We start from the raw sequence: 115,343 nt of genomic DNA on the forward strand, positions 1-115,343 counted from the left end.
CCCCAGCGCCCGGTGCGCCTGCGCACCGCCTTGACGACGACGGCCGCTTCGTCTCTGTTCACCCACCAGTCCGGCACCTGGGGCGGCGCAGGACGGCTGCTTGCGGCCGTGGATGCGCCGGGGACCGCACGCAAGGACACGGCCAGAGCGACGAGGCCCGATACCGAGCCGAAGACGCTCGCCACCGGGTCGGCAACACCCCAGCCATCCCGCACTGCCGTCACCAGCAGCCACACCGCGGCCGCCACGCATACGGCGATGGCGGCCCGTGTCCCCCAGCGTCCCCGTGATCCCATGGGGTCTGATCATTCCCCCCGGCACCGGATCAGTGCCAGTCCCTCACCCCGGACCACCGGCCTGGGCCGTTCTTCGGGTCCGCCACGCACGAGGCAGCACGGCTACGTGACCGCCAAGTCGAAGAGCATGGACTCGCCGATTCGCGACCAGACAGCGGGAAGCGACCGCGCCACGCCTGAGCGCTGGCCCGGCCCACGCGAACTGGCCACGTAGTACAGGGGTCGGCCGGATTCGCGAGCGAGTCTCTCCCGCGTCCCGGGGCCGGGTCGTATCGGGTGCCAAGTCAGTCGCGGGTCAGTCCAGCGAAGGACCAGCACCGGGTGCAGGCGTGCCGGGCGTGGAACAGGGCTTCGTGCGCGAGAACACGGTCGCACCGCACGTGAAGCCGTCACGGTGCTCGTAGGCGTCCAGCAATCCTGGGCTTTCGCCGGCCCTGGAGTACCCCCGCGCGTCCAGTCGCGGCTGGTGGCGTCGCCGACGTCGGTGTTGATGCCGTGGCCCCCGGTGGGGGGGGGCCTGGTGGCCGGTGTCGCCCGCGAGCCAGACCCGGCCGCGTCCGCGTGGGTAGGAGCCGGGGCGGGCCAGAGTGCAGGCGGGGGTGCGGGCCCTGGTCGACGCCGGTGACCACTGGCGGTCACCTCCAGGCGCCCCTGGCCGCGTGCCGCTGAACGTCACGGCCGGCACTCCGTTATACGGGGGTGGACAACGAAGACGCAGCGTGTCACCGGGCAGAGCCCCGGCCCCGCCGAAGGCCCCCGGGCGGGGTGAGCCGCGTCGCATAGGCGTAAGCGGACTTGCTATGCAACGAGTTGCATAGCACGATCGTCGGCATGGCGCTCGAACACGCGATCCTGGTGTCGCTCCTGGAGAAGCCGGCGTCCGGCTATGAGCTGGCCCGGCGTTTCGAGCGGTCCATCGGCTACTTCTGGACCGCGACCCACCAGCAGATCTACCGCGTGCTCAAGCGCATGGAGAACGACGGCTGGGTCGATGCCCGCGACGTCCCGCAGCACGGACGGCCGGACAAGAAGGAGTACTCCGTCGCCGACCTCGGCCGGGCCGCGCTGTCCTCGTGGCTGCACGACCCGATCGAGCCGGAGAGCGTCCGCCACGACCTGGCGGTGAAGATCCGCGGTGCCGCGTTCGACGACCCGGCCGCCCTGATCCAGGAGGTGGAACGTCACCGGCAGGCGCACCGCGACCGGCTGGCGCACTACCTCGCGGGCGAGGAGCGCGACTTCACCGGGCCCGAGGCGAACGCGGCCCCGCCGGACGCGCCGCTCGACGCGGAACGCGAACTCCAGCACGTCGTCCTGCGCGGCGGCATCGCCTACGAGCGGATGATGATCGGCTGGCTGGAGGATGTGCTCGCCACGCTGGCCCGCTTCGGCCCCGGCCACTGACCACCGAGGCGGTCACCGGCTGCTCGGCTCCTCCTGCTCCCCCAATCTCCGGACTTCTCCCTCTCTCACCTACCCTTCCGTCCAAAGAGGTTCCTCACCATGGCTGACCAACTCCTCTTCAACCCGCGCACCTACGACCCCGCGCACTTCGATCCCGAGACGCGCCGCCTGCTGCGTGCCACCGTCGACTGGTTCGAGGAGCGCGGGAAGCGGCAGCTGATCGAGGACTACCGCACGCGCGCCTGGCTCGGTGACTTCCTCGCCTTCGCCGCGAAGGAGAACCTGTTCGCCACCTTCCTGACGCCCTCCTCCGCCGCCGGGGAGGGAGAGGCGGACAAGCGGTGGGACACCGCCCGCATCGCCGCGCTCAACGAGATCCTCGGCTTCTACGGCCTGGACTACTGGTACGCCTGGCAGGTGACCATCCTCGGCCTCGGCCCGGTCTGGCAGAGCGACAACGCGGCCGCCCGCGATCGCGCCGCCCAACTCCTCGACCAGGGCGAGGTGTTCGCCTTCGGCCTGTCCGAGAAGACCCACGGTGCCGACATCTACTCCACCGACATGCTCCTGGAGCCGGACGGCGACGGCGGCTTCCGCGCCACCGGCTCCAAGTACTACATAGGCAACGGCAACGCAGCCGGACTCGTCTCCGTCTTCGGGCGCCGCAGCGACGTCGAGGGCCCCGACGGCTACGTGTTCTTCGCCGCCGACAGCCGTCACCCGGCCTACCACCTGGTGAAGAACGTCGTCGACTCGTCCAAGTTCGTCAGCGAGTTCCGCCTGGAGGACTACCCCGTCCGCGCCGAGGACGTCCTGCACACCGGCCGCGCCGCCTTCGACGCCGCCCTCAACACCGTCAACGTCGGCAAGTTCAACCTGTGCACGGCCTCGATCGGCATCTGCGAACACGCCATGTACGAGGCCGTCACCCACGCGAACAACCGCGTCCTGTACGGCCGTCCCGTCACCGCCTTCCCGCACGTGCGGCGGGAGTTGACCGACGCCTACGTCAGGCTCGTCGGGATGAAGCTGTTCAGCGACCGTGCCGTGGACTACTTCCGCTGCGCCGGTCCCGACGACCGGCGCTACCTGCTCTTCAACCCGATGACGAAGATGAAGGTGACCACGGAGGGCGAGAAGGTCATCGACCTGATGTGGGACGTCATCGCCGCCAAGGGCTTCGAGAAGGACAACTACTTCGCCCAGGCGGCCGTGGAGATCCGCGGACTGCCGAAGCTGGAGGGCACGGTCCACGTCAACCTGGCGCTGATCCTGAAGTTCATGCGCAGCCACCTCCTCGACCCGGCCGACTACCCCGACGTGCCGACCCGCCTCGACGCCGCCGACGACACCTTCCTGTTCCGGCAGGGTCCGGCCCGCGGCCTCGGCTCGGTCCGCTTCCACGACTGGCGGCCCGCCTTCGAGTCGTACGCACACCTGCCCAACGTCGCCCGCCTGCGCGAACAGGCCGACGCCCTGTGCGAGTTCGTCGCCACCGCGGCCCCCGACGCCGAACAGAGCCGCGACCTCGACCTCCTCCTCGCCGTCGGCCAGCTCTTCGCCCTCGTCGTCCACGCACAGCTCGTCCTGGAGCAGTCCCGCCTCACCGGCCTCGACGAGGACGTGCTCGACGAGCTCTTCGCCGTCCTCGTACGGGACTTCTCCGCGCACGCCGTCGAGCTGCACGGCAAGGACTCGGCGACCGGCCTGCAGCAGGAGTGGGCGCTGGGCGCGGTCCGGCGGCCCGTTGTCGACCCGGCACGCACCGAGCGAGTCTGGCAGCGGGTCGAGTCGCTGTCCGGCGCGTACGAGATGACCCCGTAGGCACGTCACGCCGTACCGTCACCGGTGGTGGCCGAGCCGCACGGCCCGGCCACCACCGCCGCACCCTGTCGGCGCCGACACAGCACGGGGCTCTCACCACCCGGCATCCGCGACGGCCCCGCTGGAGCAACCACACCTACTCGCCGCCATCCGCCCATCGGCCCGCCACCGCCGGAAAGACTGTGGCGGACCAAGGGAGCCGGCAACTGCGACTTTGGTCGATGATGCCGCTACCTCAGGACGACTGCGCACCCTCTCGTGCTGCCCCAGGGTGGGACTTCCGTACATCGAGGAGGCAGCATGGCGTTCTTCCGAACACGGGCAAGGGCAGGCCTGATCACGCGGGCGGCGGGGGCGATCGGACTCTCGGTTGCGGCCCTGTCCTCTCCCGCGGTGGCCCTGCCGGCCCCCGCGGCGACCCCCACCCAGCTGTATGTCGCGCCCTGGGGCAAGGACTCCTGGCCCGGCACCCTGGACCGACCCTTCGCCACACCGGCACGCGCCCAACAGGCCGTACGCGCCCGGGCGCCGCGCATGACGTCGGACCTGGTGGTGAACCTGCGCGGCGGGACGTACCGCCTGAAGGCGCCGCTGCGACTGTCGGAGGCCGCGGGGGACTCCGGCCGGGGCGGCCACCGGGTGACCTACCAGGCGTACGGCTACGGAACACCGCGGCAGGAGCGGGTGACGATCAGTGGCGGCCGTCGGATCTCCGGGTGGCGGCCGGACCGACGGCGCACGGGATTCTGGCGCGCGGACGTGGGCGGGCTCGAGACCCGCCAGCTCTACGTCGGGGACCGGCGCGCCACACGACTCACACGCGAGGGTGCGGGCTTCCCGGGTGTGCTGAAGGCGACCAGAACCGGTTACGTCACCACCAGTACCGTCCCCCGGACCTGGCGGAACCCCGCCGACATCGAGTTCGTCTACCGAGCCGGCTATCTCGAGGGCCGCTGCGGAGTCGCAGGGATCTCGGCAAGCGCCGGCCGAACCACCATCACGATGGACCAGCCGTGCTGGAGTCTGGCCCAACAGCTGTATGGGGGCACGGAGTTGCTCGAAGCTCCCAGCAGCGTGGAGAACTCCCCCAGCTTCGAGCCCAAGGCCGGAAGCTGGTATCTCGACCGCTCCCGGCCAGGACACCATGAGCTGCTGTACTTCCCCCGGCCCGGACAGGACATGCGCCGGGCCGGCGTGGTCGCCCCGGTCCTGGAGTCCCTGGTCACCGGCACCGGTGGGGCGGGCCGTCCCCTCCACGACATCGGCTTCCGCGGCCTGACGTTCGCGTACGCCACCTGGCTGGCGCCCAGCGAACCCGCCGGATTTCCCTCGGCGTGGAGCATGTACCTGCGGCCCGGGAAGGGCGAGGACGCGAGGCTGCTCACGGTGCCCGGCACGGTCGCCTTCCGCACCGCCGAGCGGATCACCTTCGAGGGCAACCGTTTCACCCACCTGGGCGCCCAGGCGCTGGAGTTCTCCGAGAACAGCTCGTACAACGTCGTCGACGGCAACGTCATCAGCGACGTCTCCGACGGCGGCATCCTGATGGGAGTGGTCCCGCCCGACCAGAAGGGAACCAACCGCGGCAACCGGATCACCAACAACTGGGTCCACCACATCGGCGCGGAGTACCACGCGGCCTCCGGCATCTGGGACACCGCAACCCAGGAGACCACCCTCGCGCACAACCAGGTCAACGACGTGCCCTACTCCGGCATCCTCTCCGGACCCAGCGACGACCTGCGGGGCATCATGCGCGGCAACCGCATCCTCGACAACCGCGTCTTCGCGACGAACCGGCTCCTGGAGGACGGAGGCGGCATCTACCTGCGCGGAGAACAGGGCACCTCCTTCGCCGACGGGGCCGTCATCAGCGGCAACGCGGTCACCCACAGCAGGCACGGCGAGTGGAACGTCGGCATCTACACCGACGACAGCAGCAATTGGGTCACCGTGGAAGGCAACACCGTCTACGACTACGTCGCCTCCATCGGCGGCTGCAGCGAGGAATGGGGCAACCGTCCCGTCCAGAACGTGCGCTACCGCGGCAACTTCTGGGACGACACCGTGCCGGAATGGGTCGAGCGACGGACGTTCCCCGGAGCCTGGCCCCCGGCCAACGCCCAGAACCCGGAGGAGGGCTGCGGAGAACCCCACCGCCTCTCCTTCACCGACAACACCCTGCTGTCTCCCCGCAACCCCGGCCAGGCCTGCGCCTCCGACACCGCCTGCGCCGCCGTCCTGGCGAACGCCGGCCCGCTCCCGTCGTACCGCCAGCGCCTGGGCATGCCGTGACGGAACGCCGGATCGCGTGCGCGGGACGGCATCGCGAACCTCGCGTCTGCCGCTGCCACTTGCTCGGGTAAGGGTTCCCGAGCGGCCCGGGCCACGTCCACGATCGCGCGCCTCGGTGAGCGCGGCTGAACCGTGGCGCGATTCGGCGGCCTCTCGCACTCTCACGCGCGCAGGTCGCTCGACACTCCACTTGGCATGGCCAGAGTGAAAGTGCGCACCGTTTTGGTGAAATCGCGGTCACAGGCGAAAGAAGGAGTGCTAGACATCGGACCGACCTGATCGGGTCAACTCCCTGTGGCCGCCCCGTTGAGGAGAGAGCCGAACGCGAGGCGAAACCGAGCGGATAGGACGACCGTGTCGCACACCCCCACTCCCGTGCGCCGAGGATTCGGTGCCCGCAATCTGCGTGTGGCCCAAAAGCTCCAGGCCATCCTGTTGATTCCGGTGCTCGTTGCCCTCGTCCTCGGCGGTGTACGGGTCAACCGCACCGTCGACACCTGGCAGAGCGCCAAGGACGCGGTCCGCGTGGCAGAACTGGTCCAGGCTGCCAACAAGTACGCCAGTGACGCCATCGACGAACGCGACGTCTCCGTCATCCCGTTGGTGAAGGGCGACCGCGGCTCCAGCACGGTCGCCAAGGCCCGGCACCTCACCGACGCGGACGCCAAGGAGTTCAACGCGGCGGTCGCCCGTATCCCGAGGACTGACGGACTCCAGCGCCGGATCGAGCTCGTCCGCGCGGGTGAGAGGCAACTTCCCTCGGTACGCGCGGGCGCCTTCACCTCCCGGCTGTCCGGGGTGCGGACCGAGGAGAGCTACCACGCCGTCCAGCACCCGCTGATGGAGATCTCCAACGAACTGGGCTTCGGCATCGCCAGCCAGGCCACCTACGGGCGCACCCTCTACGCCGTCTCGCTCACCCAGGCCGCCGAGTCGCTGATCCGCGCCATCGGCACCCACCTCCTCGTCGAGGACCGCAGCAAGCTGGCCAAGGGCGAACTGCAGTCCCAGATCGCCTCGTTCAGCTCCTACGTCTATCTCGAACAGGTCGCGCTCCAGGAGTACGCCGGCTTCGCCGGTACCGCCGAGACGGCCAGACTGCGCGAGGCACTGGCGGACGCGGAGAAGAAGGGACAAGAGCAGTCGGCCGAGGCGCGGACGCAGGCCGAGGCGGCCGGCAAGAACTTCGTCCCCCCACCGAGCCTGGCCAGGATGACCGGCGCCATCGCCACCGGCGCGACGGCCACCCGCCTCGCCGAGCAGGGCATCACACCCGAGACCTTCTTCGCGGCCTCGACCCTCGGCTTCGACGCCTACCGCAGTGTCGAGGTCTACCTCACCGAGACCGCGCTGGCCCAGGCACACACGATCGCCGACGACGCCCGCAACTCCGCAATCGTCAACGCCGTGCTCGTGCTCGCCGCCGTCCTCGCCGCCTTCCTCCTCGCGACTTGGGTGGCCCGCACGATGAGCACCAGCATGCGCCTGCTCAGCACCTCCGCCCACGAGATCGCCGGACAGCGGCTGCCGGCCACGCTGACTCAGCTGACCCGCACCGTCCCCGGCAGAGTCGACGCCACCGTGGAACCCATCCCGATCACCACCACGGACGAGATCGGCGAGGTCGCCCGCGCCTTCGACCACGTGCACCGCGAAGCCGTCCGGCTCGCGGCCGAACAGGCCCTGCTGCGCGCCAACATCAACACGATCCTCAGCAACCTGGCCCGTCGTAACCAGTCCCTGATCGAGGGCCAGCTCTCCATGATCACCCAACTGGAGGACAGGGAAGCCGACCCCGACCAGCTGGAGAACCTCTTCCAGCTCGACCACCTCGCCACCCGCGTACGCCGCAACGGCGAGAACCTCCTGGTGCTCAGCGGCGAAGCCCCCGTCCAGCAGTGGGACCAGCCGACGCCCCTGGTCGACGTCCTGCGCGCCGCGGTCTCGGAGGTCGAACAGTACGAGCGCATCCAGCTCTCCGGTGTTCCCGAGATCCAGATCGACGGCCGTGCGGTGAACGACCTGGTGCACCTGCTCGCCGAACTCCTGGAGAACGCCACGACCTTCTCGTCACCGCACGCCCCGGTCGATGTGACCGCCGCGCGGCTGCCCGACGGCAGGATCATGCTCGAGATACACGATCAGGGGATCGGCCTACCGCCCGAAGAGGTGGCCGAAGTCAACCGCGACCTGGTCGAACCGCCCACCGTGGACGCCGCGATCTCCCAACGCATGGGCCTGTTCGTGGTCGGTCGGCTGGCCGACCGGCACAGCATCCGCGTCCAGCTGCGCCCCTCCGCCGAAGGCCGGGGAACGACGGCCCTGGTGATGCTGCCCGACACGGTCACGCACCGAGCGGCTACGGAGGAACCCGACTCCGACACCATGGCCCTGGTCGCTTTCGTGGACGCTCGTTTCACCGACGGCACCGCACGTGCCGACGGGACGTGGGACGACGAGCCGTTCTGACCCGAGGCGCCCGGTCCCCGCCGGGGACTCCGCCGGGGCGGCCCCTTCAGTAAGGGCTCACCCCGGCGGGCACGGGGTTACGGCAGCGGCGGGTAGGCGTTCTGCATCAGCTGCTGGAACTGGGCGGAGAACCAGTGACCGGCGAGCGGTGCGTTCGGCAGGGCCCCGGTGGGGTTGTTGCCGTTGCGGGCGTTGCCGCCGTAGGTCGGGTCGCACATGCGGTCGAAGCCCTTGCCCTCGTCATTGGGCACGGCGGCACTGTTGCCGTCGGACTCTCCCGGCGGCTTGACCCACACGTAGGCGTCCACGCCGGTGGCGGGGGCGGCGGTGGGCCGCTGACCGATTCCGGCGCCGCTCTGGTTGCACCAGTTGCCGGCGTGGATGCGCCGGTCGATGCGGCCGCCGTTGACGTAGTCGTCGACGGAGGTCTGCGGGCCGGGGCCGGTGGGCCGGGCGGAGCCGCCCCAGCCGTTGCGGGAGGTGTCGATCAGCATGCCGAGACCGGAGTCGAACCCGGCGGCGACCAGCTTGTCCCGCAGGCCGAGCGCGAACGACTGCTCGTCCACGTACTGGTTCCAGTCGACCCACTTCGACTGGCGTATGGTCTGCCCGTTCACCATGTCGGTGACCTTGAAGTTGGGCTCCTTGACGGGGCTGTAGTTGGCGGTGTTGACGATGAAGCCGGCCACGTCGCTCACGTTCGCGCCGTTGGTCGTGGCGACCTTGTAGAACTCCTGCACCGACGGGCCGAGGTTGCTGTCCCAGCCCAGCCAGCCGTGGTGGCCGGCGTCGATGTAGTTGTAGACGTTCGCGAGGGCGCCGAGCTTGTCGAGAGCGTAGGAGACGCCCTTCTCGTAGTTGCCGTTGCTCTTCATGGTCACGCAGGCGTCGGTGGTGGTGTTGGTGCCTCCGGCGTTGGTGACCAGGTTCGGCAGCGAGTCGGGCTCGATGACGGTGGCGATCCGCAGGCCCGCGTACTTCGATTCGGAGAGGATCGAGGTGATCGGGTCGATGTACTGGCTCTTGTACTTGTCGAGGTCGTTCGGCCCCAGTTCGCCGTTGGAGGCGAGGGCGGCACAGTCACGGCCCGGCAGGTCGTAGATGACCAGCTGGACGACGAGTTCGCCGCTGCCCTTCTGCTTCAGCGCCTCGTCCAGGTGGGCGCGCAGGCCCATGCCGCCGTTCACACCGTTGATGGCGGCGATCCGGTCCAGCCACACGGCGGTGGGCTGGTTGGAGATGCGGCTGCCGCCCGGTTCGGCGGCGGCCTTCGCGGACCACTCCGGGTTCACGTAGGCCTTGGCGCCGACGTAGGGGTTGGCGACCTTCGGCCCACCCGGGCCGGGGTCGGTGGGTCCCGGGTCGGTCGGCCCCGGATCAGTCGGCCCCGGGTCGGTGGGGCCACCGCCGTCGACGTTGCAGGTCACGCCGTCGAGGGTGAAGGTGGCCGGGACGGCGTTGCTCCCGCTGTAGGACGCCTGGAATCCGAAGCCGACCGAACCCCCGGTGGCGAGCGTGCCGTTGTAGCTCTCGTTGGCGGCCGTGACGGAGGAACCGCTCTGGCTTATCCGCGCGTTCCAGCCATTGCTGATCTTCTGGTTTCCGGCGTACGACCACTTCAGTGACCAACTCGACTTGGCCGCGCCGTTGTTGGTGATCGTGACGGCTGTCGTGAAGCCGGTGTCCCACTGGTTCTGGACCTTGTAGTCCACTGTGCAGGGTGCGGCCGCGGCGGCGGCTCCGGCCGGCGCCGATACGAGTGCGGCCGCTGAGGTCCCGCTGAGCAGCGCGAGGGCTGCGAGCAATGAGGTCTTGGTGCGACTCATGATGAAGCATTCCTTCTGGTTGGAGGATTTCTCCGCTGGTTGAGCGCGCGCAGGTGATCGCGCACCTTGATGCGGCACCTTGATGCGTACGGGGCGACGTGGCCTCGTGGCCGAAGGTCAGGAAGGGCTCCGAGGAGCCGCCCGCTGGTCCGGGCCCCGGCGATACGCGGCACCGGCGACCCGCCTACGGCCCTGCGGACACGGCTCGTTGAGGAGCTCGCTCCACGGCGTACCGTCGCTCTGGGATACGCCGGTGGGCCCGACGCTCCCGGCGTGGGACGCAGGTGGACCCGTTTTGGGAGCGCTCCCCACTCGGCGGTCGACGGGTAGTGCCGCCGATACCCGTGCATTCGGGCTTCGTCGGTGCGCTGCGGGCGTCCGCTCAAGCGGCTGGGGAGCCTGAGCGGACACTCGCGTCGGTCGCGACGCAGTCCGTCCAGCGGTCATTCGTGGCGCGCCCGTCGGCAAGAACCGACAGCGGGTCGCCAACTGCTGGGCATGCACGGGGGGTTGCTGGTCAGCTCCGATCCTTGGAAGCCGTGGTCCCGCTGATCGGCCACCGCGCTCTCCGCCATACGGCGGCGCGTCGCTCCCGGAGGCCGGATCATCGGGACGACCGCGACGGCGCCGAGTGTGTCGGCGCCCGCGGTGGCCAGGAGAAATGAACGTGGGGGGTGTCGCATGAGCGACTCCTTGCAGTGTGGCGCACCGTGACGGTGCGTCGACTGATTGGAACCGCTCCCACTGGTGCGAAGGAAGGTAGCGCCAAGTGGCACGGTTGCCTAGAGGCACGGCTGAACTTCCTCTCAACTAAACCCTTTCGCGTCTTCGACTCTTCAAGCCGCTTGACCGCCGCTCTCCTCATCCCCATGATGGGAGCGCTCCCACTGGCCAAGACTTGTCCTTCCCCGAGCTTCGAGCCGCTAGGAGGAACCAGTTCATGGATCCCGGACGCAGAAGCAGAACCGTTCGACGTGCGTGGACCGCCGTGGCGACAGCCTTGGCCCTGCCCCTGTCGATGCTGGCCACAGGCGCAACGACCGCGCGGGCGGCGGGCGTTCAGTGCAGCGTGGACTACAAGACGAACGACTGGGGCTCCGGCTTCACCACGGACGTGACGATCACCAACCGCGGTACAGACGCCATCGACGGCTGGACGCTGACATACGCCTACGCGGGCAACCAGAAGCTGATGAACGGCTGGAACGGCACCTGGTCCCAGACCGGCCAGAACATCAGCGTGAAGGACGCCGGCTACAACGCCAAGATCGCCGCGGGCGCGTCCGCCTCCACCGGGGCGCAGTTCAGCTACAGCGGCAGCAACGCGGCCCCGACGAACTTCTCGATCAACGGCACCAGTTGCACCGGCGCCCACCAGCCGCCGATCACCGTGCTGACCAGCCCCGCAGCGGGCGCGGTCTACACCCAGGGCGAGGCGGTTCCGCTCGCGGCCACGGCTGCGGCCGCGGACAGCGCCACCATCAGCAAGGTGGAGTTCTACGACGACACCAAGCTGCTGGGCACGGACACGACGGCGCCGTACGCGCTCTCGGCCTCAGGCTTGACCGTGGGCAGTCATTCGCTGCTCGCCAAGGCGTACGACAGCCTGGGCGCTTCCGCGGAGTCGACGCCGGTCGGCATCACGGTCGCCTCGGGTCCCTCCGTGGTCGCCACCCCATCCCAACTGGGCGTCCAGCAGGGCAAGACGGGCACGTACGAGGTGAGGCTGTCGAAGCAGCCGAGCGCGAACGTGACGGTGACGACGGCTCGCGCGAGCGGCAACACCGGCCTGTCGGTGACCGGCGGCGCCTCGCTCACCTTCACGCCGTCGAACTGGAACACCGCCCAGAAGGTGACCATCACCGCCGACTCCTCCGGCACCGGAGCGGCGACCTTCGAGTCGACTGCCCCCGGGCACGCCAAGGCGTCGGTCACCGTGACCCAGCTGGGAGCGACGAAGGCGTACGACGCCCGTTTCCTGGATCTGTACGGCAAGATCACCAACCCGGCGAACGGCTACTTCTCCCCCGAGGGCATCCCCTACCACTCGGTCGAGACGCTGATCGTCGAGGCGCCGGACTACGGCCACGAGACCACGTCGGAGGCGTACAGCTACCTCCTGTGGCTGCAGGCCATGTACGGCAAGGTCACAGGTGACTGGTCCAAGTTCAACGGCGCCTGGGAGATCATGGAGAAGTACATGATCCCCACGCACGCCGACCAGCCGACCAACTCCTTCTACAACGCCTCCAAGCCGGCCACCTACGCGCCCGAGCTGGACACCCCGAACGAGTACCCGGCCAAACTCGACTCGTCGGTCGCTTCCGGTTCGGACCCGCTCGCCGGTGAGCTGAAGTCGGCGTACGGCACGGACGACATCTACGGCATGCACTGGCTGCAGGACGTCGACAACGTCTACGGCTTCGGCAACTCGCCGGGCAAGTGCGAGGCGGGACCCACGGACACCGGACCGTCGTACATCAACACCTTCCAGCGCGGCGCGCAGGAGTCGGTGTGGGAGACGGTGCCGCAGCCGACGTGTGACGCCTTCAAGTACGGCGGCAAGAACGGCTACCTGGACCTGTTCACCGGTGACTCCTCCTACGCCAAGCAGTGGAAGTTCACCGACGCCCCGGACGCCGACGCGCGGGCCGTGCAGGCCGCCTACTGGGCCGACATCTGGGCCAAGCAGCAGGGCAAGGGCTCCGACGTCTCCGCGACCGTGGGCAAGGCCGCGAAGATGGGCGACTACCTGCGCTACGCCATGTACGACAAGTACTTCAAGAAGATCGGCAACTGCGTCGGGCCGTCCACCTGTGCGGCCGGCACCGGCAAGGACGCCTCGATGTACCTGCTGTCCTGGTACTACGCGTGGGGCGGCGCCACCGACACCTCGGCGGGCTGGGCCTGGCGCATCGGCTCCAGCCACGCGCACGGCGGCTACCAGAACCCTCTCGCGGCCTACGCGCTGAGCTCCTACGCCGACCTGAAGCCCAAGTCGGCGACGGGACAGTCGGACTGGGCCAAGTCCCTTGGTCGGCAGTTGGAGTTCTACCGCTGGCTGCAGTCCGACGAGGGTGCGATCGCGGGTGGTGCGACCAACAGCTGGGCGGGCCGCTACGCGCCTCCCCCGGCCGGGAAGTCGACGTTCTACGGCATGTACTACGACGAGCAGCCCGTCTACCACGACCCGCCGTCCAACCAGTGGTTCGGCTTCCAGGCCTGGTCGATGGAACGGGTGGCCGAGCTGTACCAGCAGACGGGCAACGCGCAGGCCAAGGCGGTCCTCGACAAGTGGGTCAAGTGGGCGCTGTCCAAGACCACGATCAACCCGGACGGCACCTACCGGATCCCCGCCACGCTCCAGTGGTCGGGCCAGCCCGACACCTGGAACGCGTCAAGTCCCGGCGCCAACAGCGGACTTCACGTCACCGTCGCCGACTACACCAACGACGTCGGCGTGGCCGCCGCCTACGCCAAGACCCTGAGCTACTACGCCGCCAAGTCCGGTGACACGGCGGCGAAGACGACGGCCAAGGCGCTCCTGGACGGCATGTGGACCAACTACCAGGACAGCCTGGGCATCGCGGTGCCGGAGGACCGGACGGACTACAACCGGTTCGACGACTCGGTGTACGTCCCCAGCAGCTTCAGCGGCACGATGCCGAACGGGGACACCATCAACTCCTCGTCAACCTTCGCCTCGCTCCGGTCCTTCTACAAGAGCGACCCGGCCTGGTCGAAGATCGAGGCCTATCTGAAGGGTGGCGCGGTGCCGTCGTTCACGTACCACCGGTTCTGGGCCCAGGCGGACATCGCCCTGGCCATGGGCTCGTACGCGGAACTCCTCGAATAACCCCCCGCTGAGGCCGCGTGCGCGACCCCGCCATCAGGCGGCGGGGTCACCCGGCCGGGCGGCCCCCGCCCCCTTGGGGGCCGCCCGGCACTCCGGGCCCACCATCCGGCGGGCCCCGATCCAGCCGCACCACCAGCGGCTTCGGACATCACTTCAAGACACCTGAGCCGACCTCCTTGTCAGGAACATGATCCTCTCCTACAGTCCCTGCGAGATCGCTTGTTGGGAGCGCTCCCAATCCCATGCAGAAGCCCTCGCCCCCCACACACCACCCGCGCGGAGGACCCGCATGCAACCGTCACATCACCAAGTCCGCAGGATGCGCGCGCTCTGCGGTGCGTTGCTGACCACGCTCGTCGCGCTGGCCGCGCTGCTCACCGGCGCCACGGCCTCCCAGGCCGACACGACGATCTGCGAGGAGTTCGGCAGCACCACGATCCAGGGCCGTTACGTCGTGCAGAACAACCGCTGGGGCACCAGCGCCACCCAGTGCATCTCCGTCACGAACTCGGGCTTCAGGATCGTCCAGGCCGACGGCTCGGTCCCGACGAACGGGGCCCCGAAGTCGTACCCGTCCGTGTTCAACGGCTGCCACTACACGAACTGCTCGCCCGGCACCAACCTCCCGGCCCAGCTGAGTTCGATCTCGAGCGCGCCCTCGGGCATCTCCTACAGCTACGTGAGCGGTGCGGCCTACGATGCCGCCTACGACATCTGGCTGGACCCGACGCCCCGCACCGACGGCGTGAACCGTACCGAGATCATGATCTGGTTCAACCGTGTGGGCTCCGTGCAGCCGGTCGGCTCGCCCGTCGGTTCCGCCACGGTGGGCGGACGCCAGTGGCAGGTGTGGTCCGGCAACAACGGCGGCAACGACGTCCTGTCCTTCGTCGCGCCCTCGGCGATCGACAGCTGGAACTTCGACGTGATGGACTTCGTCCGGCAGGCCGTCTCCCGCGGACTCGCCCAGAACAACTGGTACCTGACGAGCATTCAGGCCGGCTTCGAACCCTGGCAGAACGGCGCCGGCCTGGCCGTGAACTCGTTCTCCTCCACGGTGAACCTAGGCGGCAGCACCCCTGGTGGCCCCGGCACCCCCAGCGGTCCCGCCGCCTGCAAGGTGACCTACGGCACGAGTGTCTGGCAGGACGGCTTCACAGCCGACGTCGCCGTGACCAACACGGGTTCCTCCCCGGTCAACGGCTGGAACCTCGCGTTCACGCTGCCCTCGGGACAGCGCATCACCAACGCCTGGAACGCCGGCGTCTCGCCGTCGTCAGGAACCGTGACGGCCACCAATGTCGGGCACAACGCGTCCATCGCGCCCGGCGGCCAGGTCTCCTTCGGCTTCCAGGGCACCTACAGCGGCAGCTTCGCCAAGCCGGCCGCCTTCAGCCTCAACGGAACAGCCTGCGCCACCGCATGACACCCGCGGAATAGTCGACACCTCGACAAGTCAATACCTCGACGCCTCACCTGAAACCCCCTTGCCCAGCCAGCCGGAGGCCCGCCCTGTCGCCGTGACGACGGGGCGGGCCCCGGCGCTCCTCCAGGACGGGGAGCTCGCGAACGGGCCCGGGCATGACGCCGATGAGCCCCTCGATCCGCTCGCACCTCGGCTCGTACGCCACCGACGAGGTGTGAGCTTGTCATTTAACCTCTGTCCGCTTGGGTCTACGGGCGCATCTCCGAGAGGCGCGGTTTCTGATCACGCGGAAGGGGAGAGCTGTTCGCGCACCCATTTGGGTTGGGGGTTGGTGTGTGGCTGGCCCGCCACGACGACGGTCGGCACGGTCTCGTTGCCGTCGTTGGCTGCCCTCACCGCTGCGGCTCCTGCCGGGTCGCGCCAGATGTTGACCCAGTGCAGCTGGCGGGCGCTGCGGCCAAGCCGGATGCGCAGTCGTATGCAGTACTTGCAGCCCGGCCGCCAGAAGACGACCGGCCGGCCGTCGACCGCGCTGCGGCGTTGTGCCTCCAGCGCGCCGATCGACCTCGGGAAGATCAGGGGCGAGTTGACGCCGGCGAGCGCGAGGAACGCCAGCAGGAGTGCTGCGGCTGTGCCGGGGCTCCCCTTGAAGATCTGCCCAGTCGCGACGACTGAGCCGCTGAGCACAAGCAGCATCGGCAGGATCCAAGCGCGCATCATGGTGATGCAGGCTATCGATGAGTCGAAATGCTCCTCGAACTGGGCCGCTCACCTGGGTGTTCGCCGGACGCTGAGACGGCCTTCGTCTGATCATGTGCTCCGACCAAGGTGCTCGTGACCACGACGAAGGCCGTGAAGGTGAGTCTGCTGCCTGATCATGTTCCGGGGGAAGCGTTCGCGAAAGCGTCACGCTTCCGGGAGGACTTATTCGACTGTCTGAGCGCTCGCGGGGACGAACTGTTCGACCTCACGGATGCGCTGCTGTGTGCGGACGGGCCGGTGAGAGCGCCGGTGGACCTGACGTTGGTGGCTGAGCACCGGCGCGGGCACGGCGCCATGTATGACGCCCTGAACAGCGGGAACATCGACGTGCCCCGTCTGCGGCAGGTGCTGGCCGGCCTGCCCATGCCTCAGGCCGCTGACGGGCGCCTGGTCCTCGCGGTCGACGTCAGCAACTGGCTCCGCCCCGACGCTCCCACCAGCACGGATCGCCTGTTCTGCCACGTCTACGGCCGTAGCGGACGGTCCTCGGACCAGTTCGTACCCGGCCGGCCGTACTCGTTCGTCGCCGCCCTGGAATCGGGCCGGACGTCCTGGTGCCAACTGCTGGACGCCGTCCGTCTCGGCCCGGCCGACGACGTCGCCGCGGTCACCGCCGCCCAGGTCCGCCGGGTGGTCATCGATCTCATCGAGACGGGCCGCTGGCACCCTGGCGACCGGGACATCCTGATCGTGTTCGACGCTGGCTACGACGCCCCGCGCATGGCCCACCTCTTGGCCGGGCTGCCGGTGGAGGCCCTGGGCCGGATGCGCACGGACCGGGTGATGCGCAAGCCCGTCCCGGTTCCGTGGATCTCCCCGCCGCAGGGCGGGCGGCCGCCGAAGCACGGCAAGGAGTGCCGCTTCGCCAAGCCGGAGACCTGGGGTGATCCGGACGCGGCCACGGCGCAGGTCACCGACCGGCACGGAACCGCCCGAGCGATGGCCTGGGACCGCATCCACCCCCGCCTGACCACCCGCTCCGCGTGGATCGACCACACCGGCGAACTCCCGCTCATCGAAGGCACGTTGATCCGCCTCCAGGTCGACCGTCTGCCCGGTGGCCACAACCCGCTGCCGCTCTGGCTGTGGTCGTCGGCCACCAGCCTGAGCGGCGAGGACGTCGACGTGCGCTGGCAGGCGCTCCTCCGGCGCTTCGACCTGGAACACACCTTCCGGCTGATGAAGCAGACACTGGGGTGGACCCGGCCGAAGCTCCGCACCCCCAAGGCCGGAGACCGCTGGACGTGGCTCGTGATCGTTGCCCACACCCAGCTCCGGCTCACCCGCGAAGCCGCGGCGGATCTCCGCCGCCCCTGGGAGAGGCCCACCGAGCCCGCACGGCTCACCCCGGCCCGCGTCCGCCGAGGGTTTCGGAACATCCGCCCGCACCTCGCCTGCCCGGCCCCGTGCACCGAAACACTCAACGCCCGGACCAGCAAGGCCGCTTGGCTCCAAGAACCGCCGCCCCACGACCCGCTATGACGTCGGGAAAACGACCAGGCGACCCGAGAGCATCACCACGCGCGACAGCCTCAGAGGTTAAAAGACAAGGTGAGTACCTGTTCCTGAAGGGGGCATGCCAGGGTCATCTCGCTGGGAGGCCTCTTTCGCACCGCCCGGTTCCCGCCTCCGTCGGCTGGATGGGTCTGTCACGGCAGCCCTATAAAGTGAAGCGGCCCCGAACAGGCTCTGACGTACGGCGGGTGGGTTTGCCAAAGAGGGAGGCTGGCACGTGAGTGACGAGGTTTCTGTCGAGTTGCTGGAGATCGTCGATGCGCTCATGCCAGGGATGTCTCTGGACACAGCACGCCTCTCTGCCCACGGCAACCACCACCACGTCGTTCTATTGCCCGGTGTCGCAGCCGTGCGGATCAGCCGACGCCCGTTCGCGGCTGAGACGCTGCCGCGCCGGATGGAATTGCTGCGGGTCATCGCGGCATCCGGACTGCCGTTCGCCGTTCCGGAGCCGCTGACGCCGGTGACGATGTTCGGTGACCGTGCCGCTGTCGCCGTCTCGTGGGTCGACGGCAGCGGACTGCCCGAGGGCGAGGGTGATCCGGCGAAGATCAGCGAGTTGCTCGGGGCTTTGCGGGAGCTTCCCCTCACCCCGGAGCTACAAGCCGTGCTCGGCACGCCAGGCGGGCAAGCGAGCGGTCATGGGTGGGCCGACGTCCTGGCCGAAGACGTCGTCCCGCGTCTGCCCCAACAATGGCGAGACGAGGGCCGGCGACGCCTTGAAGAGGCGATGGCCCTGGAGCCGGTGCCGGCCTGTCTCGTACACGGTGACCTCGGCGCCGAGAACGTCCATTGGAGTAAGGACGGCAAGCTGATCGGCGTGCTGGACTGGGACCTGGCCCAGCCGTTCGACCCGGCGATCGACGCCGCCTGCATGGCCTGGCACGGCTGGGAGAACGTCCGTCAAGCCGTGGACAGCGAGACCTACCGGCGCGCCCGGGTCTGGGACAGGACGTTCGGAGTCGAGCACCTCGTCGCGGTACTCAGCGGCAAGCCCCTGTCGAACGTCGACAGCTACGTGGAGCACGTCGTCGCGTGGCTGGAGCGGTACGCAGACCGGCGGCTGCCCTAGGCTGCGGTTCGCTGAGCTGGTGCTCCAGGCCACGTGCGCGAGTCTGGGCGGGTAGCTGGCAGGCGGGAGAGGTTGTTCTTGCCTCGGGTGAGCCTCCTGGTCATCAGTGTGATCGCCGCCCAGGTGATCAAGGTTTCGGAGTGCTGGACGAGGCGTTCGTAGTCCCGTGCGTGACGTCGGACGTGCATGATCCATCCCCGGGTGCGTTCCACGACCCAGCGGCGGGCAGCACGATGAATCCGGAGGTGTCCTTGGGGCGGCTGACGGTCTTGATGGTGAGTTTGAGATGGCGTTTTGCCCAGGTCACCAGTTTTCCGGCGTACGCGGAGTCGGCCCATACGATGGTGATCTCGGGGTGCATCAGGCGGAGGCGGAAGAGGACTTCCTTGGCCGCCTGGCTGTCGTGCAGGTCGGCAGGGGTGACCATGACCAGCAGCGGCAGGCCGCGGGTGTCGACGACCAGGTGGCGCTTGCGTCCGTTGATTTTCTTGCCAGCGTCGTAGCCGCGGGAGTCCTTCCCGACAGTCTCGGCGGCCTTGATGCTCTGGGAGTCGATCACGGTGGCCACCGTTTCGGGACCCTTCCCCATATCGCGGCGGATCTGGTGGCTCAGATGGTCACGGATCTGGCCGATCACTCCGGCGGCGGCCCAGCGGGCCATGAAGCCCCAAACTGTGCGCCATGGCGGGAAGTCCACGGGTAAAGCACGCCACTTGCAGCCAGTGTCCACGACGTAGCGGATGGCGTCCACAATCTCGCGGCGGGGGTGTTTCTCCGGCCGGCCACCGAAGGAGCTTTCACACGCCGGCGGCGGCAGGAGCGGTTCGATCAGGGCCCACTCGGCGTTTGTGGTGTCTGAGGGATAGCGGCGTGGTCGCATCGCGGGCCCCTGGATGGGTGGGCGTCCGCGGCCTCGCCGCATGGCAGGGGGAGGCAGGGCCGCGGATACCGGTTTGGTGAGGTCAGCTACTGGCGATGAGGTCGAGGGTGGATTCGATGGAGTTGAGCTGGGCGACGATGTGCCTGACCCACTTGTCACCCGGGTGGGCGGCGGCGTGCGGGGCGACCGTTCCGGTGATGAACCGGCGGAACTCCGTGAGCTTCTCGGCCAGGACCGCCCGTTCGTATGCCTCCAGCGCGGGCCGCTCGGCACCGAGCTGGTAGCCGTTGGCCCGGGTCCAGATCAGCGGCGGCCAGCCGTTGGCGGCGATGATGTCGCGCAGGCCGGCCAGTCCAGCTCTGACCTGGCTCGGGGACAGTTCGCTGGCGCGGACCAACTGGTGGAACAGCAGCCCCGCCGGTCTGGCCTCGAACAACACGAACCGCAGGGTGTCGGCATGCCGCTGTGCGGCCTCGCCGCGGCGCCGCGAGGCACGGGGCATGCCTACTGGCGCCGCAGCATGCGGGCCAGCTCTTCGTCCACGTCGACCCGGCCGGTGTCCACCGCGGTCTCGATCCAGTCCAGCGTGGCCCGCACCCGGGCAACGTTCTCGTGCACGATCGTGCGTTCGTCCTCGCCGAGCTGTCGGTCGCGAAGTCCCGGGACCGCCCGGCCTGCGCAGGCGACGAAGTAGCGGCAGGCGGTGACCAGGTCAAGGAACTCCACGGTCCGGTCGATGCTGCGGACCGCGGGGGCGACCGGGCTGGTGTCCTCGAAGTGCTCGCGGGCCTGCCGGCCCCATAGAGGGCGTTCGAACGCCGGTCGACGCCGACCACCCACCGGGCCCCGCACTCGGGACACTCCGCCTCGCCCGCACTGCCCCGCATGGCCGCCAGACGCTTGCGCAACCGCCGGTCCGTATGCCACTGCCTGGCACGACACGCCGAAGAGCAGTACACCGCAGCGGGCCGCGCTCCCGGCCTCAGCCGGTCACCACAAACCCGACAGTTCCTCTCCCGGGCCCGCCCGGCGTCCTCGGACACCACGCCAGCGTAGAGCCCAGGGCTACTCAGAACCGGGGATCAGAAACAGGCAGTGAGCCACGGTGAGCGGTGTCGGATCCCGCAACCTTTCGATCGCGAAGAGCCTGGACCCCGCCCCCCGCCTGGCGTCATGATTCGTGAACCACGAGAACCCGACGCCCCTGTTGGCCGACACCGCACGGGTCACGCGCGAAGCCGTGTGCCTCGTTCCTCGGTCCGTGAGATCGGTGATCTCGTGGGGGGAGGTGGTCATGGGCAGGCAACGCCCCGGCACGCCGACGCTGGAAGAGGTGGCCGCTCACGCCGGGGTGGGGCGAGGCACCGTCTCCCGTGTCATCAACAACGCGGCCGGCGTGAAGGACTCGACGCGCCGAATCGTGCAGCAGGCCATCGAGGAACTGGGGTACGTGCCCAATCTCGCGGCCCGCTCCCTGGCGTCGCGGCGCACCGACGCCGTCGCTCTCGTGCTGACGGAGCCCGACTGGCGGGTGTTCTCGGAGCCGTTCTTCTCGGAGATCGTCCGTTCGCTCGGTGACGCGCTCGCGGACACCGGAATGCAGCTGATGCTGACTCTGGTCCGCTCGGACTCCGAGCGCAAACGCTTCGTGGAGTACGCGCGCGGCGGCCGGGTCGACGGAGTCCTGCTGATGTCCGTGCATGCGGGAGACCGGCTGCCGGACATGCTCGCGGAGGCACGGTTGCCGACCGTGATGCTGGGACGCCGCTCGGGCGACGAGTACGTCAGTTATGTGGACGCCGACAACGTGGGCGGTGCGCGCAGCGCCGTCACCCACCTGCTGTCACGGGGCCGCAGGGCGATCGCCACCATCACGGGGCCCCTGGACATGTATGCCGCCCAGTGCCGGCTGCGCGGCTACCGGGACGCGCTGACGCTGGCCGGTCTGAGCGGTGTCGAGTCCATGGTCGCCGAAGGCGACTTCAGCGAGGGCAGCGGGCGCCGTGCCATGGCGGAACTGCTGGAGCGGCACCCTGAGATCGACGGTGTCCTCGCCGCGTCGGACACCACGGCGGCGGGGGCTCTGCAGGCGCTGCGTACGGCGGGACGGCGCGTACCGAAGGACGTCTCCGTGATCGGGTTCGACGACTTCGCACTGGCTCAGCGGACCGAGCCACGGCTGACGACAGTACGTCAACCGCTGGAGGAGATGGGCGGGTCCATGATCCGCCTTCTCCTGGAGGACATGGAGGAGCCGTCGGTGGCCTACCGCCATGTCATCCTCCGTACGGAGCTGGTGGCGCGCGATTCGACCTGAACCGGTGGTCATTCGATGTGTCCGGTGTCGGGGTCCACCTGCGAGAGGAACTCCCGGATGGCCTCCTCCAGCTGCTCCGTGCCGACCTGTGCCGGAGGGTGGCTGGTGAACCCGAACCCGTACTGGGGGTCGGGTCCGGTCAGCCAGGTGAGGTGGTAGGTGCCCGGTTCGCCGTCCGGCAGGCTGACCTCGAACTCCTCACCGTCGACCGACATCCGCCACGGCTCGTTCATCACGCCACCGTGAAGTCGGCGGCCTTGGTGTCCAGCGTCGTGTCGCCGTCCTTGGCGGTGACCAGGACGGCCACGTGCCACGGACCCCGCTGGGAGGCGTCGGCATCGGCGCGGGTGACGGTGACCTTGTAGGTGCATCGCTCGGTGTCCCCGCCCGAGGGCTTGCACACGGCCGACTCCACGGCGGCCATGTCCTTGGCCGTGAGCCCCTGCTTGGCGAAGGACGAGTTCGCCGGCCAGGCCAGCACCTTCACGCTTTTGACACCGGAGGACGCCGTGACGTCGGTGGTGAAGGTGAACGAGCCGGCCCGGTCCCCGTCGGGAGCGGTGTAGCGGGCCGTGCTGTGCGCCAGCGCCGGGGACTGGTCCCCGGCGTAGGCGAGGGCGAACGCACCCGCGCCACCGAGCACGACGACACCGGCGGTCACGGACAGAACGATACGACGCGACATGAGAAGTTCCCCCGACAGGTTCAGTTGGATCACACCGGCGCTCTCGGCGGCGCCGTGCACCCATCCTGGCCGCGCGGCGAGCGCCGGGTATGAGCACGCGTACTCAACTCCCGCCTGAGTAATGGTTCTTCTGGTGAGCTCGGCCGAGCTCCCGTCGAGGGTGATCGATGTCGCCGCCTGGGTGAGCGCTACCCCCACAACCGCGCCGGAGCCCGTTGTCAGGGCCGCCGGCGGCCCCGTCAGCCGCTGTGACGCGTCGTCGGCCTCGGAGCAGCCGAACTCGCAGGAGCCGGGCGAACAGCAGTCGAACTCAGCGCGTCCGAGATGGACTTGACGCCGCCGTGCGCGGTGAGGCCGCCGTCGACCGGGATGTCGGCGCCGGTGATGAAGGAGGAGTCGTCGGACAGCAGAAAGATGACCAGCGGGGCGACCTCGTCCACGGTGCCGGTGCGGCCGAGCGGGGTCTCTCGGATGTTCGCTTCGCGGAAGGCGGGCGCGGCGGAGGCGGTCATCTCGGTTTCGATGAAGCCGGGGTGGATCGTGTTGACGCGGATGCCGTGCGGACCGAGCTCCGTGGCGGCCGCCTTCGACAGGCCGCGCAGCGCCCATTTGCTCGTGGTGTAGGCGACCGGGTAGTGGCCGGTGAGCGCGGCGGTGGAGCCGACGTTGACGATGGACGAGCCGGGCGGCATCAGCGGCGACAGGTGCTGGATGGCGAGAAGCGGGCCGGTGACGTTGACGGCGTGGACGCGGGCGATGTCGTCGGGGGTCACCTGGCCGAGGCGGGCGCGCCAGGTGATGCCGGCGTTGTTGACCAGGCCGTCCACCCGACCGTACGACTCCCGCAGTTCGACGGCGAGTTGTGCCCAGCGCTGTTCGTCGGTGACGTCGAGGAGACGGCAGCCGGGGGCCTCGGTCACGTCGGTGGCGATGACGCGGGCTCCCTCGCGGGCCAGGGCCTCGGCCTCCGCGGCGCCCTGGCCGCGCGCGGCGCCGGTGACGACGACGACCTTGCCGAGGAGTCTCTCGGGGTGCGGGGCGTTCACGGCCGTTCCCGGGTACGGCGTCGGGCAGTGGGCAGGGGCACCGGATCCTTGCCCGGGACCACGGTGTTGGAGACGGTGCCGATGCCCTCCACGGTGAGCGTGACGGTGTCGCCCGGCTTCAGCGGCGGCGGGGACTGCGCGCCCCGGACGCCCCACAGCTCGGCGAGGCAACCGCCGTTTCCGCAGGTGCCCGAGCCGAGCACGTCGCCGGGGCGGACGACGGTGCCGCGTGAGGCGTAGGCGACCATCTCCTCGAAGGTCCAGCTCATGTTGGACAGCAGGTCCTTGCCGACGACCTCGCCGTTCACCTGGGCGGTCAGCGCCAGGCGCAGGAAACCGTCGCTGTCGCGGTACGGCTCCAGCTCGTCGGCGGTGACCAGGTACGGGCCCAGCGTGGCGGCTGTGTCCTTGCCCTTGCACGGGCCGAGGCGGACCTGCATCTCGCGGGACTGGAGGTCTCGCGCGGACCAGTCGTTGAAGACCGTGTAGCCGATGACGCGGTCCCGCGCCTGCTCGGGAGTCAGGTCCCTCCCCTCCCGCCCGATGACGGCGGCGACCTCCAGCTCGAAGTCGAGGACCTCACTGCCCGGCGGCACCGGGACGTCGTCGTGGGCGCCGATGACGGCGTACGGGTTGGTGAAGTAGAACGTCGGGGCGTCGTACCAGGCTTCGGGCACCCCGCCGGCGCCGTCCACGGAACGCCGTACCCCTTCGACGTGTTCCTCGAAGGTGACGAAGTCCCGCACGGTGGGCGGCTGGAGCGGGGGAAGGAGCCGCACCTCGGACACATGGGGGCCCGGGGGGACGTCGAGACTGGCGGTGCCGACGTCCAGGAGCGCGTCGAGTCCGTCGCCGGAACCGATCAGCTCGGTGAGCGAGCGCGCCCCGGGGACCGGGAGGAGGGTGCCGTCCTCCTCCACGACGGCGACCCGGCGCTGGTCCCGGTGTTCATAGGTGGCGAAACGCATGCACGGCTCCAGGCTCCGACGATCTTGGAAGGCGATGGGGGCCGGGAACGCGGCGTGGGAGTCAGGGCAGTTGACAGGGCCACCGCGTCCCCGGAGTCGAAAGGGATCAGACCGGCGGTGCGACGAACACGCCGCGGTCGACATCGTTGAAGGACTCCTTGGCGACCAACTCGTTCATGGGGTTGGCGGTGCCCCACTGGTCGGTGACCTCGGGCTGGGAGAAGTCGTAGACGTGCGGGTGCCAGGTGTCCTCGTCCAGGCACTCCAACTCCGTCGTGTACTCCACCGTGTTGCCGTGCGGGTCGAGGAAGTACGTGAAGGTGTTGTCGCCCGCCAGGTGCCGGCCGGGTCCCCAGATCTTCTGGACCCCGGCCCGCATCACCCGGCCGGAACCGCGCATGTACTCGTCCAGGCCCCGCATCTCGAAGGAGACGTGGTGCAGGGAGGTGTGCGGGCCCTTGGCGATGGCCATGGAGTGGTGCTGGTTGCTGATCCGCATGAAGTGCATGACATCGCCGACGTACGGCGAGCTGAGCGTGTCGGAGTGGCGGAAGCCGAGGTGCCGCTCGTACCACTCACGGGTCGCGTCGAGGTCCGGCGAGTTCAGCACGACGTGCGACAGCTTGACCGGGATCGACTCCTTCTCCTCGATCCTGCGGTGCTGCCGTACGTCCACGTCGGCGGAGACCTCGATGGTGCGGCCGTCGATGTCGAAGAAACGGAAGCCGTAGCCGCCCCCGGGCGTGTCCACCTTGCCCGGCCTGGAGATCAACTGGATCCCGCCCGCCAGCAGTTGCTCGGCGAGGGTGTCCACGTCCTCGGCGGAGCCGGCACCGTAGGAGACCAGGTCGAGGCGCTTCTCCTCGGCCTTGCGCAGGCGTACGACGTACTGTTCGGGGCTGCCCTCGGCGGCGAGGAAGGCGATACCGGAGTCCTCGACCACCTTGGTCAGGCCCCAGACACCGGCGTAGAAGTCGAGTTGCTTGTCGTAGTCGGGTACGGCGAGGTCGACGTGCCGCAGGTGCGTCAGCAGATATGCGCTCATGGTGGGGGGGTCCTTCTCTGTGAGTTCAGGTCAGGCCGAGCAGGGCCGCCGCGTTCCCGCCGCGGACGGCGTGGAAGTCGGCGTCGGGAAGGCGTGCGGCGCGCAGTGCGCCGACGGGGTCCTCGGTGCCCATGTCGAAGGGGAAGTCGGAGCCGAGCAGGACGCGGTCCGGGCCGGCCGCGCCGATCAGTGCCCGCAGGACGTGCGGGTCGTGGACCAGGGAGTCGAAGTACAGGCGCTTGAGATAACTGCTGGGCAGCTGGGCGCAGTTCGCACCCGCGTCGGATCGGGCGGACCAGGCGTGGTCGGAGCGGCCGATGTGGGTGGGCAGATAACCGCCGCCGTGTGCGGCGATCAGCTTCAGCTCCGGGTGCCGGTCCAGGACCCCGGAGAAGATCAGGTGCGAGAGGGCGACGGCGTTCTCGGTGGGCTGGCCGACGGTGTTGGACAGGTACCACTGGTCCAGGCGCTCGTCGAGCGTGCAGCCGAAGGGGTGCAGGAAGAGGATCGCGCCGGTCGCTGCGGCCCGGGCCCAGAACGGCTCGTACGCCGGGTCGGACAACTCCCGTCCGGGGGCGTGGCTGGAGATCTCGACGCCCAACAGCCCCTGTTCCAGGGCCTGGTCGAGGGCGCGCACAGCCTGCTGCGGGTGCTGGAGGGGGACCAGGCCGAGCCCCCGCAGCCGGTCGGGCGCCTCGGCGCAGTGCGCGGCCGTGGCCTCGGCCGCGAGCCGGCAGACCTTCTCGGCCGTCTCCTCGTCCGCCCAGTAGTGGTAGTGCGACGGCGAGGGGCTGACCAGCTGCACGTCCACGCCCTGCGCGTCCATCGCGGCCAGCCGCAGGCGCACGTCGGTGGCCCTGGGGAACACCGTGCGGACCATGGGGCCGCTGACCGCGAGCGACGCGGGGCCGTTGCGGCGGGCCTCCAGGTCCCTGGCCTCGGCCTGTCCGGGAAGCCCGGCCACGACGGCCTCGACCTCGGGGATCAGGATGTGCGCGTGTACGTCGACGGTCGGGGAAGGGGGCGCGTCGGCGTTCGAGGAAGAGCGGCGGCCGGGTTGGGGACGTCCCGCGGCGCCGGGCTCCGGGGCGTGGGCCGTCACGGCAGCTCCTTGAGCGTGGTCATCGTGGCGTCGATCAGGCCGGGAACATCGCCCTGCACCCCGTCGAGCTGCCACTGCCCGATCAGCACGGACGCGTCGACGACCGTCCGGACCCGGTCGATCCGCCGCTCGTAGTAACGCGTGAGCAGGTCCGTGTCCCACGCGGAATCGCCGGCCAGCAGCCGGCTCAGCACCCAGGCGTCCTCCAGGGCCATCGCCGCGCCCTGGGCCATCGTGGGCGGGCAGCAGTGGGCGGCGTCGCCGACGAGGACGACCCGCCCGCGGTGCCAGGCCCCCTCCACCAGCATCCGGTCGAAGCAGGTGTAGTTCACCTGGGCCGGATCGGTGATCGACTCCCGGATCTCGTCCCAGGCGCCGCCATACCCCTCGGCGAGGCGGCGCATCTCCCGCGCGTACGACTCGGGCGGGACGGCGGCGCGGTCGCGGCTGGCCTCGACCAGATAGGCGTAGACCGTGTCCTTGCTGGTGGGCGTGTAGCCGGCGATGTAGCAGGGCCCGCCGTGGGAGAGGTCGCTGCGCTCCACGCCGGCCGGGCGGGGCGCCGGGACCCGCCAGATCGCCATGCCCGTCGGTTCGGGTTTGGCGTCGATGCCCAGGGCGGCGCGGGTCGCGGAGTTCAGGCCGTCGGCGGCCACGACGAGGTCGTAGCGGCCCTCGGTGCCGTCGCTGAGGCGAACGGTCACCGCTGTGTCGTCCTGGGCGAGGATCTCGGCGGTGGTGCCGAGGCGGACAGTGGCCCCGGATGCCCGGACGGCGTCGGCGAGGATGCGCTGGAGCATCGGGCGCTGCATGCCCAAAGTGGCGGGCAGGTCGTCTCCGCCGGTGCGCAGGACGTCGCCGACGTGCAGCACGGTGCCGTCAGGGGCCGTCAGGCCCAGGGAGTCGAACGCGAAGCCGTGCTCGCGGACCTCGTCCCAGACGCCGATCTCGCGCAGCACGCGCAGGGCGTTTCCCTGGAGGGTGATGCCGGAGCCGCGTACGTTCCAGTCGGGCCTTGCCTCGACGAGGTCGACGTCGATGCCCGCCCGGCGCAGCAGCACGGTGACGGCGTTGCCGGAGGTGCCCCCTCCGACGACCAGGACTCTCCCTCTCCGTGTCGTTGATTCCATGGCCAACTCCTTTGTTGGGCGGGTCACTTGACGGCGACCGGGTTGACAGGGGAGCCGACGGCTCCGGTGATGGGCAGAGGTGCGGCGGTGAGCCAGAACTCGTACACGCCGTCGGCCGCGCAGTCGTCGGCGAGGGTGTCGGGGTCCCACATCTCGCCGATCAGCAGGCCGATGTTGGGGATGGCGACCTGGTGCAGCGGCTGGAAGGCGGCGTCGAACTCGTTCGGCCGCACCTCGAAGCCCCAGGTGTCGGTGGCGATCGCGGCGATCTCACTCGCGTGCAGCCAGCCGGCTGTGGTGAAGGACAGCCCCGGTGAGTCACCGCCGGCGTACTCGCCCCAGCCCTCGCGGCGAGCGCGCGCCAGCCGCCCGGTCCGTACGACGACGAGGTCACCGTGTCCTACGGCCACGCCGTGCGCCTGAGCCGTCTCGGCCAGGTGCTCCTCCGTGATCGCGAATCCGTCCGGCAGCTCCCCCCGTTCGTCGCCGATCACCCGGCCGACGTCGAGGAGGACGCCGCGTCCGGCGACGTACGGCGCCATGTGCTCGATGCCGGTGACGAGGTCGCCTTCGGAGGTGACCGTGGTCGCGGCGTCCCGGCCGTTCCACGCCTTGCCGTGGTCGAAGATGTGCCCGAGTCCGTCCCACTGGGTGGAGCACTGCAGCGGCATCGCGATCACATCGTCGGCGCCGCCGATGCCGTGCGGGAAGCCCTGGTTGCCGAGGGCGGCGTCGGTACCGGTGTCCAGCATGGTGTGCACCGGGTTGGTGCGGCGGCGCCAGCCCTTCTGCGGGCCGTTCATGTCGAACCGCTGCGACAGCGAGAAGCTCACCCCCCGGCGGACCAGTGCCGCGCCTTCGCGGCGCTTGGCCTCGTCCAGGAAGTTCAGCGTGCCGAGCACGTCGTCCGCGCCCCAACGCCCCCAGTTGGAGTACGCCTTGGCGGCCTCGGCGATCGCGCCCTCGGGGTCGTGTCGGTTCACAGCACCTCCGCCACACAGCGGGTGTGCTGCGCGCCGAGCCCGGTGACGGAGCCCTCCATGACGTCGCCGTCGCGCAGCAACCGGCCCCAGTGGATGCCGTTCCCGGCCGGACTGCCCGTCAACACCAGGTCGCCGGGCAGGAGTTGTGCGGTCTGCGAGATGTACGACACCAGCCGCGCGACCCCGAACAGCATGTCCTTGGTGGACTCGTCCTGCATCGTGTCGCCGTTGAGCTTGAGGGTCACCCGCAGATCGCCCGGGTCGGCGATCGACTCGGCCGGCACGATCCACGGCCCGAGCGGGGTGAAACCGGGCGCGTTCTTGCAGCGCAGCCAGTCGGTGCCGATGGCCTTCATGTCCCGGCGGAAGACCGTGGCCCGGTCGGTGAGGTCGTTGGCGATGGTGTACCCGGCGACGTACTCCAGGGCCTCCTCGACGGGCACGCGCTGGGCGGGCCTACCGATGACGACGGCCAACTCCAGCTCCCAGTCCGGTTGTTCGGCCCAGGACGGGAGCACGACGTCGTCGTAGGGACCGGTGATCGCGCTCGGCAGCCCGATGAACACGTACGGCAGGTCCTCGGCGGCCCGGCGGTCCATGATCGCGGCGATCTCCGCACGCGCCTCCTCGACCGTGCGCGGATCGTCGGGCGAGCGGTGGGCGACCTCCAGGTCGATCACGTGCTGCCGGTAGTTGGCGCCGGACTGGAAGACCTGGCGGGGCTCGACAGGCGCCTGGACGCGCAGGCCCTCCAAGGGGCGCCAGGCGGCCGTGGGGTCGGCCGCGAGTTCGTGCAGGCGAGGGAGCAGGACGTCCCAGCGTTCGAAGATCTGCCGGGTCGTCAGGGCGGGCTCCGCGAGGGCCGCACGCAGATCCAGCACGCGTCCCCCGGGAATCACGAGAGCGGGGAAGGATGCCTGGTCCGGCGCGGAGAGGGAGCCGAGGGCGAAGGGTCCGGAGAAGGACGCGGAAGCGGCTGCGGGTTTCACGGGAATGTCCTCCAGATTGCGGTGGGACCAATCTGGCGCCTCAGCAGTAATCTGGGAAATAGATTCTTAAGATGTTGATCATCCGCTCGATAAATGTCACTTCGGGCGGCCCAGCTCTGGAGGCGTCGTGTCCCTCTCCGGCCTCGACCTCAATCTCGTCCTGTCCCTGCGGGCCCTGCTGGAGGAACGCAATGTCACCCGCGCCGGGCAACGCGTCGGGCTCAGCCAACCGGCCATGAGTGCCGCGCTGGCACGCCTGCGCCGCCACTTCGACGACGACCTGATCTCGCGCGCCGGCAAACAGTACGAACTCACCGCCCTCGGCCGTGCCCTGCAGGACCGCACCGCGACCGCCTGCGACCTGCTGGAACGGGTCTTCACCAGCAGGGCCGACTTCGCCCCCGGCAGCGAGGAGCACGAGTTCACCCTGCTCACGTCCGACTACGCGCTCAGCGTCTTCGGCGCCGAGCTCGCCCAGCGGGTGCACGCCGAGGCCCCGGGGGTACGGCTGCGCTTCCAGCGGACGCCCGGCGACGTCACGGAGGACACCGAAACGCTGCTCAGCACGGCCGACGGACTGTTCATGCCGCACGGCGTCATCAGCGGATTCCCCGCCGTGGAACTGTTCGCCGACCGCTGGGTCTTCCTCGTCGCCGAGACCAACGACGAGGTCGGCGACCAGCTGACCATGGACGACCTGGCACGCCTGCCCTGGGTCGCCTATCAGCGCACCTACGACGCCCCGGCCGCCCGGCAGTTGAGCATGCTCGGCATCGAACCGCACGTCGAGGTCTCCGTCGACAGCTTCCAGGCGCTGCCCTTCCTGGTCGCCGGAACCCGGCGGATCGCCCTGGTGCAACAGCGTCTGGCCGAGCTTCTGAGCGGGGTGGCCGCCGTACGCCGGATGGAGGCGCCGTACGGGGCGGTCCCTCTCCAGGAGGCGCTGTGGTGGCATCCGGTGCACACCCACGACGCGGCCCACATCTGGCTGCGCGAGACCGCGGCCCGAGTGGGAGCGGAACTGGCGCCGTCCGAACCCCGCCCACCCGCCGCCGTCCCATCGAGCTAGCGGCGACGCCTTCAGCCCCCTCCATCCAGGCCCTGGATGATCCGCATCTTCGATATCGATCGGATGGGGGCTAGGCATGACCTGTTCCCTGGCCCATAGTCGTCTCAGCCCGGCGCAGGAGCCGCCCCCTCCCCCACCGCCGGGACCGCGCAGGCGCCCGGCGAGCCCATCCGCCGCGACGCCCGGCGGCCATCGGCACCCCGCTCCGAGGCCGCCACGGGTACCGGACGGTCCGTGCACAACGGCCGCCCCAGCCCGCTCCCCTCCCGACACGCCACGTGGAGTTTCCGCATGCCTGCACCCGTGTCCCCGCTCCCCGCCCCGCCGTCCGACGCGGCCGCGGACGCCCCGCCCGAGCAGATCGTGTCCGGCCCCGGCCACCGGCTTCGCCTGACGCTCCTGATGGCCGGTGCCTGTCTGCCCATCCTCGGCGCCGTGCTCATCGCCCCCGTCCTGCCGCAGATGCAGGACCACTTCGCCGACGTGCCGGGCGTGGACGCGCTCGTCCCCATGGCGCTGACCATCCCCGCCCTGTCGCTGGCGCTGCTGGCTCCCTTCGCCGGCGTCCTCGTGGACCGGCTCGGCCGCAAACGCCTGCTCGTCGTCGCGACCGTGGTGTACGCGATCCTCGGCACCGCTCCCCTGTGGCTGGACTCCCTCGTCGCCATCGTCGCCAGCCGCGCCCTCGTCGGCGTCACCGAAGCCGCCATCATGACCTGCTGCACCACGCTGCTCGGCGACTACTACTCCGGCCGGCAACGCGACCGCTACCTCGCGATGCAGACGATGTGCGCCGCGATCTCCGCGACGGCCTTCTTCGTCCTGGGCGGCGCGGCCGGATCGGCCGGCTGGCGCATGCCGTTCTGGGCCTACGCCGTGAGCCTGCTGCTCGCCCCCGCCATGGCCGCCTTCCTGCCCCGGCCCCGACCGCACGGCCTCGCGGACGCCCTCTCCCCCACCACCGCGGAGCCGGTCGCCGCGCGGCCCTTCCCCTGGCGTCCGCTGGCAGGCACCTGCGCGCTGACCGTCTTCGGCGCCGTCCTCTTCTACACCGTCCAGGTGGAGATGGCGTTCCTCCTTGACGACATGGGCGTGCGCAACACCGCGGTGATCGGGCTGGCCAGCGCCGGTTCCAGCGCCGCGATCGTGATCGGCGCGGTCCTCTTCACCAGGTCCGGCCGCAGCCCGCGGGACTGGCTGCCCACCGCCTTCGCCCTGTGCACCCTCGGCTTCGCGGTGATCTGGCTCGCCCCCGATCCCGTCGTGCTGACCCTCGGTGCCGTGATCAACTGTCTGGGGGGCGGCATCATGCTGCCGAGCCTGCTCACCCTCGCCATGTCCCTGCTCGACTTCGAAGACCGTGGCCGCGGCACCGGCCTGTGGACCGGCTCCTTCTTCCTCGGCCAGTTCATCTGCCCACTCGTGGTCCTCGCCCTCGCCTCCGCCGTCGGCACTCGGGCCAACGCCCTGGGCGTACTCGCCCTCGCCGGGGCCGCAGCCACCGTCGCGCTCGGCCTCGCCGCCCGACGACGCCGTACGCAGGCCGCCCCCGAACCGGTCCGGCAATTGGCGGGCTGAGCCGAGGCGGTGCCGGACCACCGCGAAGGCACCGCCTGTCGGGATCGGCGTCGCGGAGGTCCCCGTGACACCGATCGCCCGCCGTCCTGGTGGCCCAACGTCGCACCAGCGCAACGTCGCACCGTCGCACCGGAGAGACATGCTGAACCTGATCGCCGCCATCCGCCGCAAGCCGGGCATGACACACCAGGCGTTCCTGCGCTACCTCCACGAGGTGCACGGAGCGCTGGCTGCCGCGAACCCGCTTCAGATCCGGCGCTACATACAGAACCACGTGTTCGACGCGTCCTTCGGCAGCGCGGAAGACCCGGTGTACCGCACCGAGTTCGGCCGGGACTCCGTCACCGAGCTGCAGTTCACCAGCATGGAGGCGCTGGCCACCACGATGTCCGACCCGTACTCGCGCGAGGTCATCGGCCCCGACGGCGCCCACTTCAACGACCTGCCCAGCGCCCTGGCCCTGCTGACCCGCCCCGCGGTGCTCATGCCCCCGCCGGCGTCGGCCGGGGACGAGGGCCACGTGAAGGTACTGCACTTCCTCCACGTGTCTGAAGGACTGCTCCCGGCCGACGTCACCGGGCGGTGGCGGGCCGCCCATGAGGAGGTCATCACCGAAGGGGCGCCCCATACGAAGGCGTTGCGCGGGTGTGTCCAGCACGGGCAGACCCCGGGGGCCGAGAACGCGCTGCGCCACTTCGGCGGCGGAGGCGAGCCCGCCTACGCGGGAGTCGGCGCCCTGTACTACGACTCTCCGGACGAGGCCCTGACCCACTTCCCTTCCTACGAGCGTTCGCTGCGGGACTGGTCCGCACAGGCCGGCGGCTTCTACGACCCGTCCCGCTCGTTCGTCCTCTACTGCCGCGAGGTGACCGTCTTCTGAGCAGCCAGTGGCCCGGCGACTGAATCTTCAGAGGCGTGGTCGGTCGGCTCGCCGTACCGGAGTCCGAGGTCGCTGATCCAGTTCTGGCGAGCGGTGGGCCCGGCGGGGTCGCTGGTCAGGTCGCCGACCACAGTCAGCTCGTTCTGGAGCCAGAAGGCGTAGTTCCAACGTGCTTCCGCCTGCTCAGAGGCGTCCCGGATGCTGCGTCGGGCCTGAGTCTCAGTGTTGTAGCCGACCGTCAAGGTCGGTTGGCGAGGGTCGTCGTCCTCGTTGTGGATGAGGAAGGAGACAGCGTATATGTCGCCTGCGTCGGCAGCTGAGATGGAGGCGAGGGCACCCCCGACGAGGTGCTGAAGGTGATCGTTGAACGTCGTGGTCGGCGGGTCCTGTCGGTCGGGGTGATGGATCATGAGTCCCACTGGTCGCGGTACTCGATGTGAATCTCGCGCGCATCGCCGAGAATGCCGTCGTTCGAGTGGAACTCGGTGCAGAAGTGCGGACGGCTCGGATGGACGGGGACGTATCCGGGGCCGTTCCGGGCGACGTCGAAGAAGTGCCGGGCGGTGTCCCTGAATGCCTTCGCGCTGCCGGTCATGAAGAGAGTCTCGGCGCGGAGATGCTGGTGAAACAGATCCCGGTTCTCCTGGTAGTGCCGTGCCTCGTGATCAATCACGGCTTCGTCGGTGTGTTCTGGGCCGGGCAGCGTGACGGTCTGTGGACGCCCGGGGCCGAGCCGGCCTCGCACTTCCTTCCAGCGCGAGGGTGCGAACTGGAGCGAGTGGTGCAGCAGCACGAGATCAAGCTGCCGTGTGCCGTCTTCCGGCAGCTCGCGGGAGGGCCCACGGTTCCCCCGCATCTGCAGGTGGACCAGCGAGCGCGGTGACGAGGCAGCGAGTTTCCACAGCGCACCGATTCGCCGGGCGGCGTCCTGATCGAGGTAGGTGTCCAGGTGCCGATCGTGGTCGATGAGTACTGCGTGGACCAGGGGCCGGGCAGGTCGGATGACCTTGAACTCCGCGGTTCCGAGCCGTGCTTCGTGGATCGTGATGGCTAGCTTCATTGGTTCTCCGGGACGCGGCGGCTGACATCGGCGGCGTGAGAGGTCGTGAGAGGTCCAGTGGCCCGCTGATGCCTTCCGCCCTCGGACGGCGACTTGGGTGGGGAGAGTGCCAGGGGCGGCTGCCAGCTTCGTGTCAAAGGCAGTTGGCAGATCGTGGTTTCGAATGTCACGCCTGTCACTCCACCACGGCCGCTGGATGTTGCCGCGATTCTTCCTCAACTGGTCCCGCCGGCACGCATGGCGCCCCGGTTGCACTCCCTGTCCCGAGCAGAGGTGCGACTGGAACGACGGATCCGATCCGTGCCGCCTCGCGGGGCAGGGGCGTGACCCCGCAGGAACGAGAGGTACGACGACGGCTCCATGGCGATGCTTCCCGGGCGCAACTGTACGCACGGGACCCGATCTGCGCGCACCTCAAGGAACGGACCTGCCGCAGGTTCTGGGGTGTCCCTTCGACCATCCGATCATGGCCAGGACCGTCCTGTCATCGGCACGCTCGAAGAAGGGGACGACGAAGGGCGCAGTTGGTCCCCGTACGAGAACCCAGCTGCTGAACTGTCCCCGGACTTGGACGACTTCGCCCCTGTGCGCATACCCCGCCTGCGTCGCAAGCTGACCGCGATCCCGTTCCAACCGCTGCGCAGCCACTCCTTCGGCGAGGAGAAGCACCCGGCTGGCCGCCGTCCCGGCGCCGCAGATACCGCTCGAACTCCCGGGCGATCGCCTCGCCCGAGGTACCAGCGCTGGCTCGACCACATGAGCGCCGGACGCGACAACCGGGCCCTGGCGTTCACCTCACCTCGGCTCCGTGCCCATCCAAACCGTCATCGCATGGCCCCGGAGATCTGACTGGTCGTGGGGCGATCCGGGCGTGACCCCGCGACGGTCTCCGGAAACTCCACCGAAGCTCGGTTGGTCCACCAGACTTGCTCCTGTTTCCCCACGGAGAAGGGACAGCAGGCATGGCGAACAGAGCACTTCTGGTGATGGACGTCCAACGGGACGTCGTGGCCATCGCCGATGACGGTTCCGGATATCTGCCCCGCTTGCGCCGGGCGATCGACGGTGCCCGGGCTGCAGGTATCACCGTGATCTACGTGGTGCTCGGGTTACGGCCGGGCGATCCGGAAGTCAGCCCCCGCAACCGGGTGATGACAAACGCCGTCCGGGCCGGCCTGTTCACCGAGGGTGCCCCTGGCACCGAGATCCACGACGCCGTCGCGCCCCGGCAGGGCGATGTCGTGGTCACCAAGAGGCGGGGCAGCGCGTTCTCGGGCAGCGACCTCGACCTGGTGCTCAGGGCTCGCGATATCGACAGTCTCGTCCTCACCGGCATCGCCACCAGTGCTGTGGTGCTGTCCACCCTGTGGCACGCCATCGACCTGGACTTCGACCTCACCGTCCTGGCGGATGCCTGCCTCGACACCGATCCCGAGGTGCATCGCATGCTCATCGAGAAGCTGTTCCCGCAGTGGGCGGATGTGGTCGCCGTCGAGGACTGGATCAAGGCCATCGCACCGCAATAGCGGGAGGCCGGCCGGCCCCGGTCGGACCGTGTGGGGTCCTACAGGATCTCGACGGTCCGGGCGGAACCGGTCCCTCGCCCGCGGAGTCGTCGCCCAGTGGCCCTGATGGCGCGCCCACCGGCGCCGAAACCTGCGACCGGGACAGCCGGTCGCAGTGGACGGGCGCCCGGACTGTGCGGTGCACTCACTCGTCCGTGTGCCGTGGCCGCAGCTCTTGTGTTCGTCGAGCGATCAGTACCTCGATTCCGTCCAGGATCCGGGTCAGGCCGAAGTCCACGTCGTCGTCGCCGATGCCGTCGTCGTATTCGTGGTTCGTCATCATGGACGCCAGAATGGGATATCCGTGCTCGTGCAGGAGCGGTTGAAGGAACCGTGCCACGGCGGCGGACTGAACCGGCGCCGCACTGCTGTCGCGCACATCGCGGCGGGCACTGGCGATTCGCCGCGCGTAGCCGTCAAGCAGGAGCGCACACCCTAGCGATTCGGCCGGGCTCAGCCCGGCGCCGGTGAGCGCTTCCAGCAGCACTTCTGTCCAGCGCAGCAGGTTCGGGGTCGCGGGCGCACCGCGGATGGGCAGGTCGGGCAGCCATGGATGAGTTTCGCATCGCTCGATCATTGCCCTGGTCCAGGTGGCGGCCGCGGCTCGCCACTGGTCCGGACCGGTTTCCAGGTCCGGCGCCGGACCCCACGCGGTCTCCGCGACGAGCACCAGCAGTTCGTCCCGCGAGCTGACGTACCGGTAGATCGCGTTGGCGGTGAGACCCACCCGCTTGGCGATGTTCGGCATGGACAGGGCCGCGAAGCCTTCCGCGTCAGCCAGTGCGACGGCTGCTTCGACGACTCCCTCCACGCTCTGCGAGGGCTTCCGGCCCAGTCGTCCGGTCTTGACGGGCAGCCCCCATGCCAGGGCGAGGCCAGGTGGGAGCTGCTCATCGTCACTTGTCGGCATCGGGTCATCTCCATGTCAGCCCGGGGGCATTGACTTCGTGCGCCCCTCACACTTTATATTAGTGTGACCCACACACGAATCACTGAGGATGTGAACGTCCGTGAATCCCCTGGGCCAGGACCTCTCACCCACGCACCGCAGATCGCACGTGACGGTGCGGCCGCGCTTACGGGCCCTGCTGACCGCCCTGCTCTGCGGCGCCATGATCAGCGGCGCAGCCGGATCGTCGAAGGCCGCGCATCGCACCGAGGCCGGCCGAGGCCGTCCTGCCACAGTGGTCAGGACGGACGCCGGCCTGGTCGAAGGTGGCCTCGGCACGGACACCCGGATGTTCCAGGGAATCCCTTACGCCGCCCCGCCGGTCGGGCACCTGCGCTGGGCGTCGCCCCAACCGGCTGCGTCCTGGTCAGGCGTACGGTCCGCCACCGAACCCGGCAACCGGTGTGCACAGGCAGCAGGGCTCATCGACCAGCAGAGCAGCACCGAAGACTGCCTGTACCTGAACGTCACCACGCCCGTGCGCAGCAGTACCCGCGCTCTGCCGGTGATGGTGTGGATCCACGGCAACGGCTACATCAACGGCGCGGGGAGCCTTTACGACGCACAACGCCTGGCCCGTACGGGCAAGGTGATCGTGGTCAGCTTCAACTACCGGCTCGGCGTCTTCGGATTCCTCGACCATCCCGCGCTCGACCACGGTCCGGCCAAGCACCTGTCGGGCAACTTCGGCCTGGAGGACCAGCAGGCCGCGTTGCGGTGGGTGCAGCGCAACGCGGCGGCGTTCGGCGGCGACCCGGCGAATGTCACGCTCTTCGGCGAGTCGGCGGGCGGCACCAGCATCTGCGCGCATCTCGTGGCGCCGGAGTCAGCGGGCCTCTTCCACCAGGCCATCCTGCAAAGCGCCCAGTGCACGGGACGTAAATGGTCACCGGGTCCGGCGACCTGGTTCCCGCTGCCGCGCGCGGAGCGCGAGCGGCACGGGCTTGACGTGGCGGCCAAGGTCGGCTGCTCCGCCCTGCGAACAGCAGCGGCCTGTCTGCGCGCCAAGCCCGTGGAGGAACTCGTCAAGTGGTCCGACTCCGGACTCGGCTCCGGACCGGCCGTTGGCGGCGGCATGCTGCCCATGAGCCCGGAACAGGCGTTCGCCACCGGCCACTTCCGCCGGGTCCCCATCATCCAGGGAACGACCCGGGACGAACATCGCCTGTTCACCGCCGCCATTGAAGCCGCGACCGGCGAGACGACGACCGACGCCGGCTACCGGCAGGAGATCCAGGCACTTTTCGCGCCCGCCGACGCGGCCCGCGTCCTGGCCCGCTACCCCGCCGACCGCTTCCGATCCCCGGGCGAGGCGCTGTCCACCGTCGTCACCGACTGGGCCTGGGGGTGCACGGTCCTCGACCGGGACCGGACCCTGGACCGGCATGTGCCGACCTACGCCTACGAGTTCGACGACGACGAAGCTCCCTGGTTCAGCACCCTCAAGAAACCCAATTTCCCCACGGGGGCGTTCCACGGCAGCGAGCTGCAGTACCTCTTCGACGACGAGCAGCTCCCCGGTCCGGCCACACCCGCTCAGCACCAACTCGCGGACACGATGATGCGCTACTGGGCCCGCTTCGCCCACACGGGCGACCCGAACGGACCCGGCGCGGCGCCCTGGCCCCGGTTCGGCACCGGCCGGTACGTCCAGTCGCTGCGACCGGGGAGGACGGAACGGACCGATCTCGCCCAGGAACACCAGTGTGGCTTTTGGAACACCATCGCCAATTGAGTTCTGTCCGGCCCGACGACGAGCCCTCCTCTTCGCCATGCGCTGCGCGCCGGAACCAGGGAGGCCGGGGCATGCCCGCCAAGAACCTTGCCGGGTTGGCCTGACAGGGTGGCGGTGGCGCCGTCCTCGCACGTCAACGCTCTCATCTGGGGTGATGCCTGCTAGCTTCGCGAGCTGATCCGAGGACCCGTATGCCTTCGGCATGGCGGGGCCGTGACTGCGAGGCGAGGGTGATGGTGTGAGGGAAGACGTGGAGAGGCCGGCTGGGGCTGTGTTCAAGCGCCGGAGTTTCCTGGCCACTACTGCCGTGGCAGCCGGTGCGCCGGCCATCGCGGCAGCCGCACCGGCGTCGGCCGCTGCGAGCCTCCGCAGCGGGCCACCGGAGCCGCCGCCGGTCGGTTGCGTGGCGCGCCTGCTGGCCGTCCCCGAGGCCGGTCGCGGCGTCGACTGGCTCCGGTCGGCGCTTCAGGTCGCTGTGGAGCTGGAACTGTCCACCATCCCGCCGTACCTGTGCGGCTGGTGGTCCATCACGGACCGCAGCTCGCAGGCCGCGCGACTGATCCGGCGCATCATCGACGACGAGATGTACCACCTGGGCGTGGTGTGCAACCTGCTCGTGGCCGTGGGCGGGCAGCCCCGGATCAGGGCGGCGGCGCCCACTTACCCCGGCCCGCTGCCCGGCGGCGTACGCGAAGGCGTGACCGTGTACCTGTCGGGTCTCACCAAGTCCCTGGTGCACATGATGATGTCCATCGAGGCCCCCGAGGAACCGCTGGCCCTCAGCGACAGTGTCACGCATTCCGTCGGCGACTTCTACGGCGCCATGCTCGACGGCTTTCGGACCGTGGCCCCGCAGTTGTCGGCCCGCGGACAGCTGACCGCCCGCATCGGCTCCGACGATCTGCACCCCGTCGAGACCCTCCTCGACGTAGAGCGCTCCATCGACATCATCAGGGAGCAGGGCGAGGGCACGAGCAGTTCCCCGGCCGACTCCTTCACCGACGACCACCCGGCCCACTACTACGCCTTCGCCGAGATCTACCACGGACGGGAACTGCGCCAGACCGCCGATGGCTGGACGTTCACCGGAGCGCCCGTTCCGTTCCCGCCCGCACGGCCCATGGCCCGGGTCCCCGCCGGCGGCTGGCCCCGGCCGTCGGCGCCGGTGCGGAAACTCCTGGACAGGTTCGACAACACCTACACCACCGTGCTGGCCTCCCTCGACGCGGCCTGGGCCGACGGCGGCCCCCGCGCCCTGGGTGCGGCCATCCACGCCATGCGCGCCCTGGAGGAGCCCGCCGTGCGGCTCATGGAGACCAAGATCCCCGGGACCCGGAGCACGTACGGCCCGCAGTTCCACCCGCTCTCCTAGGTCCTGTGCGCGGAGTCGTCGGTCTGTTCGCCGTACGTCGCCATGAGCTGACCGATGAGGTCGTGACGGGCCCGGTTTCGACGACCAAGCCGCGAACGGCATCTCGTGGACGTCGGCGTCCTGGCCGCGGGTGGCTTTTGGCCTGCTGGACGGCTCGGTCAGCGCTTTCTGGGCGCAGGGCCCCTGCGGCAGGGATTCCCGGCCCCGTCCGGGTCGTCTCCAACGGCGTCCCCCGGATCGACGACTTCAGCTTCCTCTCCAGGCTGGCCCTGTCCCGCCGCCAAGCCTCATCCGAGCACCAGTGACCGCGACCCCAGGGTGGGGTGGAACGCCCGTATCCGACCGCCGCCGTCGAGAACCTGCGGATCCCCTGCTCGCGCGAAAACCCCGCAGACGGCTCCGCAACGGCGACGCGCTCACTCACGCGCCCCTCCTGGCCCTGCTGTGTGGGTGCGCGCGTCGCCTGCCGAGGCTGCCCGCCCCGACGCCGAGAGGGGTAAGTCAGTAGGGTGAGCGCACCAAAACGAGGGAGGATCGGTGAGAGCGGCGCGCACCCTGGCCACACTCGACGAGGCCGGTACCGGTGATCACGTCTGCCAGCTGATGGGGCCGGCCGAGGATGTCATGGACCGTAGCCGGGCCTTCGTCGCGGACGGGGCCCTGTTCGGCGACAAGGTGATGATCGTCGGCCCGGCCATGCAGACGGCAGGCCAGTTCGCCCAGACAGTGCTCGACCCGGCCCGACTGGACGGCCCCCTGATCGCCGCGGTGCGCCGCGAGGCGGAGAACGCCGGACGGGAGGGGTACCGATCTCTGCGCGTACTGCACCACGTGACCCCTGGGGCGTGGCCCGAGGGCTCTGAGGAGCTACTGCGCAGTGAGCTGGATCTGGAGGAGTTCGCCGCCGCCAGCGGCGCCCTGGTGGTCTGCGCCTACCGGGGTGCCGAGTGGGACGCTTCTACACTGGAAGAAATCAGGTGTGTGCACCCCCACCACCTGGGCAGCCGTCCGTCATCACCCGCATTCCAGGTGTACCGGACGGGAAAGGAAGGCTGGACGGTGAACGGGGTCATCGACGCCGAAGGCGCCGACGCTTTCGGTGCGGTCCTGTGCACGCTGCTCGCACAGAGCGCGACCGTGCGCCTGCTCTGCCACGGCCTGGAGTTCTTCGACGCGGCCGCAATGGGGACCCTGGCCGACGCCTCCCGGCACCTTCCCGATCGCAAAGTCGTCCTGGAAGGCACGAACGAAACGGTCCGGCTGGCGTGGGAGCTGTCCGGCTTCGCCGTCCCCTCGATCCCGGTGGTGATGGCGCTGTGACCCTCCCCTCGCATTCCGACACTCCCCCGTCGGCGCAGGCCGGGTACCGGCACGAGCTGTACCCGTACACGGGCCGCGACGAATTCCTGCAGGGCACCGTCGGCTTCATCCAGGAAGCCCTCGACGACGGTGAGGCTGTCGTGGTGGCCGTCCCGGAGGACAAGGCATCCCTGCTGCGCTCCCAGGTGCCCGAAGACGGCACCGTCCGCTACGTCGACACCAGCGCCGTGGCGCACCACCCGGGCCGGCTCATCGGAGCCTGGCAGGACTGGATCAAGGAGCAGGCCGCAGGGGGCCGGCCCGTGCGAGGGATCGGCGAATCCCCCTGGGCCGAAGTACGCAGCCCGGCGCAGGCGGAACAGCTGCGCTATCACGAGTGGCTGCTGAACAAGGCCTTCGCCGACGGCCCGGCCTGGTGGCTGCTGTGCCCCTACGACACCGCCGGCGACAAGGCCGCCCTGGGGCAGCTGACCCGCTGCCACCCCCAGATCCGCTCGGGCGGACGCAGCACACCGTGCACGGACTACGACCCGCAGGCGCCGTTCGACTTCATTCCGCTGAGCCACCCGTGCGACCCCTACGAGGAATTCATCTACGCCAGCGGTGACCTGCCCGCCCTGCGGGAGAAGATCTCGGCCTGCGCCGAACAGCTCGGACTCGCCGACCGCCGACTGCGCGAGCTGCAGCTGGCCGCCACCGAGATCGCCACCAACAGCATCCGCCACGGCGGCGGACACGGCACGCTGCGCACCTGGAGCGAGGAACAGCGGCTGGTGTGCGAGTTCCGCGACGCCGGCTACATCGCGGACCCCCTGGCGGGACGGCACAGGCCGACCAGCACCCAGGCCGGCGGGCGGGGCCTGTGGCTCGCCCACCAACTCTGCGACCTCGTCGAAATCCGCTCCACCCCCGACACCGGCACCACGATCCGCCTCCACACCTGTCTCACCGGCTGACCAGACGCACACGCGGCCTGAACCAACTGGACGCATTGGCGTGCACGGTGTCTGCCGGCATGCCGACGTGCTTCTGCGCGACCTCCACGCCCGCGGGCGTGGATCGACCGACCCGGAGCTTCAGGGCGGGTTCACCACGGGAGGTTGCGCAGATCGTGGATGCCGCTGCCTACGCGCAGGCGGTCCAGGACGCCACCGCCTACTACGAGGGCGCGCTGGTGAACTACGAGATGCGGCGCAGGATGGGTCGCGGTGCCGGTTCCGGCGGCATGGTCCTCGGCACCCTCGTCGACACCACTCGGTGAACGCCTCGATCCCTGCGCCTTGGCCGAGAACGCCGAGCGGCGCAGGCACTCACTCAGCCGAGGATCGACCCGGCCATCCGGCGAGACGAGGATCTGCCGCCGCTCGCGCAGCCCGAGCGCCCGCTCGCGCGCCTCCAAGTCCTCCCAGCCGGGGGCGGGTCGGCCTGCAACGGGATCGCCCCCGTCACCGACCCAGAACAGCCGCCAATACGCCACTTGACTCCCTCAGCCGCAACACGACATGAGGCAACACAGCGTATGTCCACAGAACACCGCCACCGGTCGTCCCGAGGCTCACCCTTGCGAGGAAGGCACCGGGAACAGCATGCAGCTACTGGTGGCATGGGCGAGCAGACGGTCCGCGCCGTCGACCAACTGCGCCTGGGCCAGGGCGGTTTGACGGCCCTTGCTGACCACCGTGCCGATGGCGCGTACCGTACCCGTGTCCACGGTGATCCGTCGCAGGAACTTCACCGTGAGGTCGAGCGAGGTGTACGCAACGCCCTGCGGAAGGGTCGACTGGACTGCGCAACCAGCCGCCGAGTCGAGCAGGGTGGCGAAGATGCCGCCGTGCACGCTGCCGATCGGGTTGTAGTGCTCCTCACCCGGTGTCAGGGAGAAGACCGCTCTGCCGGGCTCCACCTCGCTCAGAGTGAAGTCGATGGAGTAATTGACGGGCGGCCCCGGCAGTCGCCCCGCCTGCAACTCACGCAGGAAGTCGATGCCGGCCATGCGTCCGGCGGCTTCCGCCAGGATCGCGGGATCTTCCCATTGATACGTACGCGTTCGTCCCACGACCGGGCACCTTCCGTCTGACTTTTGAAAACGAAGCTAGTTTCCCGCCCACCTGACTGTCAATGCCGAAGCCAGACCCTTACGATGGCGGGATGGAGTGGCTTGAGGCGAGCACGGAGAACTGCCCCGTCCAGCGCACGCTCGACGTGGTCGGAGAGAAATGGACGTTGCTGATCCTGCGTGACGCCGTCAACGGAGTCCGCCGCTTCGACGACTTCCACCGCCACATCGGCCTTTCGGAAGCCGTCCTCAGCGACCGCCTCCGGAAGCTGATCGCAGCCGGCATCCTGAAGACCGTCCCCTACCAGGAGCCCGGTAGCCGCTCCCGCAACGAGTACCGCCTGACCCGCAAGGGCTGGGATCTGTGGCCTGTCCTGATGGCGCTGAGCCAGTGGGGCGAGGCGTACGCCCTCGGCCCCGAGGGGCCCGTACTGGACATCCGTCACACCGACTGCGACGCCCCGGTCCGCGTCGTCGTCGAGTGTTCCGCGGAGCACTCCACCCTTACCGCCGCGGAAGTCACCGCCCGACTCGGACCCGGTGCCCGCATCCGGTCGTGAGCACACCGGTCATGCGGACGCCGGACATGGGCAGAAGAAGCAGGCGTTCGAGACGGTCCTGCACGACTATGAAGTCGTCAGCGAATCCGGTCATCCGGCTGGTGACGTCCGCGCTGAGTTTCCGGATCCGGCGACGCGCCCGGCGGCGGAACGTGACGTACTCGTTCCTGTTCATGAAGGCCAGCGGGGACCAGCTGCGCGAGCTCACTCCGCTCATCGAGGCCGACAGGATCCGGCCCGTCGTCGACACCGTGTTCTCGTTCGAGTCGGCCCGAGGCCCCGCCGGTGGCCCCGGCATCGACAGGGTCCCGGCGCTCACCCTCCAGGCCACGCTCAAGGGCGCCCTGACCCGCCAGGATCCCAGGCTCTCCCTCTTCCTCACCGAAACCGAGGGCGGTCGGCAGGCGGGACGGGCCTTCCTGGAACGGCTGAAGGAGCGCACTCACCACCGCGACAAGGACATCTCGTTGTCCGCGTTCCGAGCCCAGCTGAAGGCCATCAGACAATGGGGCCGCCCGGCGCCGTCGGACCTGTCGGAGCGATAGCCCCGCACTCCCCAACTCCCCACGGACGACGCTGCCGCCCCGCCGGTCGCCTCCGCTCACTTGACCACTCCGCCCGAGGCGGCTGGTGCCGTCATGTTGGTCGCTGGTCCGCCACCCGGAGCGAGCCGTTGGGCGCAGAGAAGACGGTCCGCGGGCCGCCCTCGTATGACCGTCGGCGCGAGGAGAAAAACTGCGGTACGAGGGGCATACGGATGTGCCTTCTGAGGCGTCAACGGCACGTAAGAGCAAGCCAGTTCGACCTCGCCCCGGGAGCATGCCGATGAAGCGCACCGACGCCCCACGCCGGACGGTGGTACCGCGTGGACGCAGCACGCGACGCGCGACCGCCACGGTGGGCGCGATCGCCGCGCTGGTCTCGCTCGTCCTGACCGGATGCACGGCAGACACGGACGCGGCCCACAGCGCCTCGCCGACCGCGAAGGCGAAGGCCACCGCAGCCGACGAGAAGCTGACCTACGCCCAGGACCTGCGGATCTCCGACGCCGAGCAGCACCTGATCACGCTCTGCATGAGGAAGCAGGGTTTCCGCTACTGGGAGGAAAAGCCGCTGAGCCTGGAGGAGAGCCGACCGGTCGGCTATGTCCAGGACGACGTCGACTGGGCGCGCAGGCACGGCTACGGCAGCCGGATCTCGGCGAAGGAAGACCGCACCCGCCTGCACAACCCCAACCTCGCCTACCGCGAGTCCCTTTCCCGCTCACGCCAGAAGGCCTTCGACATCGCGATGGACGGCGGCCGGGACGCCGTGGTGCTGAAGTCGCCGACGCCGTCCGGCGGCACGATCACCAAGCAGTCCGGCGGCTGCGCCGGCCAGGCCGAGAAGACGCTGTACGGCGATCCGGAGGCATGGTTCCGCTCCGACGTGACGGTCAGAAACCTGCGCCCCCTGTACGTGGGCAAGCTGCTGCGTGACAAGGAGCTCACGAGCGCGGTCAGGGCTTGGTCGCGCTGCATGAACAAGGCGGGCCACCCCTTCCCCGACCCCGACGCGGCGCGCCAGTCCACACGCGAGCACAGCGCGGAGCAGACGCGGGCCGAGGAGGCCAGGACCTTCGCGAACGAGACCCGGATCGCGGTTGCCGACGCCACCTGCGCCCGCTCCGTCTCCCTCCGCTCGATCGGCGAGCGACGCGAGGCACACTACGTCGGCGAACTGGCCAAGAAGTACGGCCACGCCCTCGACGCCCACGTGCGGATGCAGCGGCACGCCCTGACCGTCGCCGAGCGCACTGTCCCGGCCCGCACCTGATCCGGGACGCGCCGGCCCCCAGACATCCGTGACACCTGCGTCACGGACAGACCCCGCGACGACGCTCGCGGTGCGTCACCCCGCCCCATCCCTTCACGCCTCCCACGAGGCGCAAGCAGAACAGGAATCCGTCATGCGCAAGCTGACCGTCTCCGTCGCCACCCTGGGCCTGGCGGCCCTCGGCATCGCCATCCCGGCCACCGCTCACGCGGGCCCGGGCTGCAACGCCAACTGGAACTCGCACGGCCGCGACGGCAACGTCCGCGCCTGGGACGGCACCGACTGCGGCGGCGAACTCCTCGGCGTCACCGCAGGCAGCGACCCCGAGTGGGGTGACGCCTTCGGTCCCTTCCAGGGCAACGACGTGAACCGCGCCTCGTCCGTCATGAACAGCGGATTCGTCGGCGGCAAGGACGTCGTGGCCTTCTACTGGCTCGCGGACTACACGGACACCTCGTACGGCTGCCTCCTGCCGGGCGAGAAGTACGTGGACGACCTCAGCCGGAACCACTACACGAACAACGTGAACATGAACAACTCCATCGAGTCGCACACCTGGGTGACCTCGAGCGCCTGCGCCCCGGGTTCCTTCATCAGCTGAAGCCCCTTGTAGCAAGCGTAGTTCTCCGTCCGGGACGGCCCGTCGGCATCGCGTCGGCGGACTGTCCCGGTCCACACGGTCTTCCGCCTGGGGAGACCTGCCGGTTCTGCGTGACACTCCTCCCGCCACCGTGGCCGCTGGCGAGCACGGCCACGAGCCGCGTGGTGGCCGGTGTTCGGCGAGGGCGGAACGTCACTCGTCGTTCACCCACCGCATGAGCCGTTGCAGCGGGAAGAAGCCGTCGTGCGAGAGACCCGGTGGCATCCCGCCCGCCCTGCCGAGGGAGACCACGCGTTGTACGCCGGCGCAGGCGAGGGCGTCGCGCAGTTCCGCCTTGCGGATGTCGGGGTACACGCCGACCGTCTGGGTGGCGACCCCGGCATGGGTGACGGCATCGGACAGGGCGGCGACCGGGACGACGTTCACGATCTTCCCGTCGGGGTGGAAGTCCACCGGTTCGGGAGAGCGGATGACCAGGCCCCGGCCGTCGTAGCCGCCCCACACTCGGTACTCGGGTTCCATGGACCGCAGGACGTCGATCTCCTCGCGCAGTTCCGCGGCGACCCGCGGGCCGTCGGCCGAGCTGAACTCCCTTGCCACACCGAGTCGTTCGCACAGCAGGGCGGCGTAGCGGTCGGCGTCCTCCCAGGATCCCTCGACGAACTGGAAGCGGCTGGCCACGCAGGCCTGCTGGTTGAAGAAGGTGGCGTCGGCGGCGCCCGCGTCGGCCGCCCGTGCCAGGCTCTCCTCGGACGCGAAGGCCTCGCGGCCGATCATCGAGATGGAGGTCTTGGGGTCGAAGGAGACGAGTTCGAATCCCGGGCCGACGTACTTCAGGGCGCTGCGGATGGTGGCCTCGCCGCCCCAGGCGACCAGCTTGTCGAAGAACTGCGGGCGGAACAGCACGCTCTCCACCGCCTCGTCGCCGCCGCGCCAGTACACCGCGGAGAACGACCGCACCACCGGGTGGCCGGGGGCGACCGCGGCCATGGTGCGCAGGATCGCGGTCGCGGTGAACAGGTCGTTCGAGGGCAGTTTCAGGAGGTTGACGCCCTTGGTGAGCGCGCCGCGCACGACGGACATCGCCGCGACTCCGGGTGCGTTGCCCGCGATGATGTGCACCAGGCGGGGCGGGAACGCGCGGGTGGCCGCGATCCGGTCGTCGGGAAGGCGCACCTCGCGCCAGCCGTCGAGCACGTCCGCACCGCCGAGTTCGTGGTCGATCTGCGCGTACAGGCCGGGGCGTTGGAAGCTGCGCCACAGCACGGCGTATGCGCGCTCCAGCACCTCCGCGGGCAGCGGGCTGACCGGGACCATCCGGTCCAGGGCTTCGGCAAGCAGGCCTGCGCGGTCCGCCTTGAGAGCCTCGCCAGTCTCCACCAGCAGGTCGACGATCTCCGCGACGGGCACGTCGAAGGCGGGGCCGGGTTCGGTGCGGGGCCACACGAGGCGGTCCAGGTCCAGGGCCGGGGCGGTGAACCGGCCGCGGTCGACGGGGGTGCTCCGGTCGGCCTCGCCCCGGACCACGTGGACGACGGTCACGGGGGCTGCCGCGGTGCCGTCGAGCGTCGTACGGCTCATCCGTGGATCATCCCCCGCACGTAGGAGTCGAGTGTCGCGGCGCACGTGATCTTGTCGTCGCCGCCGAGGTCGCCGTAGCGCCGGATGTCCGGCAGGACCGCCGGTCCCGGGCGGCCGCAGGCGCACGGCGAGAAGTCCACGAAGACCCGGTCACCGCTGATCAGCCCGCCCCAGCGGCCCTCCAGGGAGACATCGAGGAACGCGAACCGTCCCTCGACGACGCCGTGTCCGGGGTTGAGCAGCTTTTCGCCGGGTTCGTCGAGCACCAGGGGGATCACCCAGGGCGGCACATGGTAGTTGCCCTGCTCGCAGGCGAGGCAGGAGCCCTGGAGCTCGGTCATGCCGTAGCTGCGTACGCGGCGGACGCCGTCGTAGAAGGCGGTCAGCTGCTGCTGGTAGTCGTCGGGGAGGGCGCGGCCCTTGTTGCCGCCGCCGCTGAGCACCAACGTGTCCGGGTGCAGGCTGCCGTCGGCCACGCCGCGGGCGCGCAGGGCCTGGATGAGGGTGAACTGCTGGTTGTTCATGCCGGCGATCAGCAGTGGTTCGTCGCGGTGCGCGGCGATGTCGTCGACGATCTCGGCCATGGCCGCGCCCAGTTCCCGCTCGCGGGACTCGGAGACGGTCTCGAAGGAGCTGATCTCCTGCGGGGTCGCGGCGCCCTCCGCGATCCGGCGGCGCAGCAGTGCGCTGCTCATCAGCTCGGACACCCGCATAGGGTCCTCGGTGAGCAGCCTGGTCTCGCCGGGCTGCGCGAAGACGTCGGCGTGCCAGCGGAAACCGTCGATGGAGCGCATCGGGCCGCTCGCGGGTGCGAGCAGATAGCCGCGGCGGGTGGGCTTCGCCGGCAGGGGGTCGGGCCAGCAGGTGAGGTTCTCGAGGATGTCGTGCAGGAAACTCAGGTCACTGGCGTCGCAGTTGAGGAAGGAGACCTTCCCCGAGGTACCGCTGGTGATGTACGGGCGGTGGCCGGCGGCGGTGATGCGGTCGGTCCACTCGTCGATGTCGCGGACGCCGTCCATGTCCACGTCGCCGGGTTCGACGGCGGACACGGTGGTGTACCAGCGCAGGAGCCGGTCCCAGCGGCCCGCGGTGATGAGGGAGACGGGGTAGGACTTGTAGCTGGTGTGCGAGAAGAGCAGCGACACGAGGTCGTCGAGGCCGGTGATCTCGTCGACGCCGGTCTCCGTCGCCCGGGTGCGCAGCAACGGAACCCGCTCGCGGTGGGCGGTGAAGGTCTCCCGGGCGGCCTCCAGCTGCAACTCCTTCAGTTCGTCGGCGGGTTGGTCGAAGGTGTCCCCGGAAAGGGCGAGGGATCGGATCTGCTCGCGTGCGCCTGGCACAGCGTTCACCTCAATCAGTTGCGTACGTGGTCTTTTCCGCTGTGGCTTGCGCGAGGTACGACGACTCGATCGCGTCGAGGTTGCCGCGCAGTTCTGCCGGGGTGCCGGTCATGGTGACGCGGCCGCGGTGCAGGACGTAGACGCGGTCGGCGATGTCCAGCACCTTGCGCACGTGCTGTTCGACCAGCAGCGCGCCGAGGCCGCGGTCGGCCGCCTCGCGCACCGCACGCAGGAGGCGGTCGACCACCAACGGGGCGAGACCGAGGGAGAGTTCGTCCGCGAGGAGCAGCTTGGGCGCGCGGCACAGGGCGCGGGCCAGCGACAGCATCTGCTGCTCGCCGCCGGACAGCATGCCCGCGCCGGTGCTGAGGCGCCTTTCGAGCTCGGGAAAGAGTTCCAGCGCCTGCTGGGTCCTCACCCGGCCGACCCGCAGGTTGTCCGCGGTGTCGAGCCGGGTGAACACCGCCCGCTCACCGACGTACGCCAGGCCCTCGCGAGCCCGGCGGTGCAGCGGTGCGCGGCCGGTTTCGCCCAGCCAGCGCACCTCGCCGCCCATCGGGGCGAGGCTGCCCGACAGCGCTCGGAGGGTGGTGGTCTTGCCGGCGCCGTTGGGGCCGAGCAGGGCGACGACCTCGCCGGGGCGGACCTCCAGGTCGAGGTCGCGTACGACGGGCCGGCTGCCGTATCCGGCGGACAGCGAGAGTGCTTCGATCAGGGATGTGTCGGTGTCGGGCACGGGCCTGCTCCTCAGCCGGACGACATCGCCGTCAGGACCTTGCGGACGTCGACAAAGGTCGATCCGGGCTTGGCCCACTCGATCTTCCCGTCGCGGATGGTCAGTTCGGTGGCGGTGGTGTTGTGGATGCGGTCGAGGCCCTTGATCGGCAGGGCCGTGGACGCCTTCCAGCTCAGCGGCGGGGTCAGTCCGCCGGTGTCGATGCCCGGGTTGGTGTCGAGCTCCTGCACCAGGGCCTTCGCCGTGATCGTCGGGAGCTTCTTGGCGGCCTCGGTGAAGACCTTGAAGGCCACCCACGTCGTCTCGTTGGCACCGTTGGTGGTGTCGATGTCCTTGTCGCCCCTGGTGGCCGCGAGGAAGTCCTTCCAGGCTGAGTCGGAGGTCGGTGGGAAGTAGCCGGTGATCGCGGCGCCCTCCAGCGGGCCGCCCGCTCCGCCGGTGCTCTCGGCGAGCTGCGGGGTCAGGTTGCCGACGACGCTGCCGAGCTTCGTCTTGGCGCCCGACTGCACGTACGACTTCACGAACAGGCCCGAGGCGGTGCCCATGATGACGCTCACGCAGTCGCTGCCCTTGGTAGCGGCGGCGACCTGCGGGGCGAGGTCGGTGGCGGTGAGCGGCACCTTGATGTCCTTGGGCGCCGCACCTCCGGCGGAGAGGGCGCCGACGGTGAGGAACTGCGAGACGACGGCGGCGGCGGCCACGTCGTAGCGCACGCCGGAGATCTTCTTGCAGCCGTTCTGCACCAGTTGCCGCCCGTGGGCCGCGAACACCACCGGGGTGCCGCCGTTGACCGGGAACGACAGCGGGTTGGAGAACTCGGCCGCCGAGACGCCGGTGCCGCCGAGGTACGGGATGCCTGCCTTCTGCAGGATGGGCATGTAGCGGTCACCGGCGAGGCTGTAGGAGCCCACCACCGCGACCACCTTCTCGGCGACCGCCTGCTGGGCGCACTTCTCGGCCTCGTCGGGGTTGTTCTTCTCGTTGCAGGTGAGCACCTTCAGCGGGGCGCCCTTGATCCCGCCGTTGGCGTTGATCCACTTCTCGTAGGCCTGGGCGGTGAGCCGGACTCCGGGCTGGGCGCTGCCCTGGGTCTCCTCCGGCGTCCAGACCATCACCTTGACCGGTGTGCCCTTGAGGGCAGAGGTCTCCTCCTTCGAACTGCCGGCCGCCTCTCCCCCGCAGCCGGCGGCGAGCAGGGCTCCGGTCATCGCGAGAGCGCTCGCTGCGGCTGTTCTGCGTCGGCGTGAGTGGTTCATGGTTCCTCCGCTGTGCTCGTCGTCGAGATGCCGAACAGCATGGGGTGCGTTTTGTGGTTAGTGAAGTACTCTCGGCACAATTATTTAAATGAATATGCTGTCTCGCTCCTGCCCTCGGGAGGTTCCTCGATGGACGACGTCCTGCGTTTCGCCCTGCTCGGCCTCGGGCTCGGCGCCCTCTACGCGCTCACCGCGCACGGCATCGTGCTGGTCTACCGGGGCTCCGGCGTCCTGAACTTCGCGCACGGCGCGATCGGGATGGCCGGGGCCTATGTCCAGTGGGAGCTCGTCGGCCAGCACGGCGTGGCGTACTGGCCCGCCACCGCCTGCGGCGTGCTCACCTCCGCGGTGCTTGGCGTGCTCACCCACCTGCTGGTGCTTCGCCCGCTGCGCAGCGCGTCCTCACTGGCCCGCCTGGTCGGCACCCTGGCGGTCTTCATCGTGCTCACCGCGATCGCCGTCAAGCGCTACGGCGACAGCCTGGAGCTGGTGCCGGGCAGACTGCCCACCAAGCTGCTGACGATCGCCGGGGCGACGGTCTCCGAGGACCGCGTGTGGCTGATCGGCATCGCGGTCGCGGTGACCGTGCTTCTCCACCTGCTCTACAAGCGCACCCTGTTCGGCTTGGGCACCAGCGCTGTCGCGGAGAACGAGGGCGCTGCCGCCTCGCTCGGCTGGTCCCCGGACCTGATCGCCACCGGCAACTGGGCGCTGGGCTCGGCGCTCGCGGGGCTGACGGGCATCCTGATCGTGCCAGTCATCGGTCTGTCGGTGACCGGGCTGACCACCCTCCTGCTGAGCGCCCTGGCAGCCGCCCTGGTCGGCAGGTTCTCCTCGTTCCCCGTCACGCTGACGGGTGGTCTGGTCATCGGCGTCGTGCAGTCCGAACTGACCCGCTTCGGCTCCGACGTCACCGGGCTCGCCGCCTCGGTCCCTTTCCTGTTCATCGCCCTGGTGCTGGTCGCACGCGGCCGGGCGCTGCCGCTGCGCGGCACGTTCCTGGACCGGCTGCCCGGTCTGGGCACCGGGAAGGTCCGCCCCCTGCCGCTGGCACTCGCTGTCGTGACCGGGCTGTCGCTGGTGAGCCTGGCGACACCGCTGTGGGCCGACGCGATCACCACCACCCTGGTGCTGTCGCTGATCATCCTGTCGATCGTCGTCGTCACCGGGTACGCGGGACAGGTCTCCCTCGCGGCCTACGCACTCGCCGGGACCGGCGCCTTCCTCGCCGGACACGCGGCGGCCGACTGGGGATGGCCGTTCGAACTCGCCCTGCTGGCAGGGGTGTTGGGGACCGTGCCGATCGGCCTGCTGTTCGCCCTCCCCGCCGTGCGCACCCGCGGCGTCAATCTCGCGATCATCACCCTCGGCCTCGGCACCACGCTGGAGGCGATGGTCTTCCAGAACACCGACCTGTCGACGACCCCCGGCAGCGACGGCATCGCAGTCGGCAAGCAGACACTCTTCGGGATCAGCATCTCCGGCGTCGACCATCCGCAGCGGTACGCCGCCGTGGTGCTCGTGCTGTTCGTCGCCGCCACGCTCGTGGTCGCCAACGTGCGGCGCAGCCGGACCGGCCGCCGGCTGATCGCCGTACGGGCCAACGAACGGGCCGCCGCCGCCCTCGGCATCGACGTCCGCGCCGCCAAGCTCTACGCGTTCGGTCTGTCCGCGGCCATCGCCGCGCTCGCCGGAGTGCTCACCGGCTTCCGCTCGACCTCGGTCGTCCTGTCCGACTTCGCGAGCTTCGGCTCCATCACCGCGCTCGGCCTCGCGGTCATCGGCGGCGTCGGTTTCCTCGTCGGTCCACTGTTCGGCGCGACCTTCGCCGCGGGCACGGTGGGCGCCCGGTTCGGAGACCTCGTACTGCCCGGGCTCAGCGCGTGGATGCCGCTGATCGGCGGGATCATCCTGGTGCTGACGCTGGTGGGCAACCAGGACGGCATCGGCAAGGGGCTCGGCACACGGTCGACGGGAAACCGACGCAATCTGCCCCCGAAGCGCCCTGCGACCGTCCCGAAGGATGATCCGTCGGCCGCTTCGACCGTGACCCGGGCCGCCCCGCTCCCCCTCCAGGTACGGGACCTCACCGTCCGCTACGGCGGTGTCGTCGCCGTCGACGGGCTCTCACTGGACGTCGGACCGGGCCAGGTCGTGGGGCTCATCGGTCCCAACGGTGCCGGCAAGACCTCCGCCATCGACGCGGTCACCGGCTTCACCCGAGCCGCCTCGGGCAGTGTGCGCCTCGGCGATCGGGACGCGACCCGGCTGCCGGTCCACCGGCGGGCCAACGCCGGTCTGAGCCGGTCGTTCCAGTCCCTGGAGCTGTTCGAGGACATGACCGTCCTGGACAACCTGTACGCGGCCTGCGACCGGCCCGGCCGATGGGCGTACCTCATGGACCTGGTCCGTCCCGGCAGCCGCCCGCTGCCTGCCCATGTGCTCGTCGCGGTACGGGAGTTCGGCCTCCAGGACAGCTTGGACCGGCCGGTGGGCGACCTGTCGTACGGAGAGCGCCGGCTGCTGGCCATCGCCCGCGCCGTTGCGGCCTCGCCGTCCGTGCTGCTCCTCGACGAACCGGCGGCCGGCCTGTCAGACGACGAGACCCGGGAACTGGCCCACCTGGTACGGCGGCTCGCCGAGGACTGGGGCATGGGGGTGCTGCTCGTCGAGCACGACGTCGACATGGTGATGAGCGTCTGCGACCAGGTCGTGGTCCTCGACTTCGGACGCCGGATCTGCGCCGGTACGCCGGAGGAGGTCCGGCGCGATCCGGCGGTACGGGCGGCCTACCTGGGCGACCTGGAGCCGGAGGCACTGGCCTGAGCCTCCCGTCCCGGGGACGCCGAGAACCGGAGGCGCTGATCTCAGCGCCTCCGGCGGCAGTGGCGGGAACCGTGTCAGGCGTCGCGCAGATCCGCGACATACGGCTGATGGGACAGCAGGCCACCGTCCACGCGCAGGGTGTGGCCGGTGATGAACGCCGACTCGTCGGAGGCGAGGAAGACGACCGCCGACGCGACGTCCTCCGGGCGCCCCAGGCGGGGCGTGAGGTGATGGCGCAGCATCGCCTCACGGATCGCCCCGTGCGCCGAACCGGAGCTGGCCGGGGTGACGATGAACCCCGGCGCGATGGCGTTGCAGCGCACGCCCTGCTTGCCGTACTGGGTGGCGACGTACTGCGTGAGGTTGATGAGGGCGGCCTTCGAGGCGCCGTACGCCGGGTTGCGCAGATCGCCCGAGAGGCCGGCGCCTGACGAGGTGTTGATGATGGAGCCGCCGCCGCGGGAGATCATGTGCGGGACGGCGGTCTGGATGGCGACCATGGTCCCGCGCAGGTTGATGCGCATGGTGTCGTCCCAGACCGCCGGGTCTGCCTCCACGACGGCGAGGTCCTGACGGGCGGCCAGGTGGGTGGCCGCCGCGTTGTTGTGGAGGACGTCGAGACCGCCGTACGTCTCGACCGCCGCGGCCACCATGGCCCGCACGCTCTCGGTGTCGCCGAGGTCGACCGGGACCGCCGTCGCGGAGCCGCCGGCGGCGCGGATCTCCTCCGTCACCGCCTTGGCACCGTCGAGGTTCAGGTCGGCGACCACCGTGTGGGCGCCCTCGGCCGCCAGCCGGCGTGCGGTGGCCGCGCCGATGCCGGACGCGGCCCCGGTGACGACGGCGATCTTGTCCTGGAGTCGCGTCATCGCGAACCGCCTGTTCTACTCGGTGAGCTGGCTGCCGACGACCGACACGAACGAGACGCACTCGCCGGGTCCGCCGCCGAGGTTGTGGGTCAGGGCGAGCGAGCGTCCTTCGGCCACGGACTTCAGGGTCCGTTCGGCCGGTGCCTCGCCCCGTAGTTGCAACCACGCCTCGAACATCATGCGCAGGCCGGAGGCGCCGATGGGGTGGCCGAAGGCCTTCAGGCCGCCGTCCGGGTTGACCGGCAGCGAGCCGTCCAGGTCGAACGCCCCACTGGTGACGTCCTTCCAGCCCTGACCGCGCTCGGAGAAGCCCAGGTCCTCCATCAGCACCAACTCCGTGGGTGTGAAGCAGTCATGGACCTCAGCGAGGGCGAGCTCGGCGCGCGGATCGGTGATGCCCGCCTGGCGGTAGGCCTCCCGTGCGGAGGCGACGACCTCGGGGAAGGTGGTGAAGTCGTACTCCGGGTCGAGGAGCCCGTCCGCCGGACCGGCGACGAAGGACAGCGCCTTCACGAAGATCGGCTTGTCGGTGTACTTGTAGGCGTCCTCGGCACGCACGACGATCGCCGCCGCCGAGCCGTCCGAGACGCCCGAGCAGTCGAACACGCCCAGCATGCCCGCGACGATCGGAGCCGACCGGATGCGCTCCAGCGGCACCTCCTTGCGGAACTGTGCGCGCGGGTTGCGGGCCCCGTTGACGTGGTTCTTCCAGGCGATGCGGGTGATGACGTCCTTCATGTCCTCCTCCGCCAGGCCGTACTTGGCGGCGTAGGCGGGGGCCAGGAGGGAGAAGTTCGCCGGGGCGGTGATCTCCCCGCGGCTGTCGTCTCCCGCGCCCGGGATGGCCGTACCGGAAAGCCCGGACATGCCGGAGTCCTTGAGCTTCTCCACACCGACGGCCATCGCCACGTCGTACGCCCCGGAGGCGACGGCGTAGCAGGCGTTGCGCAGGGCCTCGGAGCCCGTCGCGCACATGTTCTCGACGCGGGTGACCGGCTTGTCGGGCAGGTGGAGCGCCCGGCTCAGCGTCAGTCCGGACACGCCGGAGGCCTGGGTGCCGAACCAGTACGCGTCGATGTCGTCGAGGGTGATGCCGGCCGAGGTGACCGCCTCACCGACGGCGTCGATCAGCAGGTCGTCCGCCGAGCGGGTCCAGTGCTCGCCGAAGGGCGTGCAGCCCATGCCGACGATCGCGACCCGGTCCCTGATTCCGTGCGAGCCCATCAGTGTGTCCCCTCGGTCTCGCCCATGCGCACCGGCCGGGCCTTCCAGAAGTAGTTGTGGACGCCGGACGCGGTGACCGTGCGCCGGAACGTCATCTCCACCCGGGCCCCGATGACGGCGTCCGCCTCGGTGGCGTCGGTCAGCTGGCAGCGGAACCGGCCGCCTCCGTCGTAGTCGACGACCACGACGAGCATCGGCGGACTCGGTGTTGCCGCCAACCGGTCGACGGTGAACGTGGCCACCGTGCCGCGCACGTGTGCCATCGGCTCGTCGGTCATGGCGTCGACGCTCCGGCACGAGGTGCACACCCGGTCCGGCGGCAGGTGCCGGGTGGCGCACTTCTCGCAACGGGAGGCGACGAAGCCGTACTTCCATCCGGTGCGCCGGTGTGCGGGCGGGGCGTAGGGCGGCTCGGGGTCCGGCCGGCGGGGTGGTTCGCGGTCGAGGAGACCGCGCCAGGACAGGTAGGTGGCGTACGGCATCGGGGCGCTGCCTGCGGCGATCTGGGCGGCGACCGGGCGGGCCGCGCGGTGTACGGGGAGTGCGTCGGTGGTGCGCAGCAGGAGGACTCCGGCGCCGTCGCCGAGCACGACGAGGGCGATGAGCTCGCCGGGCCGGGCCCGGTCGAGGACGTCGGCGAGGAGCAGTCCGGGCTGGGCGGTGCCGGCGTTGCCGATCACTCCGGCCAGGTCCGGGGTCACCGCCTCGGGGCGGACTCCGGCGGTGCGCCGGACCGCCGCGCACGCGCGCGCGTGCAGCCCAGCGACCACGAAGTGGTCGATCGAGCCGATGTCGACCGCCGCGTGGTCGAGGGCCGCGGTGAGCGCCTTTTCCGCGAGGGACACGTAGATCTCCTCGGCGAAGCGCTCCTCCCAGACCCGGGAGACGGACGTGCTCGGCAGCCGCCAGCGGTCGAGGATCTCGTCGCTGACCGTGTCGTGGGCGAGCAACTCCGCGATGACCGGGGCCCCGTTGCGGTGCCCGCCGAACACGAACGCCGCCGCGCCGTCGCCGCCCGCGACCTCGTCGGTGCCGCCGGGCAGGCCGGTGCGCAGGTCGGACAGGACCGTCAAGGTCGGTACCGGGGACCGGGCGGCCGTCACCAGGGCGCCGAGGCCGGAGCGCACGGAGCCGGCCATGTCGGCGGCGAGCACGTGCGGGTCGAGGCCGAGCGCGGCGTGGACGGCGGTGGCGTTGGTCTTGTCGAGGTAGGCAGGTGCTGCGGTGGCGAGGAAGAGCTGGCTGACGCGGGCGCGCAGGCCGTCACGGTCCAGGGCGCCGCGAGCCGCCTCGACGGCCATGGACGTGGTGTCCTCGTCGTAGCCCGCGACCGCGCGGGTTCCCTTGCCTCCCTTGCCGCCCAGGGCGGCCGCGACATCCGTCCTCGCGAGGCGGTGGTACGGCACGTAGGCGCCGTATGCGATCAGTCCGGGCATGTCAGCGTCCTCCATGAGCGTGGGTTGCGTCGGTCGGCCGTTCGAAGACCGCGGCCAGGCCCTGACCGCCGCCGAGGCACATGGTCTCCAGGCCGTAGCGGGCCTGGCGGCGGTCCAGTTCGCGCAGCAGGGTGGCGAGGATGCGGCCGCCGGTGGCGCCGACGGGGTGGCCCAGCGAGATGCCGGAGCCGTTGACGTTGAACCGCTCGAAGTCGCTCTCGGTCAGGCCCCATTCGCGGGTGCAGGCCAGTACCTGGGCGGCGAAGGCCTCGTTGAGTTCGATCAGGTCGATGTCGGCGAGCTTCAGCCCGGCTCGCTCCAGGGCCCGCACGGTGGCGGGTACGGGGCCGATGCCCATCGTCTCCGGTGGTACGCCGACGACGGCCCAGGAGACGAGGCGGCCCAGCGGACGCAGTCCGAGTTCGGCGGCACGCTCGGGGTGGGTCACCACGCACAGCGCGGCGCCGTCGTTCTGACCGCTGGCGTTGCCCGCGGTGACGGTGGCCTCCGGGTCCTGGCGGCCGAGCACGGGACGCAGCGTCGCGAGCTTCTCCAACGAGGAGTCGGGGCGCGGGTGTTCATCGGTGTCGACGACCGTTTCGCCCTTGCGGCTGTGTACGGTGACCGGCACGATCTCGTCCGTGAACCTGCCCTCGCGCTGGGCCGCGACGGCCTTCTCGTGGGAGCGCAGGGCGAGTTCGTCCTGTTCCTCGCGGGGGATGGCGTACTCGCGCCGGAGGTTCTCGGCGGTCTCCAACATGCCTCCGGGGACGGGGTGGTTGACCCCTCCCGAGGTGACGCGCCCGCGCGCCAACCGGTCGTGCAGGGTGGTGCCGGCCCCGCGCACGCCCCAGCGCACACCGGTCGTGTAGAACTCGGCCTGGCTCATGGACTCGACGCCCCCGGCCAGTACGAGGTCGCTCGCACCGGTCTGCACCTGCATGGCCGCAGTGATGATCGCCTGCAGTCCGGAGCCGCAGCGACGGTCGATCTGCAGTCCCGGTACCTGCACGGGCAGACCGGCGTCGAGGGCGGCCACGCGGCCGATGGCCGGGGCCTCGCCGTTGGGGTAGCACTGGCCGAGCAGGACGTCGTCCACGGCCGCGGGCGGTATGCCGGTGCGTTGCAGTACGGCGCGTACGACCGTGGCGGCGAGTTCGGCCGCCGTCACGTCGCGGAGGGCGCCGCCGTAGCCGCCGACGGGGGTACGCACGGGTTCGCAGATCACCGCGTCACGCAGGAGGGCGGGCATCAGCAGTTGCCTTTCATGAGGGGTCACATGTACCGGCCGCCGGTGACCTCGACCACGGCCCCGGTGACGTAGCTCGCCAGGTCGGAAGCGAGGAACAGGACGACCTGGGCCACCTCGGCGGGCTCTCCGGCACGTCCCATGGGAATTTCCGCGAGCTTCGCGTCCCAGGCGGCCTTGGGCATCGCCTCGGTCATGGCGGTGCGGATCAGACCGGGCTGGACGGCGTTGACGCGGATCCCGGCCCGGGCGAGTTCCTTGGCGGAGGCCTTGGTGAGGCCGACGAGTCCCGCTTTGGCGGCGCTGTAGTTGGTCTGCCCGAAGTTGCCGACCTTGCCGGCGATGGAGGAGATGTTGACGATGCTGCCGCCCTGACCGTGCGCGCGCATCGCCTCGGCGGCGTACCGAGTGCCGTTCCAGGCGCCGGTCAGGTGCACGTCGACAACGGCACGGAAGTCGGCGAGAGCCATCTTGCGCAGGGTCGCGTCCCGGGTGATCCCGGCGTTGTTGACCATGACGGCGACCGGTCCGAAGATGTCGGTGCCGTGGGCGACGAGGGCGGCGACCTCGTCCTCGTCGGTGACGTCGCAGCGCAGCGAGGTGGCTGCCACGCCGTTCTTGGCGAGGCGTTCGGCGGCTTCCGCCGCCGCGTCCTCGTTGATGTCGCCGAGGACGACGGACGCCCCCTCGGCGCCGAGGACTCCGGCGATCTCGAAGCCGATGCCCTGTGCGCCGCCGGTGATCACCGCGTTCCGGCCGTCCAGCAGTCCCATGTCAGCCCGCCCTGGCTCGACGCTATTCCTCTCAAATAGATAACCTATTATGCTGAAACAATCAATACAGCGACGGGGCTGTGCGCGGGACCGGACGAGGAGAGTACGCAGGTGGACATCAGCTATCCCCCCGAGACCGAAGCGTTCCGCACCGAGGTCAGGGCGTTCCTCGCCGAGACACTGCCACCGGACTGGACGGGCATCGGCGCCCTCGACGAGGAGGCGGCCTGGGCCTTCGCCCGGGACTGGCGCCGCCTGCTGGCCGAGCGCCGCTACCTCTCCCTGACCTGGCCCGAGCAGTACGGCGGCCGGGGCCTCACCAAGCTCCACCAGGTGGTGCTGATGGAGGAACTGGCGCTGGCCGGTGTGCCGTTCGGGCTGCCGCAGGACACCTTCGGCGTGAAGATGCTGGCCAACACGCTGCTGCGCTGGGGCACGGACGAGCAGAAGGCCCACTTCCTCCCCCGCATCCCCAGTGGCGAGGACACCTGGTGCCAGGGGTACTCGGAACCGGACGCGGGCTCCGACCTGGCCTCCTTGAGGACGCGCGCGGTACGTGACGGTGAGGAGTGGGTGATCGACGGCCAGAAGGTGTGGACCTCCGGCGCCCATCACAGCGACTGGATCTTCGTCCTGGCCCGCACGAACCCCGACGCCCCCAGGCACCGCGGCATCTCCTTCCTCCTCGTCCCGCTCGACCAGCCCGGCGTCGAGGTACGGCCGTTCCGCATGATGAGCGGGCAGCTGCACTTCAACGAGGTCTTCTTCAACGGCGCCCGCACCCGCGCAGACCTCGTCGTGGGCGGCGTCGACAACGGCTGGACCGTCGCCCAGAGCCTGCTCGGCGTGGAGCGCGGGGAAGAGGCGGCCACCAACCCGATCCTCTTCAAGGCGGAGGTGGAACGCCTCGTCGAGCTGGCCCGGCTGTACGGCAAGGACCAGGACCCGGTGATCCGGCAGCGCATCGCCTGGTGCTGGTCCAAGGTCGAGATCATGCGCTATCTCGGCTACCGGATCCTCACGGGCTGGCTCAAGGGCGCCGAGCCCGGCCCCGAGTCGTCGATCGCCAAGCTGTACTGGAGCGAGTACCACACCAAGGTCACCGATCTGGCGATGGACATCATGGGCCTGCACGGCCAGGTGCCGGTCGGCCGCCCGCCCCTGCGCACCTACCGCACCGACGACCCAGGCGCCGCGAACTCCTCGGCGTCCTGGTCGACGACCTACCTCATCGCCCGCTCCGGCACCCTCTACGCGGGGACCTCCCAGGTACAGCGGAACATCCTCGCGGAGAAGGTGCTGGGGCTGCCGCGTGAGCCGAGGGCAGCGGCGGGTTAGAACGCGGTCGGGGGCTGCGCCGACTGCGGCGAGGGGGCGCGTCGCAGGCGGGACGACCGGCGCCCGGCGGACCGCCCCGTCAGCGGAACAAACGGTGCCCGATGGACCACGTCACAAGCGCGACAACCGACGCCCGGTGGACCACCTCGCAAGCCGGACAACCGACACCCGGTGGGCCACCTCGCAAGCCGGACAACCGACACCCGGTGGACCACCTCGCAGACGGGACGACCAACGCCCGGCGGGTCGGATCGTCATGCCCGTTGGGCCCCCGGCCGCAGTGGGTCTATCGTCGGGATCCTGGGGCCAGACGATGAAGGGCGGCCGGAATGCCGCAGGACGAGGCCGTGATCGGCTGCACGGGGAAGCTGCTCATCGGAACCCGCGGCTCCGCGGGCCCCGGCGAGATCCTCGTGCGCGTCAGAGGCGGCTCGGAGACCTTCCTCGCCTGGTCCGAGGATCCCCTGCCCACCGGAGCGACCGTGCTCGTGATCGAGTCGCGTGGCTGCCGCGCGGTCGGCGTCATCGAGTGGGCGGATCCATTGGACGCGCTCGGCGATCCCGCCGGCGCCGGCTGAGGAGTAACGATGTTCGGATACCGCGTTCCCGCTCCCGACGAGGCGATGCTGATCTCGGGGGGACGGCGGGGACTGGGGGGCGCGCCGTTCCGAGTGGTGACAGGGCACGGCAAATTTGTGCTCCCGATCTTCCGCAAGACCAGATTCCTCACCCTGTCGATGTGCGAGGCCGAGGTCACCGAGACCTGTGTGACCAGGCAGGGCATCTCACTGCACGTCCGTGCGGTCATCGCCTTCAAGGTCGGCAACGACCACGAGAGCATCATCAACGCGGGTCAGCGGTTCCTCTCCGACCAGGACCAGATGTCGGTGCTGACCGGCCGGATCTTCGCAGGTCACCTGCGGGCCATCATCGGCTCGATGACGGTCGAGGAGATCGTCACCGAGCGGCAGAAGCTCGCCGCGGAGGTCCTGGACACCTCGAAGACCGAGATGGCCAAGATCGGCCTGATCGTGGACTCGCTGCAGATCCAGTCGATCGACGACGGCGACACCGGCTACATCGACGCGATGTCCGCACCGCACAAGGCGGCCATCCAGCGGCAGGCGCAGATCGCCCAGGCCCAGGCCACCCAGGCCTCGGTCGAGGCGGAGCAGGTGGCGGCCCGCAACCAGGCCGAGTACGCCCGGCAGACCGCCGTGGTCAGGGCGGAGTACTCGGCCGAGGTGGACCGTGCCCAGGCGCGGGCCGCGCAGGCCGGGCCGCTGGCGCAGGCGCACGCCCAGCAGGAGGTGCTCGACGCGCAGACGGAACTGGCCCTGCGGCAGGCGAAGCTGCGCCAGCAGCAGCTGGTGGCCGAGATCGTGAAGCCCGCCGAGGCCGAGGCCGAACGGATCAGGGTGCTCGCGGCCGCCGAGGCGCAGCGCATGAAGATCCAGGCGGAGGCGGCGGCCTCCTACGACCGGGTCGCGCTCGACCGGATGCTGATCGACCAGCTCCCGCTGATCGTGAAGGAGGCCGCGGGCGGCCTCGCCGGTGCCAACGTCAACGTCCTCAACGGCGCCGACGGGCTCGGCGAGATCGCCGCCGGTCTGGTGTCCCAGGGCCTGACGATCCTCGACTCGGTCCGGCAGAACCTGAGCGGCCCGGACTCCTCCGACAGCAACCGTCCCGCGGACAGCGGCGGCAACGGCCTGCTGCAGTTGCACTCGCGCAAGGACGGCAAGGCGGACGACGGCCCGGTCAACGTCGACTGATGGCTCCCCTGCCGGGGTCAGGGTGATGAGGCGGGGCGTGTCGACCGATATGCCTCGACCGCCCACCTCTCGCTCGGCCCGGGCTTCCCCGAGGGGCCTCCCCCCGCATTCAGGCGCCGGACGCCCCCGATTCCCGTTGCTCGAAGGTTCTGAGCGGCGGCACCGGACGCGGCCCGGTCCCCGGGACCCAGCCCATGTCCAGCTTGCGCAGGCCCACGCCGTCCGGCGCCCAGACGTGGCAGCTGTTCAGCACGCCCGCCGTGGAGCGCGGACCCTGGGACTGCTCGCCGGCGTACCGCAGGCCCGCGTTCGCCGAGATGGCCGCCTGCACCACCGCGGGGCCCAGGGCGCGGGCCAGCTCGTGCAGGTGGGAGCAGCCGGACACCCCGCGGAACCGCTCCTGGATGGCCCGGTTGTAACCGGCGGCGACGCTGAGTCCGACCAGGCCGTCGAACACCGGGGTGATCAACGGGCACTCGGCGTGCGGGAAGGTCCGCATGTCCGCGTCGGCGTGCACGACGACCATGTCGGTCAGGCGTACGCGCACGGAGAGTGCCATCCGGTGGACGACGCCGGCCGACGGCTCCGCCCAGGGGCGCACGTCGCTCAGTTCGGCCTCGACCGAGATCTCGTCGCCGCCTTCCGCGTACGCGGTGACGGTGATCGTGCGGCGGTGCAGCGGAAGTTCGGAGCGGGTCACGACGACGCCTCCTGCGCAAGCGCCGGGGCCACGGCCGGGGTCTCCCCCAGCCCCGCGAACTCCGGCGGCCGGCGCTCGATGAAGCTGCGTACGCCCTCGCGGTAGTCCGGGGCGCGTTTCGCCGTGGCGAGAAGGGCGGCAGCGTGGTCGCGGCTCTCGGTGAAGGTCCTCGCCTGGTCGTCGGCGAGCTGCCGCTTGATGAGGGACATCGCGTACGGGCTGGCCGATCGGGCCAGTTCACTCGCGTACGCGAGGGCCGCCGGGAGCAGGTCCTGCGGTTCGACGAGGCGGTTGACCAGCCCCATGGCCAGGGCCTCCGTCCCGTTGATCCGGCGCGAGGACAGCAGCAGGTCGGCGGCGTTGCCGTAGCCGACCAGCCGGGGCAGGATCCAGGACACGCCGTCCTCGGCCACCAGCCCGCGTGCGCTGAAGGCGGCGGCGAACTTGGCGTGTGGCACGGCGAACCGGACGTCGCACATCAGGGCCTGATTGAACCCGATGCCTGCGCAGGCGCCGTTGACGGCCGCCACCACGGGCTTCGGGAAGGACATGGGCCGGGTGCGCGGGGGCAGCTGGTCGGTCGGCCAGGGGCGGGCGCCAGACGAGGCGGCGTCCAGGACGCTCATGTCCATGCCCGGGCAGAAGCTGCGCCCGGCGCCGGTGAGCACGACGGCCCGCACCTGCGGATCGTGCTCCGCCCGGTCGAACAGTTCGTTGTAGAGCAGCTCCATCTCCAGCGTCCAGGCGTTGTGCCGCTCGGGCCGGTTCAGGGTCAGCAGCATGACCCCGTCGTCGGTGAGATCGGTGAGGATCTCCGGGGCCGGATTCTCGGTCATCGAGGTCACTCCCGCGGTATCCGTCGGCTGGACCGGCTTTATAGATAGATGAATCATCTATATACCCAACGACCGCCAGGGCGCCAGATCAGGTCGTGCACGGGGAAGATCACTGAGGACTTGACCTGGTACCCTCGATGCACTAAGACGATTCATTTAGCTATACGAGGAGCCCACCGTGGCCGAGGCAGCCCGCACCGCAGAAACGGCGACCGTGCCGGTCCCCGCCCGCAGTCGCGTCGGACGTCAGGTGCGGGTGCCGAAGACCGCCGAGCTGGTCGCCGCCCACCTGCGTCGCCAGATCGTACGGGGCGAGCTGAAGCCCGGCGACGCACTGCCCCCGGAGTCGGGCCTGATGGAGCAGTTCGGCATCTCGCGGCCCACGCTGCGCGAGGCGTTCCGAGTGCTGGAGTCGGAGTCCCTGATCACGGTGCGCCGCGGCGCCCACGGCGGTGCCCGGGTGAGCGCTCCGGACTCGGACGTCGCCGCCCGCTTCGCCGGCCTGATCCTCGAGTACCGGGGCGCGACCCTGGGCGACATCTACCGCGCCGCGGCCCTCATCGAGCCGCCCTGCGCCCGCCAGCTCGCCACCAAACACACGGCCGACGACATCAAGCGGCTGCGTGACGCGGTGGCGGCCGAGAAAGCCGTCCTCGACGACCCGCTCGCCCTGGTCGACGCGCAGGACGCCTTCCACGCCCTGCTGGTCGAACTCACCGGCAACCAGACCCTGATCCTGCTGTGCGGCATGCTGCGCAACATCATCGACCGGGCCAACGCCTCGTACACGGCGGGCGCCGCAGATGCCGAAGCCCAGAAGACGCAGGCCCTCAAGGGACACCGGGCACATGTGCGGATGGTCGGCCTGATCGAGTCCGGAAAGGCGGACGAGGCCGAGAAGCTGTGGCAGCGGCACATCTCCAGCGCGGACGACGTCGTGAACGCGGCGGGACCCAAGACGGTGCTCGAACTCCTGGACTGACCGGCTCCACCTCGCGGCGGACCCGCCTCCGTTTCCCCCTTGCGCTCTCTAATCAGTTAGATAATTATAGAAGGCGTACTGAATAGTTCCTGGGGCCCGGAGGCGACGCCATGGCCGAACAGCGCAAGCCCATCTTCGACTGCGACCAGCACATGTACGAGGAGCGGGACTCCTTCACCCGGTACCTTCCGAAGGAGTTCCTCGGTGCGGCCGTCGCCCCGGTGACCCTGCCGGACGGGCGGGAGGTGATCCTCGCCGGGGACCGCATCGTCGTATGCCTGGAGCCGGAGTTCGGGCAGGTCTACCGTCCCGGCTCGCTCAAGGAGATGCTCAAGGCGATGGCCTCGGGCAATCCCGAGGAGACGTACCAGTTCGAGCCGATGCACGAGTCGTACCAGAACCGCGAGGCCCGGCTGCGCGTCATGGACGAGCAGGGTCTGGACCAGACGATCATCTACCCGGGCGGCTGGGCGCTGGTCGCCGAGGAGTACGTGAAGGGCGTGGAGCCGCTCTACGCCAACTACCACTCCTTCAACCGGTACATGAACGAGGTCTGGGGCTTCAACCACCAGGGCCGCATCTACGCCCCCGCGCTGCTGTCACTGCGCGATCTGCCCAGCGCGGTCAAGGAGTTGGAGTACGTCCTCAACCAGGGGGCCCGCTTCATCCTGCTGCCCACCGGCCCGGTGTACGGCCGCTCGCCGGGCGACCCGTACTTCGACCCGTTCTGGAAGCTGGTCAACGAGGCCAAGGCGAGCGTCTGCTACCACATCAGCGAGTTCTACTACAACTCGCAGGTGGCGCCCTCCTGGGGCTACGACCCGAACCCCATCCACTTCCGGATGTCGGCCTGGCAGTGGCAGAACACCTACGGCCAGCGCCCCGTCGAGGAGACGCTGTCCGCGCTGATCTTCGACAACCTCTTCGGTCGGTTCCCCGACATCAACGTCCTGGTGTCCGAGTTCGGCTCCGAGTGGGTGCCGCACTTCGTGCGCCACATGGACAAGAGTCGCGGCATGGGCCGTAACGGCCCCTGGATCGGCGGGCAGTTGGACGAGCGCCCCAGTCAGGTCTTCCGCAAGCACGTCCGCGTGGTGCCCTATCCGGAGGACGACATCGTGAACGTCGTCAAGCGCCTCGGCTACCACGAGTCCATCGTCATGGGCTCCGACTTCCCGCACGCGGAGGGCCTGGCCAATCCGGCGGACTTCCGCAAGCTCATCGCGGAACTCGGCGAGTCGGCTCAGGACGACATCATGTTCAACAACGCCCAGCAGCTGATCAGCCGCTGAGCGGCGCGCTCCAAGAGGCGAGCCCGGTACCGGGATTCGGTACCGGGCTCAGATCCGTCCAGGCGGTTTCGTCTGGATCAGTGGGCAGACCAGAGACGGATGCCCGCGATGCGAAATCGGTTGATGCACCGCTCGACGGTGGTGCGTTGCCCTGACGGACCCGACGGTCCTCGAGCCGGTGATCGCCGGTGTGACCGAGGGCTCGAAGGGGCGGGCACGGTGGCGCCGATCGGGCCCCTGTCCCTGGGTGACTGAGGTTGCCGCATGGACAGGCGCGCCTGTGGGCCTCAGGCCGCTTCGAGGGAGGGGTAGTCGGTGTAGCCCTCGGCGTCCAGCCCGTAGAACAGGAGCGCCTGCTCGCGGGGGGGGGTGTCTGCGCCCCCCGAGGGGGCGGTTGTTGACGATCAGCTTGCCGTCGAAGCGCTGCCGCAGCTCCTGTACCAGGTCGCCGCCCGACCCGGTGTTCAGGACGGAGAGGTAGGCCAGGCCCAACGTGATGGGGATCTCGGGCAAGCAGAGACCGCGCAGAAGCTGCAAATTCCAGGAACTTGGTCCGGCGCTTCCGCGGCTTGACGTGGCCGTTCGCCGCCGACTGGAGTCTGCTGTGTCGGTCGGGGTCCTCAATTGACGGTGGTCCGGAGCACGTCAGTGTCCAGGCCGGCTCGAGCGCATCTGCCACCGGGTGATCGCGCCGAAGGCCAGAACGTTGGCTCGGCGGGTGGCGAAGCGCGAGGTCAGGGTCATCACCCAGTTGAAGGTGCCGGAGACAACGCTGGGCGGAGGGTTGCGCCGGTCCAGCGTGCGCAGTGCGGTGGTGACCACCTGGCGCGGGGTCTGCATCCGGACACCGCGCGCCATGTCGTCGGAGCCGGCCGCGTCGAAGAACTCGGTGCGGGTCGGGCCCGGGGAGAGGGCGAGCACGCGCAGGCCGGTACCTCGCGATTCCTGCCACAGCGCCTCGGTGAAACTCAGCACGAAGGCCTTGGTCGCCCCGTAGACGGCGGCGTTCGGCCACGGCTGGTACCCGAGGGAGCTGGCGACGTTGACCAGGACACCGGTCAGCTGGTCGATGAACGCCCTGGTGACGTCGACCAGGCTGGCCACATTCAGGCCGATCTCCTGCTGGACGCGTTCCGCGTCCTCCTGGCGGAAGGGGGCGTGGGTGCCGAAACCGGCGTTGTTGACGAGGCTGGTGACGGTGATCCCACGCCGGGCCACCTCCTTGGCCAGTGCTTCACCCGCGGCCGGCACGGTGAGGTCGAACGGCACCACCATGACGGTGACCTGGTACTTCGCGGACAGCTCGTCGGCCAGGGCCTGAAGCCGGTCCGCACGGCGGGCGACCAGCACGAGGTCCGAGCCGCGCTCGGCGAACTGGCGGGCGAACTCCGCGCCGAGTCCGGCACTCGCCCCGGTGATCAAAGTGGTCTGGGTGCGGTAGTCGATCTTGTTCATGACATTCACTCTACGCATGATTTTGCACTGAGTGCAAGTCGCTGCAAAGAGTGAGACGAAGTACCATCGGTGCATGACTCAGAAACCGGCCCCGATCCGGGAACAGACCCGCTCCGTGGTCCGATCACTGCTGGCGCGTACCGCCATCGAGCTGTTCGCCGCCAAGGGCTTCGACAACACGACGCTCGATGAGGTCGCCGCGGCCGCGGGCGTCTCCCGGCGAACCCTGTTCAACTACTTCCGCAACAAGGAAGACCTCGCGCTCAGCGGCCTGGACGAACAGGGCGAACTGATCGCCGCGCGCCTCGACGAGCGCCCGGTCGACGAGGACGCCTGGACGGCGCTGCGCGCGGCGTTCCACGTGCTCGAGGAGATCGACATAACGGCCGAAGACCGCCTGGAGTTCATCACGCTGCTGTTCGGCAACGATTCCCTACGCGCCGGACACAGCGAGAAGCAAGCCCGCTGGCAGGACCTGTTCGCGCCGCACATCGAACCGCGACTGCCCGACTCCGACCGCCGCCCCCTGCAAGCTCGCGCGATCGCAGCCGCAGCGATCGTCTGCCTGCAGGCAGCCAACGAGGAATGGGTACGCCTGGGTGGACAGGTCGACATGTTCGACCTGTACGACACCGCCGTACAGGCCATCCGCCGCCCCACCTGAAACCGGCCGCATCCAGCTCCACCACGCTCGTCGACGTGGGGACCAGGGCCAAGACCGCCTACTGGCACCTTGCCGCCGACCTTGATCACCCAGGTCGCCTGAGCCCGGCAGATGCGGCAGTGAGCGTGGTCGGCCTGACACGACCGGTTCGGTTACGGCACATCACGCGGGCGGCCGATGGCCTTTCCTGGCCGTGGCCTCTGGCTCCGCCGATGACCCGCCGGACACGCCTTTAGGCATGGTCGAGTTGATCGGCCAGGCCGGAAAGATCGTCGGCGTGCAGGTCGAACCCGTCCGAGGATGTGGGCGGGTCTCCGACGGGGCGGGCGATGAAGGCGGTGCGCAGGCCGAGGCCCTGTGCTCCGCGCAGGTCCCAGGCATGGGCGGCGACCATCAGGAGCCGCTCCGGCGGTCGTCCGGAGACGGTGACGGCCAACTGGTAGACCGCTGGGTCCGGCTTGTAGGTACGGGCGTCTTCGGCGGACAGAGCCTGGTGCCAGCGCAGTCCGGCGTGGGCGTTGAGTTCCAACAGCGCCGTCCGGCTCGCATTCGAGAGTCCGATCAGCGGGAACCGTTCGGCGAGTCGGGCGAGCCCTGCCACGGTGTCGGGCCACGGCGGGAGCCTGCGAGCTGACAGGGCCAGCGCCGCTACGGCGGCCGGATCGTCGACTCCGGCGGCATCGGCGACGAGCCGGGCGGCTTCCAGGTCAAGGACGTCGCTGGTGCGGTACGGCCGGGCGCCGTCGAGGATGCGGCGTTGCGCGCGGTCGATGTGCTGCCGCCACAGGGACAAAAGCTGTTCGACCTCGGGATCGTCGAGCGATGGGTCGAGTTCACGAATGCCGGCGCGGATACCGGCGGGTTCGTCGACGAGTGTGCCGAGCACGTCGAATACGACGGCATCGATCTTTGGCTCTGCCATGAGAGAGGTCTCCTGGACGAAAGCGGCGCGCGTGAGTGGCTGTTGGCCGAACGCGGCTGGCAGCCACCCGGATTCCCGCACCGCAGATCCTGTGAGGCAGCGCCGTCGACGTCGCCAACCACGCCCGCGAAGCCACAAGGCACGCCCGGCGGGGCCATCTCAGAGCAGGCCCCTGGAGCGAGCGACCAGCAGCTCAGAGACACGGCGTGGATCCGTCCATGATCCGCTGGACCGGCCCTAGTCCGTGAGATCCGCCGCGAGATTCGCGATGTTGGTGAGCAGTGCCGTGCCGCGCCGGGAGTGGTCGTAGCCGGCGAGGGGGTAGCCGTTGCTCAGACAGGCGAAGGACAGACCGGTCTCGGGGTCCATGAAGCCGAGTTGGTAGGCGGCTCCGGCGCTGCCGAAGAGGGCGGGTGAGCCGGTGGACGGCAGGTTGCTGCCCGCGTCCGGTCCGGCCACGGTGACGAACAGGCCCATGCTGGTACGGCAGTTGGAGCCACCGCCGTAGATCTGCTCCCCGTGCGGGTGGTCCGTCAGCCGGATCCGGGTGCCCTCGGCCACGGCCTCCGGCTTCCACAGTCCCGAGTGTTCCAGCGCCTGGAAGTACAGGGCGACGTCGGCGGCCGTGGCGACCAGCGCGTGGCTGGGCTCCCCGGCTGCCAGCACCCGCGGGTCGGACAGGTACCAGGGGCCCCAGGGGTCGGGCTCCTGGTCGTCGCTCGTACGGTCGGTGGCGGTCATCAGGGCGACGGTGCCTGCCTGCCGGTCCAGCGGGACGCCGAGTTCGAGCGAGGACAGGCCGAGCGGTACGGCGATCCGCTCGCGCAGGTAGTCGGCGAAGGCAAGGCCCGTACGCCGCTCCACGATCTCGGCGACCAGCCAGGCCGCCGAGGTGAGGTGGAACTGGAAGCGGCTGCCGGGCGGGTAGTCGAGCCGCCAGCGGCCGAAGGCGGCGAGGCGCTGGTCGCGGTCGAGCATCTTCGGGTACCCGAGCGGAGCGAAGGGGAAGCCGGCGGTGTGGGTGAGCACTTGCTCGACCGTCACCTCCTCCTTCCCGTTGGGCGCGAACTCCGGGATGATCGCGGCGACGTGCTCGGTCACATCCAGCAGGCCCTCGCCGATCAGCTTCCAGACCGCGCCCGCGACGATCGACCGCCCGACGGACTGCAGGACGTATCGCGTGGACGGTTCGGCGTCCCCCCAGGTCTCGCAGGCGACCAGTCTTCCGCCCCGCGCCACGGCGACCTGCGCGGACGGCAACCGTCCGTGCTCGACCTCCAGACGGATCCGGCGCAGCAGTACGTCCAGCCGGTGCGGGTCGACGCCGAGGGTCTGCGGGGCGACGACCGAGTGGTCAAGCGTCACATGGGTCTCCTTCGAGCGCGGCGGGCGCGGTGGGTGCAGTGGGCTCCCGAAGGCTTCGCCGTACGACCTTGCCGTTCGCGTTGCGCGGCAGGTCGTCCACGAACCACCAGCGGACGGGGACCTTGAACCCGGACAGCCGGGCGCGGGTGTGGCTTGCGAGTGCCGCGGGCTGCGGTGGGGCGTCGGGATCGGCGGGGACGACGAAGGCGACGACGGTCTGGCCGAGCCGCTCGTCCGGCACGCCGGTGACCGCGACGTCCGCCACCCCGGGGTGCGCGGACAGGACCGTCTCCACCTCCAGCGGGTGGACGTTCTCGCCACCACGGATGATCATGTCGGTGCGTCGGCCGAGCAGGTAGAGATACCCGTCCTCCGCCACACGGCCCAGGTCGCCGCTGTGCAGCCAGCCCTCGGCATCGATCCTGAAGAGGTGGTCGGCGCGGGCGTGGATCTCTCCGATGCCGTCCGGGCCGGGGTCGTGGACCCTGATCTCGACACCGGGTGCGGGCCGCCCCACCGACCGCAGCAGCTCGGTGCGTCCGGCCACCGCCTCTCGGTGGTCCTCCGGGGTGAGCACGCTGATCGGCGAGCCCTCGGTCTGTCCGAACATGTTGAGCATCCGGACGCCGGGCATCGCCTCGTACGTCCGGCGCAGGGTGCCGGGGCGGACAGGTGCGCCGCCGTACTGGAGGGTCCGCAGTGTCTCGTGGCGAGCCTGTCCGGCCGCCAGCAGGGTCTCCAGCATCGCGGGGACCATGCTGGTGTGCGTGGTGCCGAGGTCCCGCAGCAGGGCCCAGCCCTCGACGGTGAAGCGGGGCAGGCCGGTGACCAGGGCGCCGGCGGCGAGGGCTACGGCGATGTTGCCGAGGCCCGCGATGTGGTGGAAGGGCGCGCTGCCGCCGTAGAAGCTGTCGGGGTCGAGATCGCACAGCCGCCCGTTGACCCGTGCCCGGGCGGCCAGACGCCGTTGGCTCATGGGGACGGGTTTGGGCAGGCCCGTCGTTCCGGACGTGTGCAGGACGGCGGCGAGGTCGTCGGGTTCGGCAGTCAACCGCCGTCCGCTGGGGGCCAGTTCGGGCACGATGGCGATCCGGCGGCCGGTCAGTTCGGCGACCTGCCTGCCGAGGTCGGCGAACTCGGGCTGCGCCAGCAGGACTTGGGTCCGTGTCTCCTTGACCACGGCGGCGATCTCGTACGCCGTCATGCGGACGCCGAGCGGGGCGAGCGGGTGGCCGGAGCCGGCACCTCCGATCACCAGCGCGAGGGCGTCGGCGGAGGTGGCGACCAGTGCGGGCACGGGTTCGCCGGGCCGCAGGCCGAGGGTGTCCAGCCAGTCGGCCGCACCGGCCGCACGGTCGAGGAGTTCACATCCGGTCCAGGTCAGGTCGCCGAACCGGACGGCGGGACGGGCGTGGTCGTAGGCGCGGCTCACCATGGCGGTCCAGGTGGCCGCCTGCATCCCTTCCTGTGCGGCGGCCATCGGCTCAGGGGTCCAGACGGGCCGCCGCGGTGCCGGTGACCACCTCGGCGCCGTCCTGGTTGACGGTGCGCAGGGTGAAGTGGGCGACCGGGCCGGTCGGCGTGTCCTCGATCGCCTCGACGGTGGCCGTGGCGGTGAGGGTGTCGCCGGGCCAGACCTGGGCCTTGAAGCGCACGCCGTAGCGCAGCAGCGCCTCGGTGCCGACCCAGTCGGTCAGGACCCGGCCGGTCATGCCCATCGTCAGCATGCCGTGGGCGAACACGCCGGGATAGCCCGCGGCCTCGACGGCGAACCGCTCGTCGGTGTGCAGGGGGTTGAAGTCGCCGGACGCGCCCGCGTACTGCACGATCCGGGTGCGCTTGAGGTCGTCGACGAGGACGCTCTCGCGCATCTCGCCGACCTTGATGTCGTCGGGGCTCAGGCTCATCGGGCGTCCTTCGGGGTCGCCGGGCCCTCGGGGACGACGGCCACGGTCACGGCACTGACGACCGGTTCGCCGTCGGCGTCCCGGTACTCGGTGATGCGCTCGCTGAAGAGCAGGCGGCCGGTGCGGCCCTGCTTCTCCCAGCTGCGTCCGGTGCTGTTGTGCGCGTAGAGGGTCTCGCCGGCGCGCACCGGGCGGTGGTACTCGAAGTGCTGCTCGGCGTGGAGCCCGCCACCGCCCTCGGCCATGACGCCCGCGTCACGCCCTGACCCGAACCACTCCTCGTCCGGCTTGGGACGCAGGTGGTAGTCGGGGTCGTACTGGGCGCTCGCCATGGTGAAGGTGGGCGGTGCCAGCGCCGACTCGCCCTGGAACGCCGGGTTCTCGTCACCGATGGCGCGGGCGAACATCATGATGTGCCCGGCCTCGACGGGGAAGGGTTGCCCTGTCATCCGCGTGTGCTCCTCGAAATCAGTACGGCAGATCAGTACGGCAGAAACGCGTCGCGCGTGGCCTCGTCCGGGTCGAAGTCGGGGGGCAGTCCCTCGAACTTGGGCTCCCGCTTCTCCACGAAGCTCGACACGCCCTCACGGAAGTCGGGCGAGCCCGCGAAGAACTCCATGGCGGAGTAGGAGCGGGCGAGGGCGTCGGTGAAGGTGCGGTCCAGGTCGCCGTACACCTGATGCCGCAGGACGGCCATGGCCCGCGGTGAGCAGTTGCGGGCGATGTCCCGGGCGTAGGCGCGGGCGGCGTCGAGCAGGTCCGCGGGTTCCACGACGCGGCTGACCAGGCCGAGGCTCTTCGCCTCGTCGGCGTCGAAGACGCGGCCGGACAGCAGGAGGTCGAGCGCGTTCTCGAGGCCGATGACGCGCGGCAGGACGTACGGCAGGTTGTACTCGCCGGCCAGGCCGCGGCGGGTGAACGCGGTGGTGAAGCGGGCCCCGCGGGCGGCGAAGCGGACGTCGCAGATGAGCGCCTGGACCAGGCCGATGCCCGCGCAGGCGCCGTTGACGGCGGCGATCAGCGGCTTCGGCATGTTCCGCCTGCTGTACATGGGGACGCGGGCCTGGAGGTTCAGGGACTCCCCCGGCTGCGAGTTCTGCTCAAGCCGCTCCATGTCCATCCCCGGGCAGAAGGCCCTGCCCGCACCGGTGATGATCACGACTCTGACGGCGGGGTCCTGTGCGGCCTCGTCGAGAAGCGCGAAGAAGCGGCGCTCCATCGGCAGGCTCCACGCGTTCTTGCGCTCGGGCCGGTTGAGGGTGACGGTGGCGACGCCGTCCTCGTCCACCTCGTACAGGACCAGGTCCAGGTCCTCGGGGGCCACCACGGTTTCCTCGGGCATCACGTCACTCCTCGTCCAGCGGTTCGATCGGGTCGCCGACGCCGGGCCGCTCCCCGGAGATGGTCACCACCACCTGTCCGCGGGCGCAGATGCGTCCGTCGGCCCGCACGTCGACGTCGGCGAAGTGCACCCGGCCGCCCCGCCGCACACAGCGCGCGTACGCGACCGCCTCACGGCCGCGGGCGGGTGCGAGGTACTGCACCGACATCGACACGGTGCTGAGTCGGCTGCCCTTGGTGAAGTCGTGCCCGGCGATCACGGCTCCGGCGCCGGCGGTGTCGATGAGCGCGGAGATGACGCCGCCGTGGAAGACGTCCTCGTGGGCCGAGAGGGACTCGGCGTAGGGGAGCACGATCTCGACGCCGTCCGCCTCCCAGCGCGTCACCCGGATGCGGCAGCGCCGGTTGAAGGCGACCCCGCGCTCCCAGCGGGCCCGGAACCAGGCCCGGCGTTCGCGCTGTTCCTGATCGGTGAGGGTCCTCGCCGCGACGGTCATCAGCCCGCCCTCCGGTCCCGGCCTGACGGCCGATCCATATAGTTACATGAATTGAATAGATGAGGCAATCATGAGGGCCGCATCCGACCCCCTAGATGTATTATTTATATAACTGATTCGCTGTCCGTGAACAGAGGGAGACCCAGATGCCGTCGACCGCACTGGCCGGGATCCGCGTGCTCGATCTGTCCCGCATCCTCGCCGCGCCGCTGGCCACCCAGATGCTCGCCGATCTGGGCGCCGAGGTGATCAAGGTCGAGCGGCCAGGATCGGGGGACGACTCCCGGACGTACGGCCCTCCCTTCGCCCCCGGACCCGAGGGCGACCGGACCGACACCGCCGCCTTCTACCTCTCCTGCAACCGCAACAAGCGGTCGGTCACCGTCAACCACGCCTCCACCGAGGGGCAGGAGCTGATCCGCGCCCTCGCCGCGCGGTCCGACGTCGTGGTCGAGAACTTCCGGACGGGCACGCTGGCGAAGTACGGTCTCGACCACGAGAGCCTGCGCGCACTCAACCCGCGCCTCGTCTACCTCTCGGTGACCGGCTTCGGTCAGACCGGCCCGTACGCCGACCGCCCTGGCTACGACGGCATCTTCCAGGCCATGTCCGGGATGATGAGCGTCTCCGGGCACCCCGAGGAGCCGATGAAGGTCGGCGTCAGCATGATCGACATCCTCACGGGGCTGTACGCCTCCACGGCCGTCCTCGCGGCCCTGCGCCACCGGGACCGCACCGGCGAGGGCCAGTTCATCGACCTGTCCCTGCTGGACTGCGGCCTGGCCTCGCTGTCCCACTTTGCGATGAACTACCTGGTCTCCGGCGAGGTTCCGCAGCGGCGCGGCAACGGCGGCTACGGCGGGATCCCCTCGCAGGCCTTCCCCTGCAAGGACCGGCCGATCTTCCTGGTCGCGGGCAACGACAAGCAGTTCGCCGCGTTCTGCGCCGCGGCCGACCGCACCGACCTCCTCCAGGACGAACGGTTCGCCACGACCCCCGCCCGGATCGCCCACCGCGAGGAGATCCTGCCGGTGCTGGCGGCGATCCTGCGCACCCGCACCCGGGACGAGTGGCTGACCGTACTCGACGCCCACGACGTGCCCGCGGGCCCGTACAACGAGATGCCCGAGGTCTTCGCCGACCCGCAGATACAGCACCGGGGCATGCTGATCGAGGTCGAGGACCCGGCCTCCGGACACCTGTCGATGCTCGCCAACCCGATCCGGTTCACGGCGACGCCGGTCGAGGGGTACGCGCCGCCGCCGGCGCTGGGTGAGCACACGGCCGAAGTACTCACCGCACTCGCGGGGGTGACGGACAGTCAGCTGGCCGCGCTGCGGGACCGGGGCGTCGTGTAGCGGCGTCAGCCGATCAGGGTCCGGCCGCCCTCCAGCATCAGCGTCGCGCCCGTCAGATAGGCCATGTCGTCGCTGACGAGCGCGGCCACCGCCCGGCCGATGTCGGCCTCCGGGTCTCCGAGCCGGCCCAACGGGATCTGCCGGGCGAGCTCGTCCGCCTTGTGCGGGTGCGCGGCGAGGTAGTCCTCCGCCGCCGGGCTCAACGCGGCCGGACAGATGACGTTCACGCGGATCCCGTAGGCGCCCCACTCCCGCGCGGCGACCCGGCTCAGGCCGCGGATCGCCTCCTTGGCCATCGCGTACGCCGCGAAGGTCGCCTCACCCTGCACGGCGGCCGACGAACCGAGGTTCACGATGCTGCCACGGCTCTCCTTGAGATGGGGCAGGGCTGCCCGCATGGCGTGGAAGACGGCCAACGGTCCACTGCGGTAGGTGAGTTCGACATCCTCGTACGACGTCTCCGACAGCCGGCGCTGCACCGAGGACTGCGCGTTGTTGACGAGCACGTCGAGACCGCCGAACTCCCGTACCGTCTCGGCCACCATGCGGTCGACGTCCTCGCGCTCCCCCACGTCCCCCACCACGGTGTACGTCCGTCCCCCGCGCTCGGCGATCTCCCCGGCCGTGTCCTTCAACTTGCTCTCGGTGCGGCCGGTAATCACCACGGCCGCCCCCTCGGCGGCCAGCGCGAGCGCGATACCGCGCCCCACACCCTGCCCGCCGCCGGTGACCAGCGCCGTCTTCCCTGACAACCGTGCCATCACGTCTCCTTCCAGAAGGCCGACCAGGAGGGGAAGGCCTCGGGCAGCGCCGGCTCTCCGGCACCCTCCCAGCCCCTGAATCCCACCGCCTGGGGGCGCTCGGTCACGTCCGCCGCGTACCAGTGCCGCTCGCGGCGCCGGGAGAAGTACCACTCGCCGTGCACGCGCGCGTAGTCGTCCCGGTAGCAGATCGCCATCACGATCCACCGGTCTCCCACCTCGTGTTCGGCCCGGCAGTACACCGCGCCGGTCGCCGTGTCGCGACCGGTGAACTCGACGCGATGGCCGCAGATCTGGTGGACCGACCGGTGGAAGCCGCGCAGCTGGGGTTCGATGTGCTGCCGCAGGACAGCCCGGCCGCGGCCGTGGCGCCCCATGTCCACGTCGGGCCGGAAACAGCCGACCCAGGCGTCCAGGTCGCGGCCGTCCACGGCGAGCGCGTAGCGGATGGGCAGTTGCTGGATGGCGAGCTGCGACTCGACGCGGTCGAGACGGTCCTCGATCGGCGTCACGGGCGCGGCTCCTTCGGCAGGCCCAGGACCTGTTCTCCGATGATGTTGCGCTGGATCTCGCTCGACCCGCCGTAGATCGTCTCGGCGAGGGCCAGCAGGAAGGAGCGCTGCCGACGGTCCAGGGCGTAGTCCTCGCCGACGATCTGTCCGGCCGGGCCCGCCAGCTCCGTGGCCAGCTGACCGAGTTGCTGGTGCCTGGTCGACGCGTACAGCTTCGCGGTGGTGGCCTGTGCTCCCGGCGTGCGACCGGCGGTCAGTTCGGCGATGGTGCGCAGGTTGGTGGTGCGCATGATGCGTACGGAGATCCAGGCGTCGACGATACGGCGGCGCAGCATCGGGTCGTCGAGCGCGCCCCGCTCGCGGGCCAGGTCGATCAGTGCCTCGGCCTCCCGCTCGAAGGTGAGCTGCTGGGGCAGGAGTGTGGTGCCGCGTTCGATGCCGAGCGTGGCCATCGCGGTGCGCCAGCCCTGGCCGACCTCGCCGACGACCATGTCGGCGCTCGTGCGGGCGTCGGACAGGAAGACCTCGGCGAACTCGTCCTGCCCTGCGAGGTTGCGGATGGGGCGGATCTCCACGCCGGGCTGGTCGGTGGGCACCAGCAGCAGGCTCAGGCCCTTGTGCCGCACGGACTGCGGGTCGGTGCGGGTGAGGACGTAGAGCCAGTCGGCGTGCACGCCGAACGAGGTCCACACCTTCTGTCCGCTGACCACCCACTCGTCGCCGTCCCGTTCCGCCCGGGTGCGCACGGACGCCAGGTCGGAGCCGGCGCCGGGCTCGCTGAAGCCCTGGCCCCACAGTTCCTCGACGGCGAGGATCGGCGGCAGGAAACGCTTCTTCTGCGTCTCGCTGCCCATCTTGAGGAGCATCGGGCCGAGCAGGTCGAGGGCGTTGACGGTGGCCCGGTAGGGGGCGTTCACGCGGGCGTACTCGTACTCGAAGACGATCTCCTCAAGCAGCCCGAGTCCGCGTCCACCGTACTCCCGGGGCCAGCCGACGCCCAGCCAGCCCCCGGCGGACAGTTCACGGTCCCAGGCGAGGCGGACCTCCCAGGCGGCTCCGTCGGTGGGGCCGCCCACGCCCCTGTGCTCGGCGAACTCCCCCACCAGGTGGTCCGACAGCCAGTCCCGCACCTCGTCGCGGAAGTCACGTACTTCGGGCCCGAAGTCCAGCTCCATGTCAGCTTCTCCCTGAGGTCTCAGATGCCGAGCCGGGTGGCGAGCAGTTCCCGGTGGTACGACGGTGTGCCGAGCAGGACCTCGGAGCTCTTGGCCCGCTTGAAGTACAGGTGCGCGGGGTGCTCCCAGGTGAAGCCGATGCCGCCGTGGACCTGGATGTTGTCGGCGGCGACCTTGGTGAACGCCTCCGAGCAGAAGGCCTGGGCGAGGGCGGCGGCGATCGTGATCTCCGTCCCGTCGCCCTCGTCCAGCGCCCACAGTCCGCCGTACGCGGCCGAGCGGGCGGACTCGATCTCCATGAGCATGTCTGCGCACTTGTGCTTGATTCCCTGGAACGAGCCGATGGGCCGACCGTACTGCTCGCGAATCTTGGCGTACGCCACGGCGGCGTCCAGGGCGGCCGCGGCTCCCCCGACCTGTTCGGCGGCCAGGAGTACGGCGGCGGTGGCGAGAGTGCGCTCCAGGGCCGGCCAGGCCGTGCCCTCAGGGCCGAGGAGGCGGGCGGGGGTGTCCGCGAACTCGATCCGGGCCTGTTTGCGGGTCTGGTCGAGGGTGGGGAGCGGCGTGCGGGTCAGACCGGGTGCGTCTGCGGTCTCGACGGCCAGGAGGCTGATGCCCGAGGGGGTGCGGGCGGCTACCAGGAGCAGGTCGGCGAGGTGTCCGTCGGGGACGTACGCCTTTACGCCGGTCAGCTGCCAGGCGCCTGTCTCGTCACGGACTGCGGTGAGCCCGATGCCCTGCTCGTCCCAGTGGCCGCTGTCCTCGGTGAGCGCCAGCGTGGCCACCGTCTCGCCGGACACGATGCCCGGCAGGAAGTCGTGCCGGGCCTGCTCGTCGGAGCAGCGCAACAGGGCCTCGACGGCCAGAGCGACGGTGGCGAAGTACGGGCCGCCGAGCAGCGCGCGGCCCGCCTCCTCGAAGACGATGCCGAGATCGACGTAGCCGAAACCGGAGCCGCCGTACTCCTCCGGTACGGCGAGCCCCTGGAGGCCGAGCTCTCCGGCCATCCGCCGCCAGACGACGGGGTCGTGACCCTGAGCGTCGGCGGCCAGGCGGCGCACGGTCGCCTCGTCGGAGTGTTTGGCGAGGAACGAGCGGACGACCTTGCGCAGTTCGTCCTGTTCCTCGCTGAAGGTGAGATCCATGCCGAGCTTCCCGTCCTCGGTGCAACGTCACGTGCGGCCTGCTTGCCGCCCACCTCTCGATACAGTTAGATAATTATAGTATCCACACTGAATACACCAGGAGCGCGACGTGACCGATCCCTACGCCCCGTTCACGAGCCTGACCTTCGAGCGGCCCGCGCCCGGCGTGCTGCGGATCGTGCTCGACGCCCCGAACCTCAACGCCGTGGATCCACGGATGCACGGTGAACTCGCCGACATCTGGTCCGTCGTCGACCGGGACCAGGAGACCCGCGCGGTGCTCGTCCAGGGGGCGGGCCGGGCGTTCTCGGCGGGCGGGACCTTCGACTCCATCGAGGCCATGACCGAGGACTACGCGGTGCGCGCCCGGGTGATGCGGGAGGCGCGGGACATGGCCTACGGCGTGCTCAACTGCTCCAAGCCGGTGGTCTCCGCGATCCACGGCCCGGCGGTCGGGGCGGGGCTGGTCATCGGCATGCTGGCGGACATCTCCGTCGTCGCCCGCACGGCGAAGATCGTCGACGGGCACACGCGGCTCGGTGTCGCGGCCGGTGACCATGCCGCCATCTGCTGGCCGCTGCTGTGCGGCATGGCCAAGGCCAAGTACTACCTGCTCACCTGCGAGACGCTCACCGGCGAGGAGGCCGAGCGGATCGGGCTGGTGTCGAAGTGCGTGGACGACGCCGACGTGCACACCGAGGCCCTGCGGGTGGCGACCGCCCTGGCAGCCGGGCCCACCAGCGCGATCAGCTGGACCAAGCGATCCCTCAACCACTGGTACCGCACCGCTCAGCCGATCTTCGAGGCCTCGCTGGGGCTTGAGTTCTTCGGGTTCGGCGGGCACGAGGTCGTCGAGGGGCTCGCCGCGCACCGCGAGAAGCGGCCCGCGGACTTCGAGGGCGTCAGCGGCAAGCACCCGCTCGACCTGTGACCACCGCACGAGAGGAACCGATCGATCATGGCACCGCAGCAGACCAGCACCGAGATCCCCCTTCTGGTCCAGGGGCTGACCTTTGAGGAAATGCCGGTCGGGCAGATCTTCCGGACCGCCCGCCGCACCATCACGGAGACCGATCTGGTCAACTTCGTCACCTGGGGCGGCTTCACCGAGCCCCTTTTCTGGGACGCCTCGCACGCCGCGGACGGCGGCTACACGGGGCGACTCGTCCCCGGGGGACTGACGTACTGCATCGCCGAAGGCCTCGTCCTCCAGACGAACGTGCTGCACGGCACAGGCCTCGCCTTCCTGCACATGGACCTCGACATGCTGGGTCCGGTGTACGTCGGCGACACCGTGTACGCCGTCGTGGAGACCACGGGCTGCAGGCCCTCCAGCAAGCCGGGGCGGGGCGTGGTGACCAGCCGGATCACGGTACGCAACCAGCGGGACGCGGACGTCCTCGTCTACACGCCGGTGCGGCTGATCCGCGGTAGGGACTACGAGGCTCCGGCGCCGTCCTGAGCCCGGGGCCGGGCTACGAGGTCGCGCCGTCCTGAGTCCGAGGCGAGGCCGGCACCAGACTCAGACCGGTGGGCCGCCCCGCTTCGGGTACGGCGGCGCCGGCGAAGGCGCCGTGGTGCAGCCAGTCGGAGGGGATCGAGGGACGCGGCGGGGCCTCGTGGTCCGGGACCGCCATCGCGTACAGGCGGGTGTAGCGGAACTTGGCCTCCAGGTTGTCCAGGACCGACCAGTACTCGTAGCCGCACACCCGCACACCGGCCGCGGTGAGTCCGGCCAGCCAGGAGAGCCGGGCGCGCAGCAGGGCCCGGCGCCGGTCGTCGTCGCTGTGTCCTGTGGCGTCGACGAGGTCCAGGTCGCCCATGCCGTTGTCGATGACGGACAGCGGCGGCAGCATGTCGCCGTAGAGCTCGTAGAGGCCGGCGACGGCGTCGGCGAGTCCTTCGGGGATGATCGGCCAGCCGTAGGCGGTGGTCTCCACGTCGTCGAACGGAACGATCGCGAAGCCCAGACCCACGAGCAGGCGGTTCACCTCGTTGAGGGCGCTCTGGCAGGTACTCGTCGGCAGCACGCGGGGCAGGTTCTCCGGCGCGGTGACGCGGAACGGGGTGTGCCAGGACAGGCCCAGCAGGTCCTGCTCGGTGGTGATGGCGTCCAGGTCGCCGGGGCGCACGCAGCCGGTGTCCTCGACCGGTGAGTCGCCGTCCTCGGTCACCATGTGCGCGCCGAGCAGCAGGGGGTCGAGGAAGAGTCGGTTGGTCCAGCTCTCCAGGCGTTCCAGGGCGAGCCGGTCGTAGGGGTCGTCGGTGGCCGGGTAGCCGCCCACGAGGGTGACCGTGGTGCCGATCCGGCCTCGCGCGCCGGTGGCTCTCAGGGCCTGGGTGGCGAGCCCGTTCGCGAGCAGGATGTGGTGGACCGCGGGCAGTCCGGCACGGCCGGCGCCCCGGCTCGGGGGATACATTCCGGCCACGTGGTCCGCGAGCGTGGGGCCGGCGAGGTCGGTGGAGGTGATCCAGCGTTCCACCCGGTCGCCGAACCGGCGGCCCAGCTCGGCGGCGTAGGCGGCGAAGTGCTCGGCGGTGTCGCGGGCGAGCCAGCCGCCGGCGGCGTCCAGCCACGGCGGCAGTGAGCGGTCGAGCAGGGTGAGGGCGGGGCGGCTGCCGTGCGCGAGCAGTGCGTCGAGCGCGCGGTCACAGCGGTCCAGGGTGTCCCGGTCCCAGCTGCCGGGGCCGTCGGGCTGGAGCTGCGGCCATCCGGCGACCATGCGATGGGTGTCCGCGACGACACCGGTCAGCTGCTTGAGGTCGTCGGTCCACTGCCGGAAGTGCCCGCCGCGTTCCGGCCGGGGCGCCGCGATGGTGTCCGCCGTGGCGACCCCCCAGTCGACACAGCGAAGGGATTCATGCAGGAAACCATCGCTCATGGTTACCGTCCAGGCGGTGAATGGTTTAGCGCATTCAACTGAATGTCCGCCGACCGGACGCTAACAGGTCAAACAAACTACGACAATGTTTCGGCCAGATCTCGCGGTACGAGGTCAAGCCCTCTCCGGGCCGAGCTCGGCCGTTCTCCGGCGGGCGTCGACGGGGACGCCCGATGCGGTCGAACGTCGTCAGCCCTGGCCCTGCGATGCCGGTGCCTGCTCCTCCAAGGGGCGGAAGTCCTCCTCCTGCCACCAGGGATACAGGGGTGGCATGTCCTTGCTGACCCGGCCCGGGAACGCGGGTGGCCTTTTGGCGAGAAACGACTGAACGCCCTCCACGGGGTCCGGGCCGCCGCCGATCTGGCTCATGATCCGGGAGTCGAGCCGGTGGGCGGCCATCGGGTGGGGCTCCCCCAGCATCCGCCACATCATCTGGCGGGACAGGGCGACGGAGACCGCGGAGGTGTTCTCCGCGATCTCCCGGGCGAGTGCGTACGCCGCCGGTAGCAGTTCCTCCGGCGGATGCACGGAGCGGACCAGCCCGGCCGCGAGTGCCTCGTCCGGGCCGAAGACGCGGCCCGTGGCCACCCATTCCATGGCCCGCTGCATGCCGACGGCCCGGGGCAGGAACCAGCTCGCCGCCGATTCCGGCACGATGCCGCGACGGGCGAAGACGAAGCCGAACTTCGCCGAGGTCGACGCCAGGCGGATGTCCATGGGCAGGGTCATGCTGGCCCCGACGCCCGCGGCCGGGCCGTTGATCGCCGCGATGACCGGTTTGGTGCTGGAGAAGATCCGCAGGGCGACCCGGCCGCCGGTGTCCCGGTGCCAGGCGCCCGCCTTGCGGTGGTCGAAGGAGGAGCCGCCGGCGCTGACGTCGGCGCCCGCGCAGAAGCCGCGCCCGGCGCCGGTCACCACGATCACGCGTATGTCGTCGTCGGCGTCGGCCACGTCCAGGACGTCGAGCAGATCGGCCATCATCCGGGGATTGAAGGCGTTGAGTTTCTCGGGCCGGTCGAGGGTGACGGTGAGGATCCGGTCCGCCACCTCGGCCCGTACGGTCTCGTACTCCTGCACCGGCATACGCGTCCTCCGTCACTCCGGCGAGCCGTTTCCAGAAAGCTTAATTAGTTATAGCATTCAACTCTACTGACTCGTTCGATGACGACTGATGGCGGTGGAGATGACGGACCTCTTGGTGACGGCCGTCGGGCCGGTCCGGCTGATCGAGCTGAACCGGCCGGACCAGCTCAACGCGATGAGCGAGGAGCTGCACGCGGGTCTCGCGTCGCTGTGGGACTCGCTCGCCGACGACCCGGAGGCCCGGGTGGTCGTGCTCACCGGGCGCGGCAGGGCGTTCAGCGCCGGGGGCAACTTCGACATCATGACCCGGGTCCAGCGCGACCGCGCCTTCCGGGAGCAGAACGTCGACGAGGCGCGGCGGATCATCACCGGCATGGTCCGTTGCCCGCTGCCGGTGATCGCGGCCGTCAACGGGCCCGCGGTGGGGCTCGGATGCAGCCTGGCGTTGCTGAGTGACCTGGTCCTGATGGCCGACGACGCCTATGTGGCCGACCCGCACGTCCAGATCGCGCTCGTCGCGGGTGACGGCGGTGCGCTCGTCCTTCCCCTGCTCGTCGGACTGACCCGCGCGAAGGAACTGCTGTTCCTCGGCGACCGGGTGAGCGCCGAGGAGGCCGTCCGGCTGGGCATCGCCAACCGCACCGTGCCCAGGGACAAGCTCCTGGACGAGGCCATGGATCTCGCCGGGCGGCTGGCCGCCCTGCCCGCGCAGGCGCTGCGCGAGACCAAGCGCGCGGTGAACCTGCACCTGGAGCAGGCGCTCACCACCGTGCTGGAACCCGCCCTGCTCGCCGAGCAGGAGACCATGCACTCGCAAGACCACATCGCCGTCGTCGAGAAGATCATCGCGTCCCGCGCCCGTCGCCGGACCGCCGGGGAGGGCTGAGGCATGGACTTCGCGTTCAGCGAGGAGCAGGAGGAACTGGGGCGCACCGTACGGGCGTTCCTGGCCCACACCTCGCCCGAGACCGAGACGCGGCGCCTGATGGAAACGCCCGAGGGCTTCGACCGGGCGCTGTGGCGCCGGATGGGGACGGAGCTCGGGCTGCAGGGTCTGGCGGTCCCTGAGGAGTACGGCGGTGCCGGGTGCGGGCCGGTCGAAGTGGGCGTGGTGATGGGGGAGATGGGCCGCGCGCTGCTGTGTGCGCCGTTCCTGTCCTCGGCCGTGCTGGCGACGACCACGCTGCTGCGCTGCGCCGACGAGGAGGCCCGCAAGCGCCTGTTGCCGAGCCTGGCCTGCGGTGAACTGGTCGGGACACTCGCCCTGACCGAGGACTCCGCCCGCTGGGACGCGGCCGGGGTCCGGCTCACCGCACGGGAGAGCAACGGGAGTTGGCTGCTGACCGGGCACAAGACGTTCGTCCTGGACGGTGCCACCGCCGATGTCGTCCTCACCGTCGCCCGCATCGAGAACGCCACCGACGACGGCATCGGGGTGTTCTGCGTGGAGGGCGACGCGCCCGGCCTGACCCGTGCGCCGCTGCCCACGATGGACCCGACCCGCCGCCAGGCCCGCCTCGACTACCAGGACGTACCGGCGACCCGGCTGCGGACGCACGGCGACGGATGGGACCTGGTCTCGGAGGTGCTCGACCGGGCCGCGGTGGCGCTGGCTGCCGAGCAGGTCGGGGTGGCTTCCCGCGCGCTCGACATGGCGGTGGAGTACGCCAAGGTGCGCCACCAGTTCGGGCGGCCCATCGGTTCCTTCCAAGCCGTGAAACATCTGCTCGCCGACGTCCTTCTGGAGGTGGAGTCGGCGCGCGCCGCCGCCCACTACGCCCTGCTCGCCGCGGAGAACTCGGAGAGCGCCGACCCGGAGCTGCCCGCCGTGGCGAGTCTGGCGAAGGCGTTCTGTTCCGACGCGTGTGTACGGGCGACGGAGGAGAACATCCAGGTGCACGGCGGCATCGGCTTCACTTGGGAGCACCCGGCCCACCTCTATCTGAAGCGGGCCAAGACGTCACAGCTGCTGTTCGGCGATCCGGCGTACCACCGGGAGCTGCTCGCACGGAGAATCGGCATGGACAAGGACAAGGGAGCGGCATGAAGGTCGACGGCAAGCTCAACGTGTGGAGCACCGCGGAGGTCGTGGAGGAGGCCCGGCACCACGAGAAGGCCGGCTACGACGGTCTGTGGGCGTCGGAGTCCAAGCACGACCCCTTCCTGCCGCTGGTGCTGGCGGCCGAGCACACCGACCGCCTCGAGGTGGGGACGGCCATCGCGGTGGCCTTCGCCCGCTCCCCCATGCAGCTCGCGTACACCGCGCACGACCTGCAGACCTACGCCGGCGGACGGTTCTCACTCGGTCTCGGCAGCCAGATCAAGCCGCACATCGAGCGGCGCTTCGACATGCCGTGGAGCCGGCCCGCGGCCCGCATGCGGGAGTACGTGAGCGCGCTGCACGCGATCTGGGCCGCGTGGAACGAGGGCGAGAAGCTCGACTTCCGCGGCGACTTCTACTCGCACACCCTGATGTCGCCCTTCTTCTCTCCGCCGCCCGCTCCCGGCGGCGCGCCCAAGGTGTTCGTGGCCGCTGTCGGCCAGGCGATGACCCGGGTGGCCGGCGAGGTCGCCGACGGGCTTCTCGCGCACGGCTTCACCACCGAGCGGTACCTGCGGGAGGTGACCCTGCCGACCGTGGAGGCGGGTCTGACCGCGTCCGGCCGTACGCGGGCCGACTTCGCCGTCTCCCATCTGCTGCTGACCGCGACCGGCCGCACGGAGGAGGAGATGACCCGCGCGATCGACGGCACCCGCGCCCAGATCGCCTTCTACGGCAGCACACCCGCCTACCGCGGGGTGCTGGAGCTGCATGGCTGGGGCGAACTCGGCGACGAGCTGCACGCGTTGTCGACGTCCCGGCGCGAGGACAAGTGGGAGGCGATGAGCCGCCTCGTCGACGACGAGGTGCTGCATGCCTTCGCGGTCGTGGCAGAACCGGCGCGGGTCGCGGGCGAGATCCGGCGCCGGTACGGGGCGCTGGTCGACCGGGTGTCCTTCTACACGGCGTACGAGATCGACGCCGAGGTGTGGGAGCCCATCGTGCAGGAGCTGCGCACACCCGAGTGACGGTCAGCCGAGCAGGTCCAGGACGGTGGTCATGGACCTGTTCTGCAGCAGGTAGTCCTCGGCCTCCTGGAGATGGAGACGCCACAGTTCCTCGGCGGCCTCGGTCCGGCGCGCGGCGACCAGGTCGACGAGCGCGCCGTGGGCACGGAAGCCCCGTCGGTTGGCCCGTACGTTCTCGGGGCTGCCTGCGTCCAGGTCGACGTGGGACCAGTTCGCCTGGTCGATGATGTGCCGGACCATGCCGTTGAGGACGCTCAGCGTCTCGTTGCCCGCCAGTTCGACGACCAGGGCGTGGAACTCCATGTGGGCACGGATGAAGGCCGAGGGGTCGTCCATCAGTGTCTCGGCTTCGGCGACGGCGGCCCGCAGCCGCTCCAGGTCCCCGTCCGTGCGTCCCTCGGCCAGCAGTCCGGCGCACGGTGCCTCGATGACCGTACGGGCGTCGTAGACGTCCTTGAGGGTCGTGCCCCCGTATTCGAGGACCACGCCGGCATACCGGGCCGCGACCGTGCCTTCCGGGGTCTGCACCCGTGCCCCGCCCCGGGCGCCCCGGCGCACGCTGATCAGCGACTCCGACTCCAGTACCCGGAACGCCTCACGCAGCGTCGGCCGGGACACGGCGAACTCCGCCATCAGCGCCGACTCGGCCGGCAGCGCCTCGCCCTCGGCCAGTTCCCCACGCACGATCTTGCGGCGCAGCTGGGCCGCCACCAGTTCCGCCATCTTGGGCACACGGACCTTCACGCCGTTCACCCGGCCACCGCCCTGCCGCCCCGTCGTACTCGTCACCGGCCCGCCTCCGTCCGACCCAGGGGTGCGGGACACAGCCCGAGCACCGGGTAGACGGCCAACTCTACTAGATAACTGATTAAACTAGGTTACCGAGTTCCGACAATGAGATGTTCGGCCGCTGGAGGCCGCGTTGCGGTCCTTATGCTTCTGCCACTCCGTGCAGAGCTGCGCTCATCGGTTTCCTCCGACGCGGTCAGCGCTCCGGCACGAAACAGGGCAACGTGATCTCGTCCGTGAGGGGCCGGAAGTCGACGCGTACCCGCATACCGATGGCGACGGCGTCCGGATCGCCGGCGTCGACGTGGGAGAGCAGGGTGCCGCCGTCGTCCAGGTCGATCACCGCGAGCGCGAAGGGCGTGTCGAAGCCGGGGCCTGGGGCGCGGTGAACCACGGTCACCGAGTAGACGGTCCCCCGGCCCGCGCTGGGCGCGTAGTGCCAGTCCGGCGCCATGCACCCGGGGCAGGTGGGCTCGGGGACGAAGAAGCGCAGATTGCAACTCGGGCAGCAGGGGACGACCAGGTCGCCGCGGCGGGCCGCCTCCCAGAACGGTTCGGACAGTTCGGTGGGGACGGGTACGGGCCGGCTCATCGTGCCCTCCCCAGCAGGCTCATCTCGTAGTGCTGCGCGCCGGACCCGGCGTTCCCGACGACGGCGAGCTCGGCGCCCTCGACCTGGTGCACGGCGGTGCCGCGCAACTGCCGTACGGCCTCGACGACTTTGAGCGTCATCTGCTGGGTCCCGTTCCAGGCGTACGACAGACAGCCCCCGTCGGGATTGACGGGGTGCTTGCCGCCCACGGCGATGGCACCGCTGGCCGCCAGTGGTCCGCCCTCGCCCTCGCCGCACAGGCCGAGTGCCTCCAACTGCCGGATGACCTCGAAGGAGTTGGGGTCGTACAGGGAGAACACGTCCACGTCGTGCGGGCCGACACCGGCCATGCCGTAGGCGCGGGACGCGGCGTCCCTGCCGAGCTGACCGACCTCGCGGTACAGGGCCGGGTTGGCGTAGGCGGCCTGGTGGTACTCCATGCCGCCGCCCAGGACAGCGACGGCCGGGTGGGGCAGGTCGCGGGCCCGTTCTGCGGTAGTGACCACCATTGCGGCGCCGCCCTCGCCGACGATGCAGCAGTCCAGCAGGTGGAAGGGCGTGGCCACCATCCGGGAGGCGAGGACGTCGTCGGCGGTGTAGGGCCCACGCCCGTACATCATCGCCTCCGGGTTGGCGCTGCCGTTGTTGCGGATGGTGGCGGCGACCTCGGCGAGCTGGCGGGACGTCGTGCCGTACTCGTGCATGTGCCGTGCCGCCACCAGCGCGAACTGGGCGACGACATAGCTGCCCCACACGTCGGCGAACTCCAGCGGCACGCCCGCTCCGACGGGACCGGCGCCGCGCGAGACCAGCTTGCAGCCGCCGACGACGACGGTGTCCGCGTATCCGGCGCTGATGGCGGCGGCTGCCTTCAGCAGGCCCCGTGAGCCGGCGTTGTCGAGCATCGAGTCGCTGGTCCAGCGCAGGTCCCGGCCGAGTATGCGCGCCCAAGAGCTGCCCTCGCCGGGTACGCCGCCGGGGCCGGGCCAGTCGACCTGGGCTCCGTCGACGTCGGCCGGGATCAGTCCGGCGTCCGCGATCGCGCCGCGTACCGCTTCGAGGGCGAGGTCCATGGCGTCGCGGTCGGGAAGCGTCAGAGCCTGTTCGGTGGCGTGCACGCCGACGACGACGGGCTGGCGGGGGTTCACCGGCTCACCGCCCCGCGCCGAGCTGGTCCCCGCCGGGATAACCGCCACCGCCGAAGCGCTCGTCGAGCACCGCGTAGTCCTTGGCGTAGTCCTTCGTGCGCGGCAGGGCCTCGACGAACTCGACCGTCTTCGGCTTCTTGTACGAGGCGATCCGCGCCCGGCAGTGCTCGATGACGTCCGCCGCCGTGACCGGCTCGACGCCAGGCTGAAGCACGACCACGGCCTTGACGTCCTGCGCCCAGCGCTCGTTGGGCACGCCGATCACAGCCGCCTCCTTCACCGCGGGGTGGGACTCGATGCAGTTCTCCACCTCGGCCGGGAAGATGTTCTCCGCGGCAGACTTGAGCATGCGGGTCGTCGTCCCGAGGAAGCTGATCGTGCCGTCGGGTTCGCGCCGGCCGAGGTCGGTGGTGTGCCACCAGCCGAAGCGGAAGCGTTCCTCGTTGATCTCGGGCCGGTTCCAGTAGCCGAGGTGCACGAGGTCACCGCGGACACAGATCTCGCCCGCCTCGCCGACCGCGCACTCCTGACCGGTGCCGTCCAGGATGCGTACGGCGGTGAAGGGGCCGGGGCGTCCCGCGTTGCCGGTGCCCGCGTCGCCGTAGGCACCGGTCACCGCGAAGCCGGTCACCTCGGTCTGCCCGTAACCGCGGCCCATGCCGCCGCCGTTGCGGGTGAAGCGGCTGTGGTCGGTGGGGACAGTGCCCTCCCAGAGCTGCGCGGCGACGCTCGCGCGCAGGTGGGACAGGTCGTGGCCGGCCTCGCGGTTGAGGGCGACGAGCTGCGCGATGGTCGGGGGCATCAGGTAGGCGTGGGTGCACTTCTCACCCGCCAGCAGCGGGAGCAGTTCCTCGGCGACCACGCGGCGCACGACCACGTTCTTGCCGCCGTGGACGAAGGCCGGGACGCCCCAGAACTGGTAGTTGCCGATGTGGAACATGGGACCGGCGCCGAGGAAGGAGGTCTCCGTACCGATGTCCCCCATCCAGGCGGCGCTCGCGCCCATGGCGAGCAGGTTGCGGTGCGAGAGCATCGAGCCGGACTGCCGGCCGGAGATCGCCGCGGTGTAGATGACCAGCAGGGCCGCGTCGGGGTCGATGTCGGCGACGGGGTCCTCCGGCGAGCCGGAGGCCAGGAACGACTCGTAGGAGTCGGCGCCCGCGGAGTCGTGCCGAAGCCACAACGCCCGGTGGTCGCTGCCGAGTTCGGCCCGCGCCTTGGCGACCGTGTCACCGATCTCCTCGTCCTGCCACACGACGACCTTGGGGTCGAAGTCCTCGACGGCGAAGGCCATCTCAGGGGCGGCCCAACGCCAGTAGCCGGGGCAGACCATGGCGCCGATCTTCGCGGCGGCGCCGAGCAACTCCCAGATACGGAAGGAGTTCTGGCCCAGCCACAGGATGCGGTCGCCGGGGCCGACGCCCGCGTCCGTGAGGGCGCCTGCGAGTCGGTTGGTGCGCTCGTCCAACTGGGGCCAGGTCAGCCGGACGTCGCCGTCGACGAGGGCGATTCCGTCGGGGAAGGACCGTCGGTGCTCACGGATGATGTCGCCGAACGTCAGGCGGCGGGCGGATTGCATGCTGTTGGCTCCAAAAGCTTCGAGGCTTGGGAAGGGTGAAATGTCGTCAGACGCGGCCGATACCCACACCCTTGACGTTGATGAACTCGTCCAGACCGGCCTTGCCGCCTTCCCGGCCGAACCCGCTCATACCGACGCCGCCGAACGGCGTGGCAGGTGAAGTGATCGGATTCGGACCGGGGTTGACGTAGACCGTCCCGGCCTTGAGGCGCGGCACCAGACGGTTGACGCGCGCGATGTCACGGGACTGGATGTAGGCGGACAGGCCGTACTCGCTGTCGTTGGCCAGGGCGACGGCCTGGTCCTCGGTGTCGAACGGGGTGATGGCCAGGACCGGTCCGAAGACCTCCTGCTGGGCGAGGTCGCTGCGGTTGTCGACGTCCGCGAAGACGGTCGGGGAGACGAAGTAGCCGTCGGACGCGATGCGTTCGCCGCCGTACACGAGCCGGCCCGCACCGTCCTCAACCGCCTTGTCGACCATGCCCCGGACCCGGTCGCGGGCGGCTTCGTTGATGAGGGGTCCGATGTATGTCGTGGGGTCGAGCGGGTCGCCCACGGGCAGGTGGGCGATCACCCCGGTGACCCGCGCGACGACCTCGTCGTAGATCGGGCGCTCCACCAGGAGCCGGGTGGGCAGTGCGCAGCCCTGTCCGGTGTTGCTCATGGCGAAGGCGGCGCAGTACGGGACGACCGTGTCCAGGTCGGTGTCGGCGAAGAGCAGGTTGGCGGACTTGCCGCCGAGCTCGAACACGACCGGCTTGAGGCTGAGGGCCGCGTCGGCCATGATGCGGCGCGCGGTGGCGGGGCCGCCGGTGAAGGAGATCTTGTCGACGCCGGGGTGGGTGACCAGGGCCGATCCGGCGTCGCCGAGCCCGGTGACGACGTTGACTACGCCGTCGGGGATGCCCGCTTCGCGGGCCAGGTCGGCGAAGAGCAGCGCGGAGAACGGTGTGGACTCGGCCGGTTTGATGACCACGGTGTTGCCGGCGGCGAGCGACGGGGGGACCTTCATCGCCAGGGACAGGGCGGGAGAGTTCCAGGTGATGATGTGCCCGATGACGCCGTACGGCTCGGCGATGGTGTACTCAACGTTCTCGTGCGGGCTGTAGGCCGCGCCGACCATGCCCTCGATCTTGTCGGCCCAGCCCGCGTAGTACTCGGTCCACTCGGCGACGTGCGGTCCGACGTTCTCCGCCCAGCCGCCGATGCACACGCCGTTCTCCAGCGGGCAGATCGCCGCGAAGTCGGGGATGTGGTCGCGCAGCAGCCCGGCGAAGCGGGTGAGCAGTCGGCGGCGCTCGGCAGGGCGCATGGTGCCCCACACCTCGAAGGCCTGGCGGGCGGCCGCGACGGCCTGGTCCACTTCGGAGGGCCCGGCCAGCGGGATGTACGCCTGGATGAGGCCGGTGGCCGGGTTGCGGTGCTCGTAGAGGCCACCGCTGGTGTCGGTGATGTCCTTGCCGCCGATGACAAGACGCGGCTGCGGCAGGTCGCGCTCCGCTCTCTCCTGATGCAGCTCCACATCGACCGTGACCACGGGTACCTCCTAGAGACCGCGCAACATTGCGCATATCCAGCCTAAATAGCTAACCTATTTAGCCAAGGTAGTCAATAAGTTCAGAGGACTCCGGAGCCCGGGCCTACAGGCCCAGTGACCGCCCGATGATCTCCAGCATGATCTCCGAGGTCCCGCCGAAGACGCGCTGGACCCGGCTGTCGCGCCAGATGCGCGCGATCTCGTACTCGTTGACATAGCCGTAGCCGCCGAAGAGCTGCATGCAGCGGTCGATGACCTCCCAGCCGGTCTCGGAGGTCCAGTACTTGGCGGCGGCGGCCTCGTCGGCCGTCAGCTCGCCCTGGAACAGGGCCATGATGCAGCCGTCCACGTACACGCGGGCGGCGTTCAGCTTGGCCCTGATGTCGGCGAGCGCGAACCTGTTGGCCTGGAACTCCCCGATGGGCTGCCCGAAGGCGGTGCGGGTCTTGGCGTAGTCGAGCGCCAGCACGTAGGCCCGCTCCGCGGCCGCCAGCGAGGAGACGGCGATGGCGAGCCGTTCCGTGGGGAGGTTTCCCATCATGTGGTAGAAACCGCGCCCCTCCTCTCCGATGAGGTTCTCGGCGGGGACGCGGACCTCGTGGAAGAAGAGTTCGGCGGTGTCCTGGGCCTTCATGCCGACCTTGTCGAGCTTGCGTCCGCGCTCGAAGCCCTCGGCTCCGCGCTCGACGACGATCAGGCTGATGCCCTTGTGGCCGGCCTCCGGGTCGGTCTTGCAGGCGACGATCACCAGGTCCGCCAGGATGCCGTTGGTGATGAAGGTCTTGGAGCCGTCGATCACCCACTCGTCGCCGTCCCGGCGGGCGGTGGTGCGGATGGCCTTGAGGTCGGAACCGGCGGACGGCTCCGACAGCGCCAGCGCGCAGATCGTCTCGCCGCTGATCACACCAGGCAGCCAGCGGGCCTTCTGCTCAGGTGTGGTGAGGTTCATCAGATAGGGCGGGAGGACGTCGTTCTGCAGCCCGAGTCCGATACCGACCGTGCTGGTGGCCGCCATCTCCTCCGCCATGATCGCGTTGTAGCGGAAGTCCCGGATGCCCTGGCCGCCGTACTCCTCCGGGAACTGCCAGCCGATGAGTCCGGCCTTGCCCGCCGCCGCCCACGCGGCCCGGCTCACCTGCCCGTCACGCTCCCACCGCTCGGCGTACGGGGCGCATTCGCGCAGGTAGAAGGTGCGGGCGGTCTCGCGGAACAGCTCATGTTCCTCGGTGAAGATCGTTCGGCGCATACTCGACTCCACTCGTGTATCTCGCTTATTTAGCTGAAGTAGTTATACGATAGCGCTGTATCGGGGCCTGAGCGAGGGAGGGCGCGTGAGCGTACGGGACAAGGTGGCACTCATCACCGGAGCGGGACGCGGTATCGGCGAGGCGATCGCCGACCGGCTCGCCGCCCAGGGAGCCGCGGTCGCCGTCTGTGACCTCGACCCCGAGGCCGCCGCCAAGGTCGCGGGCCGACTCGTCGAGCGGTACGGAGTGCGGGCGACGGGGGTCGGCGCGGACATCTCCGACAGCGCGGACGTGCACGCGGCCGTGGAGCGGGTGAGCGTCGAGCTCGGTCCGGTGGACATCCTGGTCAACAACGCGGCCGTCGACGTCATCGGCCGCTTCGTCGACAGCACCGAGGACACCTGGAACCGGATCATCGACGTCAATCTGCGCGGCACGATCACGGTGACCCGCGCCGTACTGGACTCGATGATCGAGAGCGGTGGCGGCCGGATCGTGCACATCGCCTCGGACGCCGGTCGCGTCGGCTCGTCCGGCGAGGTGGTGTACTCCGCGACGAAGGGCGGGGTCATCGCCTTCGGCAAGGCACTGGCCCGCGAGGTCGCCCGGCACGGCATCACCGTCAACAGCGTCTGCCCGGGACCGACCGACACCGCGCTGCTCGGCCAGGTCGCCGACTACAGCCAGAAGATGTACGACGCGACCGTGCGGGCCATCCCGCTGCGCCGCGTCGCCCGGCCCGACGAGATCGCCGGCGTGGTGGCCTTCCTCGCGTCCGACGACGCCGCCTACATGACCGGGCAGACGCTCTCGGTCAGCGGCGGACTGACGATGGTCTGAGGTGAACACCGTGCTGCGTGCCGAACTCCGCGACCGAATCGCCGTGCTCACACTCGACCGACCGGGGCAGCTCAACGCCCTCGGCTCCGAGACCGCCGAACAGCTGAAACAGACTCTCGCCGACGTACGCGACAACGACGACGTACGCGCCCTGGTCCTCACCGGTGCAGGGCGGGCCTTCTCGGCCGGTGCCGACCTCGGTGAGATCGAGTCGTTCACAGCACCCGGGCAGTTCCGCGCCTTCGTGGGGCGTCTGACCGAGGCGTTCGCGCTCCTGGAGGACTTCCCCAAACCGTCGGTCGCGGCCGTCCACGGGTTCGCCTTCGGCGGCGGCCTGGAGCTGGCACTGGCCTGCGACCTGCGGGTGGCCGAGCGCGGCACCCGGCTGGGCCTGCCCGAGATGAAGCTCGGCGTACTGCCGGGCGCGGGCGGCACTCAGCGGCTGCCCCGCCTCCTGCCGCCGGCGATCGCCAAGCAGATGATCCTCACCGGCGAGCCGATCGACGCGGAGCGCGCCCACGCGCTCGGGCTCGTCAACGAACTCGCCGAGCCCGGCGGTGCGCTCAAGACCGCCGAAGCCCTGGCCGCGAAGCTGACCTCCGGGGCCCCGCTCGCGCTCGCGGCGGGCAAACGGCTCATCGACTACGGGCTCGGCATGGACCTGGAGTCGGCCATCGCGTACGAGCGCGAAACCGTCGCGGTGCTGTTCAGCACCGAGGACCGGGCCGAAGGACTCAAGGCCTTCCGGGAACGCCGACCGGGCGACTTCCGCGGCGTGTAGCAGGCGTACAAGCGCCCGATGATCTGGAGGTGGGCCCGTGCGGCCACTTGAGGGCTATTCCGTCGTCGAGCTGGGCATGTGGGTGGCGGCACCGGCCGCGGCCACCATGCTCGCCGACTGGGGCGCGGACGTGGTGAAGGTGGAGGCGCCGACCGGCGACCCCAACCGGTACACGCTCAAGCACGTCGGGCAGGACATCGACAGCGCTCCCCCGTTCGAGACCGACAACCGCGGCAAGCGCGGGATCGTCCTCGACCTGCGCTCGCAGGACGGCAAGGACGTACTGGAACGGCTGCTGGAACGCGCCGACGTTTTCGTCACCAACCTCCGCCCGGGCGCCCTGGAGAGGCTGGGCCTGGCGCCGGAAGATCTGAGGGAACGTCATCCTCAGCTGGTTGTCGGCACGTTGACGGGCTACGGCTGGACGGGCGCCGAGCGCGACCGCGCCGGGTACGACGTCTCCGCGTTCTGGGCCCGGCCCGGCATCGCCGCCATGCTCAACCCGGCCGGTGAGCCGCCCCCCGGCATCCGGCCCGGCCTCGGCGACCGTACTGCCGCGGCCAACCTGGTCGCCGGAGTGCTGGCCGCGCTGCTGCGCCGCGAACGCACCGGCGAGGGCGGCGTGGTGGACGTGTCCCTGCTCCGCTCCGGCACATACGCCAACGGCAACGACCTCGCCCTGCAGAACTTCTTCGGCAAGCGCGGCCGTACCCGCCACCGCACCGAGCACGAATCCCCGCTCTACAACTCCTACCGGGCCGCCGACGACCGCTGGTTCTGGCTGGTCGGCCTGGAGGGCAACCGGCACTGGCCCGGAGTCGTCAAGGCACTCGGCCGCGAGGACCTGGCCACCGACGAGCGGTTCGCGACCGGCAAGGCCCGGCGCGGGCACGTGACCGAACTGATCGCCGCGTTCGACGAGGAGTTCGAGAAGCGGCCGCTGGACGAGTGGGCCGAGCGCTTCGACGCCGAAGGCGTGTGGTGGGCGCCCGTGCAGACCCTGGCGGAGGTCGCGGCCGACCCGCAGGCGGAGGCGGTCGGGGCGTTCGTCGAACAGCCCGGTATGGGTGATGGGCCGCCACTGCGCACGGTGGCGACTCCGGTCGCCTTCTGGGGCGTCGACGAGAAGCCGCGCGGCGGCGCGCCGACACTCGGCGAGCACACCGACGAAGTGCTCCGCGAACTCAACTGAACTCACACTCTGGAGGTACGGCGTGGGCATCCTCGACGACAAGGTCGCCATCGTCACCGGCGGCGGCAGAGGCCTTGGCCGGGCGCACTGTCTGGCGCTCGCCGAGGCCGGCGCGACCGTGGTGGTGAACGACCTCGGCTCGGGCATACACGGCGAGCAGACCGGCGACTCCCCCGCCGACGAGGTCGTCGCCGAGATCACCAAGCTCGGCGGCCGGGCGATCGCCGACCACTCCTCGGTGACGGACTGGGCGGCGACCGAGACCATGGTCGCGGACACCGTCGCGGAGTTCGGACGCCTCGACATCGTCGTGAACAACGCGGGCATCGTGCGCGACCGCATGCTGTTCTCGATGACCGAGGCGGAGTTCGACTCCGTCATCGCCGTCCACCTCAAGGGCACCTTCGCGCTCACCCGGCACGCGTGCGCGTACTGGCGCGAGGCGTCGAAGCGGGGCGAGCGGGTCTCCGGCCGCGTGATCAACACGACGTCCGGGACCGGCCTGTTCGGCAACCAGGGCCAGTCCAACTACGGGGCGGCGAAGGCCGGCATAGCCGGGCTCACCGTCCTGACCGCCCTGGAGATGCGCCGCTACGGCGTCACCGCGAACGCCATCTCGCCGATCGCGGCCACCCGGATGACGGACGGGCTGGCGGTCGGCGAGTCCCTCCAGGCCACCGAGGGCTTCGACCCGCGCGATCCCGCCAACGCCTCCGGGGTCGTCGTCTACCTGGCCTCCGACAGCGCGGCCTGGCTGACCGGCCAGGTCCTGCGCATCGAGGGCAACCGGCTGAATCGGCTGCAGGGCTGGACGGTCGCCGCGGTCCACCCGAGCCAGTCGGGGCAGGCCCTCACCTATGACGAACTCGTCGACGCCGTACCGCAGTTGTACGGTGCTGTCCCCGCCGGCCGGGCGACGGGAGCCGGCCAGTGAAGGGCCACGACGCCGCCGCCCTCGTGCTGCGCGCGACCCTCGGCCCCATGCTCTTCGCGCACGGCTGGAACAAGGTCGCCGGGCCGGGCGGACTCAAGGGCACCACAGGCTGGTTCGAGGCGCTGGGCCTCAAGCCGGCCGAGGTGCACGCCCGGATGGCGGCGGGCACCGAAATGGCCGCGGGCGTCGGCATCGCCCTCGGCGCGGCCAATCCGCTCCCCGCTGCGGCGGCCGTCGGCCTGATGACCGTGGCCGCGCGGACCGACCACCGCGGCAAGGGCTTCTTCGTCTTCAAGGGCGGCTGGGAGTACGTCGGTGTCGTGGGCGGCGCGGCCGTCGCACTGGCCGCGCTGGGCAACGGCCGGTACTCGCTCGACGGCCTGCTGCGCCACCAACGCGCGGGCGCCCGGCACGCGTTGCTGGCGGCCGGAGTCGGCACGGCGAGCGCTGCGGCACTGCTGGCGCTGTGCTACCGGCCCGAGAAGAAGCCCGCCGAGACAGATCAATGAGACAGACGTGAGACCGATCAGGGCAACAAGGGAGAGTCGACATGGACGCGGCTGACTTCAGCGCGGTGCTGTCCGAGGTCCGGCGTTTCGTCCGGGACCGTGTCGTGCCGCTCGAGGCGGAGATCGACGAGAAGGACGAGATGCCCGCGGACATCCGCGAGGCGGCCAAGAAGATGGGCCTGTTCGGCTTCGCGCTGCCCGAGGAGTACGGCGGGCTGGGGCTGTCGATGTACGAGGAGGCCCAGCTGATGTTCGAGCTGGGCTACACGACCCCGTCCCTGCGCTCGATGTTCGGCACCAACAACGGCATCGCGGGTCATGTCCTCATGGTCGGCGGTACGGAGGAACAGAAGGCGGAATGGCTGCCCCGGATCGCCTCCGGTGACGTATTGGCGTCGTTCGCGCTCACCGAACCCGAGGCCGGGTCCGACCCGTCGACACTCACCACGCGCGCCCATCTGGACGGCGACGACTGGGTGATCAACGGGGCGAAGCGGTACATCACCAACGCCCCCCTCGCCGACGTCTTCATGGTCTTCGCCCGCACCGACCCCGACGCCCCACGCACCCGTGGTATCTCGACCTTCCTGGTCCCGGCCGGCACGCCGGGCCTCACCGTGGCCCCCAAGGACCACAAGATGGGCCAGTTCGGCGCCTGGACAGCGGATGTGTACTTCGACGACGTACGCGTGCCGGCCTCCGCCCTCGTCGGCGGCGACGCCGGCCTCAATCGGGGCTTCTCCACGGCGATGGGCTGCATCGCCCACGGGCGGGTGCACATCTCCGCGCTGATGGTCGGCATGGCCGAGCGCCTGGTCGACGAGTCGGTCGCCTACGCGAGCACCCGCAAGCAGTCCGGGAAGCTCATCGGCTCCTTCCAGCTCGTCCAGGGCCTGATCGCCGACTCGCAGACCGACTACTACGCCGGACGCGCCACCGTCCTGGAGGCCGCCCGCGGCTTCGACGCCGGCACGGACACCAAGATCGGCCCGTCCTGCACGAAGTACTTCGCCAGCGAGATGGTGTGGCGGGTCGCGGACCGAGCGGTGCAGGTTCACGGCGGCGCCGGCTATATGCGCGGGGTCGCCGTCGAGCGCTTCTACCGCGACGCCCGCCTGTTCCGCATCTACGAGGGCACCAGCCAGGTCCAGCAGGTCATCATCGCGAAGGCGCTGCTGGGCGAGGCGGCGCGCGGCTGAGCGGCACATGAGTGAAGGCCCCGGGAAACCGGGGCCTTCACCCATGTGTGGCGTATGTCAGATTCCGAGCCGGTCCAGCAGCCGCTCGTGATACACCGCCGGGCCGCCGAACAGAAGCTGCGAGGACTTGGCGCGTCGGAAGTACAGATGGGCCGGATGTTCCCAGGTGAAGCCGATGCCGCCGTGGACCTGGATGGTCTCCATGGCGGCGAGCATGTACGCCCGTGAACAGCAGGCGTGGGCCACGGCCGCGGCCACGGGGAAGTCCGGGGAGTCCTCGTCGGCCAGTCGGGCCGCCTCACGGGAGGCGGCTTCGGCGAGTTCCACCTGGACGAGCATGTCGGCGCACTTGTGCTTGACCGCCTGGAAGGAACCGATCGGCCGGCCGAACTGATGACGGACGCGGGCATAGTCCGCGCTCGCCTCCAGGCACCGCCGAGCCCCGCCCGCCTGTTCGGCGGCCAGCCCGACCGAGGCGATGTCGAGGACCTTGGCCATGATGCGCCCGCCGGCCCCCTGCGTCCCGACGAGCGTCGCGGGCACGGCATCGAGGGTCAGCCGGGCCATGGCCCGGGTGGCGTCCAGGGTCTGCATCGGTTCCGCCGCGAGTCCCGTGGCGTCCCGCTCCACGGCGAAGAGGGTGGGACCGGCGACGGTACGGGCCACGACGAGGATCAGGTCGGCCGTCGTACCGTCGAGGACGAAGCACTTGCGGCCGCGTACCGTCCAGCCGCCGTCACCGTCCAGCACGGCGCGTGCGGAGACCATGGCGGGGTCCCACGAGCCGTGGTCCTCGGCGACGGCGAGGGTGGCCGTGGTCCGTCCGGCCGCGATGCCGGGCAGAAGGCGCGCGCACGCGTCCCCGTCCCCCGAGGCCAGCAGGGCCTGGGCCGCCAGGAGGACGGTGGCGAAGAAGGGGGCGCAGAACAGCGTACGCCCCATCTCCTCGAGGACGACGCCGACTTCGACGAGGCCGAAGCCGTCACCGCCGTACTCCTCCGGGATCGCCAGACCCGGCAGACGCAGTTGGTCCGCCGCCTGGGACCACACCGCCGGGTCGAAGCGCGGCTCGCTCTCCATGAGCTTGCGCACCGCTTCCTCGGGCGACTTGGCCTCCAGGAACTCCCGTACGGACGCCCGCAGTTCGCGCAGTTCACTCTCGTCGGCGGTCACGACCGCACCTCCTTGGCAGCGGGGGTCGCCGGTTCCTTGGGCAGGCCGAGGACGCGTTCCGCGAGGATGTTCTTCATGATCTCCTCGGTACCGCCGAGGATGCGCAACGCCGGGGTGGCCAGGAGCAGTTCGGTCCAGGCGTACGTGCCCCACTGGCCGGTGTCGGCGATGATCCGGGGGCCGAGCACGTCGGAGACGAAGTGGGCCGCCCGGGTGAGGTTCTGGCCGTACATCAGCTTCGACACGGACATCTCGGGGCCCGGCGCGATCCCGCCGCGCAGCTTGCGCAGGGCGCGGGCATTGAGGTGTTCGGTGGCCAGGACGTCCACGAGGAGTTCGGCGAGGCGGGCGCGCAGGGCGCGGTCGTCCCAGGTCCAGGTGGCCCGCATGAGCGCCGAGAGGTGGTCCGGGGACAGGGCGGCGGCCACCGGGCCGACCCCCTCGCTGCCGACCGTCGCGCGCTCGTTCATCAGGGTGGTCAGCGCGACCGTCCAGCCGCCGTCGACCTCGCCTAGGCGGTGGTCGTCGGGGATGCGGACGTCGGTGAGGAAGACCTCGTTGAAGTCGGCGCCGCCGGTCATCTGCCGCAGCGGCCGTACCTCGACGCCGGGGGTGTCCATGGGGACCAGGAAGGCGGTGATGCCGCGGTGCTTGGGCGCGTCCGGGTTCGTCCGGGTCAGGGCGAGGCCGATCTGGCTGTGCTGGGCGACCGACGTCCACACCTTCTGCCCGTTCAGCACCCAGTCCTCGCCCTCGCGGACGGCCCGGGTGGTCACGCTCGCCAGGTCGGATCCCGCACCGGGTTCGCTGAACAGCTGGCAGGCGATGGCGTCCCCGCGGTACATCGCCGGCAGCCAGCGGTCCTTGATGTGGGGCTGGGCGTGGGCCAGGATCGTCGGCCCGATCATGCCCAGGCCGATCACACTGAGCACACCGGTGTCGGCGACGTCGTACTCCGACTCGACGGCGTCGTAAAGCAGGTCGTGGACGGGGGTCAGGCCCCGGCCCCCGTACTCCACCGGGCCGGTGATCCAGCCGAAGCCGTTCTCGTAGCGGATCCGCTGCCACTCCCGGGCCCGTTGCACGAACTCCCGTTCCTCGTCGGGCGGGAGGCTGCTGAAGTACGCCATCGAGTCGTCGCCCTCGCCCCAGGTGACGGCGGTGCGGTCAGGGGCCTTCGCCACGTGCGCGTCGAGGAAGCGGCGTGCCTCGGCGGCGAAGTCCTGCATGTCGTCGGATTCCATCGCGTTCGCTCCGCGGTCGGGGAGAGGTTCAGAGGGAGAGGTTCAGGTCGAGAGGATCGTCACCGCCGACGCGCCGGGCGCGCCGTACAGGTGGGTGTAGCCGACGCGCGGTGTGCCGGGGATCTGGCGAGCGCCCGCGGCACCGCGCAGCTGGAGGACGATCTCGTGGATCTGGCGCAGCCCGGACGCGCCGATCGGCTCGCCGTTGCCGAGGAGTCCGCCGTCGGTGTTGACCGGGAGCCGGCCGCCGATCTCGGTGGCGCCCTCGGTGATGAGGCGTTCCTGTTCGCCGTCCTTGCAGAGGCCGTTCTCGGCCATGTGGATGATCTCCGACCCGGCGTCGGTGTCCTGGAGCTGGGCGACGTCGACGTCCTCGGGACCGATGCCCGCGCTTTCGTACGCCGCCCGGGAGGCGTCCACGCTCGGGCTGTCCACGGGCTCCCCGACCGGGAAGGACGGGCTCTGTACCTCGAAGGCGCCGAGCCTGCGGCTGCGCAGGGCGGTGGAGCGGACCCGTACCGGCTTCCCCGTGTACTTGTGGGCCTGGTCGGCGCGGCACATCACGATCGCCGCGGCGCCCTCGTTCGGGCCGCAGTACATGAACTGGCGCAGGGGGTAGTTGAGGACCGGGGAGGCGAGGATCTCCTCGGGGGACAGGGGCGTCCGGCGCCAGGCCTTCTCGTTGCGGGCCGCGTTGCGGAAGTTCTTCGAGGCCACGCGGGCAAGCGTCTCGTGGGAGATGCCGTGCTCGTGCATATAGCGGTTGATCTTCATGCCGAAGAAGTGGGTGGTGAGGAAGAGCCCGGTCTGCCCGTACCAGGAGGGGATGCCGGCCACGGACGGGTCGGCGGCGAACGCGCCGCGCGGGTGCTTGTCCAGGCCGATCGCGATGGTCAGGTCGTGCTCGCCGGTCTCGATCGCGCGGGCGGCCAGCGCCACCGCCGTACCGGCCGTCGCGCAGCCGTTGAAGACACCGCGCAGGGGTACGCCGGTCAGGCCGAGCCGGCCGACGATGGCGTCCGGGTTGGCGACCTCGTAGCTGCCGATGTAACCGCCCTGGATCTGCGGCCAGTTGACACCCGCGTCGGTGAGCGCCAGCCGTACCGCGTCGGCGCCCATGTCCAGCGCGGGCTTGCCGGGGAAGCGGCCGAAGGGGTGCAGGCCCACCCCGATGATGACGGCCTCGGTCATGACGCCTCCTGTTCGGCATGGGTGGACTCTTCGACCGGGGCGAACGCGAAGGTGACGATCTCGGTGCCGTCGTCCCGCACGGTGTAGGGCACGAGCGTCAGCAGCATGGTCTGCCCGATCCGCAGCTTGTCCGGGTCGGGTTCGGTCAGGCGCGCCTCGATCAGCAGCTCGCCGGGGAGCTCGATGTACCCGACCGCGTACGGCTCGAAGGCTTCGGGGCCGTCGTACGGCGGGGACGGCGGGCGGAAGTTCTGGGTCGTGTACGTCCACAGCGTGCCGCGGTCCGCCAGGAGCCGTTCCTTCGACTCGTCGCTCGCGCACCGGACACAGGTCGCGGCGGCCGGGAAGCTCACCAGGCCGCACACCCTGCACTCGGAGCCGATCAGCCGGAGGGGGGCGGCGGCGGGCGGCCAGGTGAACAGGCCCTCGGCGACGGGGCGTTGTGTCGTCGTCATCTCAGGCCCCGTTCCGGTTGCCCAGCACGTCGGCGTTCGGCGCTGCCTTGGCCACCAGGTTCGGGACGACGGAGGACAGCTCCTCCGGCGTCCAGCGGGTGTCCGCACCCGCGGTGGGGCCGTTGCCCCAGCCCTCCAGGACCGTGATCCGGTTGCCGACGACGCCGAACACCCGGCCGGTGACCTCGCGGGAGGCGGCCGACCCCAGCCACACCACCAGCGGTGAGATGGCCTCGGGGGTCAGGTCCTGAATCTCTGCCGCCTGCTTCATCATTTCGATGTCCTCGGTCAGCCGGGTCAGCGCGGTGGGCGCGATGGCGTTCACCGTCACGCCGTAGCGGGCGAGTTCGGCGGCGGCGATGAGGGTGAGGCTGGCGATGCCGGCCTTGGCGGAGCCGTAGTTGGACTGGCCGGGGTTGCCGAAGATGCCGGACGGGGAGGTCGTGTTGATCACCCGGGCGTCGTTGTCGTGACCGGACTTGCCGCGTTCGCGCCAGTACGCCGCCGCGTGGTGCAGGGTGGCGAAGCTGCCCTTGAGGTGGACGGCGATCACACTGTCCCAGTCCCGCTCGGTCATCGACACGATCATCCGGTCGCGCAGGATGCCGGCGTTGTTGACCAGTACGTCAAGGCCGCCGTAGGTGGCGACGGCCTGCTGGACGAGCCGGCCGGCGCCCTCCCAGGTGGAGATGTCATCCGTGTTGGCCACCGCCTCGCCACCGGCCGCGACGATCTCCTCGACCACGCTCTGGGCGGGCCCTGCGGAGGCGCCCCCGCCGTCCCGTCCGCCGCCCAGGTCGTTGACGACGACCTTCGCCCCGTGCGCGGCGAACGCCAGGGCGTGCGCCCGGCCGATCCCGTTGCCGGCGCCGGTGACGACCGCGATCCGGCCTTCGACCACTCCTTCAGACATGCTCAATTCCTCCATCGGAAAGGTCAGTTGGCCTCGGCGAGCAAGACTCGCGGGTCGTCGCTGCCGCAGCCGCACCGGCCCGCGACGACGCGTCCGGTGATGCCGAGCGGTGTCTCGGGCAGGGGTGAGGTGCGCCCCTCCCCCGCCGCCACGGTCAGCTGTCCGTCCCGCTCGCCGAACCGCCATTCGGCGGCGTTGACATGTGCGCCGCTGCGCTCGGGGCACTCCAGGGCGAGAGCCGGTCCCACTGCCGAGATCACGGAGGCGGTCACCCCCACTGCGCGCAGGAGGGGTATCGCGGCGGGCCGGGCCAGCACGACCGGCGTGGACCGGAACATCTCGCCGATGTCGGCCGAGCCTGCGAGCCCTTCCAGGGTCTCCGCCGAGAGGCCGATCACCGCGTGCGGGGTCAGTTCGCGGTGGAAGACCGCGGTGCGGCGGTGGTCCCAGCCCATTGCCTCGGCGATGCCGTACGGCACCTTCAGCGTGCGCAGGGCGCCGATCACCGCACGTCCCCAGAAGCCCTCGAAGCCGGAGGCGGTCAGCAGGGCCCGCTGCCCGGCGGCGAGACCGTGCTCCCGCAGCCGTGCGGTGGCCCACTCGGTGTCGCGGGCGAGTTCCGCCCAGGTCAGCTCCAGGTCCCGCATGCCGTCGGCGGTGGGGAAGCGCAGGAGATAGGCGAGTTCGGGGCGGTCGAGCGTCCTGGCACGAGCCAGGGTGTCGGCGCGGGCCATCAGGTCTTCACCACCCGGGGGAACTTGGCGACGCTGGTCATGGTCTTCAACAGGTCCTCCTCGGTGCGCATGTCGAGCACCGGCTTGACTCCGGTCCGCTCGCGCACGGCCTCGCTCAGGCGTCCGGCCAGGGCGTCGACGTCGCCGGTGAGGTGGGGGTCGTAGCCGACGCGCAGCCGCAGTTCGTCCACCTCGCGCCGGTCCCGGACGATCTGGAAGACGCCCGCGACGGTCTCCGGCTGGTCCTCCACCGCCTGCCAGACGTCCCGCAGGACGACGGAGCGACCCTGGACCACCGTCTCGTCGCCGCGCCGCCCGGCCACCCACATACGGGCGTGGGTTCGGCCGCAGCCGCAGGTATCGCGGGAGAGGCGGACGAGGTCCTCGCTGCGGTAGCGGATCAGTGGCGCGGCCCGGTTGTCCAGGTCGGTGGCGACCAGTTCGCCCAGGTCGCTCTCGGGGACGTCGCGCCAACCGTGCTCGTCGACCTCGACGCACTCGGCGAAGACGGTGTCCTCCCAGAGGTGGAAGCCGTCGTGCTCGCGGCACTCCCACGCGGTGCCGGTGTCGGCGGCGCTGGTGTACTCGTAGACGTCGATGCCCCAGTCGTCGCGGATCCGCTCGCGCATCTTCCGGCTGAGGGGCTGACCGGCGCAGGAGGCGCCCTTGAGGGAGGAGAAGGCCTCCCTCAGGTCGGTCTTCTCGGCCAGGTGCTCCAGCTCCACCATCTGCGGATACATCATCTGCAGGTAGGCGGGGCGGTAGGTGCGCAGGGCCTCGACGACCTCGGGCATGTTGCCCATCCAGGTGTCGACCTCGATGACCACCGCGCCCAGCGCCTGGAAGCCGGCGTCCATGAAGTTGCGGAAGGTGCCGGGCGGGCTCAGGACCCGGTCGCCGGGCCTGAGGCCCAGCTCCCACAGGTCCCGTACCTGTGCGGTCACCAGGGGCGGGGCGTCCTGCCAGATCTCGGCGAAGAACTCCGGGTCGCCGGTGGTTCCGGAACTGGAGGAGACCGAGGTCAGCTCCTGGACCGGTACGCAGAGCAGGCCGGCGAAGGGGTCGCCGGTGCGACTGCGGTAGGCGCGGATCATGTCCTTGGTGATGAAGGGGATGCGTGCCCGGAAGTCCTCCAGGGACTGGATGTCACGCGGGTGGACCCCGTGCTCGTCCCACAGCTCCCGATAGAAGGCCGAGTTGGCGTAGGCGTACTCCACGAGCTCCAGGAGCTGCTTCTCCTGCCGCGCGCGCAGTTCCTGGCGCGGCATGGTCTCCACCTGGGGCTCGAAGTACCTGTCAGCGGTGTCCCTGTCACCGACCATGGCGCCTCCTCGCGGCTCAGTGCCCAGATCTTCCAGCTATCAGCGCAATCAGTCAACCAATTCGACGGATTGAACACGGGACTCGCGCTCCGTCGATCTATATAGTTAACTATTAGAACTCATTGAACCACAGGAGGGCTGTCGTGAAGATCGTTGTCTGCGTGAAGCACGTGCCCGACGCCACGGCGGACCGCACCTTCACCGAGGCGGGCACCACCGACCGGGCGTCGGTCGACTCGCTGCTGTCCGAACTCGACGAGTACGCCGTCGAGCAGGCGCTGCGCCTTGCCGAGTCTGACGCCGACGCCGAGATCAGCTATCTCACCGTCGGCCCCGGCGACGCGCGCGACGCCCTGCGCAAGGCCCTGGCCATGGGCGGTGACGCGGCGATCCATGTCAGCGACGAGGACATCGAGGGCAGTGACGCGTTCGGCACGTCACTGGTGCTGGCCAAGGCGATCGAGCGGCACGGCTTCGATCTCGTGCTGTGCGGGATGGCCTCGACGGACGGCACCATGGGTGTGCTGCCCGCACTGCTGGCCGAGCGGCTCGGCGTCCCGGCCGTCACCCACCTCGAAGACCTGGCGATCGAGGACGGAACCGTCACCGGCCGCCGCGAGAGCGACGGCGCCACCGTACGGATCCAGGGCGCCCTGCCGGCCGTCGTCTCGGTGACCGACCGCTCCGGGGACGCCCGTTACCCCTCCTTCAAGGGGATCATGGCTGCGAAGAAGAAGCCGGTGGAGACCCTCGGCCTCCCCGACCTCGGGATCGAGGCCGCCGAGGTCGGTCCGGCCGGGGCGCGGTCGGCCGTGGACACCGCGACCCGGCGCCCGCCGCGCACCAAGGGCGAGATCGTCGCCGACGAGGGGACCGGCGGCATCGCACTGGCCGCGTTCCTCACCACCAAGAAGTTCATCTGACCGCGACCCGCCCTGACCTACCCGCCTGCCCGCCTGCCCGCCTGCCCGCCTGCCTGCCCGCCTGCCTGCCTGCCTGAAGGAGTTGCATCACCGTGGCCGAGATCCTCGTCCTCGTCGACCACGTCGACGGTGCCGTACGCAAGCCGACCCTCGAACTGCTCACTCTGGCCCGCCGCCTGGGCGAACCCTCGGCCGTCTTCCTGGGGCCGGGCGCGGACCGCGCGTCCGAGGTTCTGGGCCGGTACGGCGCCCAGAAAATCCATGTCGTGGACGCCCCCGAGGTCGACGGCTACCTCGTCACCCCAGCCGTGGACGCCCTCACGCAGATCGCCGAGCGCACCGGCCCCGCCGCGATCCTGCTGCCGTCCGGGCCGGACGGCAAGGAGATCGCCGCGAGGGTCGCGCTGCGGCTCGGCTCCGGACTCATCACCGACGCCGTCGATGTCACCGCAGGACCCGACGGGCCGGTGACCGAGCAGTCGGCGTTCGCCGCGACCTACCAGGTCACCGCACACGTCACCCAGGGCGTGCCGGTGATCACGGTCAAGCCGAACGCCACCGCCCCCGAGGTCGCCCCCGCCGAACCCGTCACAGAGAAGCCGGACGTCACCTTCGGCCCGGCCTCGCAGGCCGTGCGGATCCTGTCCCGCACACCGCGGGAGCGCGGCGACCGGCCCGAGCTGACCGAGGCCGACCTCGTGGTCTCCGGCGGGCGCGGGGTGAACGGCGCCGAGAACTTCGCCCTCATCGAACGGGTCGCCGACGCGCTCGGCGCGGCCGTCGGGGCGTCGCGCGCGGCCGTGGACGCGGGCTGGTACCCGCACAGCCACCAGGTCGGCCAGACAGGCACCCAGGTCTCGCCGCAGCTCTACCTCGCGGCCGGCATCTCCGGGGCGATCCAGCACCGGGCGGGCATGCAGACGTCCAAGACCATCGTGGCCGTCAACAAGGACGCCGACGCACCGATCTTCGAGCTCGCCGACCACGGCGTGGTCGGCGACCTGTTCGCGGTGCTGCCGCAGCTGGTGGACGAGATCGAGCGGCGCCGGAGCTGATCTTTCACGGACCGGCCTTCCCTTCAGCCATCCATACAACTAAAATCGCTAACTGATTGCATCCATTGATGCGTGCAGCCTTGGCCCGAAGGAGTGTCATGACGAAGATCTGGGTCAACTCGGGTGACTCCCATGTGATGGAGCCCGCCGACGTGTGGACCGCTCGGTTGTCCGCGCGGCTGGGCGCGCGGGCGCCACGCAGCGAGCGCGGCGAGAAGTACGAGATGCTCTACATCGACGGCGAGCGCATCGACCGCCAGCTCGGCGACTTCATGGACGCCATGCGTCCGCCGGGCGCCTGGGACCTGAAGGTCCGCCTCAAGGACCTCGACCAGGAGGGTGTGTGGTCCCAACTGGCCTTCCCCTCCATGGGGTTCTGGCTGGTGTCGATCACCGACCGGGAGCTGGCCAGGGAGACCGTACGGGCCTGGAACGATTGGGCCCACGAGGAGATCCTCAGCAAGAACAAGCGGGTCATCACCACCGCCTGCGTCTCGACGGCCGACATCGACGACGCGGTCGCCGAGGTGGAGCGGGTGGCGGAGCTGGGCTTCAAGGCCATCTTCCTGCCGTGTTCGACACGACCCGGCGAGGAATACGCCCTGGACCGCTGGGAGCCGTTGTGGACCGCGGTCGAGCGGGCGGGCCTGGTGCTCGGCTTCCACATCGGCACCGGCGCGCAGAACGTCGTCTTCCGCGGACCCGGCGGCGCGGTCGTCAACTACATGGAGACGACCTACCCGGGCATGCGCGTGGTGTCCCACATGGTCGCGGGCGGCGCCCTGGACCGTCACCCGGACCTGAGGATCCTCATCGCCGAGGGCGGGGCGGGCTGGGTGCCGGCCATCGGCGACCGGATGGACGAGGCTTACCGCCAGCACGGCATGTTCGTCCGGCCGAAGCTGAGCCGGCTGCCCAGCGAGATCATCCGGCAGCAGGTGTACGCCTCCTTCCAGCACGACAAGAGCTCGGTGGAGATCGTCGAGTCGACCGGCTACCGCAACGTGATGTGGGGCGACGACTACCCCCACCTGGAAGGCACCTACGGCCACACCCAGTCCACGCTGCACGACCTGTTCGACGGCGTGTCCGACGACATCCGCGAGCGCGTCACACGCGGCACCTTCAACGAGCTGTTCGGCCTGCCGGACCAGACTCCCCAGGAGGCGGCCGTCTGAGCGGCGTCGACGGCAAAACCGCTCCCGTGACCACTCCCCCGTACCCCTCGTATCCCGAAGACCTGGAACGGCCCGGACTCGTCAGGACCGGGCGGTCGACCTTCGTACGGCCCATCCGGCCGGAGGACGCCGACCGCCTGGTCGCCTTCGTCGGCACCCTGTCCCGGGCCACCCTGGCCTACCGTTCCCTCGGCCCGGTGGTCCGCGCCCGCGACGACGTCATCCGGCGCGGCGCCCACGTGGACTACCTCAACGAGCTGGCGCTCGTCGCCCTGGACGGTGACGAGATCGCCGGCCTGGTGCGCTACGTCCGCGACCCGGAGGAACCGGAGCACGCCGAGGTCACGTTCACCATCCGGGACGACCACCAGAGCGAGGGGTTCGGCAGGCTGCTCCTGGAGCACATCGCCGCCGCCGCGCGAGCACGGGGCATCCGGGTGCTGGAGGCCGACGTCCTCGCCGACAACGCCCGGATGATCAACGTCTTCCTCGGCTCCGGCTACCGCACCCAAGCCGGTCCGCCCGGCCAGATCATCCACTTCGAGATCGCCGTCGATCCGCAGGCCCAGGCCGTGGCACGGGCCGAGCGCCGCGAGCAGACGGCCGTACGGCGCTCGCTCAAGCCCCTGCTCGAACCGCGCTCGGTCGCCGTGATCGGCGCCAACCGCGACCCGCTGACCATCGGCCACGAGATCGTCGCCAACCTGCTGCGGGGCGGCTTCGCCGGCAACGTTTTCCCCATCAACCCACGGGCCGAGCGGATCGCCGGGGCGCGGGCCCATGCAAGCGTCCGGGACCTGCCCGAGCCGCCGGACCTGGCGTTGGTGGCCGTACGGGCCGAGGCTGTGCCCGGTGTCGTACGGGAGTGCGCGGAGGTCGGCGTCAAGGCGGTGGTCGTCGTCTCGACGGGCTTCGGAGAGACCGGAGTCGAAGGACGGGCCGGCGAGCTGGAGCTGGCGCGTTTCGCCCGGGCCTCCGGAATGCGGCTGGTGGGCCCGAACTGCATGGGCGTGGTCAACACGACCCCCGCGGCGCGGCTGGCCGCGACCTTCTCGCCCGCCCTGCCGACGCCCGGGCGGGTGGCGATGTCCAGCCAGTCCGGGCCGCTCGGGCTCGCAGTGCTCGACTACGCCCGGCGGCTGCGGCTCGGCTTCTCCGGCTTCGTGTCGGTGGGCCACGCCGTCGACGTCTCCACCGACGAACTGCTCCAGTGGTGGGAGGAGGACCCGGCGACCTCGGTGATCCTGCTGCACGTCGAGACCTTCGGCGATCCACGCCGTTTCGCCCGCGTCGCACGCCGGGTCGCACCGCGCAAACCGATCGTCGCGGTCCATCCGGGCCACGCGGACTCGGCGGTGAACTCGCTGTTCGCCCAGTCCGGTGTGATCCGCACCCGCAGCCTCCAAGAGCTGTTCGACGTCGCCCTGTTGCTCGCGCACCAGCCTCCCCCGCCCGGCAACCGGGTCGCCGTGATCACCAACGCGGGCGGCCCGGCGGCGCTGACGGTCGGCGCGTGCGCGGCGAGCGGTCTGTGCGTGCCCGCGCTCGGTGAGCGCACCCGGCAGACGCTCCGGCCGGCCCTCGCACCCCGCGCCGACGTCTCCAACCCGATCGACCTGACTCCCACCGCCACCGCCGCCCACTACCGGCAGGCACTGGACGCCGCCCTGGCGGACGACGGCATCGACGCGGCCGTCGTCCTGTTCATGCCGCCGCTGGCGGACAAGCCCGACGAGGTGGCGGCGGCGATCCTCGACGCGGCCGCGGCCCGGCCCGACAAGCCCGTGCTGGCCAGCTTCCTGGGCGGCGCGGGCGTCGCCGATCTCCTGCACCACGGCGACCTGGTGGTGCCGACGTACACCTTCCCGGAGGCCGCCGCCACCTCCCTCGGACACGCTGCGGCCTACCAGACCTGGCGCAGCACCCCCGCGGGCGTCGTACCCGACCTCGCGGGCGTCGACGCCGAGCGGGCCCGCACGCTGATCACCTCCTGTGCCCCTGGGCCGGTCCCGGCAGCCGTCGCCGCCGAACTGCTCGCCTCGTACGGGATCGCCGTACGCGGGGGTGAACCGGGCCCCGGACCCGACGCGTTTCTCACCGTCCGCGCCGACCCGGTCTTCGGCCCGGTGGTCGCCTTCGGCCTCACCGGGGACTACGCCGACCTCATGGCGGACGTCGCCCACCGCGTCACCCCCCTCAGCGACCGCGACGCCCGAGAGATGGTCCGCTCGCTTCGGGCGACTCCCCTACTGGAGAGACAGGGTGTGGACTTCGGTGCCCTTGAGGAGACCGTCCTGCGGATCTCGGCGATGGTCGAGGACCACCCCGAGATCGAGGCGCTGGAACTGCGCCCGGTACGGCTCCTGCCGCCCGGGGACGGAGTGATCGTCGCGCACGCGACGATCCGGCTGGCGGACAACACAGCAACAGCAGGAGGTTCCTCATGAAGGTGGGCATCTACTTCGATCTGCGCAACCCGCCGCCGTGGCGGCAGAGTTGGTCGCGGGTCTATGGCTTCGCCCTGGAGATGTGCGAGGAGGCGGACCGGCTCGGCCTCGACTCGGTCTGGTTCTCGGAACACCACGGCTTCGAGGACGGCTATCTCCCCCAGCCGCTCACCATGGCCGCGGCTGCCGCCGCGCGCACCCAGCTGATCCGCCTGGGCACGGCGGTCATCCCCGCACCACTGCACGCGGCCCCCGAGATCGCCGAACAGGCCGCGCTCGTAGACATCATCAGCGACGGCCGCTTGGACCTCGGGCTCGGCACCGGCTACCGGGTGCCCGAGTACCGGCTGTACGGCGCCGACCTTGCCAAGCGCTACACCACGACCGACCAGCGGGTACGGGAGATCCGCGGCCTGTGGGCCGAATCCCTGGTCACCCCAGGGCCGGTGCAGGAACCGCTGCCGATCTGGCTCGGCTACCAGGGCCCGCAGGGCGCCCGCCGGGCCGGCCGGCTCGGCACGGGTCTGCTGTCACTCAACCCGGCCCTGCTGACGCCGTACCGGGAAGGGCTCGCCGAGAGCGGGTACGACGTGGCGGCGGGCCGTATGCAGGGCTCGTTCACCACGTTCGTCACCGAGGACCCCGACGGCGACTGGCCCGTGGTCCGCAAGCACCTGGCGTACCAGTGGGACAGCTACCGCCGGTACATGGTGGAGGGCACCGATCAGCCGCTCCCCCGCCCCATCGACCCCGAGAAGTGGCGGGAGACGGGGCTGAGCGCGACGGGTGTCGGCCAGTTCCTCTACGGCACCCCGCAGGACGTCGCCGACGCCATCAGGGCGTACGTGGCAGGGTTGCCGGTGGAGGGCGTGTTCCTGTGGGCCTCGCTGGCCGGGATGCCCGAGGAGATGGTGGCCCGGCAGGTCCAGCTGATCGCCGGGAAGCTGCGTCCGCTGCTGGCCGAGGTCTGAGGTTCAGGTGTCTGACATCCAGGTGTCTGGCACTCCGACGCCCGACAAGAGGAGTCACACCATGTCCACGACGCCGTCGACCGGGCCCTGGGCGGGGGCCGACTTCCAGGAACCGCCCCGGACTCCCGGCGGGGTGGCCCTGTGCGGGGCGTGCCGCGCCGCCGGTTCCTGCCGGCTGGGAGTGGAGCACGAGCGGCTGGACGAGGACGGGTCGGCGGTGTTCGAGCTGTCCTGTCCGCGCGACCAGGAGGGCGGGCCCGATGTGGCGCACGGCGGCTGGACCGCGGCCGTACTGGACGACTGCCTCGGCCATCTGCCGCTGCTGCACCGAGTGTTGAGCGTGACGGCGGAGCTGACCGTGAGCTTCGTGAAGCCGGTTCCGGTGCAGCGGCCGCTGGAGGTCCGGGCCTGGGTGGAGAAGCGGGAGGGCAGGCGCTGGTACATCGCGGGCGAGATGGTGCTGCTGCCGACGCGGGCCGTGCTGGCCCGGGTCTCCGGGATCTGGGTGACCCGGGACCAGGGCCACTTCGCACGGCACCAGGAGTGGCTTGCCGGCCAGGACGCCGAGGCCAAGTAGGCACCGTCGGCGGGGCCGGGGCTACGGGCTCGGTAGGAACAGTCGGCGGCCGGGGTGGCGAGTTCCGAAGGAACAGCCAGCAGGCCCGGATGACGGGCCCACAAGGAACAACCGACGGGCCGAGACAGCCGGCTCAGCAGACACGGCCGGCAGGCCGGACCGACAGGCTCAAAAGACACATGCGGCAGCCAGGGCAGCCAGTCCCAAAGGAACAGCCAGCCGGCCCCGACAGCGGGCCCAAACAGAACAGTCGGCGGGCCCGGTCAGCGGGCTCAAAAGGCACGGCCGACGGGTTGAAGCGGCGGAGCCCACAAGGAACAGCCAGCGGGCTGAGGCGGCGAGGCCCAGAAGCAACCGTCGCCAGGCCCGACGCGGCGGACCCCGAAAGCAACCACCGACGGACCGAGGCGACGGAGCCCAGAAGGAACCTCCGGCAGGCCGGGGCGGCGGGGCTCAGTAGGACCTGAGCCCCATGCTGCGGGCTATGCCGTTGCGCTGGATCTGACTCGTGCCCCCGGAGATCGTGGCCACGATCGACTCCCGGTACCGGAAGCTCATCACACTCTCCGTCGAGAAGCCGTGCCCCGCGCAGACCTGCATCCCGAGCCGGGCGGCCGCCACGTACGTCTCGGAGCCCTTCAGCTTCGCCATCGACCCTTCCCGTGTGCACGGCTTGCCCTGGGCGAGCAGCCAGGCCGCCCGGTAGGCGAGCAGCCGGGCGGAGTCGATCTCGGTCTGCAGGTCGGCCATGGCGTGCGCGAGGGCCTGGAAGTTGCCGATCGGCCGACCGAAGGCGTGGCGGTTGCGGGCGTAGTCGAGCATCTCGTCGAGCGTGGCCTGGGCGGCGCCCAGATAGCCCCCGCTGATGATCACCTTCTCCAGCTCGATGTTGGAGAGCATCACCTTCCAGCCCTCGTCGCGCGGTCCGACCAGGTTCTCCTTCGGCACCAGCGCGTCGTTGAAGAAGACCTCGTTGGTGCCCAGGATGTGCCGGGCCAGTGTCGGCGTGCGGCGCACCTCGACGCCGTCGGTCGCGGGATCGACGAGCAGCAGGCTGATGCCGCCGTGCTTGGGCTCACGGGGCCCGGTCCGCACGTACGTGGCGATGGTCGTGTCCGGCAGACCGCCACCCGTGCACCAGGCCTTCTGGCCGCGGACGAGGAAGTTGTCCCCGTGGTCCTCGGCGGTGGTCCGCAGCGCCGCGGCGTCGGACCCGCTGTCCGGCTCGCTGAGGCCGACGGCGAGCCGGTGGCGGCCCGTCATCACCTGCTCGCGGATGAAGTCGCGCTGCGCCTCGCTGCCCCACCGGAACACCGTGATGCCGGGAATGAGCACCCCGATGTAGCACATGGCCACGTCGAAGCTGGCCCGCCCGAGCTCCTCGGCGATGAGGATGAGCTCCAGCGGTCCGCCACCGTCACCGCCCTCGTCCTCGGCGAACGGGAGCGAGAACCACCCCAGCTCGGCCATTCCGCGAAACAGCTCGGGCGGTACGACGCCCTCCTCGTCCCACTGCTTGGCCTTCTCGGCCGGGCACACGTCGGCGACGAACTTCCGAGCCGTCGCACGCAACAGGTCCTGCTCATCGGTCAGCCCGAAGTCCACGGCCACTCCTCGCCAGCACTAGGATATTCATCTATCTAATTGTTCTATGTTAGCGGATAGAGGGCAACGGCAGTACTGCCTCACCCCGACGGTTACGGCAGGCGAGGCTGGCCGAGGGCGTCAGCTGCCTGCCAGTTCCTCGGCCGCGTTGCGCCCGGCGTCGGCTGTACGGCGAAGGAAGTCGGCGAGTCGTTCGAGGTCGGCATCGTCGTAGTCGGCGCAGATCTGCTCCACCGAGGAGTTCATCCCGGCGAAGAGCTCCAGCAGTTCGGCGTTGCGGTCGCGCAGCGCTCGGACCAGGAAGGCCCGGCGATCCGCCGGGTCGCGCTCGCGGGCCACCCAGCCGGCACGTTCGAGCCGGTCGAGAACCCCTGTCGTCGTGGCGGCGTGCAGCCCCGCCCGTCGGGCC

At 70.3% G+C, this 115,343-nt stretch carries 102 protein-coding genes and 4 pseudogenes (2 of these 106 running past the window's edge); 47 read left to right on the top strand and 59 right to left on the bottom strand.

Annotated elements, in window-relative coordinates:
- Positions 1–296 carry the 5' portion of an NB-ARC domain-containing protein gene (locus D1369_RS01070; RefSeq protein WP_007387002.1) on the bottom strand. It extends 3,208 nt beyond the left edge of the window, so 296 of the gene's 3,504 nt are visible here — the first part of the coding sequence; it begins with the start codon at positions 294–296; the stop codon falls past the left edge of the window.
- An 831-nt stretch (positions 297–1,127) separates the two neighbouring features.
- Between D1369_RS01070 and D1369_RS01075 the strand changes: the two genes are divergently transcribed.
- From D1369_RS01075 to D1369_RS01090, 4 genes are all read left to right on the top strand, one after another.
- Entirely contained in the window at positions 1,128–1,700 is a 573-nt protein-coding gene (locus D1369_RS01075) for a PadR family transcriptional regulator (protein WP_007387001.1), read from the top strand.
- A 99-nt stretch (positions 1,701–1,799) separates the two neighbouring features.
- Positions 1,800–3,524: an acyl-CoA dehydrogenase family protein gene (locus tag D1369_RS01080; RefSeq protein WP_118082196.1), complete on the top strand. Its 1,725-nt coding sequence runs from the start codon at positions 1,800–1,802 to the stop codon at positions 3,522–3,524.
- Positions 3,525–3,824: 300 nt separating this feature from the next.
- Positions 3,825–5,819, top strand: a complete 1,995-nt coding sequence (locus D1369_RS01085; protein ID WP_118082197.1) for a right-handed parallel beta-helix repeat-containing protein — start codon at positions 3,825–3,827, stop codon at positions 5,817–5,819.
- Positions 5,820–6,194: 375 nt separating this feature from the next.
- On the top strand, positions 6,195–8,288 hold the full coding sequence (locus tag D1369_RS01090) for a nitrate- and nitrite sensing domain-containing protein (RefSeq protein WP_240436033.1): 2,094 nt from the start codon (positions 6,195–6,197) through the stop codon (positions 8,286–8,288).
- A 77-nt stretch (positions 8,289–8,365) separates the two neighbouring features.
- Here D1369_RS01090 and D1369_RS01095 read toward each other — a convergent pair whose 3' ends face one another.
- A complete protein-coding gene (locus D1369_RS01095) occupies positions 8,366–10,114 on the bottom strand; it encodes a glycoside hydrolase family 6 protein (protein ID WP_007386997.1) in 1,749 nt (582 codons plus the stop codon).
- Between the two features lie 940 nt (positions 10,115–11,054).
- Between D1369_RS01095 and D1369_RS01100 the strand changes: the two genes are divergently transcribed.
- Both D1369_RS01100 and D1369_RS01105 read left to right on the top strand, forming a co-directional pair.
- Entirely contained in the window at positions 11,055–13,970 is a 2,916-nt protein-coding gene (locus D1369_RS01100) for a glycoside hydrolase family 48 protein (protein WP_007386996.1), read from the top strand.
- Between the two features lie 289 nt (positions 13,971–14,259).
- Positions 14,260–15,396 carry a cellulose binding domain-containing protein gene (locus tag D1369_RS01105; RefSeq protein ID WP_007386995.1) on the top strand — a complete coding sequence of 379 codons (1,137 nt, stop codon included), beginning with the start codon at positions 14,260–14,262 and terminating at the stop codon, positions 15,394–15,396.
- Between the two features lie 282 nt (positions 15,397–15,678).
- Here D1369_RS01105 and D1369_RS01110 read toward each other — a convergent pair whose 3' ends face one another.
- Positions 15,679–16,116 carry a glutaredoxin domain-containing protein gene (locus tag D1369_RS01110; protein ID WP_007386994.1) on the bottom strand — a complete coding sequence of 146 codons (438 nt, stop codon included), beginning with the start codon at positions 16,114–16,116 and terminating at the stop codon, positions 15,679–15,681.
- Positions 16,117–16,254: 138 nt separating this feature from the next.
- Between D1369_RS01110 and D1369_RS01115 the strand changes: the two are divergent.
- Both D1369_RS01115 and D1369_RS01120 read left to right on the top strand, forming a co-directional pair.
- Positions 16,255–17,701 (top strand): annotated as a pseudogene (locus tag D1369_RS01115) (NF041680 family putative transposase).
- A 213-nt stretch (positions 17,702–17,914) separates the two neighbouring features.
- Complete coding sequence (locus tag D1369_RS01120; protein ID WP_237557708.1) at positions 17,915–18,745, top strand: aminoglycoside phosphotransferase family protein; 831 nt, start codon at positions 17,915–17,917, stop codon at positions 18,743–18,745.
- Here the strand turns inward: D1369_RS01120 and D1369_RS01125 are convergent.
- From D1369_RS01125 to D1369_RS01135, 3 genes and pseudogenes are all read right to left on the bottom strand, one after another.
- Positions 18,742–19,625: pseudogene (locus tag D1369_RS01125) on the bottom strand (IS5 family transposase). The gene D1369_RS01120 and the pseudogene D1369_RS01125 sit on opposite strands and share 4 nt — an antisense overlap.
- Before the next feature lie 82 nt (positions 19,626–19,707).
- Complete coding sequence (locus tag D1369_RS01130; protein ID WP_007386990.1) at positions 19,708–20,127, bottom strand: hypothetical protein; 420 nt, start codon at positions 20,125–20,127, stop codon at positions 19,708–19,710.
- Positions 20,128–20,129: 2 nt separating this feature from the next.
- A pseudogene (locus tag D1369_RS01135) lies at positions 20,130–20,420 on the bottom strand (DUF6192 family protein); the annotation flags it as partial.
- 499 nt (positions 20,421–20,919) lie between these two features.
- Here D1369_RS01135 and D1369_RS01140 point away from each other — a divergent pair.
- Positions 20,920–21,942, top strand: a complete 1,023-nt coding sequence (locus D1369_RS01140) for a LacI family DNA-binding transcriptional regulator (protein WP_007386988.1) — start codon at positions 20,920–20,922, stop codon at positions 21,940–21,942.
- 8 nt (positions 21,943–21,950) lie between these two features.
- Here the strand turns inward: D1369_RS01140 and D1369_RS01145 are convergent, their stop codons facing one another.
- The 9 genes from D1369_RS01145 to D1369_RS01185 form a co-directional block, all read right to left on the bottom strand.
- A complete protein-coding gene (locus D1369_RS01145; RefSeq protein ID WP_037902566.1) occupies positions 21,951–22,175 on the bottom strand; it encodes a hypothetical protein in 225 nt (74 codons plus the stop codon).
- A complete protein-coding gene (locus D1369_RS01150; protein ID WP_037904067.1) occupies positions 22,175–22,627 on the bottom strand; it encodes a DUF5707 domain-containing protein in 453 nt (150 codons plus the stop codon). The genes D1369_RS01145 and D1369_RS01150 overlap by 1 nt, the downstream gene beginning before the upstream one ends.
- 239 nt (positions 22,628–22,866) lie before the next feature.
- Positions 22,867–23,673: an SDR family oxidoreductase gene (locus tag D1369_RS01155; protein ID WP_007386985.1), complete on the bottom strand. Its 807-nt coding sequence runs from the start codon at positions 23,671–23,673 to the stop codon at positions 22,867–22,869.
- Positions 23,670–24,641: a fumarylacetoacetate hydrolase family protein gene (locus tag D1369_RS01160; protein ID WP_007386984.1), complete on the bottom strand. Its 972-nt coding sequence runs from the start codon at positions 24,639–24,641 to the stop codon at positions 23,670–23,672. Before D1369_RS01160 ends, D1369_RS01155 begins: the two co-directional genes overlap by 4 nt.
- Before the next feature lie 106 nt (positions 24,642–24,747).
- Positions 24,748–25,686 (bottom strand): VOC family protein, encoded by a 939-nt coding sequence (locus D1369_RS01165; protein WP_007386983.1) that lies wholly within the window; start codon positions 25,684–25,686, stop codon positions 24,748–24,750.
- Between the two features lie 25 nt (positions 25,687–25,711).
- Positions 25,712–26,788 (bottom strand): amidohydrolase family protein, encoded by a 1,077-nt coding sequence (locus D1369_RS01170; RefSeq protein ID WP_007386982.1) that lies wholly within the window; start codon positions 26,786–26,788, stop codon positions 25,712–25,714.
- The gene (locus tag D1369_RS01175) at positions 26,785–27,918 is read right to left on the bottom strand and encodes an FAD-dependent oxidoreductase (protein ID WP_007386981.1); all 1,134 of its coding nucleotides are present in this window, start codon (positions 27,916–27,918) and stop codon (positions 26,785–26,787) included. The genes D1369_RS01170 and D1369_RS01175 overlap by 4 nt, the downstream gene beginning before the upstream one ends.
- Positions 27,919–27,941: 23 nt before the next feature.
- Positions 27,942–28,901, bottom strand: a complete 960-nt coding sequence (locus D1369_RS01180) for a cyclase family protein (protein ID WP_118082198.1) — start codon at positions 28,899–28,901, stop codon at positions 27,942–27,944.
- Positions 28,898–29,890 (bottom strand): fumarylacetoacetate hydrolase family protein, encoded by a 993-nt coding sequence (locus D1369_RS01185; RefSeq protein WP_205574453.1) that lies wholly within the window; start codon positions 29,888–29,890, stop codon positions 28,898–28,900. The genes D1369_RS01180 and D1369_RS01185 overlap by 4 nt, the downstream gene beginning before the upstream one ends.
- Positions 29,891–30,017: 127 nt before the next feature.
- Between D1369_RS01185 and D1369_RS01190 the strand changes: the two genes are divergently transcribed.
- From D1369_RS01190 to D1369_RS01200, 3 genes are all read left to right on the top strand, one after another.
- Positions 30,018–30,959 carry a LysR family transcriptional regulator gene (locus D1369_RS01190; protein ID WP_007386978.1) on the top strand — a complete coding sequence of 314 codons (942 nt, stop codon included), beginning with the start codon at positions 30,018–30,020 and terminating at the stop codon, positions 30,957–30,959.
- 291 nt (positions 30,960–31,250) lie between these two features.
- On the top strand, positions 31,251–32,537 hold the full coding sequence (locus D1369_RS01195; RefSeq protein ID WP_037902563.1) for an MFS transporter: 1,287 nt from the start codon (positions 31,251–31,253) through the stop codon (positions 32,535–32,537).
- 139 nt (positions 32,538–32,676) lie between these two features.
- Positions 32,677–33,417, top strand: coding sequence for an EthD domain-containing protein (locus D1369_RS01200; protein WP_007386976.1), 741 nt, complete (start codon positions 32,677–32,679; stop codon positions 33,415–33,417).
- Here D1369_RS01200 and D1369_RS01205 read toward each other — a convergent pair.
- Both D1369_RS01205 and D1369_RS01210 read right to left on the bottom strand, forming a co-directional pair.
- Positions 33,390–33,827, bottom strand: a complete 438-nt coding sequence (locus D1369_RS01205; RefSeq protein ID WP_050789817.1) for a hypothetical protein — start codon at positions 33,825–33,827, stop codon at positions 33,390–33,392. The two genes, D1369_RS01200 and D1369_RS01205, sit on opposite strands and share 28 nt — an antisense overlap.
- Complete coding sequence (locus D1369_RS01210; protein ID WP_037902561.1) at positions 33,824–34,477, bottom strand: hypothetical protein; 654 nt, start codon at positions 34,475–34,477, stop codon at positions 33,824–33,826. The genes D1369_RS01205 and D1369_RS01210 overlap by 4 nt, the downstream gene beginning before the upstream one ends.
- A gap of 962 nt (positions 34,478–35,439) precedes the next feature.
- On the opposite strand from D1369_RS01210, the gene D1369_RS01215 reads away from it, so the two are divergent.
- Positions 35,440–36,003, top strand: a complete 564-nt coding sequence (locus D1369_RS01215) for a cysteine hydrolase (protein ID WP_007386972.1) — start codon at positions 35,440–35,442, stop codon at positions 36,001–36,003.
- Positions 36,004–36,187: 184 nt separating this feature from the next.
- On the opposite strand, the gene D1369_RS01220 is transcribed toward D1369_RS01215, so the two are convergent.
- A complete protein-coding gene (locus tag D1369_RS01220; RefSeq protein WP_240436034.1) occupies positions 36,188–36,853 on the bottom strand; it encodes a helix-turn-helix domain-containing protein in 666 nt (221 codons plus the stop codon).
- A gap of 199 nt (positions 36,854–37,052) precedes the next feature.
- On the opposite strand from D1369_RS01220, the gene D1369_RS01225 reads away from it, so the two are divergent.
- The 5 genes from D1369_RS01225 (at position 37,053) to D1369_RS42775 (ending at position 42,679) form a co-directional block, all read left to right on the top strand.
- Positions 37,053–38,726, top strand: a complete 1,674-nt coding sequence (locus D1369_RS01225) for a carboxylesterase/lipase family protein (protein ID WP_007386970.1) — start codon at positions 37,053–37,055, stop codon at positions 38,724–38,726.
- Between the two features lie 403 nt (positions 38,727–39,129).
- Complete coding sequence (locus tag D1369_RS01230) at positions 39,130–40,098, top strand: ferritin-like protein (protein WP_082319513.1); 969 nt, start codon at positions 39,130–39,132, stop codon at positions 40,096–40,098.
- A 537-nt stretch (positions 40,099–40,635) separates the two neighbouring features.
- Entirely contained in the window at positions 40,636–41,418 is a 783-nt protein-coding gene (locus D1369_RS01235) for an MEDS domain-containing protein (RefSeq protein ID WP_007386967.1), read from the top strand.
- On the top strand, positions 41,415–42,374 hold the full coding sequence (locus D1369_RS01240) for a sensor histidine kinase (protein ID WP_037902558.1): 960 nt from the start codon (positions 41,415–41,417) through the stop codon (positions 42,372–42,374). Before D1369_RS01235 ends, D1369_RS01240 begins: the two co-directional genes overlap by 4 nt.
- A 155-nt stretch (positions 42,375–42,529) precedes the next feature.
- Positions 42,530–42,679, top strand: coding sequence for a hypothetical protein (locus tag D1369_RS42775; protein ID WP_158680186.1), 150 nt, complete (start codon positions 42,530–42,532; stop codon positions 42,677–42,679).
- A gap of 294 nt (positions 42,680–42,973) precedes the next feature.
- On the opposite strand, the gene D1369_RS01245 is transcribed toward D1369_RS42775, so the two are convergent.
- On the bottom strand, positions 42,974–43,474 hold the full coding sequence (locus tag D1369_RS01245) for a PaaI family thioesterase (protein ID WP_007386964.1): 501 nt from the start codon (positions 43,472–43,474) through the stop codon (positions 42,974–42,976).
- A 92-nt stretch (positions 43,475–43,566) separates the two neighbouring features.
- Between D1369_RS01245 and D1369_RS01250 the strand changes: the two genes are divergently transcribed.
- From D1369_RS01250 to D1369_RS01270, 4 genes and pseudogenes are all read left to right on the top strand, one after another.
- The gene (locus D1369_RS01250; protein WP_037902555.1) at positions 43,567–44,034 is read left to right on the top strand and encodes a helix-turn-helix domain-containing protein; all 468 of its coding nucleotides are present in this window, start codon (positions 43,567–43,569) and stop codon (positions 44,032–44,034) included.
- Between the two features lie 34 nt (positions 44,035–44,068).
- Positions 44,069–44,300: pseudogene (locus D1369_RS01255) on the top strand (zinc-binding dehydrogenase); the annotation flags it as partial.
- Positions 44,301–44,859: 559 nt separating this feature from the next.
- A complete protein-coding gene (locus D1369_RS01265; RefSeq protein ID WP_037902550.1) occupies positions 44,860–45,849 on the top strand; it encodes a hypothetical protein in 990 nt (329 codons plus the stop codon).
- 133 nt (positions 45,850–45,982) lie between these two features.
- Positions 45,983–46,450, top strand: coding sequence for a hypothetical protein (locus D1369_RS01270; protein WP_007386960.1), 468 nt, complete (start codon positions 45,983–45,985; stop codon positions 46,448–46,450).
- Positions 46,451–46,642: 192 nt separating this feature from the next.
- Here D1369_RS01270 and D1369_RS01275 read toward each other — a convergent pair whose 3' ends face one another.
- The 4 genes from D1369_RS01275 to D1369_RS01290 are packed head-to-tail and all read right to left on the bottom strand — an operon-like array spanning position 46,643 to position 51,363.
- Positions 46,643–48,031, bottom strand: coding sequence for an acyl-CoA reductase (locus D1369_RS01275; protein WP_037902548.1), 1,389 nt, complete (start codon positions 48,029–48,031; stop codon positions 46,643–46,645).
- Complete coding sequence (locus D1369_RS01280; protein ID WP_037904057.1) at positions 48,028–49,371, bottom strand: hypothetical protein; 1,344 nt, start codon at positions 49,369–49,371, stop codon at positions 48,028–48,030. The genes D1369_RS01275 and D1369_RS01280 overlap by 4 nt, the downstream gene beginning before the upstream one ends.
- A 10-nt stretch (positions 49,372–49,381) precedes the next feature.
- Complete coding sequence (locus D1369_RS01285) at positions 49,382–50,107, bottom strand: ABC transporter ATP-binding protein (RefSeq protein ID WP_007386956.1); 726 nt, start codon at positions 50,105–50,107, stop codon at positions 49,382–49,384.
- 11 nt (positions 50,108–50,118) lie between these two features.
- The gene (locus D1369_RS01290) at positions 50,119–51,363 is read right to left on the bottom strand and encodes an ABC transporter substrate-binding protein (RefSeq protein WP_007386955.1); all 1,245 of its coding nucleotides are present in this window, start codon (positions 51,361–51,363) and stop codon (positions 50,119–50,121) included.
- A 129-nt stretch (positions 51,364–51,492) separates the two neighbouring features.
- Between D1369_RS01290 and D1369_RS01295 the strand changes: the two genes are divergently transcribed.
- Positions 51,493–54,189 (top strand): branched-chain amino acid ABC transporter permease/ATP-binding protein, encoded by a 2,697-nt coding sequence (locus tag D1369_RS01295; RefSeq protein WP_118082200.1) that lies wholly within the window; start codon positions 51,493–51,495, stop codon positions 54,187–54,189.
- A gap of 74 nt (positions 54,190–54,263) precedes the next feature.
- Here the strand turns inward: D1369_RS01295 and D1369_RS01300 are convergent, their stop codons facing one another.
- From D1369_RS01300 to fabG, 5 genes are read right to left on the bottom strand one after another with little or no spacing between them, the layout of a single operon-like run.
- A complete protein-coding gene (locus tag D1369_RS01300; protein WP_118082201.1) occupies positions 54,264–55,058 on the bottom strand; it encodes a glucose 1-dehydrogenase in 795 nt (264 codons plus the stop codon).
- 15 nt (positions 55,059–55,073) lie between these two features.
- Positions 55,074–56,282, bottom strand: a complete 1,209-nt coding sequence (locus tag D1369_RS01305) for an acetyl-CoA acetyltransferase (protein WP_007386952.1) — start codon at positions 56,280–56,282, stop codon at positions 55,074–55,076.
- A complete protein-coding gene (locus D1369_RS01310) occupies positions 56,282–57,718 on the bottom strand; it encodes an OB-fold domain-containing protein (RefSeq protein WP_118082202.1) in 1,437 nt (478 codons plus the stop codon). Before D1369_RS01310 ends, D1369_RS01305 begins: the two co-directional genes overlap by 1 nt.
- A gap of 1 nt (position 57,719) precedes the next feature.
- Positions 57,720–58,970 (bottom strand): acetyl-CoA C-acetyltransferase, encoded by a 1,251-nt coding sequence (locus D1369_RS01315; RefSeq protein ID WP_205574454.1) that lies wholly within the window; start codon positions 58,968–58,970, stop codon positions 57,720–57,722.
- A gap of 23 nt (positions 58,971–58,993) precedes the next feature.
- The gene (gene fabG / locus D1369_RS01320) at positions 58,994–59,740 is read right to left on the bottom strand and encodes a 3-oxoacyl-ACP reductase FabG (protein ID WP_007386948.1); all 747 of its coding nucleotides are present in this window, start codon (positions 59,738–59,740) and stop codon (positions 58,994–58,996) included.
- Between the two features lie 111 nt (positions 59,741–59,851).
- Here fabG and D1369_RS01325 point away from each other — a divergent pair, with 111 nt between their 5' ends.
- The 3 genes from D1369_RS01325 (at position 59,852) to D1369_RS01335 (ending at position 62,853) form a co-directional block, all read left to right on the top strand.
- A complete protein-coding gene (locus D1369_RS01325; RefSeq protein ID WP_007386947.1) occupies positions 59,852–61,078 on the top strand; it encodes an acyl-CoA dehydrogenase family protein in 1,227 nt (408 codons plus the stop codon).
- A gap of 329 nt (positions 61,079–61,407) precedes the next feature.
- The gene (locus D1369_RS01330; RefSeq protein WP_007386946.1) at positions 61,408–61,656 is read left to right on the top strand and encodes a hypothetical protein; all 249 of its coding nucleotides are present in this window, start codon (positions 61,408–61,410) and stop codon (positions 61,654–61,656) included.
- Positions 61,657–61,665: 9 nt separating this feature from the next.
- Complete coding sequence (locus tag D1369_RS01335) at positions 61,666–62,853, top strand: flotillin family protein (RefSeq protein ID WP_007386945.1); 1,188 nt, start codon at positions 61,666–61,668, stop codon at positions 62,851–62,853.
- A 109-nt stretch (positions 62,854–62,962) separates the two neighbouring features.
- Here D1369_RS01335 and D1369_RS01340 read toward each other — a convergent pair whose 3' ends face one another.
- Positions 62,963–63,553 (bottom strand): DUF2889 domain-containing protein, encoded by a 591-nt coding sequence (locus D1369_RS01340; protein ID WP_007386944.1) that lies wholly within the window; start codon positions 63,551–63,553, stop codon positions 62,963–62,965.
- The gene (locus D1369_RS01345) at positions 63,550–64,389 is read right to left on the bottom strand and encodes an enoyl-CoA hydratase-related protein (protein WP_037904054.1); all 840 of its coding nucleotides are present in this window, start codon (positions 64,387–64,389) and stop codon (positions 63,550–63,552) included. Before D1369_RS01345 ends, D1369_RS01340 begins: the two co-directional genes overlap by 4 nt.
- A gap of 178 nt (positions 64,390–64,567) precedes the next feature.
- Here D1369_RS01345 and D1369_RS01350 point away from each other — a divergent pair, with 178 nt between their 5' ends.
- Both D1369_RS01350 and D1369_RS01355 read left to right on the top strand, forming a co-directional pair.
- The gene (locus tag D1369_RS01350; RefSeq protein WP_007386942.1) at positions 64,568–65,371 is read left to right on the top strand and encodes an FCD domain-containing protein; all 804 of its coding nucleotides are present in this window, start codon (positions 64,568–64,570) and stop codon (positions 65,369–65,371) included.
- 110 nt (positions 65,372–65,481) lie between these two features.
- Entirely contained in the window at positions 65,482–66,663 is a 1,182-nt protein-coding gene (locus tag D1369_RS01355) for an amidohydrolase family protein (RefSeq protein ID WP_037902542.1), read from the top strand.
- Positions 66,664–67,308: 645 nt separating this feature from the next.
- Here the strand turns inward: D1369_RS01355 and D1369_RS01365 are convergent.
- Entirely contained in the window at positions 67,309–68,118 is an 810-nt protein-coding gene (locus tag D1369_RS01365; RefSeq protein WP_007386940.1) for an SDR family oxidoreductase, read from the bottom strand.
- Positions 68,119–68,191: 73 nt separating this feature from the next.
- On the opposite strand from D1369_RS01365, the gene D1369_RS01370 reads away from it, so the two are divergent.
- Positions 68,192–68,782: a TetR family transcriptional regulator gene (locus D1369_RS01370; RefSeq protein ID WP_037902539.1), complete on the top strand. Its 591-nt coding sequence runs from the start codon at positions 68,192–68,194 to the stop codon at positions 68,780–68,782.
- 232 nt (positions 68,783–69,014) lie between these two features.
- Here the strand turns inward: D1369_RS01370 and D1369_RS01375 are convergent, their stop codons facing one another.
- From D1369_RS01375 to D1369_RS01405, 7 genes are all read right to left on the bottom strand, one after another.
- Positions 69,015–69,704, bottom strand: coding sequence for a haloacid dehalogenase type II (locus tag D1369_RS01375; protein ID WP_037902536.1), 690 nt, complete (start codon positions 69,702–69,704; stop codon positions 69,015–69,017).
- Positions 69,705–69,941: 237 nt separating this feature from the next.
- Positions 69,942–71,069 carry a serine hydrolase domain-containing protein gene (locus D1369_RS01380; protein WP_007386937.1) on the bottom strand — a complete coding sequence of 376 codons (1,128 nt, stop codon included), beginning with the start codon at positions 71,067–71,069 and terminating at the stop codon, positions 69,942–69,944.
- Positions 71,059–72,549 (bottom strand): class I adenylate-forming enzyme family protein, encoded by a 1,491-nt coding sequence (locus D1369_RS01385; protein ID WP_007386936.1) that lies wholly within the window; start codon positions 72,547–72,549, stop codon positions 71,059–71,061. The genes D1369_RS01380 and D1369_RS01385 overlap by 11 nt, the downstream gene beginning before the upstream one ends.
- Before the next feature lie 4 nt (positions 72,550–72,553).
- Positions 72,554–72,940, bottom strand: a complete 387-nt coding sequence (locus D1369_RS01390; RefSeq protein ID WP_240436166.1) for a MaoC/PaaZ C-terminal domain-containing protein — start codon at positions 72,938–72,940, stop codon at positions 72,554–72,556.
- A gap of 32 nt (positions 72,941–72,972) precedes the next feature.
- Complete coding sequence (locus tag D1369_RS01395; RefSeq protein ID WP_118082204.1) at positions 72,973–73,425, bottom strand: MaoC family dehydratase N-terminal domain-containing protein; 453 nt, start codon at positions 73,423–73,425, stop codon at positions 72,973–72,975.
- A gap of 32 nt (positions 73,426–73,457) precedes the next feature.
- Positions 73,458–74,318, bottom strand: a complete 861-nt coding sequence (locus D1369_RS01400) for an enoyl-CoA hydratase-related protein (RefSeq protein WP_050789937.1) — start codon at positions 74,316–74,318, stop codon at positions 73,458–73,460.
- A gap of 4 nt (positions 74,319–74,322) precedes the next feature.
- Positions 74,323–74,814, bottom strand: coding sequence for a PaaI family thioesterase (locus D1369_RS01405; RefSeq protein WP_007386933.1), 492 nt, complete (start codon positions 74,812–74,814; stop codon positions 74,323–74,325).
- Between the two features lie 146 nt (positions 74,815–74,960).
- Between D1369_RS01405 and D1369_RS01410 the strand changes: the two genes are divergently transcribed.
- Positions 74,961–76,172, top strand: a complete 1,212-nt coding sequence (locus tag D1369_RS01410; RefSeq protein ID WP_007386932.1) for a CoA transferase — start codon at positions 74,961–74,963, stop codon at positions 76,170–76,172.
- Positions 76,173–76,177: 5 nt separating this feature from the next.
- Here the strand turns inward: D1369_RS01410 and D1369_RS01415 are convergent, their stop codons facing one another.
- From D1369_RS01415 to D1369_RS01430, 4 genes are read right to left on the bottom strand one after another with little or no spacing between them, the layout of a single operon-like run.
- Positions 76,178–76,933 (bottom strand): SDR family oxidoreductase, encoded by a 756-nt coding sequence (locus D1369_RS01415; protein WP_037902535.1) that lies wholly within the window; start codon positions 76,931–76,933, stop codon positions 76,178–76,180.
- On the bottom strand, positions 76,933–77,445 hold the full coding sequence (locus D1369_RS01420) for a nuclear transport factor 2 family protein (RefSeq protein WP_007386930.1): 513 nt from the start codon (positions 77,443–77,445) through the stop codon (positions 76,933–76,935). Before D1369_RS01420 ends, D1369_RS01415 begins: the two co-directional genes overlap by 1 nt.
- Positions 77,442–78,620: an acyl-CoA dehydrogenase family protein gene (locus D1369_RS01425; RefSeq protein WP_007386929.1), complete on the bottom strand. Its 1,179-nt coding sequence runs from the start codon at positions 78,618–78,620 to the stop codon at positions 77,442–77,444. The genes D1369_RS01420 and D1369_RS01425 overlap by 4 nt, the downstream gene beginning before the upstream one ends.
- A gap of 20 nt (positions 78,621–78,640) precedes the next feature.
- Positions 78,641–79,765, bottom strand: a complete 1,125-nt coding sequence (locus D1369_RS01430; protein ID WP_007386928.1) for an acyl-CoA dehydrogenase family protein — start codon at positions 79,763–79,765, stop codon at positions 78,641–78,643.
- A 109-nt stretch (positions 79,766–79,874) separates the two neighbouring features.
- Between D1369_RS01430 and D1369_RS01435 the strand changes: the two genes are divergently transcribed.
- Together D1369_RS01435 and D1369_RS01440 are read left to right on the top strand one after the other, a co-directional pair.
- Positions 79,875–80,696: an enoyl-CoA hydratase/isomerase family protein gene (locus D1369_RS01435; RefSeq protein ID WP_007386927.1), complete on the top strand. Its 822-nt coding sequence runs from the start codon at positions 79,875–79,877 to the stop codon at positions 80,694–80,696.
- A gap of 27 nt (positions 80,697–80,723) precedes the next feature.
- Positions 80,724–81,227 carry a MaoC/PaaZ C-terminal domain-containing protein gene (locus D1369_RS01440; RefSeq protein WP_007386926.1) on the top strand — a complete coding sequence of 168 codons (504 nt, stop codon included), beginning with the start codon at positions 80,724–80,726 and terminating at the stop codon, positions 81,225–81,227.
- A 13-nt stretch (positions 81,228–81,240) separates the two neighbouring features.
- On the opposite strand, the gene D1369_RS01445 is transcribed toward D1369_RS01440, so the two are convergent.
- Complete coding sequence (locus tag D1369_RS01445) at positions 81,241–82,647, bottom strand: family 1 glycosylhydrolase (RefSeq protein WP_037902533.1); 1,407 nt, start codon at positions 82,645–82,647, stop codon at positions 81,241–81,243.
- A gap of 189 nt (positions 82,648–82,836) precedes the next feature.
- Positions 82,837–83,730, bottom strand: a complete 894-nt coding sequence (locus D1369_RS01450) for a crotonase/enoyl-CoA hydratase family protein (RefSeq protein ID WP_007386924.1) — start codon at positions 83,728–83,730, stop codon at positions 82,837–82,839.
- Between the two features lie 100 nt (positions 83,731–83,830).
- Here D1369_RS01450 and D1369_RS01455 point away from each other — a divergent pair, with 100 nt between their 5' ends.
- From D1369_RS01455 to D1369_RS01465, 3 genes are read left to right on the top strand one after another with little or no spacing between them, the layout of a single operon-like run.
- Positions 83,831–84,616 (top strand): enoyl-CoA hydratase/isomerase family protein, encoded by a 786-nt coding sequence (locus D1369_RS01455; protein ID WP_237557705.1) that lies wholly within the window; start codon positions 83,831–83,833, stop codon positions 84,614–84,616.
- Positions 84,617–84,619: 3 nt separating this feature from the next.
- Positions 84,620–85,777: an acyl-CoA dehydrogenase family protein gene (locus D1369_RS01460; protein ID WP_007386922.1), complete on the top strand. Its 1,158-nt coding sequence runs from the start codon at positions 84,620–84,622 to the stop codon at positions 85,775–85,777.
- A complete protein-coding gene (locus D1369_RS01465; protein WP_007386921.1) occupies positions 85,774–86,799 on the top strand; it encodes a TIGR03617 family F420-dependent LLM class oxidoreductase in 1,026 nt (341 codons plus the stop codon). Before D1369_RS01460 ends, D1369_RS01465 begins: the two co-directional genes overlap by 4 nt.
- A 3-nt stretch (positions 86,800–86,802) precedes the next feature.
- Here D1369_RS01465 and D1369_RS01470 read toward each other — a convergent pair whose 3' ends face one another.
- The 6 genes from D1369_RS01470 to D1369_RS01495 all read right to left on the bottom strand — a co-directional run bounded on the left by D1369_RS01470 (position 86,803) and on the right by D1369_RS01495 (position 93,690).
- Complete coding sequence (locus D1369_RS01470; RefSeq protein ID WP_007386920.1) at positions 86,803–87,588, bottom strand: FCD domain-containing protein; 786 nt, start codon at positions 87,586–87,588, stop codon at positions 86,803–86,805.
- 196 nt (positions 87,589–87,784) lie between these two features.
- The gene (locus tag D1369_RS01475) at positions 87,785–88,180 is read right to left on the bottom strand and encodes an OB-fold domain-containing protein (RefSeq protein WP_007386919.1); all 396 of its coding nucleotides are present in this window, start codon (positions 88,178–88,180) and stop codon (positions 87,785–87,787) included.
- Complete coding sequence (locus D1369_RS01480) at positions 88,177–89,328, bottom strand: thiolase family protein (protein WP_007386918.1); 1,152 nt, start codon at positions 89,326–89,328, stop codon at positions 88,177–88,179. Before D1369_RS01480 ends, D1369_RS01475 begins: the two co-directional genes overlap by 4 nt.
- A 4-nt stretch (positions 89,329–89,332) precedes the next feature.
- Complete coding sequence (locus D1369_RS01485; protein WP_037902523.1) at positions 89,333–90,907, bottom strand: AMP-binding protein; 1,575 nt, start codon at positions 90,905–90,907, stop codon at positions 89,333–89,335.
- A 46-nt stretch (positions 90,908–90,953) separates the two neighbouring features.
- Entirely contained in the window at positions 90,954–92,444 is a 1,491-nt protein-coding gene (locus tag D1369_RS01490) for an aldehyde dehydrogenase family protein (protein ID WP_007386916.1), read from the bottom strand.
- 103 nt (positions 92,445–92,547) lie between these two features.
- A complete protein-coding gene (locus D1369_RS01495) occupies positions 92,548–93,690 on the bottom strand; it encodes an acyl-CoA dehydrogenase family protein (RefSeq protein WP_007386915.1) in 1,143 nt (380 codons plus the stop codon).
- 85 nt (positions 93,691–93,775) lie between these two features.
- Here D1369_RS01495 and D1369_RS01500 point away from each other — a divergent pair, with 85 nt between their 5' ends.
- From D1369_RS01500 to D1369_RS01525, 6 genes are read left to right on the top strand one after another with little or no spacing between them, the layout of a single operon-like run.
- On the top strand, positions 93,776–94,531 hold the full coding sequence (locus tag D1369_RS01500; protein ID WP_007386914.1) for a 3-oxoacyl-ACP reductase family protein: 756 nt from the start codon (positions 93,776–93,778) through the stop codon (positions 94,529–94,531).
- A gap of 1 nt (position 94,532) precedes the next feature.
- Positions 94,533–95,312 (top strand): enoyl-CoA hydratase/isomerase family protein, encoded by a 780-nt coding sequence (locus tag D1369_RS01505; protein WP_007386913.1) that lies wholly within the window; start codon positions 94,533–94,535, stop codon positions 95,310–95,312.
- Between the two features lie 37 nt (positions 95,313–95,349).
- Positions 95,350–96,504 (top strand): CoA transferase, encoded by a 1,155-nt coding sequence (locus D1369_RS01510; RefSeq protein ID WP_007386912.1) that lies wholly within the window; start codon positions 95,350–95,352, stop codon positions 96,502–96,504.
- A gap of 22 nt (positions 96,505–96,526) precedes the next feature.
- The gene (locus D1369_RS01515; protein ID WP_007386911.1) at positions 96,527–97,438 is read left to right on the top strand and encodes an SDR family NAD(P)-dependent oxidoreductase; all 912 of its coding nucleotides are present in this window, start codon (positions 96,527–96,529) and stop codon (positions 97,436–97,438) included.
- Positions 97,435–97,947 carry a DoxX family protein gene (locus D1369_RS01520; RefSeq protein WP_007386910.1) on the top strand — a complete coding sequence of 171 codons (513 nt, stop codon included), beginning with the start codon at positions 97,435–97,437 and terminating at the stop codon, positions 97,945–97,947. Before D1369_RS01515 ends, D1369_RS01520 begins: the two co-directional genes overlap by 4 nt.
- A gap of 41 nt (positions 97,948–97,988) precedes the next feature.
- Positions 97,989–99,146 (top strand): acyl-CoA dehydrogenase family protein, encoded by a 1,158-nt coding sequence (locus D1369_RS01525; protein ID WP_007386909.1) that lies wholly within the window; start codon positions 97,989–97,991, stop codon positions 99,144–99,146.
- Positions 99,147–99,203: 57 nt separating this feature from the next.
- Here D1369_RS01525 and D1369_RS01530 read toward each other — a convergent pair whose 3' ends face one another.
- From D1369_RS01530 to D1369_RS01560, 7 genes are read right to left on the bottom strand one after another with little or no spacing between them, the layout of a single operon-like run.
- Complete coding sequence (locus D1369_RS01530) at positions 99,204–100,319, bottom strand: acyl-CoA dehydrogenase family protein (protein ID WP_118082205.1); 1,116 nt, start codon at positions 100,317–100,319, stop codon at positions 99,204–99,206.
- A complete protein-coding gene (locus tag D1369_RS01535) occupies positions 100,316–101,563 on the bottom strand; it encodes an acyl-CoA dehydrogenase family protein (protein WP_118082206.1) in 1,248 nt (415 codons plus the stop codon). Before D1369_RS01535 ends, D1369_RS01530 begins: the two co-directional genes overlap by 4 nt.
- A 42-nt stretch (positions 101,564–101,605) precedes the next feature.
- Complete coding sequence (locus D1369_RS01540; protein WP_007386906.1) at positions 101,606–102,754, bottom strand: thiolase family protein; 1,149 nt, start codon at positions 102,752–102,754, stop codon at positions 101,606–101,608.
- On the bottom strand, positions 102,751–103,209 hold the full coding sequence (locus D1369_RS01545) for an OB-fold domain-containing protein (RefSeq protein ID WP_007386905.1): 459 nt from the start codon (positions 103,207–103,209) through the stop codon (positions 102,751–102,753). Before D1369_RS01545 ends, D1369_RS01540 begins: the two co-directional genes overlap by 4 nt.
- Before the next feature lies 1 nt (position 103,210).
- Entirely contained in the window at positions 103,211–104,122 is a 912-nt protein-coding gene (locus D1369_RS01550; RefSeq protein ID WP_007386904.1) for an SDR family oxidoreductase, read from the bottom strand.
- A gap of 23 nt (positions 104,123–104,145) precedes the next feature.
- Complete coding sequence (locus tag D1369_RS01555; RefSeq protein WP_007386903.1) at positions 104,146–104,856, bottom strand: hypothetical protein; 711 nt, start codon at positions 104,854–104,856, stop codon at positions 104,146–104,148.
- Positions 104,856–106,178 carry a phenylacetate--CoA ligase family protein gene (locus D1369_RS01560; RefSeq protein WP_007386902.1) on the bottom strand — a complete coding sequence of 441 codons (1,323 nt, stop codon included), beginning with the start codon at positions 106,176–106,178 and terminating at the stop codon, positions 104,856–104,858. Before D1369_RS01560 ends, D1369_RS01555 begins: the two co-directional genes overlap by 1 nt.
- Before the next feature lie 161 nt (positions 106,179–106,339).
- Here D1369_RS01560 and D1369_RS01565 point away from each other — a divergent pair, with 161 nt between their 5' ends.
- From D1369_RS01565 to D1369_RS01590, 6 genes are all read left to right on the top strand, one after another.
- Positions 106,340–107,101, top strand: coding sequence for an electron transfer flavoprotein subunit beta/FixA family protein (locus tag D1369_RS01565; protein ID WP_037904049.1), 762 nt, complete (start codon positions 106,340–106,342; stop codon positions 107,099–107,101).
- A 92-nt stretch (positions 107,102–107,193) separates the two neighbouring features.
- The gene (locus D1369_RS01570; protein ID WP_007386900.1) at positions 107,194–108,156 is read left to right on the top strand and encodes an electron transfer flavoprotein subunit alpha/FixB family protein; all 963 of its coding nucleotides are present in this window, start codon (positions 107,194–107,196) and stop codon (positions 108,154–108,156) included.
- A gap of 98 nt (positions 108,157–108,254) precedes the next feature.
- Positions 108,255–109,334 carry an amidohydrolase family protein gene (locus D1369_RS01575; protein ID WP_037902520.1) on the top strand — a complete coding sequence of 360 codons (1,080 nt, stop codon included), beginning with the start codon at positions 108,255–108,257 and terminating at the stop codon, positions 109,332–109,334.
- Positions 109,335–109,360: 26 nt separating this feature from the next.
- Positions 109,361–111,781 carry a GNAT family N-acetyltransferase gene (locus D1369_RS01580; protein WP_007386898.1) on the top strand — a complete coding sequence of 807 codons (2,421 nt, stop codon included), beginning with the start codon at positions 109,361–109,363 and terminating at the stop codon, positions 111,779–111,781.
- Entirely contained in the window at positions 111,778–112,752 is a 975-nt protein-coding gene (locus tag D1369_RS01585) for an LLM class flavin-dependent oxidoreductase (protein ID WP_007386897.1), read from the top strand. Before D1369_RS01580 ends, D1369_RS01585 begins: the two co-directional genes overlap by 4 nt.
- Positions 112,753–112,813: 61 nt before the next feature.
- On the top strand, positions 112,814–113,329 hold the full coding sequence (locus D1369_RS01590; protein WP_202477155.1) for a PaaI family thioesterase: 516 nt from the start codon (positions 112,814–112,816) through the stop codon (positions 113,327–113,329).
- A gap of 453 nt (positions 113,330–113,782) precedes the next feature.
- On the opposite strand, the gene D1369_RS01595 is transcribed toward D1369_RS01590, so the two are convergent.
- Both D1369_RS01595 and D1369_RS01600 read right to left on the bottom strand, forming a co-directional pair.
- Positions 113,783–114,934: an acyl-CoA dehydrogenase family protein gene (locus D1369_RS01595; RefSeq protein ID WP_007386895.1), complete on the bottom strand. Its 1,152-nt coding sequence runs from the start codon at positions 114,932–114,934 to the stop codon at positions 113,783–113,785.
- Between the two features lie 120 nt (positions 114,935–115,054).
- On the bottom strand, positions 115,055–115,343 hold the 3' portion of the coding sequence (locus tag D1369_RS01600) for a MarR family transcriptional regulator (RefSeq protein ID WP_007386894.1). 197 nt of this gene lie beyond the right edge of the window; only the last 289 of its 486 coding nucleotides appear in the window; its start codon lies beyond the right edge, outside the window — the gene reads right to left on this strand; it ends in the stop codon at positions 115,055–115,057.

Source organism: Streptomyces sp. CC0208 (genome assembly GCF_003443735.1).
GTDB classification, from domain to species: Bacteria; Actinomycetota; Actinomycetes; order Streptomycetales; family Streptomycetaceae; genus Streptomyces; species Streptomyces sviceus.

Bases quoted from the DNA above. Each gene is read 5' to 3' on its own strand.
- D1369_RS01475 (WP_007386919.1), bottom strand. From the start codon at position 88,180: ATGAGCCGGCCCGTACCCGTCCCCACCGAACTGTCCGAACCGTTCTGG.
- D1369_RS01535 (WP_118082206.1), bottom strand. From the start codon at position 101,563: ATGGAATCCGACGACATGCAGGACTTCGCCGCCGAGGCACGCCGCTTC.
- D1369_RS01375 (WP_037902536.1), bottom strand. From the start codon at position 69,704: ATGGCAGAGCCAAAGATCGATGCCGTCGTATTCGACGTGCTCGGCACA.
- D1369_RS01160 (WP_007386984.1), bottom strand. From the start codon at position 24,641: ATGCGTTTCGCCACCTATGAACACCGGGACCAGCGCCGGGTCGCCGTC.
- D1369_RS01495 (WP_007386915.1), bottom strand. From the start codon at position 93,690: ATGCGCCGAACGATCTTCACCGAGGAACATGAGCTGTTCCGCGAGACC.
- D1369_RS01295 (WP_118082200.1), top strand. From the start codon at position 51,493: ATGGACGACGTCCTGCGTTTCGCCCTGCTCGGCCTCGGGCTCGGCGCC.
- D1369_RS01355 (WP_037902542.1), top strand. From the start codon at position 65,482: ATGGCCGAACAGCGCAAGCCCATCTTCGACTGCGACCAGCACATGTAC.
- D1369_RS01365 (WP_007386940.1), bottom strand. From the start codon at position 68,118: ATGAACAAGATCGACTACCGCACCCAGACCACTTTGATCACCGGGGCG.
- D1369_RS01575 (WP_037902520.1), top strand. From the start codon at position 108,255: ATGACGAAGATCTGGGTCAACTCGGGTGACTCCCATGTGATGGAGCCC.
- D1369_RS01140 (WP_007386988.1), top strand. From the start codon at position 20,920: ATGGGCAGGCAACGCCCCGGCACGCCGACGCTGGAAGAGGTGGCCGCT.
- D1369_RS01250 (WP_037902555.1), top strand. From the start codon at position 43,567: ATGGAGTGGCTTGAGGCGAGCACGGAGAACTGCCCCGTCCAGCGCACG.
- D1369_RS01425 (WP_007386929.1), bottom strand. From the start codon at position 78,620: ATGGAGCTGGACTTCGGGCCCGAAGTACGTGACTTCCGCGACGAGGTG.
- D1369_RS01195 (WP_037902563.1), top strand. From the start codon at position 31,251: ATGCCTGCACCCGTGTCCCCGCTCCCCGCCCCGCCGTCCGACGCGGCC.
- D1369_RS01485 (WP_037902523.1), bottom strand. From the start codon at position 90,907: ATGCAATCCGCCCGCCGCCTGACGTTCGGCGACATCATCCGTGAGCAC.
- D1369_RS01215 (WP_007386972.1), top strand. From the start codon at position 35,440: ATGGCGAACAGAGCACTTCTGGTGATGGACGTCCAACGGGACGTCGTG.
- D1369_RS01210 (WP_037902561.1), bottom strand. From the start codon at position 34,477: ATGAAGCTAGCCATCACGATCCACGAAGCACGGCTCGGAACCGCGGAG.
- D1369_RS01200 (WP_007386976.1), top strand. From the start codon at position 32,677: ATGCTGAACCTGATCGCCGCCATCCGCCGCAAGCCGGGCATGACACAC.
- D1369_RS01465 (WP_007386921.1), top strand. From the start codon at position 85,774: ATGAAGGTCGACGGCAAGCTCAACGTGTGGAGCACCGCGGAGGTCGTG.
- D1369_RS01085 (WP_118082197.1), top strand. From the start codon at position 3,825: ATGGCGTTCTTCCGAACACGGGCAAGGGCAGGCCTGATCACGCGGGCG.
- D1369_RS01300 (WP_118082201.1), bottom strand. From the start codon at position 55,058: ATGACGCGACTCCAGGACAAGATCGCCGTCGTCACCGGGGCCGCGTCC.
- D1369_RS01400 (WP_050789937.1), bottom strand. From the start codon at position 74,318: ATGCCCGAGGAAACCGTGGTGGCCCCCGAGGACCTGGACCTGGTCCTG.
- D1369_RS01430 (WP_007386928.1), bottom strand. From the start codon at position 79,765: ATGGATCTCACCTTCAGCGAGGAACAGGACGAACTGCGCAAGGTCGTC.
- D1369_RS01540 (WP_007386906.1), bottom strand. From the start codon at position 102,754: ATGACCGAGGCCGTCATCATCGGGGTGGGCCTGCACCCCTTCGGCCGC.
- D1369_RS01585 (WP_007386897.1), top strand. From the start codon at position 111,778: ATGAAGGTGGGCATCTACTTCGATCTGCGCAACCCGCCGCCGTGGCGG.
- D1369_RS01110 (WP_007386994.1), bottom strand. From the start codon at position 16,116: ATGATGCGCGCTTGGATCCTGCCGATGCTGCTTGTGCTCAGCGGCTCA.
- D1369_RS01335 (WP_007386945.1), top strand. From the start codon at position 61,666: ATGTTCGGATACCGCGTTCCCGCTCCCGACGAGGCGATGCTGATCTCG.
- D1369_RS01385 (WP_007386936.1), bottom strand. From the start codon at position 72,549: ATGGCCGCCGCACAGGAAGGGATGCAGGCGGCCACCTGGACCGCCATG.
- D1369_RS01525 (WP_007386909.1), top strand. From the start codon at position 97,989: ATGGACGCGGCTGACTTCAGCGCGGTGCTGTCCGAGGTCCGGCGTTTC.
- D1369_RS01270 (WP_007386960.1), top strand. From the start codon at position 45,983: ATGCGCAAGCTGACCGTCTCCGTCGCCACCCTGGGCCTGGCGGCCCTC.
- D1369_RS01370 (WP_037902539.1), top strand. From the start codon at position 68,192: ATGACTCAGAAACCGGCCCCGATCCGGGAACAGACCCGCTCCGTGGTC.
- D1369_RS01455 (WP_237557705.1), top strand. From the start codon at position 83,831: ATGACGGACCTCTTGGTGACGGCCGTCGGGCCGGTCCGGCTGATCGAG.
- D1369_RS01555 (WP_007386903.1), bottom strand. From the start codon at position 104,856: ATGGCCCGCGCCGACACCCTGGCTCGTGCCAGGACGCTCGACCGCCCC.
- D1369_RS01205 (WP_050789817.1), bottom strand. From the start codon at position 33,827: ATGATCCATCACCCCGACCGACAGGACCCGCCGACCACGACGTTCAAC.
- fabG (WP_007386948.1), bottom strand. From the start codon at position 59,740: ATGGGACTGCTGGACGGCCGGAACGCGGTGATCACCGGCGGCGCACAG.
- D1369_RS01290 (WP_007386955.1), bottom strand. From the start codon at position 51,363: ATGAACCACTCACGCCGACGCAGAACAGCCGCAGCGAGCGCTCTCGCG.
- D1369_RS01550 (WP_007386904.1), bottom strand. From the start codon at position 104,122: ATGTCTGAAGGAGTGGTCGAAGGCCGGATCGCGGTCGTCACCGGCGCC.
- D1369_RS01405 (WP_007386933.1), bottom strand. From the start codon at position 74,814: ATGACCGTCGCGGCGAGGACCCTCACCGATCAGGAACAGCGCGAACGC.
- D1369_RS01445 (WP_037902533.1), bottom strand. From the start codon at position 82,647: ATGAGCGATGGTTTCCTGCATGAATCCCTTCGCTGTGTCGACTGGGGG.
- D1369_RS01440 (WP_007386926.1), top strand. From the start codon at position 80,724: ATGGCACCGCAGCAGACCAGCACCGAGATCCCCCTTCTGGTCCAGGGG.
- D1369_RS01145 (WP_037902566.1), bottom strand. From the start codon at position 22,175: ATGAACGAGCCGTGGCGGATGTCGGTCGACGGTGAGGAGTTCGAGGTC.
- D1369_RS01175 (WP_007386981.1), bottom strand. From the start codon at position 27,918: ATGGAATCAACGACACGGAGAGGGAGAGTCCTGGTCGTCGGAGGGGGC.
- D1369_RS01100 (WP_007386996.1), top strand. From the start codon at position 11,055: ATGGATCCCGGACGCAGAAGCAGAACCGTTCGACGTGCGTGGACCGCC.
- D1369_RS01390 (WP_240436166.1), bottom strand. From the start codon at position 72,940: ATGCGCGAGAGCGTCCTCGTCGACGACCTCAAGCGCACCCGGATCGTG.
- D1369_RS01560 (WP_007386902.1), bottom strand. From the start codon at position 106,178: ATGGTCGGTGACAGGGACACCGCTGACAGGTACTTCGAGCCCCAGGTG.
- D1369_RS01330 (WP_007386946.1), top strand. From the start codon at position 61,408: ATGCCGCAGGACGAGGCCGTGATCGGCTGCACGGGGAAGCTGCTCATC.
- D1369_RS01450 (WP_007386924.1), bottom strand. From the start codon at position 83,730: ATGCCGGTGCAGGAGTACGAGACCGTACGGGCCGAGGTGGCGGACCGG.
- D1369_RS01165 (WP_007386983.1), bottom strand. From the start codon at position 25,686: ATGAGCGCATATCTGCTGACGCACCTGCGGCACGTCGACCTCGCCGTA.
- D1369_RS01460 (WP_007386922.1), top strand. From the start codon at position 84,620: ATGGACTTCGCGTTCAGCGAGGAGCAGGAGGAACTGGGGCGCACCGTA.
- D1369_RS01590 (WP_202477155.1), top strand. From the start codon at position 112,814: ATGTCCACGACGCCGTCGACCGGGCCCTGGGCGGGGGCCGACTTCCAG.
- D1369_RS01315 (WP_205574454.1), bottom strand. From the start codon at position 58,970: ATGCCCGCCCTCCTGCGTGACGCGGTGATCTGCGAACCCGTGCGTACC.
- D1369_RS01105 (WP_007386995.1), top strand. From the start codon at position 14,260: ATGCAACCGTCACATCACCAAGTCCGCAGGATGCGCGCGCTCTGCGGT.
- D1369_RS01150 (WP_037904067.1), bottom strand. From the start codon at position 22,627: ATGTCGCGTCGTATCGTTCTGTCCGTGACCGCCGGTGTCGTCGTGCTC.
- D1369_RS01310 (WP_118082202.1), bottom strand. From the start codon at position 57,718: ATGCCCGGACTGATCGCATACGGCGCCTACGTGCCGTACCACCGCCTC.
- D1369_RS01130 (WP_007386990.1), bottom strand. From the start codon at position 20,127: ATGCCCCGTGCCTCGCGGCGCCGCGGCGAGGCCGCACAGCGGCATGCC.
- D1369_RS01410 (WP_007386932.1), top strand. From the start codon at position 74,961: ATGCCGTCGACCGCACTGGCCGGGATCCGCGTGCTCGATCTGTCCCGC.
- D1369_RS01545 (WP_007386905.1), bottom strand. From the start codon at position 103,209: ATGACGACGACACAACGCCCCGTCGCCGAGGGCCTGTTCACCTGGCCG.
- D1369_RS01095 (WP_007386997.1), bottom strand. From the start codon at position 10,114: ATGAGTCGCACCAAGACCTCATTGCTCGCAGCCCTCGCGCTGCTCAGC.
- D1369_RS01345 (WP_037904054.1), bottom strand. From the start codon at position 64,389: ATGACCGAGAATCCGGCCCCGGAGATCCTCACCGATCTCACCGACGAC.
- D1369_RS01080 (WP_118082196.1), top strand. From the start codon at position 1,800: ATGGCTGACCAACTCCTCTTCAACCCGCGCACCTACGACCCCGCGCAC.
- D1369_RS01395 (WP_118082204.1), bottom strand. From the start codon at position 73,425: ATGACAGGGCAACCCTTCCCCGTCGAGGCCGGGCACATCATGATGTTC.
- D1369_RS01275 (WP_037902548.1), bottom strand. From the start codon at position 48,031: ATGAGCCGTACGACGCTCGACGGCACCGCGGCAGCCCCCGTGACCGTC.
- D1369_RS01415 (WP_037902535.1), bottom strand. From the start codon at position 76,933: ATGGCACGGTTGTCAGGGAAGACGGCGCTGGTCACCGGCGGCGGGCAG.
- D1369_RS01305 (WP_007386952.1), bottom strand. From the start codon at position 56,282: ATGGGCTCGCACGGAATCAGGGACCGGGTCGCGATCGTCGGCATGGGC.
- D1369_RS01075 (WP_007387001.1), top strand. From the start codon at position 1,128: ATGGCGCTCGAACACGCGATCCTGGTGTCGCTCCTGGAGAAGCCGGCG.
- D1369_RS01265 (WP_037902550.1), top strand. From the start codon at position 44,860: ATGAAGCGCACCGACGCCCCACGCCGGACGGTGGTACCGCGTGGACGC.